Source organism: Buttiauxella sp. (assembly GCF_049686335.1).
Taxonomy (GTDB): Bacteria; Pseudomonadota; Gammaproteobacteria; order Enterobacterales; family Enterobacteriaceae; genus Buttiauxella.
Genome location: NZ_JBAVHX010000008.1, coordinates 1 through 115,343, shown reverse-complemented (window position 1 = coordinate 115,343; position 115,343 = coordinate 1). Strand labels below are relative to the sequence as shown.

At 50.0% G+C, this 115,343-nt stretch carries 103 protein-coding genes, 1 tRNA gene, 1 other RNA gene and 1 riboswitch (1 of these 106 running past the window's edge); of the genes, 50 read left to right on the top strand and 55 right to left on the bottom strand.

The genetic code is table 11. The annotated features are described in order from the left end of the window. Both WBL83_RS05930 and WBL83_RS05925 read left to right on the top strand, forming a co-directional pair. Positions 1–907 carry the 3' portion of an HlyD family type I secretion periplasmic adaptor subunit gene (locus tag WBL83_RS05930; RefSeq protein WP_424588276.1) on the top strand. 467 nt of this gene lie to the left of the window's left edge, so the window shows 907 of its 1,374 coding nt (coding positions 468–1,374); its start codon lies off the left edge, out of view; it ends in the stop codon at positions 905–907. A gap of 38 nt (positions 908–945) precedes the next feature. Next, positions 946–1,218: a hypothetical protein gene (locus WBL83_RS05925; RefSeq protein ID WP_424588275.1), complete on the top strand. Its 273-nt coding sequence runs from the start codon at positions 946–948 to the stop codon at positions 1,216–1,218. A 52-nt stretch (positions 1,219–1,270) separates the two neighbouring features. Here WBL83_RS05925 and WBL83_RS05920 read toward each other — a convergent pair whose 3' ends face one another. After that, positions 1,271–1,876: a helix-turn-helix domain-containing protein gene (locus tag WBL83_RS05920; protein WP_424588274.1), complete on the bottom strand. Its 606-nt coding sequence runs from the start codon at positions 1,874–1,876 to the stop codon at positions 1,271–1,273. A 603-nt stretch (positions 1,877–2,479) separates the two neighbouring features. On the opposite strand from WBL83_RS05920, the gene WBL83_RS05915 reads away from it, so the two are divergent. The 4 genes from WBL83_RS05915 to WBL83_RS05900 all read left to right on the top strand — a co-directional run bounded on the left by WBL83_RS05915 (position 2,480) and on the right by WBL83_RS05900 (position 7,747). Beyond that, on the top strand, positions 2,480–3,265 hold the full coding sequence (locus WBL83_RS05915; RefSeq protein ID WP_424588273.1) for a winged helix-turn-helix domain-containing protein: 786 nt from the start codon (positions 2,480–2,482) through the stop codon (positions 3,263–3,265). Continuing rightward, positions 3,262–3,780 (top strand): hypothetical protein, encoded by a 519-nt coding sequence (locus WBL83_RS05910; protein ID WP_424588272.1) that lies wholly within the window; start codon positions 3,262–3,264, stop codon positions 3,778–3,780. The genes WBL83_RS05915 and WBL83_RS05910 overlap by 4 nt, the downstream gene beginning before the upstream one ends. Positions 3,781–4,094: 314 nt before the next feature. After that, positions 4,095–5,393, top strand: coding sequence for a diguanylate cyclase domain-containing protein (locus tag WBL83_RS05905; protein WP_424588271.1), 1,299 nt, complete (start codon positions 4,095–4,097; stop codon positions 5,391–5,393). Positions 5,394–5,491: 98 nt separating this feature from the next. Beyond that, complete coding sequence (locus WBL83_RS05900) at positions 5,492–7,747, top strand: EAL domain-containing protein (protein ID WP_424588270.1); 2,256 nt, start codon at positions 5,492–5,494, stop codon at positions 7,745–7,747. Between the two features lie 4 nt (positions 7,748–7,751). On the opposite strand, the gene WBL83_RS05895 is transcribed toward WBL83_RS05900, so the two are convergent. Further along, complete coding sequence (locus WBL83_RS05895) at positions 7,752–8,648, bottom strand: LysR family transcriptional regulator (RefSeq protein WP_424588269.1); 897 nt, start codon at positions 8,646–8,648, stop codon at positions 7,752–7,754. Between the two features lie 106 nt (positions 8,649–8,754). Here WBL83_RS05895 and WBL83_RS05890 point away from each other — a divergent pair, with 106 nt between their 5' ends. Both WBL83_RS05890 and WBL83_RS05885 read left to right on the top strand, forming a co-directional pair. Next, positions 8,755–10,131, top strand: coding sequence for an MFS transporter (locus WBL83_RS05890; RefSeq protein WP_424588268.1), 1,377 nt, complete (start codon positions 8,755–8,757; stop codon positions 10,129–10,131). A gap of 2 nt (positions 10,132–10,133) precedes the next feature. After that, the gene (locus WBL83_RS05885) at positions 10,134–10,499 is read left to right on the top strand and encodes a DUF4440 domain-containing protein (RefSeq protein WP_424588267.1); all 366 of its coding nucleotides are present in this window, start codon (positions 10,134–10,136) and stop codon (positions 10,497–10,499) included. 89 nt (positions 10,500–10,588) lie between these two features. Here the strand turns inward: WBL83_RS05885 and WBL83_RS05880 are convergent. From WBL83_RS05880 to xerD, 7 genes are all read right to left on the bottom strand, one after another. After that, positions 10,589–10,662: transfer RNA gene (locus WBL83_RS05880), tRNA-Gly, on the bottom strand. 472 nt (positions 10,663–11,134) lie between these two features. Continuing rightward, positions 11,135–11,887 (bottom strand): amidase activator ActS, encoded by a 753-nt coding sequence (gene actS / locus WBL83_RS05875; RefSeq protein WP_424588266.1) that lies wholly within the window; start codon positions 11,885–11,887, stop codon positions 11,135–11,137. A 66-nt stretch (positions 11,888–11,953) separates the two neighbouring features. Beyond that, positions 11,954–13,468 carry a lysine--tRNA ligase gene (lysS, locus tag WBL83_RS05870; protein ID WP_424588265.1) on the bottom strand — a complete coding sequence of 505 codons (1,515 nt, stop codon included), beginning with the start codon at positions 13,466–13,468 and terminating at the stop codon, positions 11,954–11,956. Positions 13,469–13,477: 9 nt separating this feature from the next. Further along, a protein-coding gene (gene prfB, locus WBL83_RS05865) for a peptide chain release factor 2 (protein WP_424588264.1) occupies positions 13,478–14,576 on the bottom strand; the annotation gives its coding sequence in 2 pieces (ribosomal slippage) (positions 13,478–14,500 and positions 14,502–14,576; 1,098 coding nt in all). Between the two features lie 218 nt (positions 14,577–14,794). Further along, positions 14,795–16,528 (bottom strand): single-stranded-DNA-specific exonuclease RecJ, encoded by a 1,734-nt coding sequence (gene recJ, locus WBL83_RS05860; protein ID WP_424588263.1) that lies wholly within the window; start codon positions 16,526–16,528, stop codon positions 14,795–14,797. Positions 16,529–16,535: 7 nt separating this feature from the next. Continuing rightward, entirely contained in the window at positions 16,536–17,252 is a 717-nt protein-coding gene (dsbC, locus tag WBL83_RS05855; protein WP_424588262.1) for a bifunctional protein-disulfide isomerase/oxidoreductase DsbC, read from the bottom strand. 24 nt (positions 17,253–17,276) lie between these two features. Continuing rightward, positions 17,277–18,173 carry a site-specific tyrosine recombinase XerD gene (gene xerD / locus WBL83_RS05850; protein ID WP_424588261.1) on the bottom strand — a complete coding sequence of 299 codons (897 nt, stop codon included), beginning with the start codon at positions 18,171–18,173 and terminating at the stop codon, positions 17,277–17,279. Positions 18,174–18,285: 112 nt separating this feature from the next. Between xerD and fldB the strand changes: the two genes are divergently transcribed. Continuing rightward, on the top strand, positions 18,286–18,807 hold the full coding sequence (fldB, locus tag WBL83_RS05845; protein WP_424588260.1) for a flavodoxin FldB: 522 nt from the start codon (positions 18,286–18,288) through the stop codon (positions 18,805–18,807). 7 nt (positions 18,808–18,814) lie between these two features. Here fldB and WBL83_RS05840 read toward each other — a convergent pair whose 3' ends face one another. Both WBL83_RS05840 and sdhE read right to left on the bottom strand, forming a co-directional pair. After that, positions 18,815–19,237 carry a protein YgfX gene (locus WBL83_RS05840; RefSeq protein ID WP_424588259.1) on the bottom strand — a complete coding sequence of 141 codons (423 nt, stop codon included), beginning with the start codon at positions 19,235–19,237 and terminating at the stop codon, positions 18,815–18,817. Then, positions 19,218–19,484 (bottom strand): FAD assembly factor SdhE, encoded by a 267-nt coding sequence (sdhE, locus tag WBL83_RS05835; RefSeq protein ID WP_064513590.1) that lies wholly within the window; start codon positions 19,482–19,484, stop codon positions 19,218–19,220. The genes WBL83_RS05840 and sdhE overlap by 20 nt, the downstream gene beginning before the upstream one ends. A 247-nt stretch (positions 19,485–19,731) precedes the next feature. Between sdhE and ygfZ the strand changes: the two genes are divergently transcribed. Further along, positions 19,732–20,718: a tRNA-modifying protein YgfZ gene (gene ygfZ / locus WBL83_RS05830; RefSeq protein ID WP_424588258.1), complete on the top strand. Its 987-nt coding sequence runs from the start codon at positions 19,732–19,734 to the stop codon at positions 20,716–20,718. A gap of 79 nt (positions 20,719–20,797) precedes the next feature. Here ygfZ and trhA read toward each other — a convergent pair whose 3' ends face one another. After that, complete coding sequence (gene trhA / locus WBL83_RS05825; protein WP_424588257.1) at positions 20,798–21,451, bottom strand: PAQR family membrane homeostasis protein TrhA; 654 nt, start codon at positions 21,449–21,451, stop codon at positions 20,798–20,800. A 158-nt stretch (positions 21,452–21,609) separates the two neighbouring features. Here trhA and WBL83_RS05820 point away from each other — a divergent pair, with 158 nt between their 5' ends. The 3 genes from WBL83_RS05820 to WBL83_RS05810 all read left to right on the top strand — a co-directional run bounded on the left by WBL83_RS05820 (position 21,610) and on the right by WBL83_RS05810 (position 24,569). Next, positions 21,610–22,206, top strand: coding sequence for an HD domain-containing protein (locus WBL83_RS05820; RefSeq protein WP_424588256.1), 597 nt, complete (start codon positions 21,610–21,612; stop codon positions 22,204–22,206). Positions 22,207–22,241: 35 nt separating this feature from the next. Beyond that, a complete protein-coding gene (locus WBL83_RS05815; RefSeq protein WP_424588255.1) occupies positions 22,242–22,970 on the top strand; it encodes a MurR/RpiR family transcriptional regulator in 729 nt (242 codons plus the stop codon). Between the two features lie 165 nt (positions 22,971–23,135). Then, positions 23,136–24,569, top strand: a complete 1,434-nt coding sequence (locus WBL83_RS05810; protein WP_424588254.1) for a 6-phospho-beta-glucosidase — start codon at positions 23,136–23,138, stop codon at positions 24,567–24,569. A gap of 45 nt (positions 24,570–24,614) precedes the next feature. Here WBL83_RS05810 and WBL83_RS05805 read toward each other — a convergent pair whose 3' ends face one another. From WBL83_RS05805 to WBL83_RS05760, 10 genes are all read right to left on the bottom strand, one after another. After that, positions 24,615–26,081: an ATP-binding protein gene (locus WBL83_RS05805; RefSeq protein ID WP_424588253.1), complete on the bottom strand. Its 1,467-nt coding sequence runs from the start codon at positions 26,079–26,081 to the stop codon at positions 24,615–24,617. Between the two features lie 3 nt (positions 26,082–26,084). Then, positions 26,085–26,792 (bottom strand): response regulator transcription factor, encoded by a 708-nt coding sequence (locus tag WBL83_RS05800; RefSeq protein WP_424588252.1) that lies wholly within the window; start codon positions 26,790–26,792, stop codon positions 26,085–26,087. 192 nt (positions 26,793–26,984) lie between these two features. Then, positions 26,985–27,728: an SDR family oxidoreductase gene (locus WBL83_RS05795; RefSeq protein WP_424588251.1), complete on the bottom strand. Its 744-nt coding sequence runs from the start codon at positions 27,726–27,728 to the stop codon at positions 26,985–26,987. An 89-nt stretch (positions 27,729–27,817) separates the two neighbouring features. Continuing rightward, positions 27,818–30,691 (bottom strand): aminomethyl-transferring glycine dehydrogenase, encoded by a 2,874-nt coding sequence (gcvP, locus tag WBL83_RS05790; RefSeq protein WP_424588250.1) that lies wholly within the window; start codon positions 30,689–30,691, stop codon positions 27,818–27,820. Positions 30,692–30,829: 138 nt separating this feature from the next. Beyond that, the gene (gene gcvH, locus WBL83_RS05785) at positions 30,830–31,219 is read right to left on the bottom strand and encodes a glycine cleavage system protein GcvH (RefSeq protein WP_424588249.1); all 390 of its coding nucleotides are present in this window, start codon (positions 31,217–31,219) and stop codon (positions 30,830–30,832) included. Between the two features lie 23 nt (positions 31,220–31,242). After that, on the bottom strand, positions 31,243–32,340 hold the full coding sequence (gene gcvT / locus WBL83_RS05780; RefSeq protein WP_424588248.1) for a glycine cleavage system aminomethyltransferase GcvT: 1,098 nt from the start codon (positions 32,338–32,340) through the stop codon (positions 31,243–31,245). Positions 32,341–32,864: 524 nt separating this feature from the next. After that, positions 32,865–34,067: an FAD-dependent 2-octaprenylphenol hydroxylase gene (ubiI, locus tag WBL83_RS05775; protein WP_424588247.1), complete on the bottom strand. Its 1,203-nt coding sequence runs from the start codon at positions 34,065–34,067 to the stop codon at positions 32,865–32,867. 162 nt (positions 34,068–34,229) lie between these two features. Continuing rightward, positions 34,230–35,408: a 2-octaprenyl-6-methoxyphenyl hydroxylase gene (gene ubiH, locus WBL83_RS05770; RefSeq protein WP_424588246.1), complete on the bottom strand. Its 1,179-nt coding sequence runs from the start codon at positions 35,406–35,408 to the stop codon at positions 34,230–34,232. After that, the gene (gene pepP / locus WBL83_RS05765; RefSeq protein WP_424588245.1) at positions 35,405–36,721 is read right to left on the bottom strand and encodes a Xaa-Pro aminopeptidase; all 1,317 of its coding nucleotides are present in this window, start codon (positions 36,719–36,721) and stop codon (positions 35,405–35,407) included. The genes ubiH and pepP overlap by 4 nt, the downstream gene beginning before the upstream one ends. Positions 36,722–36,745: 24 nt before the next feature. Continuing rightward, positions 36,746–37,324 carry a YecA family protein gene (locus WBL83_RS05760; protein ID WP_424588244.1) on the bottom strand — a complete coding sequence of 193 codons (579 nt, stop codon included), beginning with the start codon at positions 37,322–37,324 and terminating at the stop codon, positions 36,746–36,748. Positions 37,325–37,490: 166 nt separating this feature from the next. Between WBL83_RS05760 and zapA the strand changes: the two genes are divergently transcribed. The 3 genes from zapA (at position 37,491) to WBL83_RS05745 (ending at position 38,667) form a co-directional block, all read left to right on the top strand. Beyond that, positions 37,491–37,820: a cell division protein ZapA gene (gene zapA / locus WBL83_RS05755; RefSeq protein ID WP_139878673.1), complete on the top strand. Its 330-nt coding sequence runs from the start codon at positions 37,491–37,493 to the stop codon at positions 37,818–37,820. A 41-nt stretch (positions 37,821–37,861) separates the two neighbouring features. Beyond that, positions 37,862–38,045, top strand: a non-coding RNA gene (ssrS, locus tag WBL83_RS05750) — 6S RNA. Positions 38,046–38,070: 25 nt separating this feature from the next. Beyond that, entirely contained in the window at positions 38,071–38,667 is a 597-nt protein-coding gene (locus WBL83_RS05745; RefSeq protein ID WP_424588243.1) for a 5-formyltetrahydrofolate cyclo-ligase, read from the top strand. Between the two features lie 2 nt (positions 38,668–38,669). Here WBL83_RS05745 and WBL83_RS05740 read toward each other — a convergent pair whose 3' ends face one another. From WBL83_RS05740 to rpiA, 3 genes are all read right to left on the bottom strand, one after another. Next, a complete protein-coding gene (locus tag WBL83_RS05740) occupies positions 38,670–39,281 on the bottom strand; it encodes a DUF2238 domain-containing protein (protein WP_424588242.1) in 612 nt (203 codons plus the stop codon). A 145-nt stretch (positions 39,282–39,426) separates the two neighbouring features. Then, positions 39,427–40,665 (bottom strand): phosphoglycerate dehydrogenase, encoded by a 1,239-nt coding sequence (serA, locus tag WBL83_RS05735; RefSeq protein ID WP_424588241.1) that lies wholly within the window; start codon positions 40,663–40,665, stop codon positions 39,427–39,429. 280 nt (positions 40,666–40,945) lie between these two features. After that, positions 40,946–41,605, bottom strand: coding sequence for a ribose-5-phosphate isomerase RpiA (gene rpiA, locus WBL83_RS05730; protein ID WP_424588240.1), 660 nt, complete (start codon positions 41,603–41,605; stop codon positions 40,946–40,948). A 167-nt stretch (positions 41,606–41,772) separates the two neighbouring features. Here rpiA and argP point away from each other — a divergent pair, with 167 nt between their 5' ends. After that, the gene (argP, locus tag WBL83_RS05725) at positions 41,773–42,672 is read left to right on the top strand and encodes a DNA-binding transcriptional regulator ArgP (RefSeq protein WP_064543613.1); all 900 of its coding nucleotides are present in this window, start codon (positions 41,773–41,775) and stop codon (positions 42,670–42,672) included. 174 nt (positions 42,673–42,846) lie between these two features. Here the strand turns inward: argP and WBL83_RS05720 are convergent, their stop codons facing one another. The 20 genes from WBL83_RS05720 to tkt form a co-directional block, all read right to left on the bottom strand. Then, on the bottom strand, positions 42,847–43,590 hold the full coding sequence (locus WBL83_RS05720) for an oxidative stress defense protein (protein WP_424588239.1): 744 nt from the start codon (positions 43,588–43,590) through the stop codon (positions 42,847–42,849). 108 nt (positions 43,591–43,698) lie between these two features. Beyond that, positions 43,699–44,334: an arginine exporter ArgO gene (gene argO / locus WBL83_RS05715; protein ID WP_424588238.1), complete on the bottom strand. Its 636-nt coding sequence runs from the start codon at positions 44,332–44,334 to the stop codon at positions 43,699–43,701. Positions 44,335–44,473: 139 nt separating this feature from the next. Further along, positions 44,474–45,328, bottom strand: a complete 855-nt coding sequence (locus tag WBL83_RS05710; RefSeq protein ID WP_424588237.1) for a small-conductance mechanosensitive channel MscS — start codon at positions 45,326–45,328, stop codon at positions 44,474–44,476. A 180-nt stretch (positions 45,329–45,508) separates the two neighbouring features. Continuing rightward, complete coding sequence (gene pflB, locus WBL83_RS05705) at positions 45,509–47,803, bottom strand: formate C-acetyltransferase (protein WP_424588236.1); 2,295 nt, start codon at positions 47,801–47,803, stop codon at positions 45,509–45,511. A gap of 154 nt (positions 47,804–47,957) precedes the next feature. Then, a complete protein-coding gene (tdcD, locus tag WBL83_RS05700; RefSeq protein WP_424588235.1) occupies positions 47,958–49,166 on the bottom strand; it encodes a propionate kinase in 1,209 nt (402 codons plus the stop codon). Positions 49,167–49,203: 37 nt separating this feature from the next. Beyond that, the gene (tdcC, locus tag WBL83_RS05695; RefSeq protein WP_424588234.1) at positions 49,204–50,535 is read right to left on the bottom strand and encodes a threonine/serine transporter TdcC; all 1,332 of its coding nucleotides are present in this window, start codon (positions 50,533–50,535) and stop codon (positions 49,204–49,206) included. Positions 50,536–50,625: 90 nt separating this feature from the next. Beyond that, on the bottom strand, positions 50,626–51,615 hold the full coding sequence (tdcB, locus tag WBL83_RS05690; protein WP_424588233.1) for a bifunctional threonine ammonia-lyase/L-serine ammonia-lyase TdcB: 990 nt from the start codon (positions 51,613–51,615) through the stop codon (positions 50,626–50,628). 102 nt (positions 51,616–51,717) lie between these two features. Continuing rightward, positions 51,718–52,656 (bottom strand): transcriptional regulator TdcA, encoded by a 939-nt coding sequence (tdcA, locus tag WBL83_RS05685; protein WP_424588232.1) that lies wholly within the window; start codon positions 52,654–52,656, stop codon positions 51,718–51,720. 523 nt (positions 52,657–53,179) lie between these two features. After that, positions 53,180–54,259 carry a class II fructose-bisphosphate aldolase gene (gene fbaA / locus WBL83_RS05680; protein ID WP_034498356.1) on the bottom strand — a complete coding sequence of 360 codons (1,080 nt, stop codon included), beginning with the start codon at positions 54,257–54,259 and terminating at the stop codon, positions 53,180–53,182. Positions 54,260–54,379: 120 nt separating this feature from the next. Next, positions 54,380–55,543: a phosphoglycerate kinase gene (gene pgk / locus WBL83_RS05675; RefSeq protein WP_120064879.1), complete on the bottom strand. Its 1,164-nt coding sequence runs from the start codon at positions 55,541–55,543 to the stop codon at positions 54,380–54,382. A 49-nt stretch (positions 55,544–55,592) separates the two neighbouring features. Continuing rightward, positions 55,593–56,612, bottom strand: coding sequence for an erythrose-4-phosphate dehydrogenase (gene epd, locus WBL83_RS05670; RefSeq protein WP_424588231.1), 1,020 nt, complete (start codon positions 56,610–56,612; stop codon positions 55,593–55,595). A 314-nt stretch (positions 56,613–56,926) separates the two neighbouring features. Then, positions 56,927–57,637 (bottom strand): nucleoside/nucleotide kinase family protein, encoded by a 711-nt coding sequence (locus WBL83_RS05665; protein ID WP_424588230.1) that lies wholly within the window; start codon positions 57,635–57,637, stop codon positions 56,927–56,929. After that, complete coding sequence (locus WBL83_RS05660) at positions 57,634–58,143, bottom strand: MltR family transcriptional regulator (protein WP_424588229.1); 510 nt, start codon at positions 58,141–58,143, stop codon at positions 57,634–57,636. Before WBL83_RS05660 ends, WBL83_RS05665 begins: the two co-directional genes overlap by 4 nt. Before the next feature lie 15 nt (positions 58,144–58,158). Then, positions 58,159–59,130, bottom strand: a complete 972-nt coding sequence (glpX, locus tag WBL83_RS05655) for a class II fructose-bisphosphatase (protein WP_424588228.1) — start codon at positions 59,128–59,130, stop codon at positions 58,159–58,161. Between the two features lie 2 nt (positions 59,131–59,132). Continuing rightward, complete coding sequence (locus tag WBL83_RS05650; RefSeq protein ID WP_424588227.1) at positions 59,133–60,407, bottom strand: zinc-binding dehydrogenase; 1,275 nt, start codon at positions 60,405–60,407, stop codon at positions 59,133–59,135. Positions 60,408–60,418: 11 nt separating this feature from the next. Continuing rightward, on the bottom strand, positions 60,419–61,804 hold the full coding sequence (locus WBL83_RS05645; RefSeq protein WP_424588226.1) for a PTS mannitol transporter subunit IICB: 1,386 nt from the start codon (positions 61,802–61,804) through the stop codon (positions 60,419–60,421). A gap of 137 nt (positions 61,805–61,941) precedes the next feature. Beyond that, entirely contained in the window at positions 61,942–62,385 is a 444-nt protein-coding gene (gene cmtB, locus WBL83_RS05640) for a PTS mannitol transporter subunit IIA (RefSeq protein WP_424588225.1), read from the bottom strand. 480 nt (positions 62,386–62,865) lie between these two features. Next, positions 62,866–64,869: a TonB-dependent receptor domain-containing protein gene (locus WBL83_RS05635; RefSeq protein WP_424588224.1), complete on the bottom strand. Its 2,004-nt coding sequence runs from the start codon at positions 64,867–64,869 to the stop codon at positions 62,866–62,868. Positions 64,870–64,958: 89 nt separating this feature from the next. Next, positions 64,959–66,029: a YncE family protein gene (locus WBL83_RS05630; protein ID WP_424588223.1), complete on the bottom strand. Its 1,071-nt coding sequence runs from the start codon at positions 66,027–66,029 to the stop codon at positions 64,959–64,961. A gap of 117 nt (positions 66,030–66,146) precedes the next feature. Then, positions 66,147–68,138: a transketolase gene (gene tkt / locus WBL83_RS05625; protein ID WP_424588222.1), complete on the bottom strand. Its 1,992-nt coding sequence runs from the start codon at positions 68,136–68,138 to the stop codon at positions 66,147–66,149. 265 nt (positions 68,139–68,403) lie between these two features. On the opposite strand from tkt, the gene WBL83_RS05620 reads away from it, so the two are divergent. Continuing rightward, positions 68,404–69,162 carry a M48 family metallopeptidase gene (locus WBL83_RS05620; protein WP_424588221.1) on the top strand — a complete coding sequence of 253 codons (759 nt, stop codon included), beginning with the start codon at positions 68,404–68,406 and terminating at the stop codon, positions 69,160–69,162. A gap of 107 nt (positions 69,163–69,269) precedes the next feature. Here WBL83_RS05620 and speB read toward each other — a convergent pair whose 3' ends face one another. The 4 genes from speB to WBL83_RS05600 form a co-directional block, all read right to left on the bottom strand. Further along, on the bottom strand, positions 69,270–70,190 hold the full coding sequence (gene speB, locus WBL83_RS05615) for an agmatinase (protein WP_424588220.1): 921 nt from the start codon (positions 70,188–70,190) through the stop codon (positions 69,270–69,272). Positions 70,191–70,442: 252 nt separating this feature from the next. Next, on the bottom strand, positions 70,443–72,419 hold the full coding sequence (speA, locus tag WBL83_RS05610; protein ID WP_424588219.1) for a biosynthetic arginine decarboxylase: 1,977 nt from the start codon (positions 72,417–72,419) through the stop codon (positions 70,443–70,445). Then, entirely contained in the window at positions 72,412–72,516 is a 105-nt protein-coding gene (locus WBL83_RS05605; protein WP_424588451.1) for a hypothetical protein, read from the bottom strand. The genes speA and WBL83_RS05605 overlap by 8 nt, the downstream gene beginning before the upstream one ends. 144 nt (positions 72,517–72,660) lie before the next feature. Continuing rightward, on the bottom strand, positions 72,661–72,840 hold the full coding sequence (locus WBL83_RS05600) for a hypothetical protein (protein WP_424588450.1): 180 nt from the start codon (positions 72,838–72,840) through the stop codon (positions 72,661–72,663). Between the two features lie 397 nt (positions 72,841–73,237). On the opposite strand from WBL83_RS05600, the gene metK reads away from it, so the two are divergent. The 8 genes from metK (at position 73,238) to ruvX (ending at position 80,602) form a co-directional block, all read left to right on the top strand. After that, positions 73,238–74,389 (top strand): methionine adenosyltransferase, encoded by a 1,152-nt coding sequence (gene metK / locus WBL83_RS05595; protein WP_424588218.1) that lies wholly within the window; start codon positions 73,238–73,240, stop codon positions 74,387–74,389. A gap of 408 nt (positions 74,390–74,797) precedes the next feature. Further along, positions 74,798–76,192, top strand: a complete 1,395-nt coding sequence (locus WBL83_RS05590; protein WP_424588217.1) for a sugar porter family MFS transporter — start codon at positions 74,798–74,800, stop codon at positions 76,190–76,192. Between the two features lie 71 nt (positions 76,193–76,263). After that, complete coding sequence (locus WBL83_RS05585) at positions 76,264–76,779, top strand: SprT family zinc-dependent metalloprotease (protein WP_424588216.1); 516 nt, start codon at positions 76,264–76,266, stop codon at positions 76,777–76,779. Between the two features lie 92 nt (positions 76,780–76,871). Further along, a complete protein-coding gene (endA, locus tag WBL83_RS05580; protein ID WP_424588215.1) occupies positions 76,872–77,579 on the top strand; it encodes a deoxyribonuclease I in 708 nt (235 codons plus the stop codon). A 73-nt stretch (positions 77,580–77,652) separates the two neighbouring features. Further along, a complete protein-coding gene (gene rsmE / locus WBL83_RS05575; protein WP_424588214.1) occupies positions 77,653–78,384 on the top strand; it encodes a 16S rRNA (uracil(1498)-N(3))-methyltransferase in 732 nt (243 codons plus the stop codon). Between the two features lie 151 nt (positions 78,385–78,535). Beyond that, positions 78,536–79,483: a glutathione synthase gene (gshB, locus tag WBL83_RS05570; RefSeq protein ID WP_424588213.1), complete on the top strand. Its 948-nt coding sequence runs from the start codon at positions 78,536–78,538 to the stop codon at positions 79,481–79,483. A 136-nt stretch (positions 79,484–79,619) separates the two neighbouring features. Further along, a complete protein-coding gene (locus WBL83_RS05565; protein ID WP_424588212.1) occupies positions 79,620–80,183 on the top strand; it encodes a YqgE/AlgH family protein in 564 nt (187 codons plus the stop codon). Continuing rightward, on the top strand, positions 80,183–80,602 hold the full coding sequence (gene ruvX, locus WBL83_RS05560) for a Holliday junction resolvase RuvX (RefSeq protein WP_424588211.1): 420 nt from the start codon (positions 80,183–80,185) through the stop codon (positions 80,600–80,602). The genes WBL83_RS05565 and ruvX overlap by 1 nt, the downstream gene beginning before the upstream one ends. On the opposite strand, the gene WBL83_RS05555 is transcribed toward ruvX, so the two are convergent. Then, entirely contained in the window at positions 80,568–81,632 is a 1,065-nt protein-coding gene (locus tag WBL83_RS05555) for a type IV pilus twitching motility protein PilT (protein ID WP_424588210.1), read from the bottom strand. The genes ruvX and WBL83_RS05555 overlap by 35 nt on opposite strands. A 15-nt stretch (positions 81,633–81,647) precedes the next feature. Here WBL83_RS05555 and WBL83_RS05550 point away from each other — a divergent pair, with 15 nt between their 5' ends. From WBL83_RS05550 to hemW, 5 genes are read left to right on the top strand one after another with little or no spacing between them, the layout of a single operon-like run. Then, entirely contained in the window at positions 81,648–82,352 is a 705-nt protein-coding gene (locus WBL83_RS05550; RefSeq protein WP_424588449.1) for a YggS family pyridoxal phosphate-dependent enzyme, read from the top strand. A gap of 26 nt (positions 82,353–82,378) precedes the next feature. Then, on the top strand, positions 82,379–82,933 hold the full coding sequence (locus WBL83_RS05545; RefSeq protein ID WP_424588209.1) for a YggT family protein: 555 nt from the start codon (positions 82,379–82,381) through the stop codon (positions 82,931–82,933). Further along, on the top strand, positions 82,930–83,220 hold the full coding sequence (yggU, locus tag WBL83_RS05540; RefSeq protein WP_424588208.1) for a DUF167 family protein YggU: 291 nt from the start codon (positions 82,930–82,932) through the stop codon (positions 83,218–83,220). Before WBL83_RS05545 ends, yggU begins: the two co-directional genes overlap by 4 nt. 28 nt (positions 83,221–83,248) lie before the next feature. Beyond that, positions 83,249–83,842, top strand: a complete 594-nt coding sequence (locus tag WBL83_RS05535; RefSeq protein WP_424588207.1) for an XTP/dITP diphosphatase — start codon at positions 83,249–83,251, stop codon at positions 83,840–83,842. Then, positions 83,835–84,971, top strand: a complete 1,137-nt coding sequence (gene hemW, locus WBL83_RS05530; RefSeq protein ID WP_424588206.1) for a radical SAM family heme chaperone HemW — start codon at positions 83,835–83,837, stop codon at positions 84,969–84,971. Before WBL83_RS05535 ends, hemW begins: the two co-directional genes overlap by 8 nt. Positions 84,972–85,323: 352 nt before the next feature. Here hemW and WBL83_RS05525 read toward each other — a convergent pair whose 3' ends face one another. Both WBL83_RS05525 and sgrT read right to left on the bottom strand, forming a co-directional pair. Continuing rightward, positions 85,324–86,502, bottom strand: coding sequence for a sugar efflux transporter (locus WBL83_RS05525; protein WP_424588205.1), 1,179 nt, complete (start codon positions 86,500–86,502; stop codon positions 85,324–85,326). A 247-nt stretch (positions 86,503–86,749) separates the two neighbouring features. After that, positions 86,750–86,911: a glucose uptake inhibitor SgrT gene (gene sgrT, locus WBL83_RS05520; protein WP_424588204.1), complete on the bottom strand. Its 162-nt coding sequence runs from the start codon at positions 86,909–86,911 to the stop codon at positions 86,750–86,752. A 93-nt stretch (positions 86,912–87,004) separates the two neighbouring features. Between sgrT and sgrR the strand changes: the two genes are divergently transcribed. The 4 genes from sgrR (at position 87,005) to thiQ (ending at position 92,215) form a co-directional block, all read left to right on the top strand. Further along, a complete protein-coding gene (gene sgrR, locus WBL83_RS05515) occupies positions 87,005–88,663 on the top strand; it encodes an HTH-type transcriptional regulator SgrR (protein ID WP_424588203.1) in 1,659 nt (552 codons plus the stop codon). 36 nt (positions 88,664–88,699) lie between these two features. Beyond that, positions 88,700–88,799: riboswitch (TPP riboswitch) on the top strand. A gap of 36 nt (positions 88,800–88,835) precedes the next feature. Next, complete coding sequence (gene thiB / locus WBL83_RS05510; RefSeq protein WP_424588202.1) at positions 88,836–89,819, top strand: thiamine ABC transporter substrate binding subunit; 984 nt, start codon at positions 88,836–88,838, stop codon at positions 89,817–89,819. After that, entirely contained in the window at positions 89,795–91,432 is a 1,638-nt protein-coding gene (thiP, locus tag WBL83_RS05505; RefSeq protein WP_424588201.1) for a thiamine/thiamine pyrophosphate ABC transporter permease ThiP, read from the top strand. Before thiB ends, thiP begins: the two co-directional genes overlap by 25 nt. A gap of 78 nt (positions 91,433–91,510) precedes the next feature. Beyond that, positions 91,511–92,215: a thiamine ABC transporter ATP-binding protein ThiQ gene (gene thiQ, locus WBL83_RS05500; protein WP_424588200.1), complete on the top strand. Its 705-nt coding sequence runs from the start codon at positions 91,511–91,513 to the stop codon at positions 92,213–92,215. On the opposite strand, the gene WBL83_RS05495 is transcribed toward thiQ, so the two are convergent. Then, positions 92,212–92,985, bottom strand: a complete 774-nt coding sequence (locus tag WBL83_RS05495; RefSeq protein WP_424588199.1) for a DedA family protein — start codon at positions 92,983–92,985, stop codon at positions 92,212–92,214. The two genes, thiQ and WBL83_RS05495, sit on opposite strands and share 4 nt — an antisense overlap. Before the next feature lie 178 nt (positions 92,986–93,163). After that, a complete protein-coding gene (gene araC, locus WBL83_RS05490; RefSeq protein WP_424588448.1) occupies positions 93,164–94,009 on the bottom strand; it encodes an arabinose operon transcriptional regulator AraC in 846 nt (281 codons plus the stop codon). 341 nt (positions 94,010–94,350) lie between these two features. On the opposite strand from araC, the gene araB reads away from it, so the two are divergent. From araB to rluA, 8 genes are all read left to right on the top strand, one after another. Next, positions 94,351–96,057 carry a ribulokinase gene (gene araB / locus WBL83_RS05485; RefSeq protein WP_424588198.1) on the top strand — a complete coding sequence of 569 codons (1,707 nt, stop codon included), beginning with the start codon at positions 94,351–94,353 and terminating at the stop codon, positions 96,055–96,057. 10 nt (positions 96,058–96,067) lie between these two features. Further along, on the top strand, positions 96,068–97,570 hold the full coding sequence (araA, locus tag WBL83_RS05480) for an L-arabinose isomerase (RefSeq protein ID WP_424588197.1): 1,503 nt from the start codon (positions 96,068–96,070) through the stop codon (positions 97,568–97,570). A gap of 104 nt (positions 97,571–97,674) precedes the next feature. Next, positions 97,675–98,370, top strand: a complete 696-nt coding sequence (araD, locus tag WBL83_RS05475; protein ID WP_424588196.1) for an L-ribulose-5-phosphate 4-epimerase — start codon at positions 97,675–97,677, stop codon at positions 98,368–98,370. Positions 98,371–98,527: 157 nt separating this feature from the next. After that, positions 98,528–99,007: an Hcp family type VI secretion system effector gene (locus WBL83_RS05470; protein ID WP_424588195.1), complete on the top strand. Its 480-nt coding sequence runs from the start codon at positions 98,528–98,530 to the stop codon at positions 99,005–99,007. A gap of 8 nt (positions 99,008–99,015) precedes the next feature. Next, on the top strand, positions 99,016–99,891 hold the full coding sequence (locus WBL83_RS05465; RefSeq protein ID WP_424588194.1) for a hypothetical protein: 876 nt from the start codon (positions 99,016–99,018) through the stop codon (positions 99,889–99,891). 435 nt (positions 99,892–100,326) lie between these two features. Continuing rightward, positions 100,327–102,687: a DNA polymerase II gene (gene polB / locus WBL83_RS05460; protein WP_424588193.1), complete on the top strand. Its 2,361-nt coding sequence runs from the start codon at positions 100,327–100,329 to the stop codon at positions 102,685–102,687. A 271-nt stretch (positions 102,688–102,958) separates the two neighbouring features. After that, entirely contained in the window at positions 102,959–105,865 is a 2,907-nt protein-coding gene (rapA, locus tag WBL83_RS05455; RefSeq protein WP_424588192.1) for an RNA polymerase-associated protein RapA, read from the top strand. Positions 105,866–106,002: 137 nt separating this feature from the next. Next, positions 106,003–106,662 (top strand): bifunctional tRNA pseudouridine(32) synthase/23S rRNA pseudouridine(746) synthase RluA, encoded by a 660-nt coding sequence (gene rluA / locus WBL83_RS05450; protein WP_424588191.1) that lies wholly within the window; start codon positions 106,003–106,005, stop codon positions 106,660–106,662. A gap of 129 nt (positions 106,663–106,791) precedes the next feature. On the opposite strand, the gene djlA is transcribed toward rluA, so the two are convergent. After that, positions 106,792–107,598, bottom strand: coding sequence for a co-chaperone DjlA (gene djlA, locus WBL83_RS05445; RefSeq protein ID WP_424588190.1), 807 nt, complete (start codon positions 107,596–107,598; stop codon positions 106,792–106,794). A 383-nt stretch (positions 107,599–107,981) separates the two neighbouring features. Between djlA and lptD the strand changes: the two genes are divergently transcribed. The 7 genes from lptD to WBL83_RS05410 all read left to right on the top strand — a co-directional run. Continuing rightward, a complete protein-coding gene (lptD, locus tag WBL83_RS05440) occupies positions 107,982–110,390 on the top strand; it encodes an LPS assembly protein LptD (RefSeq protein WP_424588189.1) in 2,409 nt (802 codons plus the stop codon). A gap of 56 nt (positions 110,391–110,446) precedes the next feature. Continuing rightward, positions 110,447–111,739, top strand: coding sequence for a peptidylprolyl isomerase SurA (gene surA, locus WBL83_RS05435; RefSeq protein ID WP_424588188.1), 1,293 nt, complete (start codon positions 110,447–110,449; stop codon positions 111,737–111,739). Further along, positions 111,732–112,721 (top strand): 4-hydroxythreonine-4-phosphate dehydrogenase PdxA, encoded by a 990-nt coding sequence (gene pdxA / locus WBL83_RS05430; RefSeq protein ID WP_424588187.1) that lies wholly within the window; start codon positions 111,732–111,734, stop codon positions 112,719–112,721. The genes surA and pdxA overlap by 8 nt, the downstream gene beginning before the upstream one ends. After that, positions 112,718–113,542, top strand: coding sequence for a 16S rRNA (adenine(1518)-N(6)/adenine(1519)-N(6))-dimethyltransferase RsmA (gene rsmA, locus WBL83_RS05425; protein ID WP_424588186.1), 825 nt, complete (start codon positions 112,718–112,720; stop codon positions 113,540–113,542). The genes pdxA and rsmA overlap by 4 nt, the downstream gene beginning before the upstream one ends. 2 nt (positions 113,543–113,544) lie before the next feature. Beyond that, entirely contained in the window at positions 113,545–113,922 is a 378-nt protein-coding gene (gene apaG / locus WBL83_RS05420; RefSeq protein WP_183270629.1) for a Co2+/Mg2+ efflux protein ApaG, read from the top strand. 4 nt (positions 113,923–113,926) lie between these two features. Then, entirely contained in the window at positions 113,927–114,778 is an 852-nt protein-coding gene (gene apaH / locus WBL83_RS05415) for a bis(5'-nucleosyl)-tetraphosphatase (symmetrical) ApaH (RefSeq protein WP_424588185.1), read from the top strand. Positions 114,779–115,029: 251 nt separating this feature from the next. Beyond that, positions 115,030–115,343: contractile injection system protein, VgrG/Pvc8 family (locus WBL83_RS05410; RefSeq protein ID WP_424588184.1), on the top strand; the 314-nt coding region annotated here is incomplete at its 3' end.

Here is a 115,343-nt window from a genome sequence, read left to right as displayed (position 1 = left end):
GAAGCGGGCACCGGAAGTGGCGCGTGGTGAAGTGGATTTGTATAACAGCCGCCGCAGTCAGTTGCAGAATGAAATCTCGGGCCTGCAAGAGCAGTTAGTGCAGAAGAAGCAGGAACTGCGCGATTTCCAGTCGAAACAATCTCAGTACAAACACAGCCTCAGCTTGCTGCAACAAGAGATCAAAATGTCTGAACCGCTGCTGGCCTCGGGCGCGATTTCTAAAGTGGAGATCCTGCGTTTGCGTCGTACCGAAGTGGAAACTAAAGGGCTGCTGGACTCCATCACCCTGTCGATTCCGAAATCTGATTCCGAAGCTAAAGAGATCGATAACAAAATTGCTGAAAGCCGCAGCCGCTTCCAGAGCGATGCGTTGTCGCAACTCAATGAAGCGCGCACCAATCTGAGTAAAGCCGAAGCCACGGGCAAAGCGCTGGAAGACCGGGTTAACCGCACCATGGTAGTTTCACCGGTTCGTGGCATCGTCCAACAAGTGATGGTGAATACCATTGGCGGCGTTATCCAGCCAGGCAGCGATCTGGTTGAGATTGTGCCGCTCGACGACAAACTGCTGATAGAAGTAAAAATTCAGCCACGTGACATCGCGTTCCTGCATCCGGGGCAACATGCAGTGGTTAAATTTACCGCTTACGATTACACCACCTACGGCGGCTTGAATGGCGAATTGGTGCAGATTAGCCCTGATACCGTGACCGATAAAGAAGGCCACAGTTATTACATCGCACGACTGAGAACCGATAAAAACTATTTGGGTACCAAAGAGCACCCAATGTTGATTATTCCGGGAATGGTCGCATCGGTGGATATTCTGACGGGCAAGAAATCGATTCTGAGTTATTTGCTTAAGCCGATTATTCGGGCCAAAGCTGAAGCACTGCGCGAGAGATAAATAAAAAGCCGCAACGGATAACGTTGCGGCTTAATTTTTTGTCTGTCTGGATAACGGTAACGGCGGATGACGCTGCGCTTATCCCCCCTACATCTACTGTCTGGATAACGGCAACGGTGGATGACGCTGCGCTTATCCACCCTACAACTACAGCCTGGATAACGGTAACGGTGGATGACGCTGCGCTTATCCACCCTACATTTACTGTCTGGATAACGGTAACGGCGGATGACGCTGCGCTTATTCACCCTACAACTACAGCCTGGATGACGCGACGCTTATTCACCCTGCACTGCTATCGGTTATTGTAGGTCGGATAAGCGAAGCGTCATCCGACAACGGCCAAATAATCTTAGCGAAATATTACTGACAACTAAAAGAAGCTAACTTCCCACGTTTAAGCGTCAACTTACCTTCGTTCACTAATTCTTGTAATACCTTATGGATAGCACTGCGCGAAATATGGTTACGGCTCAGAATAAAAGTATACACCGAGGTTTTATCGCGAATGTCAGGATCCAGCGACCAGATATGCTTCACATGCTCCGTCACGATTTCACGTATAGTTTTATGAGAGCGCATATTTTCACGCTGGAAATAACGCTGAAGATGGCTGGTTAAAATATCAAATGCATGCATCCATAAGTTTTTCTTGGTCAGCAACTCATTGGCATTGGCGGTGCTCATCACCCACATTTCACAATCTGAATCACAGCGTAAGTAATGCGATGTGAATTCACTGCGCATTTGTGCCAGCCCCAATATTGCGGGCGCGGTGAGGCTTATTGTGACAAGGTCATTTTCGACGCGGTAGACGGAGACGGTTCCTTTCTCCAGGAAAAATAAATTGCCATCCTTTCTCAGCTCAATGCGCTGACGTTTTTTTCGCAACGAAAAATACGCATTCTCTGACCTTTTTATTTCTTCGCCAATGAGCATTACAGATTCATCTACGTTAAGACTGGACATCAATTTTTCTTACCTGGATTGTGGATATAGATTATCTCCTTTCACTTTGTGAGGGAGACAGCCCTTAAGCAATTTGATAACGCATTCTCAACGTTGATATCAAAGACCGGATATCAAGACAAGTGTGTTCTTAATTAGCCAATATGCACTAAAAGCTGTGCTTACATGGTTTTCTCACGGGAGAACACCCATTGCTAAGTTGAGACATCATCAATGATGATTAAAGGCGACCAAATAGCTCAAAGATTAAATTTCACTTATAGCATCGCGTTTTGGCGGTAAAGAACATCACCATGGCATCAACTCGCTCAGCGCTGTGTCACTGAGTATATTTATCTCCAGGGCTAAGGTAATGTTTTTTATCTTTGCAGCGGGATCTTTCTCTTTGCAATTAAAAAAGAAATGCTGAAAACATTTAAACAATTGATTTAAATTAACTTTAATTGTTTTTAATGTGTTTATCTTTTGTTAGTAGTATTGTGAATAGCTGAAATAAAGTACAACCCGGGACGGCCCAGGTAAAACATCAGGTTATTCCCTGCCCCAATATGCTTATAATGGTACGTGTGAAATCCTGCCTGAGCTAACGAGAGTACTGGCAACATGCCCGAAGCAGAAAACCTGTCATATCTCATTGAAAGTAAAATATTATTTATCCCTGCAAAGCAGTGTCTGGTGCATGCGGACAGCCATGAACAGATAAAACTCAAGCCAACCGCCTCTTTATGCCTTTTGTTACTGCTCAGAAATCATGGTGCCATTGTCACACAAAATGAATTGCTGGCTTTTGCATGGGGGGATAGCCACAGGCAGGTAAGTTTTAACGCGTTTTATCAAAGCATTCTTTCTTTGCGTAAGTCCTTTATGCAAATGAATATTGAAAAGCAAATAATCACGACTGTTCCACGCAAAGGACTTATCATCCAGCAAGAAATAAGCGTCGAGGAACAGCGCGAATCTGTAGCAGAGATTCAGCCCGAACCATTACCCTTAGAAACAACAAGGGATTCGACAACTCATATCGCGGCCAAAGAAAAGCGAACTTTTTTAAACCTGACAGAAGGGTTGATGATTATCGCCACCGTGATAATCATCGCTGTCATTATCTATCCACGCCTATTTAACGAAGATTATTTTTCAGGTTATGTTTCCCCGAAAAAATATGATGGCCAGTGCCACTATTTCTTCAATGGCGATGCCAGCAATCATATCCGCCATGAGGCGTTCATCAAGGAACATCCTGAATTGTGCAAGGACGATAATTACCTCTATATAACGGCGTATACAGAAACCAAAAATGTTTCTGTCATTCAATGCACCACCAGTATGGAGTTATCAAAAGGTAACTCTTGCCAATCCGTCTTTTATCCACGGTACGATAGTCAATGAAGATATTCTCAGCGATTGCCGCAATAAGAATCCAGACACGCATCATTTTTTTAGTCTGCGTGGCTATTCTTGCCAGCCTGGCGCTATATCTTCATCAGCCTGCTCATGACGCGCGGCATAATCTTGCCTGCCGGGCGACGATACAGATAGAAAGAGACAAGGCTGCGTTTCGTGGGATCATTGATTTTAAATCGGGCGACGGGAAAGGTATTGCTCACATTAATGGCATCATTAATGTCAGTGCGCAGGAAGAATATACCGTTCAGCGTACCGTGCTGTTTACCCATACGGATTACGGGCTCAGCCCAGTCTGGGTTTCTCGCCAAATTATCATATCGAATCGCGAAACCGCGCCATCAGCGATCCTTCAGCAGTTCCTGCCAGACTTTTATCTCAAAAGTGCCGGCGTGACCGACATTGATATTTTTGCGCTGAACAAAGATGCGGATCTCATTACCCGCGAAGGTATCCCGTACTTGTACTGCCAGAAGTTCATGCTGCCAGATGACGAGTAAAATCTCTAACTAAAGCCCACTAAGATAGGGACTGAACTGGCGCAGGGATTTTTATTCTGGCGCCCCTTGCCGATAGATGAATTATGCCGGATGCTGGAAAATAACAATCTTCCTAAGAATGAATATCAACCGTAACAAACAGAAGTATTACGCCAGATATTGTCCATTAAAAGACAACTGCAGGGTGGGTTGTCTTTTATTTTTCTAATTGCATAAAATTACCTTGAAGATAATAAACACATCGCTATTATTCACTCGGCTATTTCCCATTAAAAAAACAAGCACGCCCTTCAAGAGTAAATTTTAAGTTAAATATGTTATTTAATTATGATGTTTCATTAGTCTTACTTGCCGTAATAAGTGCGTGCGTCGCTTTTTATGTCTCTTTTTGGCTATGTAAGGCTGGTGCGCGCAGAAATCATTATTGCTGGCCTTTATTTAGCGGCCCAACGATGGGCTGTGGGATATGGGTTTTGCACTATATGGTTATCCAGGCCCATCACCATAGCCATGTTATTAATTATAACATTCATAAAACGCTGGCATCATTGCTGATAGCGATGGTCGGTTGCACCCTGGGTTTTGCCTGTTTTTTATTCAAAAAACTGCGCGGCCAACACTACCTTTTTCCTGCTTTTATATTTTCGCTGTCCGCAGCATCCATGCATTATTTGGGGATGGCAGCCATCGTTAATGCAGGCGATGCGTACGTCAGCAGAAATCACATCATCCTCTCCCTGGTGGTTATTTTTATCGCATCGTTGATTATGTTGCGTTTAATGCACCTGATGTTGGTGATGAAGGGCAGGAATGATATTTATGCCAACTTTTACCGACTGGGTGCCACCCTTACGCTGTGTACGGGTGTGGCGATGATGCACTTTGTCGGATCATGCGAAATGAACATGGACACGCATCCCATGTCATCAATGCCTTTAGTTCAGGATGACTATATCGAAAACACCATCGCCATGACATTAAGCGTACTTGTCGCAATGGTATTTCTGCTGGCAATCGTTATCTGGTTTGTTAATTTCAAAAAGCATTTAAGTAATGAGTTGCTCAAGCGTGAGTTAATTAAAAAGAATTTACTGCTTAAGCAAATGACACAGCATGATTCATTAACGAAATTACCTAATCGTCTGTATCTGCAAACACATCTGAATACCCTTTTCGCAAGCCACGCTGTACCGTTATTTATCATGTTTATCGACCTGGATGGTTTTAAACGGGTTAATGACGTCTGGGGGCATGCAGTCGGGGATGAACTGCTGGTGAAGATTTCACAGACGCTCAAAGAAAACGTCTGCCACGAAGGTTTTGTCGCCAGAATTGGCGGTGACGAATTTATCATCGCAATTTGTCAAAAAGATAAAGAGAGGGTTATTCAACTCGCACAAAAACTGCTCTCTAAAATTGCGGGTACCTATGAACTCTCAGCAACGACAGTCGATTTTATCTCGGCCAGCATCGGGGTGTCCATTTACCCGGAGCATGGCACTGATGTCGCGACTTTACTTAAAAAAGCGGATGTAGCCATGTACTACATTAAAAACCAGGGAAAAAATAACATCACATTTTACAATGAAATAGAGATGACATTACCGAGCTAATCGTTAATTGAAACCATCGAGTCGTAAGAGACTCATTCCTAAGCAATGGATGCTTGTGAATCACTCCAAACCTGGAATTAGTGAATAAGCTAACATTGATGATGCAACTATCTAAAACATATAACCGATATAAAGATAAGTGGTGGGCACTGCCACTGGTTCTGCCTTTCATACTCTACCCGATAACTGAATATTTGAGTGCTTACGGCGTGGTAGATGGCTTTGAAAGCACTTTCTTCTACCTGAACATGGCCCTGACCACCATCCTGACCATGATTTATGGGTTTAAAGCCCTCCCTGGGATCCTGCTGTGCCTGTTTTATCGCGTATACCCGGACCGCGGTTTAGAACCTGCATTGATGTCGATGCTGCACTATTTTACGTCAGTCGCCATTAGCTGTGCAGGGTATTACTGCTTCACGGGTAAGAGAGGACGCGCAAGTTTTGGACGATACGATCTCACGTGGCAACGCATTTTTTGGCTGATATTTATCAATGCCACGCTATTCCTTAATTACTACCATGCAGAGCTCTATTTGGGCCTGTTTGGTATCCATCATTCCTTGATGTATATCAGCCCGTTTACCACCCGCACATTAATCAATTATCAGGGAATGATCGTTGGGAATATGATGGGGTTGCCGATGATGTATCTGGTGATTCGTTCGATTAGAACGCCTGCTTACCTGGTCAAATATCTTAAGAAGATTCGTCTTCAGGCAGCACGTGAAATGCGTTTACCCGAACTCGTCTGCTTGTTCGGCTCCCTCGGCTTACTCACGATAATGATGATTTCCCCATTAAATCATGCGCTGCCGCTAATGAACTCGATTTACACCCTGACGTTATTACTGCCAGTGATGATTTGGGGGACATTGCGTCTTGGTCATGCCGCAATTTCAGTAGTCTGGTGGGTCGTGCTGATTGTGTTATGCCACAACATTCAGAGTTTCATCCCACATGATGCTTATTATAAATTGCATCTGGCGGTTGCCACTTCCTGTTTCTCGGCGTTTTCGATAACCATCACCCTGATGGCAATCAATATTTCCCGTAAACGTGCCCTCAATTTAAAAACGCAGCGTTTGATGCACATTGACCCGGTGGTGCATTTACCCAACTTGCTGGCGCTTGAAACAGACTTAAAGCAAAACACGGTCTCCGTCTTATGCCAGCTGTATATGCCTGATCTTGAGTTGTTAGGACGCAATTATGGCTTGCTGATGCAAGTGCAATATAAACAACAGTTAGCACTCTATTTAGAACCGGTACTGGATAAAGACGAGCTGATTTATATGAGTTCAGGGCACGATCTTATCGTACGCATTTCTCCTTTACATGCGGAAAGACGCATCGCGGAGATCTATAGCAAAGCCAAAGATTTTCGGTTTATCCGCGACGGCGTAAAACTGTACCCGCAAATTGGTTGCAGTTATTGCATCATTAATTACCCCGTTGGCCACCTGTATTTATTAATTGGCGAGTTGCGGACACTTGCAGAGATTTCACTCACCACTAACCTGCCGGTCGACCTGAGAAAACAGAGTAGCCGACAGGTGCAGAACCAGGTGAAAATCAAAGTCGAGATGATGAACCAACTGCAGCGCGCGCTGGAGTTGGACCGTTTTGTGTTAATGGTGCAGCCGATCGAAAGCAAGGACGGAGATTGCTATCACGAAGTCCTGTTAAGGATGCGCGGAAATAACGATGAGATTATTTTCCCCAATACCTTCCTGCCACTGGCAAATGAGTTTGGCATGTCCTCAAGCATTGATTTGTGGGTGTTACATAACACCATGAAATATATGGATGAGACCCGACATTCACGGCCAAACCAGCGTTACGCCATTAACCTGACACCGGCATCAATTTGCCGTACGGATATGGCAAAACACATTGAGAAATTGATGATTATGCACGGCATCTCGCCTGCACAACTGGTGCTGGAAGTCACCGAGGCCGAAGAATTAACCAATAATATGCAGGCAGAAAAAACCCTCGATGCCTTACAACGCCTGGGTTGTAAGATTGCCATTGACGATTTTGGGACCGGATATGCCAGCTACGCCCGAATAAAAACCATGCGCGCGGATATTCTCAAAATCGATGGGAGTTTTATTCATAATATTAATTCCAGTGAAATGGACTACAAAATTGTTGAGTCAATTTGCGAGCTTGCTCGTATGAAGAACATGTCACTGGTGGCTGAGTTTGTCGAAACCGAAGAGATTCGCCGTACGCTTTATCATATGGGAATTGATTATGTGCAGGGCTACTTAATCGGCAAACCTACGCCAATAGCAGGCTTGCCCGCAACACTGACGCCCCCCTTAGCCGTTGCGGTTGTGGGATGATGAGCTATTTCCCCGCGTCGACCCATTCACGTAAAAAATCAATAAACACACGAACCTTTTCGGGAACGTGGCGGGTATTGGGGTAAAGCGCATAGATGCTCTGACGCGGGAACTGATGGTCCATTAGCAGGGCATGAAGTTCACCGCGTTGAAGCGCCGGGCGCACCAGCCATTCTGGTAACAGCGCAACGCCCGAGCCTTGCATGGCGAAGGCAAGTAATGCAGAAGCACTGTCTGCGACAATCGCGGGAGGGCGTTCGACCTTAAATAAAACCGCCTGCTGGTCGGGGGTCATCACTTGCCAGGTGAGCGGCGAGGCAAGCCTGCTGTGGGCAAGCCAACAAGCCTGGGCTAATTGAGCCAGACTGGCTATCGGGCGCTCGCCAAGATAAGCAGGCGAGGCAACGGGTAAAATAGCAAAACTGTCGATGGGCGCGGCTCTAAGGCTCGAGTCCGCAAGCTGGCCCAGACGAATGGCGACATCGAAACGTTCGGCAATTAAATCAGCGTGATAAGAAGAGGATACGTGTTGAACGCGTAACTGGGGATGCAGCCGAGAGAAAGCCGCCAGCGCCGGAACCACCACCTGAGTACCGTATTCCGGTGTGCTGGTGATTCGCAACACGCCGCTTAACCCGCCATGATCCTGCTGGACATCATCAAGCAGGTTTTCCGCCTCCTCCAACAGTCGCTGGCAACGCAGCAAAAAGCGCTCTCCGACGTCGGTCAGCGACAATCGACGGGTGCTGCGCACCAGCAATGAGACACCGAGCTCAGCTTCTAACTGTTTGATATTAAAGCTTACCACCGCCTTGGTTTGCCCAAGCGCGGTCGCCGCAGCGGTAAAACTCCCCGCCTCTACCACCGCCACAAATATCGTCAGCCTTTGCAGGTTGAGCATCACGCACTCCGTTACTGTCAAAATAATTTTGACAGTGTAAACCTGTGGCGGTGATTTATCCTCCCTTTATGCGCCGCTACACTCCTCGCCTGTTATCGGAGGTGGTATGCCCTATCGCACTAAAGTTGCCGTTGTCTATCTGCTGGGTTTTTTCGTCGATTTAATCAATATGTTTATCGCTAACGTCGCCTATCCCGCGATCAGTCATGGTTTGGGGGCAACGGTCAGCGAACTGGCGTGGGTGAGCAATGCCTATATTCTTGGGCTGACGATAGTTATCCCTCTCAGTGCATGGCTGGCACAAAGAGTGGGCGGGCATCGGGTGTTTGGGCTTTCGCTTGTGATATTTCTGCTGGCGACGCTGGGGGCGGGCTTCTCGCAGAGTATTGGGCAACTTATCGCATGGCGACTGCTACAGGGCATGGGCGGCGGGCTGCTCATTCCCGTGGGCCAGACGCTCGCCTATCAACTTTACCGCAGCCACGAAAGAGCGGGTCTGTCGGCGGCGATTATGCTAGTCGGCCTGCTGGCTCCGGCACTCTCCCCGGCGCTCGGCGGGCTGATTGTCGACACGCTCACGTGGCGCTGGGTCTTTTTTGCCAACCTGCCGCTGGCGGCACTGGCACTGCTACTCGCCGCCATCTGGCTGAAAAAACAACCCGATACGCAACCACGTACCCGGCTTGATGTCATCGGCCTGCTCAGTAGTTGTAGCGCCCTGCTGCTGATCCTGCTTGGGTTAACCAGCCTTGCGAGGAATGATGGAACTGCCACCGGATTAGTTATGCTTGCCTGTGGTCTGCTGGTATTAGCGGGTTACGTGCGCCACAGCTTGCGACATTCCCATCCGCTGCTGGATCTGCGACTGATGCAAGACCCACTTTTGCGTAACGCCATGATGATTTACCAGGCGATTCCGGGCGTGTTTATCGGCGTAAGTCTGGTGGCGATGCTGTATCTGCAAAATCAGCTTGGTATGGGAGCCGCGCAAGTGGGCAGCCTGATGATCCCCTGGTCGCTGGCGTCGTTTATGGCGATAACGTTGACCGGAAAGCAGTTCAACCGCTTAGGCCCGCGCCCTTTGCTGATTGCCGGCTGCATCATGCAGGGTTTAGGGATTCTGGCTCTCGCACAGGTGGGTAGCGCGCAACAGTATCCGTTACTGCTGGCGGCATTCGCGATGATGGGATTTGGCGGGAGCTTGTGTAGCAGCACCGCGCAAAGCTGCGCCTTTTTGCAGGTGAATGATGCGCAACTTGCTCAAGCCAGCGCATTGTGGAATATCAATCGCCAGCTCAGCTTCTGCCTGGGGGTCGCGCTACTCAGTTTGCTGCTTAACAAGTTGCAGGAAAATATGCCCGCAACGCTCGCCTTTCACTGGTGTTTTTATCTGGCAGCCGCCAGTGCGCTCATTCCTGTATTGCTCTGCCTGCGCATAACCAACCGCGCCATCGTGCGCCAACTTAACGCTCAAAAGGAATAAAGATGAATCCGTATATCAGAGAAGTAATTGATGTCCACGTGGCAATTGAAAACTGGCTTGGCAAAGGTGAAGGCGACGTCGAAGCGCTGCTGGCACGCTTTGCCCCATCGTTTTCCATGGTCACCACCGGTGGTGCAAAGCTGGATTTTGCCATGCTGAGTGCCTTTTTCCGCGGGCAAGGAGCGGCAAAGCCTGGGCTTAAAATTGTCGTCGAAGAGATTACGATCGTGGAAGACTGGCTGACCGGTGCGGTCGTCAGTTACAGCGAAAGGCAAAGTCTGCCGGGGCAAGAGGCCACATTGCGCTACTCAACCGTCGTCTTTGCTGACGGAAAGTGGAAACTGTTGCATGAGACCATGGCTGTTTAAGTGCATATCGCATACGGTCAGATTTTGTTCTGCGACCTGGCTAAGAATAATGTCGCTGACTGGGGATTTTGATTTATATATCAGTAGACTGGAGCGGGTGAAGGGAATCGAACCCTCGTATGCAGCTTGGGAAGCTGCCGTTCTACCATTGAACTACACCCGCTTTGAAGTGCGTAGGCATTATAGACGTTCAGCTTATACTGGCAAGCGCATTTTGATTTATGTGATGGATTATTAAGCAGTTGTTTCGTTTGATACGAGGGTAACCGTCGCTTTTAGCACTCGCTTCGCATACGTGACTATATGCTCTTTACTGAGTCATATGGGAACGGCAGAAATCCTGAGTAGAAGGAACGCCACGACTATGATGAAAAATAAGCAAGAACTCACACCAAGAATTAAAGAGTAGTTTTTCATATAAATCAGTCCTATAAAGGCGGGAGGTAACAAAATCCACCTCTCAATCTTTAATTGATTTGAATATGATTAATAGCTCTAATTCGTTTAATTTTGACAAAAGAAGCAAGCCGTTATTAATACATATGAAAAATATCGTATTAATTCTTCTCTAATAGATTATTTGTCATTATTGAATTGTATTGAATAAAAGCCAGACACAATCTGGCTTTTATTCATTAACAGGATGGTGGGAGATAACGCTGTGGATCAATTGCGGTCGCACGATAACGAATCTGGAAGTGCAGATTCACCGAGTCGGAACCACTGCTGCCCATGGTGGCAATTTTCTGCCCGGCGGTGACTTTTTGGCTGGTGTTGACCAGCGTGGTTTCATTGTGAGCGTAGGCCGTGATGTAGTCTTCGCTATGTTTGATCATCACTAAATTGCCGTAACCACGAAGCTGGTTGCCAACGTAAACCACGGTTCCGGCGCCTGATGCGTAAATCGGTTGCCCACGTTTACCGGCAATATCGATGCCTTTGTTGCCACCATCGCTATTAGAGAACGGCACAATGACTTTGCCTGTAGTAGGCCAACGCCAGCATTTTGAGCCGACTGGAGGTGCAGCCGCTTTTGCAACACTGCTGGTTGAAGTGGAGCGCGGCTTAGAGGTTTTCGCAACGGCGGTTTTTTTCGAAGAGTTTGATGAGCCGGAGCGACTTTTAACCCGAAGTTTTTGCCCAACTTCCAGTGTATAAGGGGATGAAATACCGTTGAGGCGCGCCAGTTCGCCGACACTTGAGCCGGTCATACGCGAGATTCGGTAAAGGGTGTCACCACGTTTAACGGTGTAAACAGAACCGCCGTAGCTTCCTGCGGATGCTTGAGTGGTGCTCGCTTTATTTGATGAGCAAGCGACGAGAAACAGGCTGATTAGCAGGACGATGGCATTCGGTGCCCACTTTCTGACTGTGCTTTCCTTGCGCAAACTATTCCTCTGAAGTCATTAACTGAATAAATAATGTTCCTCCCCGCAGGGAGGAACAATGACGTCTTACTTAACCGGGCGCAATGCTGGGAACAGGATAACGTCGCGGATGGTGTGGCTGTTGGTGAACAGCATAACCATACGGTCGATACCAATGCCCAGACCTGCTGTTGGCGGCAAGCCGTGCTCCAGCGCAGTCACGTAGTCTTCATCGAAGAACATCGCTTCGTCGTCGCCCGCATCTTTCGCAGAAACCTGATCAGCAAAGCGCTGAGCCTGGTCTTCTGCATCATTCAGCTCAGAGAAGCCGTTACCGATTTCACGGCCACCGATGAAGAACTCGAAGCGGTCAGTGATTTCTGGGTTCTCGTCGTTACGACGCGCCAGTGGAGAAACTTCTGCCGGGTATTCAGTGATGAAGGTCGGCTGAATCAGATGGCTTTCTGCCACTTCTTCGAAGATCTCAGTGACTACGCGGCCCAGACCCCAGCTCTTCTCAACTTTGATGCCGATAGACGCTGCGATTTCCAGTGCTTTAGCCATATCGTCCAGATCCGCAATATCGGTTTCCGGACGGTATTTTTTGATGGCTTCGCGCATAGTCAGTTTTGCGAACGGCTGGTCGAAGTCAAAGATCTCTTCGCCATACTGAACCTGCGCAGTACCCAGCACGTCATGCGCCAGAGTACGGAACAGCGATTCGGTCAGCTCGATCAGATCTTTGTAATCCGCATACGCCATATAGAGTTCCATCATGGTGAACTCTGGGTTATGACGCGGGGAAATGCCTTCGTTACGGAAGTTACGGTTGATTTCGAAGACGCGATCGAAGCCACCCACAACCAGACGTTTCAGATACAGTTCCGGCGCAATACGCAGGTACATATCGATGTCCAGCGCGTTGTGGTGAGTGATGAACGGACGAGCCGATGCACCGCCAGGGATAACCTGCATCATTGGCGTTTCAACTTCCATAAATCCACGGTTAACCATGAAGTTACGTACGCCAGCCATGATCTGCGAACGAATTTTAAAGGTGTTACGAGATTCGTCGTTGGAGATCAGATCCAGATAACGTTGACGGTAGCGCGCTTCCTGATCCTGCAGACCGTGGAATTTGTCCGGCAGTGGGCGCAGAGCTTTAGTCAGCAGACGCAGTTCAGTACAGTGAATCGAAAGCTCACCGGTTTTAGTTTTGAACAGCTTGCCACGTGCACCGAGGATGTCACCGAGGTCCCATTTTTTGAATTGCTCGTTGTAGACGCCTTCTGGCAGATCATCACGCGCAACGTAAAGCTGGATACGGCCACCCACGTCTTGCAAGGTCACGAAAGACGCTTTACCCATGATACGGCGAGTCATCATACGGCCAGCTACGGCAACTTCGATGCCCAACTCTTCCAGCTCTTCGTTCTCTTTAGCGTCGAAGTCTGCATGTAATTGGTCAGAGGTATGATCGCGACGGAAATCATTTGGGAAAGCAATACCCTGCTCACGCAGGCCAGCCAGCTTCTCGCGACGGGCTTTCAGTTCATTATTAAGATCGACCGCTTCGGTACCCTGTACTTGTTCTTCAGACATGTTGGTTCCTCATAACCCTGCTTTCAAACTTGCTTCGATAAATTTGTCCAGATCGCCATCCAGTACCGCTTGCGTGTTACGGGTTTCTACACCAGTACGCAAGTCTTTGATACGGGAGTCGTCCAGTACGTAAGAACGAATCTGGCTGCCCCAGCCGATATCCGATTTGTTGTCTTCCAGCGACTGCTTCTCAGCATTCTTTTTCTGCATTTCCAGCTCGTATAACTTCGCCTTCATCTGCTTCATCGCCTGATCTTTGTTCTTGTGCTGCGAACGGTCGTTCTGGCACTGGGTCACGGTGTTGGTTGGAAGGTGGGTAATACGTACCGCAGATTCTGTACGGTTAACGTGCTGACCACCGGCACCGGATGCGCGGTAAACGTCGATACGCAGATCGGCCGGGTTGATTTCGATATCAATATCGTCATCCACTTCTGGGTAGACAAAGGCCGAACTAAAGGAGGTGTGGCGACGGCCACCGGAATCGAACGGGCTCTTACGTACCAGGCGATGCACGCCAGTTTCGGTACGCAACCAGCCAAAGGCATATTCACCTTGAATACGAATAGTCACGGATTTAATACCCGCAACTTCACCTTCGGACTCTTCAATGATTTCAGTTTTGAAGCCACGCGCTTCAGCCCAACGCAGATACATACGCATCAGCATGCTGGCCCAGTCCTGCGCTTCGGTGCCGCCAGAACCTGCCTGAATGTCGATGTAGCAATCCGCGCTATCGTACTCGCCGGAGAACATACGACGGAATTCGAGCTGCGCCAGTTTGGCTTCCAGCTGATCTAACTCAACAACGGCTTCGTTGAAGGTTTCTTCGTCGTCGGCTTCGATAGCTAATTCCAGCAGACCGGAAACATCTTCCAGGCCCTGGGTCATTTGATCGAGGGTTTCGACAATGGCTTCCAGTGCAGAACGCTCTTTACCCAACGCTTGCGCGCGTTCAGGTTCGTTCCACACATCAGGCTGTTCCAGCTCTGCGTTTACTTCTTCCAGGCGCTCTTTCTTGGCATCGTAGTCAAAGATACCCCCTAAGAACGTCGCTGCGCTCTGTGAGGTCCTGGATGCGGTTTTTTACCGGATTAATTTCAAACATGGTCTGTATTATCTTATGTTGATGACAGAAGACGAAATGCGGTCGTAGACCGGAAAGTTTACCGGAATTACGCCTCTTTTTATAGTTTTGATCCACTTATAGCCAAGTAATTGAAGCTGTAACAAGGCGACAAGAGAGCCCATCCCGATGAGCTTACATAAGTAAGTGATTCGGGTGGGCGAGCGCAGTTAACGCAGTTGCGGCTTTAAGTACGCAGGCTATATCGGCCAGATATGGTCGATTAAAAGCTGCACCGTTCGATTACCACGGAACTCGTTCACATCGAGCTTAAAGGCCAGTTCAACCTCGCGTACGCCATTGTCCGGCCAGCAAGCGGTATCAACATTAAATGCGATGCCGTCAATCAATGGCCCACCGCCGACAGGTTCAACCATCACTTTTAGATGACGCTCGCCCACCAACCGTTGCTGCAATAATCGGAATTTACCGTCGAACAGCGGTTCCGGGAACATCTGGCCCCACGGCCCGGCATCACGCAAAATCTCAGCGGTTTCCAGCGTCATTTCTTGCGCGCTAATAGGCCCGTCCGACCAAATCACGCCTTGTAGCAGCGCCGGATCAAGCCATTCGCCGACCAGATCGCCAAAGCGCTGACGGAACTCTTCGAACTTCGCTTCTTCCAGCGACAACCCTGCGGCCATCGCATGGCCACCAAACTTCAGCATCAAGCCAGGATATAACGTATCAAGCCGCTCGAGGGCATCACGCATATGCAAGCCTTGCACCGAACGACCCGAGCCTTTCAGGGTACCGTCGCCTGCGGGTGCAAAGGCAATAACCGGGCGGTTAAAGCGTTCTTTAATACGCGATGCGAGAATTCCGACCACGCCCTGATGCCATTCTGGATGGTACATCGCCAGGCCATACGGCAGCTCATCATGGCTATGCTCAAGCTTCTGGCACAGCGCCAGAGCTTCAACCTGCATGCCCTGCTCAATCTCTTTACGCGTCTGGTTTAGTGCATCCAGTTCGTTGGCCAGCATGCGAGCTTCGCCAATGTTCTCGCTGAGCAATAACGCCACCCCTACGGACATATCGTCCAGGCGGCCAGCGGCATTCAGACGGGGACCCAGCGCAAAGCCCAGATCGCTTGCCGCCAGTTTTTGTGGCTCGCGGTTGGCGACTTCCAGTAAGGCTTTAATCCCAGGACGGCATTTTCCTGCACGGATACGACTCAAACCCTGCCAGGTCAGAATACGGTTATTGGTGTCGAGGGGAACAACATCCGCCACGGTGCCCAACGCAACCAGATCCAGCAGTTCTGCAAGATTTGGGATCGCCAGCCCTTGTTGTTCGAACCAGCCGCAATCGCGTAAATGCGTGCGCATCGCCAGCATCAGATAAAAAGCCACCCCAACACCCGCGAGGGATTTAGACGGAAACTCACAATCGACCAGATTCGGGTTGATGATGGCTTCTGCCGCAGGCAGTTCCGGCCCAGGTAAGTGGTGGTCAGTCACCACCACTGGAATGCCCAGCGCATGAGCGCGCTCGACACCACTATGAGAAGAGATGCCATTATCGACGGTCAGAATCAATTGCGCGCCGCGCGCATGAGCCTGATCCACGACTTCCGGACTCAAACCGTAACCATCTTCAAAACGGTTGGGAACGAGATAACTGATGTTTTGACAGCCCAGGCTGCGCAGCCCCAGCACGCTTAAAGCGGTACTGGTTGCGCCGTCGGCATCAAAATCACCCACCACAATAATGCGCAAACCTTCCCGGAAAGCGTTGTGCAGTATCTCGACCGCTTTATCCATGCCATTGAGTTGCTGCCACGGCAGCATCCCTTTTACGCCACGTTCAATGTCTTGTTCGCCACGCACGCCTCTACTGGCATAAAGGCGCTTTATAAGTGGATGCAGTTGCTGGGGTAACACCACGGATTCATCGACCGTACGACGGCGAAGTTGTGTTTGCTGTTTCACCCGTTAACTACCCGCCAACGTTGGTGAGTTGTTGATGCGCATCCAACATTTGTTTCATCTCTTTCGGCCCCTGATAACCAGGAATCACCGTGCCGTTGCTCAGGACGATCGCAGGAGTTCCCTGGATGCCGAACTGCACGCCGAGATTGTAATGGTTAGCGATATTGGTATCGCACGTTGCAGCCGCGACGGCCTCGCCTTTCATGGCGGTATCGAAGGCTTTGTTGCGGTCTTTCGCACACCAGATGGCTTTCATATCGTTTTCAGTCTGGCTTTTCAGACCCTGGCGTGGGAAGGCCAGGTAACGCACGGTGATCCCCAGTGCGTTGTAGTCTTTCATCTCTTCATGCAGCTTGTGGCAATAACCGCAGGTGATGTCGGTAAACACCGTGATCACATGTTTCTCTTGCGGAGCTTTATAGACAATCATCTCTTTTTCGAGCGCATTCAGTTTACCCACCAGCAATTTGTTGGTGACGTTAACCGGTTGCGCACCACTGACATCGTACAGTGGCCCCTGAATGACGTGTTTCCCATCTTCAGTGACGTACAAAACACCACTATCAGTTAATACCGTTTTCATGCCCGCCACAGGTGCAGACTGAATATCAGCATTTTGCACCCCTAACTTAGTCAGAGACTGCTTGATTGCTGCGTCATCTGCATGAACAAAACCGGACAAAGAGGCCGCTAATAATGGGAGCAGCCAGAAACGCTTTTTCATGATGATTCCTTTATCTTTTACCACTCACGCCCGCGGGTGGTGTTGTTGATGCAGCTGACGTAAACGTTCGGTCGCTACATGCGTATAAATTTGGGTTGTGGACAAATCACTGTGTCCAAGCAACATTTGTACGACTCGCAAATCCGCGCCATGGTTCAGTAAATGCGTGGCAAAAGCGTGCCTAAGAACGTGCGGCGACAGCTTTTCGCTGTCGATACCTGCCTGCACGGCGTAATGCTTGATGCGGTGCCAGAATGTCTGACGCGTCATCTGTTGGGCGCGATTGCTGGGGAAGACCACATCAATCGACACGCCATTAAGTAACCAGGGCCGCCCATGTTCGAGATAGTTTTCCACCCAATAAACGGCTTCTTCACCCATCGGCACCAGGCGTTCTTTATTGCCTTTACCGATGACGCGCACCACCCCCTGACGCAAACTGACATCACTCATGGTCAGCCCTACTAACTCCGATACGCGCAGACCAGTAGCATACAATAATTCGAGCATCGCTTTGTCACGCAACTCGATGGGTTGGTCGATACAAGGCGCTTTTAACAAACGATCGACCTGCGCTTCACTGAGATCTTTTGGCAAACGTTGCGGCAATTTTGGCGATGAAAGCATCACGCTTGGATCGTCATCACGCAGTTTTTCGCGGTAGAGATACTGAAATAATCGACGGATCGCGCTCAGCATACGTGCCGAACTTGTTGCTTTATAGCCGCCTTCAAGACGTTCAGCAAACAGCGACTGCAAATCGCTGGTTTGCACATTCAGCAAGTTCAGGTCATGGCGTTCCAGCCACTCCGCGACCATTTTAAGGTCCCGGCGATAGGAGTCTAACGTGTTCTGTGCCAGATTCCGCTCAAGCCACAGCGCATCAAGAAATTGTTCGATTCGGGCCTGATCTTGTTCCATACAGCCTCACTTACCAGCCTCACCTTTGGCGAATTGTGTCCATTATGCATGATGCACAATCGGATCTGGTACACTTGCAGTCCTGCACGTTTTTAAAAGAGTTGTTAACACGATGAACATTGGCCTTTTTTATGGCTCCAGCACTTGTTACACCGAAATGGCTGCCGAAAAAATTCGTGACATCATTGGCCCCGAACTGGTGACACTGCACAATCTGAAAGATGACGCACCTGCCATGATGGAACAGTACGATGTGTTGATTCTCGGCATCCCGACCTGGGATTTCGGTGAATTACAGGAAGACTGGGAAGCCATTTGGGATCAACTGGATAGTCTGAATCTTGAGGGCAAACCGGTAGCGCTTTATGGCATGGGCGACCAGCTCGGCTATGGCGAATGGTTCCTTGATGCGCTCGGTATGCTCCACGATAAACTCGCCCCACGAGGCGCTCAGTTTATCGGTTACTGGCCAACAGAAGGCTATGAATTTACCAGCCCGAAACCTGTCATTGCTGATGGACAGCTGTTCGTTGGCCTGGCGCTTGATGAAACTAATCAGTACGACTTAAGCGAAGAGCGGATCCAAAACTGGTGTGAGCAAATTCTCGTGGAAATGGCCGAGAAGTTTGCCTGAGAGCGACTTAAGCTTCCCCACTCCCGCTTGCCTGTTGTTGCTGCATCAGGCGGCGTAAATCACGCCATTCGCCAACATCCATGCTGTCAGCTGACAGCCATAGATGTTGACAGCGTTTACGTCCCACGCGGCGTAAACGCAGCATCATCCCACTGCGTAACACCCAGGGCGCACCGACAATCTCCCACTCCTGGTTTTGCCACCGCAGGTGGTAATCGGTCAGGAGTTTCATTTCGCCCTGGCAAGCATGAATACGGCGCTGGCTACGTACGCTGTCAAAAACCACCAGCGAAAGAAGCAGCATCCAAATTAGCGTGTAGCTCATCGGCCACGGCATCAAAAGCACAAATAGTGCAATCATTCCGTGTACCAATAGAGAAAGCCATTGTGCACGCCAGGAGACGCGAAGATCAGATTGCCACAGGACCACGTTCTTTATTCCGTGTCTGAATCAGTGTCACCATCCGTTGCAGCTCTGTATCTGCTGGTTTGCCATGATTCATCAACCAGTTAAACAGGTCTGGATCATCGCTTTCCAGCAAACGGACAAATAACTGCTTATCCTCAGTGCTTAACGAGTCATATTCATATTCGAAGAATGGCATAATCGAAATATCAAGCTCACGCATTCCCCGGCGGCACGCCCAATGAATTCGGGCTTTGTTATTGATATCCATGTGCTCTTTCCTGGTTCTCTGACAAAGAAGGTACAAATCTTAGTGTAACGTGTTTTCTTTGCACGTATTAAATGAATGTTACCGTTTGCGCGCTTTATCGTGAGAAATATTTAATGTGCGTTGCAGTTGCAATAAGCTTGCGAGAAATCCCGTAAGTGCACAATCCACCTAATCAAACTGCTTGCATTGGCAACTGGCTCTTTTACCATTGAGCCAATTCATATGCTCAAAACCCAGGGACATCACTATGGCTTTTACTCCATTTCCTCCTCGTCAGCCAACGGCTGCAGCCCGCCTGCCGCTTACCCTCATGACGCTTGATGATTGGGCACTGGCAAGCGTGACGGGCAAAGACGCAGAATCTTATCTGCAAGGCCAGGTCACGGCTGATGTTGCACAACTGGCGGCAAACCAGCACACGCTTTGCGCACATTGTGACGCGAAAGGGAAAATGTGGAGCAACCTGCGCCTGTTCCATCGCGGTGAAGGTTACGCGCTGATTGAACGCCGTAATCTGCGTGACGCGCAGCTGGTCGAACTTAAAAAGTATGCCGTGTTTTCCAAAGTGACTATCACACCTGATGATGAAAGTGTGCTTCTGGGTGTGGCTGGTTTCCAGGCGCGTGCGGCACTCGCCAATGTTTTCGCCTCATTACCGGATGCAGAAAACCCAGTGGTTCAGGAAGGCGCGACCACACTGCTGTGGTTTAACCTGCCTGCCGAGCGCTTCATGCTGGTGACCGACGAAGCCACTGCGCAGGCACTGGCAGACAAATTACAGGGCGAAGCTCAACGTAATGACAGCCAACAATGGCTGGCCTTAGAGATTGAAGCGGGAATTCCCGTCATTGAACCGGTTAACAGTGCGCAGTTTATTCCGCAGGCGACCAACCTTCAGGCTCTCGGTGGCATCAGCTTCAAAAAAGGCTGCTATACCGGTCAGGAAATGGTGGCACGTGCGAAGTTTCGTGGCGCTAACAAGCGTGCTCTGTGGTTCCTTGCAGGGAAAGCCAGTCGCTTACCGGAAGCCGGCGAAGATCTGGAACTGAAGATGGGTGACAACTGGCGTCGTACCGGCACCGTTCTCGCCGCCAGCCAGTTAGATGATGGTCGCGTGTTAGTACAAGTCGTGATGAACAACGATTTGGAAGCCGACAGCGTGTTACGCGTGCGCGATGATATCGGCAGCCAGCTTGTTATCGAGCGTTTGCCTTATTCGTTAGAAGACGAATAAATACCCTTCATACTTCAAGATGCAGGTGCGTTGACTGCATCTTGAAATATTTAAGGTATGGCTTGATGAATATCGACTATTAACGGATATACAAATAGATTGCGAGGAAGTGGCAAACACTGCCGCCCAGCACAAAGCCATGCCAGATAGCGTGGTTGTAGGGAATACGCTTACAGACGTAGAAGATAACGCCTAAAGAATAAATCACACCGCCTACCGCTAATAACGTCACGCTGCCTGGCGCGAGTTTAATCACCATCTGGTAAATAACGACCAGCGATAACCAGCCCATCAATAAATAAGTCACGAGCGATAAGACTTTAAAGCGATGCGCAATGGTCAGTTTGAAAAGGATGCCCGCGAGCGCCAGTCCCCAAATGACGACCATCAGCCCGCGTGCCAGAGGCGAATCCAGCCCAACCAGTAAAAATGGCGTGTACGTCCCGGCGATTAATAAATAAATGGCACAGTGGTCAAATTTTTTAAGCCAGCGCTTAGCCCGTTGATGGGGGATAGCGTGATACAGCGTTGATGCGAGGAACAGCAAAATCATGCTGCCGCCGTACAGGCTATAACTGGTTATGGCGGTGACACTCGCGTTGGACTCCACCGCTTGTACGAGTAACAAAATCAGCCCGACAATCCCAAAAACGAGTCCGATGCCGTGGCTAATACTGTTGGCGATTTCCTCCGCCAGTGAATATCCTTTATTGTTCAATGGTTTGTCAGCCATAGGGCTACTCCCGGTGAAACTGTAGGTAGAAAATTCATCGCATCCAGAATAGCTGAGAACGATTCCAGCTAACACCTGTACGCCAAAATAAATATGTCAGAGTTCATAACGTCAATTATACACTCTTGCCACTTACCCTTTACGAATGGAGCACAAGGATGACGCAGCCTGCCTTTGGCGCAATGAGCGAAGTGATTAACTTTCTAATGGAAATCGACAAGTTAAAACTGGTCGAACGCCGCACCAAAATTATCGGCCATGGTCGCCAGGAAAACTCCGCAGAACATAGCTGGCACTTTGCCGTTGCCGCGATGAGCCTTGCCCCCTTCGCCCCCCAAAATGTCGACATTTCTCGCGTGGTCCAGATGGCATTACTACATGATATTGTTGAGATAGATGTAGGTGACGTCCTGGTTTACGATCTCGCCGCACGCCTGGCGGTTGCCGGGAAAGAAGCCGCCGCAGCCGAACGGTTGTTTGGCCTGTTACCTGAACCTCAAAACTCACAGTTTTTGCAGCTCTGGCAAGAGTATGAAACGGGTGATAGCGTGGATGCCCGGTTTGCTGGCGCACTGGACAGGATCCTGCCGATTCTGCAAAACCTACATAACGAGGGGCAAAGCTGGCGCGAAAATGGGATTTCACTGGAACAAGTGTTGACGCGCAACGCACTGGTGGGCGAAAGCTGGCCGGAATTATGGCAACATGTCGTCAGTCATCTACATTCGGCACAAGAAAAGGGCTGGTTACGATAGCCTCTTTCCTATTGGAACATTCAGGAAGACGTACCATGTTTACTCATGCGGCAGTTGCTAATCTCAACGGACTAGAAATGATGGTCTACAACTTTGTCATTAAAAACCGTGACAAAGTGATGTACATGACTATCCGCGAGTTAGCCGATGCGGCGGGAGTGTCCACTACCACCGTGCTGCGTTTTTGCCGCAAGTTAAATTGCGAAGGTTATTCCGAGTTTCGTGTGCGCTTTAAATTATATCTTGAGCAAAATGATGAGCAGTTAGTTAATTTTGGTCCGAGTGAAATTATTAGCTTTTTTAAAAGCACTAACAATGAAGAGTTTGATAATTTAATTGACCAGGCCGTTGATATTATTTGTTCATCGGAACGCATTATATTTGTCGGTGCAGGAACATCTGGTGCGCTAGCCAAATATGGTGCACGTTTCTTTTCGAATGTCGGGAAATTTAGTAACCATATTGATGACCCTTATTTTCCGGTCACCAACGATATGGCTAAAAATGCCCTGGCGATTGTGCTTTCGGTGTCTGGTGAAACCGAAGAGATCTTGCGCTTCGCAAGCCAGTTCAGCCTGCATAACTGCAAGGTGTTCTCTATTACCAGTCACGAAAACTCTTCACTGGCTAAACTCGCTGACTTTAATATCTCCTGGCATATTCCCCTAACACGCGTCGGCGGTGTTTATGACATCACCACACAAATCCCTGTCATTTATATTTTAGAAACCATTGGCCGTAAATTGGCTAAGAAAATGGCATAAAAAAACAGCCTGTTTTTTCTATGTAACAAATCACATTAACCGTGATTTGTTATATCGTGACAATTAAATTTCATTTGTTAGACTCCAGAACAGAGATTATTAACTTAACGCTAAAGTGTGATGTATCCCACATTATATTCGGCGCTAACCGTGAGATTAACAAATATGAAGAAACTGACCTTACCAAAAGACTTTTTATGGGGCGGCGCTGTGGCTGCGCATCAGGTAGAAGGTGGCTGGAACAAAGAAGGTAAAGGCCCAAGTATTTGTGATGTACTGACCGGTGGCGCGCATGGCGTGCCGCGTGAAATCACTCAAGAAGTTGTCCCTGGCAAATATTATCCGAACCATGAAGCCATCGATTTCCATGGTCGCTATAAAGAAGACATCGCGCTGTTTGCCGAGATGGGCTTTAAATGTTTCCGCACCTCCATTGCCTGGACGCGTATTTTCCCGCAAGGCGATGAGCTGCAACCGAATGAAGAAGGTCTGAAGTTCTATGACGACATGTTCGATGAGCTGCTGAAATACAACATCGAGCCTGTCATCACCCTCTCCCACTTTGAAATGCCACATTATCTGGTAACTGAATACGGCGGCTGGACTAACCGTAAAGTGGTTGATTTCTTTGTACGTTTTGCCGAAGTGGTGTTTGAACGCTACAAAAGTAAAGTGAAGTACTGGATGACCTTTAACGAGATCAACAACCAGCGTAACTGGCGTGCACCATTGTTCGGTTACTGCTGCTCCGGCGTGGTTTACACCGAGCACGATAATCCAGAAGAAGTGATGTACCAGGTTCTGCACCATCAATTCGTGGCCAGCGCCATGGCGGTGAAGATTGGTCATCGCATCAATCCTGAAATGCAGATCGGCTGCATGCTGGCGATGGTGCCGTTGTATCCGTTCTCCTGCAAACCAGAAGACCAGATGTACGCGCAAGAATCTATGCGTGAGCGCTATGTGTTTACCGATGTGCAGTTGCGCGGATACTACCCATCTTATGTGTTGAACGAATGGGAACGCCGTGAGTTCAACATCAAAATGGAAGCCGGTGATGAGCAAATTCTGCGTGAAGGCGTGTGCGATTACCTCGGATTTAGCTATTACATGACGAACGCCGTAAAAGCGGATGGCGGCAGCGGCGATGCACTATCTGGCTTCCAGGGCAGTGTGCCAAACCCACATGTTAAAGCGTCTGACTGGGGCTGGCAGATTGATCCGGTTGGCTTGCGTTACGCACTTTGTGAGCTGTACGAACGCTACCAGAAACCACTGTTTATCGTTGAAAACGGCTTCGGCGCTTACGACAAAGTGGAAGAAGACGGTTCAATCAATGATGACTACCGTATTGATTACCTGAAAGCGCATGTTGCCGAGATGATGAAAGCGGTGACTTACGATGGCGTGGATCTGATGGGCTACACCCCATGGGGCTGTATCGACTGCGTGTCGTTCACCACCGGCCAGTACAGCAAACGCTACGGCTTCATCTATGTGAACAAGCATGACGATGGTACTGGCGATATGTCTCGCTCACGCAAGAAGAGCTTTAACTGGTACAAAGAAGTGATTGCCAGCAATGGCGAAACACTCTGATTGAATGAGTTGTCATCACGCCCCGTTTACGGGGCGTTTTTTATTTCAGGTCGGCAATGCAAAACGGAAGCAAGCTCCGGTTTCTTGTCTTTCCACCAGCGCAATGTCGCTGCCATGTAACTGCAACATCTGACGCACAATCATCAACCCTAAACCTCCGACTCTCACATGCGACTGGTTCACAATCGAAGGACGTACAAACAATCCCTCTTTCAGCTCTTGTGGGATGCCAGGCCCACTATCGCTTATCTGCACCATTACTTTATCGCCCTCTTTCCATAGCCGCACCGCAACGATACCTTGCTCTGGTGTATGACGAATGGCGTTATCCAGCAGGTTGGTCAACACCCGTTCGATCATCCCTAAATCCGCATCAATCAATGGCAGACCAGGCTGGATATCGGCCACTAACTGCAATTTGCGCGTTTGGGTCATCAGTTCGAATTTCTGGAAGACGTCCTGCAATAATTCGCCGAGGCTGAATTGTTCTTTTTGCGGCTTTACCACGCCATATTCAAGACGGGCTAATTCGAATAGCGACTGCGCAAGCGTGCGAACTTTCTGACTCTGGGCCAACGCGATGTCCAGATAGCGTTTTTTATCGTTATCCGAAAGCGTTGATGACATCACGGATAAGCTTTCAAGATAACCATGCAGCGAGGTTAATGGCGTGCGTAAATCATGGGAAATATTGGCAACAAACTCCCGGCGCAACTGGTCTTGTTGCGAAAGACGATGCCACTGTTCTGAAATACGCCGCGCCATCATTATCACGCCCTGGCGTAACTGGCTTATTTCATCGTGACTGTGCACTTTTTCCAGCGGCAGCTCGGCCAATGCTTTCATTTCTGTCATGCCGCCAGTTTCCAGCGCATTCACCTGATGCGAGAGCGCGCGCAACGGGCGGGTAATCCAGCGAAATGCCAGCGCACCGACAATCAGTCCGAGTAATGCGACCAGGCTAATCGAGAGCACAACCACTTTAAAGAGCGTGTTTGATTGTGCATCACTGGCGAGCGCGTTGTATTTTTCACCCAGCAGAATGACATACAAATAGCCTTTTACCTGGCCGTTTTGCAGCATCGGCGTGACGCTAAAGACTTTTTTGCCATCAATACTGCGCGGATCGTCACCGTAGATCGGATACTGGCGATCGTTTATCGCGGTTTGGATCGGATCCAAATCAATTCGATGACGTTTGATATGGTTGGGCGGCGCGGCATCACCAATGATATTGCCTTTATCATCAAGCAGATAAACTTCCACACTGGGATTTACCGTCATCAAATTTTCAAACAGGCTACGTACTGAATCTTTGTTCAGGCCGTCTTGCCCAAGCAAGGGATAGTTCTGGTTGATGTGCTCAGCCAGCGAGCCTGAAAGCTGTTGAATCACCGCCTGGCTGTACTGGGTACTGGTGCGAATTTGCAGCCATCCCAACAGCGAGCAGGAAGTAATGAGCAGCAACGCAAAAACCAGAGTCAGGCGCTGTGAAAGAGAGAGTTTTCGCATGGTTTACTCGTTTCGCGGTGCGATGAATTTATAGCCTTTTCCCCAGACCGTCAGAATGAATTCAGGCTCCGCGGGATTGTCTTCAATCTTGATGCGTAAGCGGTTGATATGGGTGTTGACCGTGTGTTCATAGCCTTCATGTTGATAACCCCAAACCTGGTTAAGCAAATTCAAGCGGGAGAAAACTTTGCCAGGATTTTTTGCAAAAAACCACAGCAGGTCGAACTCACGCGGTGTCAGCTCAACGGGCTGTAGTCTGAGGCGCACATCGCGGGCCAGAGGGTCGATAGTCAGTCTGTCAAACATCAGGGTTCCCGCATCCTGCATCAGGTTCTGGCTCATCGCTTCCTGACGGCGGAAAAGTGCTTTGACGCGTGCAACCAGTTCCAGCATTGAGAACGGTTTTGCCAGGTAGTCATCAGCTCCCAGTTCCAGCCCCAAAACGCGATGCGTTTCACTGGAACGCGCGCTGATCATGACAATCGGCGTGTAACGCGTCATAGTGCGGGCATGGCGGCAAATTTCCAGGCCATCGACGCCTGGCAGCATCAGATCGAGTATCAGCGCATCCCAACCGCCCTGTTTGAGCAGTTCCAGTCCCAAAGCGCCATCAGCCGCATGAACAATTTCATAGCCCTCTTTGCGCAAATGCAGCTGCAACAGCTCAGCAATATTTTCGTCATCCTCAACGATTAACAACTTTTTGGGCATTATCACTTCGCCTTATATCCGCCAGTTAGTGAAAGTCTATACAACATTCGCGCGTCGAGTTATCACATTTAATTTAACTATTCAGGAGATGCTGGCAGCCAAATACAGGCGGACGGGGATGTCTAAAGATGAGATGGGGAAAACAGTAAGCAGAATAATGACAGTGACCTTCACATTCAGGTCACTGTCTTTTTATCTTCCGCCTGCTAAATCGAGGAAACTGCCTGTCACATACGAAGCCTTCTCACTGAGAAGCCAGGCGATGGCCTGCGCAACTTCTTCTGGCTGCCCACCACGTTTCATCGGCAACAGATCTTTTACGCGATCTACTCTTCCGGGTTCACCGCCAGAGGCATGGATCTCGGTATAGATTAGGCCCGGGCGTACACAATTGACGCGAATACCTTGCGCCGCGACTTCCAAAGCAAGCCCGGTCGTCAGCGTATCTACCGCCCCTTTTGATGCCGCATAATCGACATATTCACCCGGTGCACCTAAACGTGACGCTGCCGAAGAAACATTCACAATCGCCCCGCCGTTACCCCCGTGGCGATGCGCCATACGTTTTACCGCTTCCCGGCAACAGAGAAAGTAACCTGTAACGTTAGTGGACATGACGTGATTAATACGGTCAGCCGTAAGTTCTTCGATAGTGGATTGTTGGAACAGGATCCCGGCGTTATTAACCAGAGCGGTTACCGGGCCGAAGGCGTTGTCGATTTCCACGAACATTGCCATCACTTGTAATTCGTCAGCAATATCGGCCTGGATGGCGATCGCTTCACCGCCGGCTCCACGAATGGTATTCACCACGTCGTCGGCTGCGGATTTATTACGTTGATAGTTTACGACGACTTTGTAACCCGACTGCGCAAGCAAGAGCGAGGTTGCTCTGCCAATTCCCCGGCTGCCGCCAGTGACTAATGCTACGGCCATTTTGCCTCCAGTAGAATATGGACGCCCTCACCCCGGCCCTCTCCCCCAGGAGAGGGAGAAAACCGTTAGGTTGAGGGTTGTTTTAAACCTTACTGGTATTCGCTCATCGGTACGCAAGAACAGAACAGATTACGGTCACCAAAAACATCGTCCAGGCGCTTCACGGTCGGCCAGTATTTATTGCCATGGCCTGCCGGGAATACCGCCAGTTCGCGGGTGTAAGGATGTGCCCAATCAGCCACGATTTCATCCTGGGTGTGCGGAGCGTTAACCAGCGGGTTATCTTCCAGCGGCCATTCACCCCGTGCAACACGGTCGATTTCAGTGCGGATAGTCAGCATCGCATCGATAAAGCGATCCAGTTCCAGTTTGCTTTCGGACTCGGTTGGTTCAACCATCAGCGTACCCGCAACCGGGAACGACATGGTTGGTGCGTGGAAACCGAAGTCAATCAGTCGCTTAGCAATATCCAGTTCGCTAATACCGGTTTCTTCTTTCAGTGGGCGAATGTCGAGAATACATTCGTGCGCTACATGCCCACTACGGCCGGTATAAAGAATTGGGAAAGCAGACTTCAGGCGAGTCGCAATATAGTTAGCATTCAGGATAGCTACCTGGCTTGCTTTCTTCAGACCCTGCGCACCCATCATGCGGATGTACATCCAGCTGATTGGCAGAATTGAAGCGCTACCAAATGGAGCTGCAGAAACGGCGCCCTGCTGAGTCAGCATCTCTTCAATCTGTACCACGCTGTGGCCCGGCACGAATGGCGCCAGGTGCGCTTTCACGCCGATAGGTCCCATACCTGGGCCGCCACCACCGTGTGGAATGCAGAAGGTTTTATGCAGGTTTAGGTGTGAAACATCCGCGCCGATGTAACCTGGAGAAGTGATCCCAACCTGCGCGTTCATGTTCGCGCCATCGAGGTAGACCTGGCCGCCGAACTGATGAACGATCTGGCAGACTTCGCGGATCGTTTCTTCATAAACACCGTGAGTCGACGGGTAGGTCACCATGATGCAGGAAAGCGCATCGCCCGCTTGTTCTGCTTTAGCGCGCAGATCGTGGAGATCGATGTTACCTTGTTTGTCACAAGCCACGACTACCACTTCCATGCCAGCCATTTGCGCAGATGCAGGGTTAGTCCCGTGTGCAGAGCTTGGGATCAGGCAAAGATTACGGCTGCCTTCGTTGCGGCTTTCGTGATAACGGCGAATCGCCAGCAGACCCGCATATTCACCTTGCGCGCCAGAGTTTGGCTGCATGCAAAGTGCATCATAACCGGTCAGTTTCACCAGCCAGTCAGAAAGCTGGGAGATCATCTGGTGATAACCTTCTGCCTGATTTGCCGGGCAGAATGGGTGCAGCTCAGCAAATTCCGGCCAGGTGATTGGGATCATTTCCGCCGCAGCATTCAGCTTCATGGTGCAAGAACCCAGCGGGATCATTGCCTGATTCAGCGCCAGATCTTTACGCTCAAGACTGTGCATGTAGCGCATCATTTCGGTTTCGCTGTGGTAGCGGTTAAACACCGGATGCGTCAGGATCGAGTCTTCACGCAACATGCCTTTCTGAATAGACAGGCTATCTCCCGCAACGTTTTGATCTAATTTGTCGATATCCAGACCATGGTTGTCACCCAGCAATACACTGAACAGTGCCTGTACATCTTCACGCGTAGTGGCTTCATCAAGAGTGATGCCAACTGCATTAAGAATGTCGCTGCGCAGGTTGATTTCACTCGCTTCAGCACGCGCCAAAACAGCGGCTTTATCGGTCACTTCCACACACAGTGTGTCGAACCAATGTTTGTGACGCAGCACCAGGCCTTTTTGTTGCAGGCCAGCGGCCAGAATATCGGTCAGGCGGTGGATGCGCCCTGCAATGCGTTTCAGGCCGGCCGGGCCGTGGAATACCGCATACAGGCTGGCAATGTTCGCCAGCAGAACCTGGGAAGTACAAATGTTGGAGTTCGCTTTCTCGCGGCGAATATGTTGCTCACGAGTTTGCATCGCCATGCGCAGTGCGGTGCGTCCCGCAGCATCGCGTGAAACACCGATAATACGACCTGGCATGGAACGTTTGAATTCGTCACGAGCAGCAAAGAATGCAGCATGTGGACCACCGTAACCCATTGGTACGCCGAAACGCTGTGCGGAACCGAATACGATGTCAGCGCTTTGTTTGCCAGGTGCGGTTAACAGAACCAGCGTCATAAAGTCAGCGGCAACACTCACGATGACTTTGCGTTGTTTCAGTTCGATAATCAGAGCGCTGTAGTCATGGACTTCGCCGGTGGTGCCAACTTGTTGCAGCAGCACACCAAATACATCCTGATGATCCAGCACTTTCGCGGCGTCATCGACTATCACATCAAAGCCGAAGGTTTCAGCACGTGTACGGACAACATCCAGCGTTTGCGGATGTACGTCGGCTGCCACAAAGAAACGGTTGGCGTTTTTCAGTTTGCTGACGCGCTTTGCCATCGCCATGGCTTCTGCCGCAGCGGTCGCTTCGTCCAGCAAAGATGCAGAGGCAATGTCCAGCCCCGTCAAATCCAGCGTCACTTGTTGGAAGTTGAGCAGCGCTTCGAGACGGCCTTGTGAGACTTCCGGCTGATACGGCGTGTATGCCGTGTACCAACCTGGATTTTCCAGCATGTTACGCAAGATAACCGGCGGAGTTTGTACCGCGGTATAACCCATGCCGATGTACGTTTTAAAACGTTTATTACGGCTGGCAATGGTCTTTAATTCAGCCAGGGCCGCGAATTCTGTAGCAGCCTCACCCACCTGTGGTGGTTCAGCAAGCTGGATATCAGCAGGAACGATAGAGGCTATCAATTCGTTCAACGAACGAGCGCCGACTGTTTCCAGCATTTCATGCTGTTGTTGTGCGTTCGGTCCAATGTGTCGGTCGATAAACGCTTCGTGATTTTCAAGCTGACGTAAAGACTGGGTCATGAGCGGTGATTCCTGAAACATGTGGGGCTTTAGCGGTGGATGACACTACGTTTATCCACCCTACAAATTCATTCCCCTGACTTTGCGGCGAGGGAGAAAGCCGTGCGATCCCCTCTCCCTCAGGGAGAGGGGGAAAGATTATTCGTCTTCTAGCAGAGCTTCGTACGCAGTTGCGTCCAGCAAACCGTCCAGTTCAGACTCGTCGCTTGCTTTGATTTTGAAGATCCAACCTGCGGTGTATGGCTCGCTGTTGATCAACTCTGGCGTGTCGCTCAGTTCATTGTTCACCGCAATGATTTCGCCGCTGATCGGTGCATAAATGTCAGAGGCAGCTTTAACAGATTCAGCCACAGCGCAATCATCACCAGTGCTGACGGTTGCGCCCACTTCTGGCAGGTCTACAAACACCATGTCGCCCAGCAGCTCTTGCGCGTGCTCGGTGATCCCTACGGTGTAGGTACCATCAGCTTCTTTACGCAGCCATTCATGCTCTTTGCTGTATTTCAATTCGTTCGGCACATTGCTCATTGTTGTTCTCCTGATTTCGAAATTCACTGCGCGACAGCTTTACCGCCGCGAACAAAAATTGGTTTAGTGACTTTTACCGGCATTTCTCGGTTACGGATTTGCACAATGGCCGTTTCGCCAATGCCCGCAGGCACGCGCGCCAAAGCAATGCTGTAACCCAGTGTCGGCGAGAAAGTCCCGCTGGTGATTACGCCTTCATGAAGGTTGCCGGATTCATCAGTAAAACGAACAGGCAACTCATTACGTAATACGCCTTTTTCCGTCATGATCAAACCAACCAGTTGCTCGGTTCCTTTCTCACGCTGGAGTTCCAGTGCTTCGCGACCAATGAAATCACGATCTTCAGGCTGCCAGGCGACGGTCCAGCCCATATTCGCTGCCAGAGGAGAAATGCTTTCATCCATTTCCTGGCTATACAGGTTCATGCCTGATTCCAGACGCAGCGTATCGCGCGCGCCAAGTCCGCAAGGCTTCACACCGATCTCGACCAGATGCGCCCAAAACTCGGCCGCTTTTTCATTCGGCATAGCAATTTCGTAACCGGCTTCACCGGTGTAGCCGGTGGTCGCAATAAACAGATCGCCCGCCTGATGCCCAAAGAATGGCTTCATCCCTTCTACGGTATGACGTTGTTCTTCGGTAAACAGCTCTGCAGCTTTTGCCTTAGCGTTTGGCCCCTGAACGGCAATCAGCGACAGGTCATCACGCACGGTGACGGAAACGGAGAAAGGTGCAGCGTGTTGATTAATCCAGGCTAAATCTTTCTCGCGAGTGGCAGAGTTCACCACCAGGCGGAAGTCGTCTTCAGTCTGGAAATAGATAATCAGGTCATCGATAACACCGCCGGAGGCGTTGAGCATGGCGGTGTAGAGGGCTTTACCCGGCTGGGTCAGTTTGGCAACGTCGTTTGCCACTAAGTAACGGAGGAATTCGCGGGTACGGCTGCCTTTAAGATCAACAATGGTCATGTGTGAAACATCAAACATACCGGCATCGTTGCGCACCGCATGGTGTTCGTCAATCTGCGACCCATAGTGCAATGGCATCATCCAGCCATGGAAATCTACCATTCGCGCACCGCAGAGATTGTGCTGTTCAAACAAAGGGGTCTTTTGAGTCATTTTTTCCTCTTTAACCATCTGGTTGAAAAGCGCTTTTCGCTTTTCCGTTCATCAGACGAAACCCAACATCGCCACCGATCCCGATAGCGACGCAAACGTTACCTTTCGTCTGAACTTACCACTGAATGGGGGAGTAAACCATAAGGTGAAAACGGTCATTGCATTAGCTTATGACCAAAATCAGGAGGGAATGATGCAGAGTATTCAACTACAAAAATGCGATTCACTACGCATAAACAAGAAGTGTTTAAGTCATAATTTAGCGTTAGCTAACATTTACGACCATTTCAGAAACAAATTCACTACATCGCTAAAAACGTGGGATGAGAAAAAGTAATCCGAGATAGAGGGTAAGATTAGAATTTTTCAAATGAGGGAAGGTGATCGTTGTCACACCGAATGCGCTTAATAATTCGAGTTGCAGCAAGGCGGCCAACCCGGTTATCCCCAGGAGCTGACTAAAGTCAGTGACTGGGGTAACTGAGTGCAGCCAAAACCGCTGCAACTTGAAGTATGACGAGCGTTTAACGGAGCCAGGTTGGGAGATCGTGTAACCCCATCGCCTGACGAACCAGTTGTGGTTTCACTCCAGGAAGGGTATCAGCCAGTTTCAGGCCAATATCACGCAGAAGCTTTTTCGCCGGGTTGTTTCCGGCAAACAGATCGCGGAAACCCTGCATACTGGCGAGCATCATGGCGGCACTGTGTTTACGGCTGCGCTCGTAGCGACGCAGGTACAAATGCTGCCCGATATCTTTACCCTGGCGATGCAAACGACGGACTTCATCAATCAGTTCTGCGGCGTCCATAAAGCCAAGATTCACGCCCTGCCCGGCCAACGGATGAATGGTATGGGCGGCATCGCCAACCAGTGCCAGTCGATGCGCAGCAAAACTACGCGCGTAGCGGCCTGTCAGCGGGAATGTCTGACGCTCGCTTTCAACACTGCACAAACCCAGGCGCATATCGAAAGCGACAGACAACGCCTGATTAAATTCTTCCGTACTCGCCTGTTGCATCCGTTCGGCTTCCAGCGGAGGAAGTGACCAGACAATCGAACATAAATGCGGGTCGCTTAACGGCAAGAAAGCCAGGATGCCGTCGCCATGGAAAACCTGACGGGCCACCGCCTGATGCGGTTCAGTGGTACGAATGGTGGCAACCAGCGCATGGTGGCGATAATCCCAAAAAGTCAGCGGGATATCGGCCTGATTGCGCAGCCATGAGTTCGCGCCATCAGCCCCGACCACTAAGCGCGCGGTCAGCATGGTGCCATCTTTGAGGGTAATAAAGGCTTCGTTTTCACCCCATGCCACTTGTTGCAGTTCGACGGGTGCCATCAACGTGACATCACTGCACTGCTCAGCACGCTGCCATAATGCATGATGAACCACTGCATTTTCGACAATATGACCTAGATGACTGAAACCATAGGATTTATCGTCAAATTCGATATGCCCGAAGCTATCTTTATCCCACACTTCCATGCCGTGATAGCAACTCGCGCGGCTGCCGATGATTTTTGGCCAGGCGCCAAGGTGAGTCAGCAACTTCTCGCTTGCGGCATTGATGGCCGAAACACGCAATGCTGGTGCAGATTCAGGAGCCAGCGGCTGTGGCAGATGGTTCTCCAGTACCGCAACACGCAAACCACTCCCTTGCAGGCCGCAGGCTACTGCCAGACCCACCATGCCACCACCAACAATCGCCACATCAACGCTTTGCAAATTGACTCTCCTTTTACATTTATAAACCTGCTCACCAGGCATATATGTTGCTGACAGTTTGTCTCGGGAATGCGCGGAGAAACCGGAGCGTACTCATGTACGTGAGGATTTCGAGCACATTTCTGGGGCAAAATGGCAAAAAAATAAGGCTGGTGACAGGTTTTAACGCGCAACCCAGCCAAGCGTACGCGAAGCCAGCACATCTCGCGCTGGAGTAAATTGTTCCATCGCCATCAGCCCAAGATTACGCCCTACCACCAGCGGAGCCCAGCGGTTAGCGAACAACTGAACTAAGCCATCCGTTACGCCGATAGTCGCCATTTTATCTTCACTGCGGCGCTGCTGATATTCTGCCAAAACAGCATAACTACCAATATCCTGAGATAACTTGTGCGCTGCCGCCAAATTCTCAGCCAGTGACATCACGTCGCGTAATCCGAGGTTAAAACCTTGCCCGGCAATCGGATGAAGGGTTTGCGCGGCATTGCCCACCAGCGCAACCCGGTGAGATACCGATTGCGAAGGTGTGGTCAGCGCTAATGGATAGTGCTTACGTGCACCGCCAAAGGTGATTCGTCCAAGCCGCCAGCCAAATGCCTGCTGCAACTCATTGCAGAACCGTTCATCATCCCACTGCGCTATTTCTGCCTGCGCTTCCTGCGGATGACACCACACCAACGAACAGCGTCCATCAGACATCGGCAACATCGCTAGTGGACCGTGTTCGGTGAAACGCTCAAACGCACGACCATTGTGAGGTTGCGATGTACTGACATTCGCGATAATCGCAATCTGTCCGTAATCCTGTTGCTGCCAGGTGATGCCACACTGCGTGGCCAGTGACGAACGGGAACCATCTGCCGCGACCAGCACTTTGCCTTCAAGCAGCGTGCCGTTATCAAGCAGCACGCTGACTTTATCGGTTTCACGGGTAAAAGAGGTGACGCGCTGCGGGCAATGCAATGTTACGCCGGGTGCTTTGCGCAGCAGAGCGAACAAACGCAAACCGACGTCATGCAATTCCACCACCTGCCCCAACGCCGGGATTTGGTAATCCCTGGCATCCAGCGTGACAAATCCTGCATGTCCGCGATCGCTGACATGAACAGAGGTAATCCCGGTCGCGCAATCCTGGATAGCTGGCCACACGCCAATCCGCGTCAACTGCTGGCAAGTCCCCTGGGCGATGGCAATGGCACGCGCATCAAAACCCGGATGTGCTGCCGATTCAGGCGCTGCCGCTTCAATTAAATGAACCGGCAACTTACCGTGGGTCAAATGGGAAATAGCCAGCGCGAGCGTTGCTCCAGCCATCCCTCCGCCGACAATAATTACGCTCATGACTGACGCGCCGCCGCCATTAACGCTTCGATGTCGTCAGCCGATTTCACGACGCTGGCGGTAAGATTTTCGTTACCCTCTGCGGTGATAAGAATATCGTCTTCGATACGAATCCCAATACCGCGGTACTCGGCGGGAACATCCGCATCGGGCGCGATATACAGACCCGGTTCAACCGTAATCACCATTCCTGGCTCAAGTACGCGCGAACGCTCTTGTCCATAGGCACCGACGTCGTGAACATCAAGTCCCAACCAGTGGCTCAGACCGTGCATAAAGAACGGACGGTGAGCGTTTTCGGCAATCAGCTTATCCACTTCGCCGTGGAGAATGCCGAGCTTCGCCAGGCCTGCAACCATAATGCGTACCACTTGCGCGGTGACTTCCTGCATTGATGTACCAGGGCGGTAAAGCTGCAACGCGGTTTCCAGCGATTCGAGCACGATGTCGTAAATCGCCCGCTGCGGTGCGGTAAATTTACCGTTAACCGGGAAGGTACGGGTGATGTCACCTGCGTAGCCCTGATATTCGCAACCGGCGTCAATCAACACCAAATCGCCGTCGCGCATTTGGCTCTCGTTTTCGGTGTAATGCAAAATACAGCCATTTTCGCCGCTACCAACAATCGTGTTGTAAGACGGGAATCGCGCACCGTGGCGGTTAAATTCGTGAAGGATTTCGCCTTCGAGCTGATATTCAAACATCCCGGGGCGGCATTTTTCCATCGCTCGGGTATGTGCCAGCGCGGTGATTTCACCTGCGCGACGCATCGCATTAATTTCTTCTTCTGATTTGAACAGGCGCTGTTCGTGAACCCACGGACGCCAGTCTGTCAGTGTGGCGGGAGCGGTGAGATTCTGGCGTGAACCCCGGCGTAATTTGTCGAGTGCGGCAAAAACAATGCTATCAGCGTAGGCGTATTCACCTTGCGCGTGATAGACAACATCAAGGCCATTGAGCAGCTGATGCAGTTGCTCACCGATTTCAGAAAACGCCAGTGCACGATCGACACCGAGTTTATCAGGTGCCGCTTCCTGACCAAGACGGCGACCAAACCAGATTTCAGCGGTTTTATCGCGCAGACGGTTGAACAAAACGCTGTGGTTGTGCGTTTCGTCGCTTTTAATCAACACCAGTACCGCTTCAGGTTCGTTGAAACCGGTGAAATACCAGAAATCGCTGTTCTGGCGATACGGGTATTCGCTGTCTGCACTGCGTGTTACCTCGGGAGCAGCAAAGATGAGCGCGGCGCTTGCCGGAGCCATTTTGGCTAACAACGCCTGACGGCGCCGGAGAAATTCGTGCTGATTCATCACACCTCCTGAAGTTTATTGTTGTTAGTGTAGAGTTGGTTTCTGGACTTCTGGCGCTGTGGGTACAGGGCGAGTAAATTTGTCATGGCACAGCAGCGCTGCAACACGCACGTACTCGACTATCTCTTCGAGCGACATTTCCAGCTCTTCTTGATCTTCGTCTTCGTCGTAGCCCAATTGCGCAATGTTACGCAAATCGTCGATAGCTTCGCCGGTTTCGCCAGTGACTTTATCGAGTTTCGGCTGAGTGACACCCAGGCCAAGCAGGAAATGATTGACCCAGCCCGCCAGTGCGTCGGCACGGTCAAACACCGAGACGTCGTCGCCATCCGGCAGATATAACTGGAACATAAAGCCGTCATCTTCGAGCGTATCACCGGTGGCACCGTGCATCTGGCGCAGGGTATCCGCAAGGTTTTGACCAAAGGCTAACCCTTCGTTTGTCAGGTCATGAAGCAGTGGTTGCCAACTGGTGTCTTTGTTGCCACCGCACAGCATGCCGCTGATGAGGCCATGCATTTCTGCGGGCGTCAGACCCACACCTTGTTGGTTCAATAATTGGCCGACTAAGTCATAGTCAGGCATAGTGTTCTGTATAGACATGCGCATTCGCCATCGTTGGCAGGGATAGTTCATGTTATGCTACCACCAGGGACCTCGAGGCACCAGAAAAGGGCTTGTATCTTCATTACGGGGTAGCTATAGTGACGCCCCTTTCGTTACCAGGCACGGTTAACGAAGGCAGGCGAGTTAACAGCAGGAAGGTGGCATGTCTGCACAACCAGTCGATATCCAAATTTTCGGTCGTTCATTGCGCGTGAATTGTCCGCCTGAACAACAGGATGCACTGAATCTTGCGGCGGAAGAGCTTAATCAGCGGTTGCAAGATTTAAAAGTTCGCACTAGAGTCACAAATACTGAGCAGCTAGTTTTCATCGCAGCACTAAACATTTGTTATGAGCTGGCTCAGGAAAAATCGAAAACCCGCGACTACGCAGCCAATATGGAAGAGCGTATTCGGATGTTACAGCAGACCATCGAACAAGCGTTGCTTGAGCAAGGTCGCATAACTGAACGACAGGGTCCAAATTTTGAATAACACTTCACAGTTACCTATGGTAGAGTGACTTTGAAGACCAAATTTCTCTGAGATGTTTGCAAGCGGGCCAGTCCCCTGAGCCGATATTTCATACCACAAGAATGTGGTGCTCCACCGTCTGTGAGCATGCTCGGTCCGTCCGAGAAGCCTGATGACAGTGACGCTGCATTCACCTTGAACCAAGGGTTCAAGGGTTACAGCCTGCGGCGGCATCTCGGAGATTCCCTCTTTCTACCAACCAGTCATCACCATGACGAAAATTCAGCTAATTCCATCGCTTCGACAAGAAATCCGACAACACATTCGGCAACGACGCCGGGCACTTACCCCATCTGAACAACAACACTTTGCTCATCTAGCAGCCGAACGAACGCTGGCCTATCAGCCCGTTACTGACGCAAGTACGGTCGCCCTGTTTTTGTCATTTGATGGCGAACTGGATACCACACCGCTGATTCGTGCGTTGTGGCGAGCCGGAAAAAGTGTGTATCTCCCGGTGCTTCATCCATTCAGTAAAGGTCATTTGTTATTTCTGCACTATGCGGAAAACAGCCATTTAGTGATGAATCGTCTGAAAATTCTTGAGCCGAAGCTGGATGTCCGTGACGTGTTGCCACTGGATAAACTGGATGTGCTGATCACGCCGTTAGTGGCGTTCGATGAGCAAGGACAAAGGTTAGGAATGGGTGGCGGTTTCTATGATCGCACGCTGCAGAACTGGCAGCAGCAGGGTGTCTGGCCGGTTGGGCTGGCACATGATTGCCAACTCGTTCCGTCATTACCCGCTGAAGAGTGGGATATTCCCTTACCAGCGGTCGTCACACCATCGCGGCTTTGGGAATGGTAGTGTCAGGTTACGCGCAGCTTTAACAGCTGTTTGGTGTGCCAGTATTGCAGTATCAAAACCGTGGTCAACGCACCAAGAAGTGCGCAGAACATATCGGATTGCGTGTCCCAAACATCGCCCTGCGTGCCTAAAAACTCATCAGCCCCTTGCCCCAATGCCAGCGCCGCCGCCCATTCAATCAGTTCATATACTGCACTGATGGCCAGCGCGACACAGCACACCAAAAACGCGACCATTTTGCGCCCGCGAACATATCCGCCACGCACCAGAATTTCTCGCGCAGCCAGAGCTGGAACCAGCCCCTGGAAAAAATGACCGAGCTTGTCATACGGATTGCGGCTTAAACCCAACAACTCCTGCACATCAAAACCAATCGGTACTTTTGCGTAGGTATACAGCCCCCCAACCATCAGGATAAGGGCGTGCAGGAAAATCAAAAAATAGAGCAATGGGGTCAGTGGGTAACGCGAGAAAGTCGTTAACAGCAATGGAACAATGATGATGACCGGAGTGACTTCCATAAGCCAGGTCAGCCGGTCTGCAGTGCTCACGCCGGTATAGATAAGAATCAACAGAAGTACAAAAGCGCCGGATTTTAATAACATACTTGTCATGGTGAATCGCTTCCTGGCTCATGAGGAGCCCTTTCAGGCTCCTCAAATTTGAATTAGTTTGTAGGGTGGATAAGCGCTAGCGTCATCCACCATTTTCGCCAGTTTTGTCGGATGACGCTGCCGCTTATCCGACCTACGATTAGAGTTAGTAAAGCAGACGAGCGCGAATAGTACCCGGAATCGCCTTCATTGATTTCAGCGCTGCTTCAGCTACGTCTTCTTCCGCATCGACATCAATAACGACATAACCCATTTGCGGAGTGGTTTGCAGATACTGTGCCGCGATGTTGATGCCCTGCTCGGCAAAAATCTGGTTCAGCGCGGTCAAAATACCCGGACGGTTTTCGTGAATGTGCAGCAAACGGCTGGTGCTTCCACCGTGCAACGGCAGAGAAACCTCAGGGAAGTTCACCGCAGACAAGGTAGAACCGTTATCAGAGTATTTCGCCAGCTTGCCAGCCACTTCCAGACCGATGTTTTCCTGCGCTTCCTGAGTTGAACCCCCAATGTGCGGTGTCAGGATAACGTTATCGAACTCGCACAGTGGCGAAGTGAATGGATCGCTGTTGGTCGCAGGCTCGGTTGGGAATACGTCGATAGCAGCCCCCGCCAGATGTTTACGCGCCAGCGCATCACACAGAGCAGGAATATCTACAACCGTACCGCGTGCGCAGTTGATCAGTAACGCGCCTGGTTTCATCAATGCCAGTTCATTGGCACCAATCATGTTCCTGGTGGAGGCGTTTTCTGGCACATGCAAACTCACCACATCACTCATGTTGAGCAAGTCAGAAAGGTGCTGAACCTGGGTTGCGTTACCCAGCGTCAGTTTGTTCTCAATATCGTAGAAATAGACGTGCATCCCAAGCGCTTCAGCCAGAATACCCAACTGAGTCCCGATGTGGCCGTAGCCAATGATGCCTAACTTTTTACCGCGCGCTTCGTAAGAGCCCACCGCCAGCTTATTCCACACACCACGGTGTGCTTTGGCGTTAGCTTCTGGCACGCCACGCAGCAGTAACAGCAACTGGCCGATAACCAGTTCTGCGACAGAGCGCGTGTTAGAGAACGGGGCATTAAACACTGGCACGCCACGTTTAGCGGCAGCATCCAGATCGACCTGGTTAGTACCAATACAGAAACAGCCCACAGCCACCAGCTTTTCAGCCGCTGCCAGAACATCTTCAGTTAAATTAGTACGGGAACGCAGACCGATGAAATGCGCATCACGGATCGACTCTTTCAGGGCATCGCTGTCCAGCGCGCCTTTATGGTATTCGATGTTGGTATAGCCTGCTGCGCGAAGGTTATCCACGGCTTTCTGGTGTACGCCTTCCACCAGCAGGAATTTAATCTTGTCTTTATCCAGTGATACTTTTGCCATTTCCCGACCCTATTTTTAGTACTGTTGTTGTGCTGTGTGATAAGACACCCTTCTGCCAAAATATCAAAATTTACGGGCGGGGCAATATAAACGATTGCGTGGTCGACTAAGCAAAAAAGGAATAAGCCGCCATGGGTAGCACAAAATTCTAAAGAGGAGAGAGAACCAGGAATGAATAGCAGGCAGTTGTCAGGAATGTGACATATGTCACCAAATTTGGCGTTAGATTATTTTGTCATTTTTTATGCGGGTATGGGGCGCTTGTCACGCCCCAACCAGATCATTTCACAATGGTTTTCACGCCATCGGCAGTACCAATCAACGCAACATCTGCACCACGGTTAGCAAACAGCCCCACGGTGACGACGCCCGGCAAGCCGTTAATCGCATTTTCCAGCGCGATAGGTTCAACAATGCTGAGGCCGTAAACATCAAGAATGATGTTGCCGTTATCGGTTACCACACCCTGACGGTATTCAGGACGACCGCCCAGTTTGACCAGTTCACGGGCCACGCAGCTACGCGCCATTGGGATCACTTCTACCGGCAATGGGAAGTTACCCAGGATACCCACCTGCTTGGACGCATCAGCGATACAAATAAACTTCTCTGCCACAGACGCGATGATCTTTTCGCGGGTGAGTGCTGCACCGCCGCCTTTGATCATTTGCATCTGGCCGTTGATCTCATCTGCACCATCTACATAGATCCCAAGCGTATCGACTTCGTTAAGATCGAAAACCGGGATACCCAGGCTTTTCAGTTTGGCGGTGGAAGCGTCGGAGCTAGAAACGGCACCATCAATCTGATGTTTGATAGTCCCCAGAGCATCAATAAAGTGCGCGGCGGTTGAGCCGGTACCTACACCAACGATACTGCCCGGTTGCACGTATTGTAATGCTGCCCAGCCGACTGCTTTTTTCAGTTCATCCTGCGTCATGGTTATTTGCCTGTGCTGTGAAAACTGACGCGCATTATAAAGCAAGCTGCCAAAAAATGTCCCGCGAATGGCGCAGAACTCAGACGAACTTTGTGGATTTGGTCTGGATCAGCGGCAAATTTATGTCATAGTGCAGCCATAACAAAAACAGGAGTTAGCAAACAACAATGAAACGCCCGGACTATAGAACGCTACAGGCGTTGGATGCAGTGATCCGTGAACGAGGATTTGAGCGCGCAGCGCAAAAACTCTGTATTACTCAATCCGCCGTCTCGCAACGTATCAAGCAACTGGAAAATATGTTCGGCCAGCCATTGTTAGTGCGCACGGTTCCCCCACGCCCTACCGAGCAAGGGCAAAAGTTGCTGGCATTATTACGTCAGGTCGAACTGCTTGAAGAAGAGTGGTTGGGCGACGAACAGACCGGTTCAACGCCGTTGCTGCTGTCGCTTGCCGTCAACGCCGACAGTCTGGCGACCTGGTTGCTGCCCGCTTTAGCGCCTGTTCTGGCTGACTCCCCTATTCGTCTTAACCTTCAGGTTGAAGATGAAACCCGTACACAAGAACGCCTGCGCCGGGGTGAAGTGGTTGGCGCGGTCTCCATTCAGCCGCAGCCGTTGCCGAGCTGCCTGGTTGATAGACTCGGTGCGCTGGATTATCTGTTTGTCGGTTCGAAAGACTTTGCGGCACGCTATTTCCCGAATGGCGTCACGCGTTCCGCATTGCTGAAAGCCCCTGCTGTTGCGTTCGACCATCTTGACGACATGCATCAGGCGTTCTTGCAGCAGAATTTCGATTTGTCGCCGGGCAGCGTTCCATGTCACATCGTTAACTCATCGGAAGCGTTCGTACAGTTGGCGCGTCAGGGCACAACCTGTTGCATGATCCCGCATCTGCAAATCGAAAGAGAGCTGAAAAACGGCGAGCTGATTGACCTGACGCCTGGCTTGATGCAACGCCGTATGCTCTATTGGCACCGCTTTGCGCCAGAAAGCCGGATGATGAGAAATGTCACCGACGCGCTGCTTGAGTATGGGCATAAAGTTCTACGACAGGACGCTGAATAGAAAAAGGCCGCTAATATTTAGCGGCCTTTTTGTTTTGTCGGATGGCGCTAACGCTTATCCGACCTACGATTTTACGATTTTGCAGGGTGGATAAGCGCAAGCGTCATCCGATCAACAATTTTACGATTTTGTAGGGTGGATAAGCGCAAGCGTCATCCACCACCTATCAATGTCTTACTGTGCTGCTGGGGCTGTAGCCGGAGCGGAAGCCGCTCCCAGTTCAAACACCACATCAACCTGATCATCAAACTGAATCGTCTGCTGATCGTAGGTATCCTGCGCTGAAACCGGCGCAGCTGCATCGGCTTTCATCATCCGCACCATCGGCGCTGGCTGATAGTTAGAAACGTGATAACGCACGCTATAAACCGGACCCAGCTTGCTGTTAAAGCCTTCGGCTAACAGTTTCGCCTGGCGACTCGCATCGTCGATAGCCGCTTTACGTGCTTTATCTTTGTATTGCTCCGGGTCAGCGACGCCAAGCGATACGGAACGAATTTCGTTCAGACCCGCTTTCAGCGCGCCATCAAGTAACTCGTTCATTTTGTCGAGTTTACGTAGCGTGACTTCTACCTGACGCACAGCACGATAGCCTTTCAACTGTGTTTTGCCGTCTTTCAGGTATTCATATTCTGGTTGAGTACGAAGGTTAGCGGCGTTGATGTCTTTCTTCTCGATACCACTTTGCTGCAAGAAGGTCAGATACTGTGCCACACGGTCGTCAGCCTGTTTTTTTGCCGATGCCGCATCTTTAGCAGATACATTAACTTCGATAGCCAGCGTTGCAATATCTGGAACGGCATCCACGCTTGCGGTGCCGGATGTCACGATATGCGGACCATTTGGCAGCTCATCGGCCAATGCCGGAACCGAACCTAATCCCACTAAAGCGGCTAATGCCAGGGTTTTCAACTTCACTGTATTTCCTCCATGCTACATTCCACTGTCATTACGCCCGAAAAGTACATGGGCGTCTGGCAGCAAGCTTAGCTTGTAATGGTAACTTGTCTATCGGATTAAGGCGAATTAACCCATTAAGGAGGAAATATGACGAACGCCGTCTGCCGCCAGCTGTAATGCGATAAACCACATCACCAACCCGACAACGCCATTAATAATGCGCTGCGCTTTAGCCGTACGCAGACGGGGCGCAAGCCAGGCGGCGAGGAGTGCCAGACCGTAGAACCAAAGAATTGACGCGCTCACGGTACCCAGCGCAAACCAGCGTTTAGGTTCATCCGCCAGTTGCCCACCCAGGCTGCCCAAAACCACAAAGGTATCCAGATAAACATGCGGATTGAGCCAGGTGACCGCCAGCACAGTGGCGACAATTTTCCAGCGCCCTTGTTTCAGAACTTCCGCTGAGGCCAGTTCGACGTTGCTGCTCATCGCGGTGCGCAGTGCACCCCAGCCGTACCAAATTAAGAAAGCCACCCCACCCCAGGTCACGATTGCCAGCAACCACGGCGATTGCATCAGCAGCGCACTGCCACCAAAGATCCCCGCGCAAATCAGCAGCAAATCGCTGATTGCACAAAGCGAGGCAATCATCAGATGGTACTGGCGACGGATCCCCTGGTTCATGACAAAAGCGTTTTGCGGCCCGAGTGGCAGGATTAACGCTGCACCCAAAGTAAGCCCTTGAAAAAAATAAGATAACACGATGTTTCACTCTTCAATGTTTAGCAATTAAGGAAGAGTGTAGTGGGGAAAAATTATTAGAGGAAATGGATAATTTTAATGGTTTATAAGCATTTCTAATATAACCAGGGCCAGACTAAACTGACCCTGAAAATTACTCTTACGCGGCTTCTTTCGTGCGCTTGAAATTCACATCCATTTGCGGGTAAGGGAAGCTGATGCCCTGAGCATCAAACTCTCTTTTAATGCGTTCCAGTACATCCCAGTAAACATTCTGCAGATCGCCACTGTTACTCCACGCACGCACCACAAAGTTAATCGTGGATGCGCCCAGTTCATTGAGGCGCACAGTGATTTCGCGGTCTTTCAGCACTCGCTCATCGCTGGTGATAATGTCGGTTAAAATTTGCTTAACCAGGTCGATATCCGAATCGTATGCGACGCCAATAATAAATTCGTTGCGGCGTACCGGTTCGCGGGAAAAGTTAATAATGTTTCCGGCGATAATTTTACCGTTTGGTACCACGACAATCTTGCCGTCTACCGTACGTAAGGTGGTGGAGAAAATCTGCACATTGAGCACCGTGCCAGCAATACCGCCGAGATCTACATATTCCCCTGCTCTGAATGGACGGAAAGTCACAAGCAGCACGCCTGCGGCCAGGTTAGAAAGCGAACCTTGCAGCGCCAGACCAATTGCCAGACCGGCAGCACCGAGCACCGCGATGACGGACGCAGTTTGTACGCCCACGCGCCCCAAAGCGGCAATTAAGGTGAAGGCGATGATGCCGTAACGCACCAGAGCGGAAAGGAAATCAGCCACAGTGGCATCAATATGACGCGACACCATTACGCGGTTGATGGTGTTGGACACCATACGAGCCACGATCATCCCGACGATAATAATCGCAATCGCCGCCACAATGTTGACCGCATAGCTCAGCAGTAACGCCTGGTTGCGGACCAACCAGCCTCCGGCATTATTAATACTGTCTACTACGTTGAGATCTTCCATTCACTGTTCCTTGTCATTACCAAAATTCTGCGCCGCAAAGGCACAACAGAGTCTTTAAAGAGTAAACAAAACAAAAGAATATGCCAACTTAGTCACAATAATGCTCAAAAAACGCAAAAAAACCCGCGCAACGCGGGCTTTAAAATGGCACTCAAAATTGGTTAATTTCAGGACAGGAAATTAAATCGAATGCGTGAAGGTACGCGAGATAACATCCTGCTGCTGCTCACGCGTCAGCGCGTTAAAGCGCACCGCATAACCAGAAACACGAATGGTGAGCGTTGGATAATTTTCCGGGTGCTCGACGGCATCCATCAGCATTTCGCGGTTCATTACGTTGACGTTTAAATGCTGCCCGCCCTCGGTTTTCACATCGTGATGGAAATAACCATCCAGCAGACCCACCAGGTTTAGCTGGCGCACCGCATCGTCTCGACCTAAAGCCGCAGGCACAATAGAGAAGGTGTAAGAGATGCCATCTTTCGCATAGCTAAACGGAAGTTTGGCGACCGAAGTTAATGACGCAACCGCACCTTTACGATCCCTGCCGTGCATTGGGTTTGCGCCTGGCGCAAAAGGCGTTCCGCCGCGACGTCCGTCTGGTGTGTTACCGGTTTTTTGTCCATACACGACGTTTGAGGTGATCGTGAGGATCGATTGTGTCGGTACCGCATTGCGATAAGTCGGCAGCGCCTGGATCTTCTTCATAAAGCGCTCGACCAGATCGCAGGCAATGGCATCGACTCGATCGTCATTATTACCGTATTGCGGATATTCACCTTCAATCACGAAATCAACCGCCAGCCCGTTGTGGTCACGCACCGGTTTCACCGTGGCGTGTTTAATCGCGGAAAGCGAATCCACCGCGACAGACAATCCCGCTATGCCACACGCCATGGTGCGATAAACGTCCCGGTCGTGCAGCGCCATCAACGACGCTTCGTAGCTATATTTGTCATGCATGTAGTGGATGAGATTCAGCGCAGTCACGTATTGCGTGGCCAGCCAGTCCATAAAGTGATCCAGGCTGCTCATCACCTTGTCATAGTTCAGCACGTCATCAAGCAGCATCGGCATTTCCGGCCCGACCTGGATTTTGAGCTTTTCGTCCATTCCACCGTTGATGCAATACAACAGCGTTTTTGCGAGGTTGGCTCGTGCGCCAAAGAACTGCATTTGCTTGCCGATGACCATCGGACTGACGCAGCAGGCAATGGCGTAGTCATCACTGTCAAAATCACAGCGCATCAGGTCGTCGTTTTCGTACTGTAATGACGAGGTTTCAATAGATACTTTTGCCGCATAAATTTTAAAAGGTTTCGGCAACGCTTCCGACCACAAGATAGTCAGATTCGGTTCCGGCGCCGGCCCCATGGTGTAAAGCGTGTTCAGGTAGCGATAGGCGTTTTTGGTGACCAGCGTGCGCCCATCAAGCCCCATTCCGCCGATAACCTCCGTCGCCCAAATGGGGTCACCTGAGAACAGCGAGTCAAATTCAGGTGTGCGCAGGAAACGAACCATACGGATCTTCATAATGAAGTGGTCGACTAACTCTTGCGCCTGAAGCTCCGTCAGCAAGCCGGCCTTGATATCGCGTTCGATATAAATATCGATAAAGGTGGTGGTGCGGCCCAGGGACATCGCCCCGCCATTTTGCGACTTCACTGCAGCCAGATAAGCAAAGTAGAGCCACTGCAACGCCTCTTGTGCATTGCGGGCAGGCCGTGAAATATCGAAGCCATAATTTGCCGCCATCTCCTGAATTTGCAGCAAGGCACGGCGATGCTCAGACAACTCTTCGCGCAGGCGGATGACATCCTCAAGCTTTTCACCACGCTCCAGTTGATTTTGCAGGTCAGCAAATTGCAATTCGCGCTCACGCACTAAATACGCGATGCCGTACAGCGCCACGCGGCGGTAGTCGCCAATAATACGACCGCGCCCATAACCATCAGGCAAGCCGGTTAATACGCCTGATTTACGGCAGCGCAAAATATCCGGCGAGTAAACATCAAACACACCCTGATTATGTGTTTTACGCAGCGAGGTAAACTGGTATTCGAAATCAGGATCCATTTCACGACCATAAGCTTCAAACGAGCTTTTGATCATGTTGATGCCGCCATAGGGATGCAAGGCGCGTTTCAGTGGTTTGTCGGTTTGCAAACCCACGATTTTTTCATGCTCTTTAACAATATAACCGGGGGCATGTGCAGTAATTGTGGTGGCAATATTGGTATCGAAATCAACGGGCGCATGGGTGGCATTTTCGATGCGAATGCCATCCATCACCTTTTCCCACAGTGCGGTAGTGGCAGGCGTTGCGCCCGCTAAGAATGATTCATCACCCTCATATGGCGTATAGTTTTGCTGAATAAAATCCCGAACATTAATATTGGTTTTCCATTCATCACCTGAGAATTGCTGCCAGGCATGGGAGTAATTTTCGTTGGTAATATCAACATCTACTTTCATGACATCATTCCTTTAAACCACATAATTAATTTATACCCTTTAGATTTCGAATTACAGGCAGGCGGCAAGGGAGTAAATCCTCATAAGCTTACTTAAGTAAGTGACGGGGGTTTATAAATGCAGCCCACCTGCAACTTGAAAGATGACGGATATATCAGGCGTATTCAGCAAACTGGCATTCTTTACCCAAATGCAGGGCATCAATTGCAATCATTTTCTCTTCGTTAGTCGGAATTACCGCACAGATGACAGATGAAAGATCACTGGAAATAATTCGCTGACCTATTCGGTTCGGTTGGTTATTTCTGTCAGTGTCCAGTTCAATACCAAAAACGCGTAAACGTTCTGCCACCAGGTGACGAATTAATATTGAATTCTCACCAATACCACCGGTAAAAATAACGCCATCAAAACGATTTAATGAAGCGGCATGTGCGCCTATGGTTCGGGCAATACGATGAACAAAAGTTCTGATGGCTAATTGCGCACGCACATCGCCATTATGCCAGGCTTTTTCAAGAGTACGTAAATCAGACGATATTCCTGAAAGCCCTAGCAGCCCCGACTCTTTATTGACGACCTGTTCCAGGTCATCCATTGATTGCTCAGTTTGACGGGCAAGCCAGGTCATTGCGCCAAAATCCACGTCACCGCAACGCGTCCCCATGATCAGCCCTTCGAGCGGCGTCATGCCCATGGAGGTATCAACGCTGACTCCATTTTGAACCGCGCAAACCGAAGCGCCATTTCCTAAGTGAGCAATCACCAACCCCGAGTTTGCTGGGTCCAGACCGGGTAACTCGCCCGCTTGCTGAGAAACATAACGATGTGATGTGCCATGGAACCCATAACGGCGTACACCGTACTCTTCAAAATAGCGATACGGTAAACCGTACAAATACGCTTCAGGTTTCAGGGTCTGATGGAAACTGGTATCAAATACTGCGACCTGTGGAACGCCAGGGAAGCGAAGCCGCGCAGATTCCACCCCGTGTAAATTGGCGTAATTATGCAACGGTGCCAAAGGTGAAACCTGGCGAATTTGTTCGATAACCTCATCGGTAATTAAGACTGACTCACTGAATAAAGATCCACCGTGAGCAATTCGGTGGCCGACAAAAGCGACGCTATCGATTAAATTTCTAATCTCCAGTTCAGCCGCTATTGCAGAAAGCGCTTCCTCATAATTCTGGTGAGCCAGAATAACTGGCTCTCCATCGTTGACGGTTAAAAATGCTTTCTCAGTATTAATACCTTCACAAATCCCAGATAAAAGTACATCGCAAGTTTCTGCATCTAACACTGAAAACTTAACCGAAGAAGAACCGCAGTTAATCGTCAACACTACAGGGTAATCATTCATCTTTAAATTCCACTCATCCTGAGTCAATCGAGAATAATTAAATTAGTTTGTAGACAATATTAAGAATGGTCAGCAAACCAATGACGGTGACAAAAATGTTTTCTGTTTTACCTTTATATTTCGCCAGTGCAGGTGTTTTGCGGATGGCATACATCGGCAGCAAGCAAAGCAGTGAGGCGATAATCGGTGCACCCATCGCTTCGATTAAATCGAGGATGTTCGGGTTCGCGTAAGCCACAACCCAGGTTGAGCCCATGATGAAAATCATGCTGATAAAGTTGAGGCGACCGCCGGAAACTTTAGTTTTATCACCTTTGTAACCGAACTTGAGGATCAGGCCGTTCAACCCTTCCAGCGTACCGAGGTAGTGGCCAAAGAAGGATTTGAAGATGGCGACCAGCGCAATAATCGACGCGCCATATTCAAGCGTTGTGGCGAAAGTCGATTTGGAGCCAGACATAGATGAGAAGTGGTTCGCCAGATAGGAAAGCACCGGTATGTTTTGCGCTTTCGCTTCAGCCATATTCTGTGGGGAGAGCGTGAACAGGCAGCTAAAGGCAAAGAACATGACCACGGCAACCATCAGCATACTGGCGCGGGAGATGATTTTGGAGCACTTTTCTTCGGTGTATTCACGGCCAAATTCACCCTCATACTCTTCACGTTTGGATACCACGAATGAGGAGACAATCGGAGAGAAGTTAAAGGAGAAGACCATAATGGAAATGCCCAGCCATACGGTGACCAGGATGCCATCGCTACCGGTAAACGAAATATCACTGAGACTGGCTTGATCGATAACCGCAGAGTTCCAGTAAGGGATCAGCGAAACAGAAATCAGAACCAGGCAGGCGATGAATGGGAACACCAGATAGCTCATCACTTTGACCATAAGATCTTTGCCAAAGTAGATAACAAAAGCCATCAACAGCAGCAGGAACAGCGCCACCACTCCACGGTTCAGCGGCATCAGCTGGAGCTGGTTTTCCCAGAACGTCATGAAGGTATTTGTGATGGTGACGCCATAAATCCATAACAACGGGCAAATAGCGAAAAAGTACAGGAAGGTAATCACCACACCGCCTGTTTTACCAAAATGCTCTTCTACCGTTTCAGTGATATTGCCTGAAGGGTTACTGCCAGAAAGGCACAGACGAGCGAGCGCGCGGTGGCAGTAGAAGGCTATTGGAAAGGCAAGAAACAACATAATGAGTATGGGAATTAAACCGCCATATCCTGCACGAATAGGGAAGAATAAAACCCCGGCGCCGATGGCCGTTCCAAATAAACCTAATGTCCATGTGGTGTCAGATTTGCGCCATTGCGATGTAACTTTTTGACCAATAATTGTTGCATCTGTATTACTCATAATAATGTTCCTTAAGTAATTCTATACGCGTGATATTTCCAACTGCACCGCTATTAATGGCGATGCAGCTTTATTAATTGGAGGAGTATGTCAAATATCGGCTGAACCTGTAATTTGTGAAACGCGAGAGAGATCAATATTTCCACCAGAGATAATACTAACTGTTTTACGCCCTTTAATATAGTGATCGAGTTTTCCGCTTAATAATGCAGCAGACGCCAGGGCACCTGCCCCTTCGGTGACCACTTTATTACGTTGGATCAAGGCAACCATACTATTTCGGATTTCATCTTCACTGACCAAAATAATATCGGTGACTAATTTTTTAACGATTTCAAAGGTAAGACGACCTGGCCGCGCAACATCACAGCCGTCAGCTAATGTCCCTGACGTACGATGTGACATTAACTCGCCCTTGTAGAATGATGCCGCCATGCCATGGACGTTCTCTGCCTGAACCCCAATGATATTGATTGTCGGGTTAATGGATTTAATCGCCAGGGCGATACCGGCTATTAAGCCACCGCCACCAATAGGCACAATCACGTTGTCGACGTCGTATAAATCTTCAAGGATTTCAAGGCCGATCGTCCCCTGGCCGGCAATCACTTTTTCATCGTCATAAGGTGGAATAAAGATACGTCCTTCCATTTCAACGATTTCACTCACTTTGGCGATGGTGTCGTTGAAGTTATCGCCGTGCATCACAACCTGTGCCGAGTAGTCAGACGTGGCGGCCACTTTGGATTTAGGTGCGCCATTTGGCATCACCACTTTGCCGTTAATGCCGAGGATGGCACAAGACAGTGAAACGCCCTGCGCGTGGTTACCCGCAGAACACGCCACAACTCCTTTGCGTTTTTCTTCTTCAGTTAAAGAACTGAGCTTATTAAACGCACCACGGATTTTAAATGAACCGGTACGCTGCATGTTTTCAAATTTTAAAAATATTTCGCCTTTGCAGCATTCGCTAAGATAATTAGAGCGTGGCATTCCTGTTTTGTAGATATAACCAGCAAGTCTTTTTTTTGCTTCGAGTACATCAATAATAGTGACAGGAAGTTCATAGTCGATATGCATGTTGACCTCAGCATTTAAAAACAAAAAATAGGCGTGGTGACAATGTAATTAAATCATCACCTGGAATTAGTTATAGAATTCGTTATCAACCACTAAAGTAAATTAAGCTACTTCAGTTAATTGATTGAATTGAAATCTGCTTCGTAATGAATGTTTTTTTGCCAGCTCAACTAATGTTGCTGCGGATTGGTGAATGCGATAATTCTTAGACCATACAGCAGCATAGCGAGCAATAGGTAATTTATCTGCAACGGGGATTTTAATAAATAAGTTAGACCCGAATGGAGAAATCATGTCCCGTGGAATAACTGTCAGGAAATCGGCATTCAACACGAGATTATAAATGGTGACGACTGAATCTGTTTTAACGATGTTTTCGCTTTTAATATTATTTTTTTGCAATGTGGTGAGAAGCTCACTGTAATATCCCATTTCGGTTTGTGGCAATACCCATTGTTCCTGAGTTAACTCACTGAGCGTTGTCATCCCTTGAGTCGCCCGGGTTCGGCTGGCCACCAAAATGAATTCCGACTCAAACAGCGGTTCAATATGCAAATCCTGTAGCAGCATTTCATCGCTCAATGTGCCAATGGCAAAATCCAGACGCCCATCGCGGATGGCAGGTAAGAAAGAGGATAACTGGGCTTCAAACATTGAAACCTGGGCCTGCGGGAACACTTCTTTAAACTCTTTCATCATCCCGGGCAAAAACGTAAAACCAATCAAAGAGGGGTAACCGAATGACACGTCGACTACGCTGTTACCAACCATTTGATTCATTTCGCTACACAAGTTTCTTAGTTCACGAGTAATGGATTCTGAATAAGTCAGTAGGACTTTTCCCGCCTCGGTTAATTTTACCCCGGTGTTTTTTCTGATGATAAGTTCTAAGCCAAAATAGGCTTCCATGTCGCTGATAATTTTGCTGACCGCAGGTTGAGTCAGACTAAGTTGTTTTGCAGCAGAACCAAATGAACCACTCCTCACCACTTCCTGAAAGACAAGCAACTGTTGTGTTTTAGGTAATGTATTATTGTCCATGAAGTTCTGCACCTGATTAATTATCCATGCAGCAGATCATAACGAATTGCGCTGTAGATGTTATGTGGCTTGACTCACAAATACTCGACCGATAATTGCATGAAATGCAACCATTCAAAAAATATCATTTAAAAACATATAGTTATGAAATAGCGATCTGCCTTTAATATGATGAATATCAACCTTATTCGCCCTGATAAAATTAAGTTATGGAGATAATTTAATCATATAAGATGAAATAAAACGCTGTTTATACTGTTTTTTATAATAGCAAGAGAAGATTTATCTTGGTTGAACATCAGTATATTAAACAAACTTTGCCATTTTTAAAAATTTATTAATAAATAAACTGGGCTTATTGATATAAATATTTAAGTATACGATTTGATCTATTAAATATTAAAAATTGAACCTGTAGCACTCTTTCAATAATAAATACTGAGATAAAAACGATTGCCCTCTCAACAATGCAAAAAAAAAGCCCGCACGAGGCGGGCTTGATTCAAGCATTTACTGCTTCAAATTACAGAACGTCTACTGCGTTCAGTTCTTTGAAAGCCTGCTCCAGACGGGTGATCATAGAAGTCTGTGCAGAACGCAGCCATACGCGTGGATCGTAGTATTTTTTGTTCGGCTGGTCTTCGCCTTTAGGGTTGCCCAACTGGCCCTGCAGGTAAGCTTCGTTAGCTTTGTAGTAGCTCAGGATACCTTCCCAAGTTGCCCACTGAGTATCGGTATCGATGTTCATTTTGATAACACCGTAGCTCACGGAATCTTTGATTTCTTGAGCTGTAGAACCGGAACCGCCGTGGAATACGAAGTTCAGAGAGTTGTGCGGCAGGTTGTGTTTCTTAGAAACATAATCCTGAGAATCACGCAGGATAGTCGGGGTCAGAACCACGTTACCTGGTTTGTAAACACCGTGCACGTTACCGAAAGAAGCCGCGATGGTGAAACGTGGGCTGATTTTGCTCAGTTCGGTGTAAGCGTAATCAACGTCTTCTGGCTGAGTGTACAGAGCAGAAGCATCCATATGGCTGTTGTCTACGCCATCTTCTTCGCCGCCGGTGCAACCCAGTTCGATTTCCAGAGTCATGCCCATTTTGGACATACGAGCCAGATACTTAGAGCTGATCTCGATGTTTTCTTCCAGAGACTCTTCAGACAGGTCGATCATGTGGGAAGAGAACAGTGGTTTACCAGTTGCTGCGAAGTGTTTTTCACCCGCGTCCAACAGGCCGTCGATCCACGGCAGCAGTTTCTTAGCGCAGTGGTCGGTGTGCAGGATTACTGGCACGCCGTAATGTTCAGCCATCTGGTGAACGTGGTGTGCGCCAGAGATAGCACCCAGGATTGCAGCACCCTGAGGAACGTCAGTTTTCACGCCTTTACCCGCGATGAACGCAGCGCCACCGTTAGAGAACTGAACGATTACTGGTGCTTTAACTTTCGCAGCAGTTTCCAGTACGGCGTTGATAGAGTCGGTGCCTACGCAGTTAACTGCTGGCAGAGCAAAGTTGTTTTCTTTTGCTACCTGGAAAACTTTCTGTACGTCATCACCAGTGATTACACCAGGTTTTACGAAATCAAAAATCTTAGACATGGTTGTTTGTCCTGTATCGTCGGCCAATTTGCCCGTTAGGGTAAATGAAGAAATATTAACCACCTACCATTCACTGTAAGCGGCAAAAATTGAACGGGCAGGATAACCTGCCCGTAATCATTACTTCTTAGCGCGCTCTTCGAGCATTGCTACTGCTGGCAGTACTTTGCCTTCCACGAACTCCAGGAATGCGCCGCCCCCAGTGGAGATGTAGGAAATTTTGTCAGCAATACCGAACAGGTCGATAGCTGCCAGAGTGTCGCCGCCGCCTGCGATAGAGAAAGCTTCGCTGTCTGCAATTGCATTAGCAACGATTTCAGTACCTTTGCGGAAGTTCGGGAATTCGAACACGCCAACCGGGCCATTCCACAGAATGGTTTTTGCATTCTTCAGGATTTCAGCCAGTTGAGCTGCAGATGCATCACCGATGTCCAGAATCTGCTCATCTGATTTCACGTCGTTTACAGATTTCAGAGTTGCGGTTGCAGACTCAGAGAACTCAGTCGCTACGCGAACATCAGCAGGAACCGGGATATCACAGATAGTCAGCAGGCGTTTAGCTTCGTCAACCAGGTCTGCTTCGTACAGGGATTTACCTACATTGTGGCCTTGAGCAGCAACGAAGGTGTTCGCGATGCCACCGCCAACAATCAGCTGGTCAGCGATTTTGGACAGGGAATCCAGAACGGTTAATTTGGTAGAAACTTTAGAACCGCCAACGATAGCAACCATTGGACGAGCAGGTTCTTTCAGTGCTTTACCCAGCGCGCTCAGCTCTTCAGCCAGCAGTGGGCCTGCACAAGCGATGTCTGCAAATTTGCCCACGCCGTGAGTAGAAGCTTGTGCACGGTGCGCAGTACCGAATGCATCCATTACAAATACGTCGCACAGTGCAGCGTATTTTTTAGACAGGGTTTCGTCGTCTTTCTTTTCGCCTTTGTTGAAGCGAACGTTTTCCAGAACAACCAGTTCACCCGCCGCAACTTCAACGCCATCCAGGTAATCTTTAGCCAGACGAACAGGAGCAGACAGCTTGTCTTTCAGGTAGTTAACTACCGGAAGCAGAGAGAATTCTTCGTTGTACTCGCCTTCAGTCGGACGACCCAGGTGAGAAGTTACCATCACTTTTGCGCCTTGCTTCAGGGCCAGTTCGATAGTTGGCAAAGATGCACGGATACGTGCGTCAGATGTCACTTTCCCTTCTTTAACTGGTACGTTCAAATCTGCACGGATCAGAACACGCTTTCCAGCCAGATCCAGATCGGTCATCTTAATTACAGACATGGTGAATCCTCTCGTTGATTCTTAAAGTTTTGCGGACGCTTTATGCGCCTTACCTGAAACCACTTGCGGCCATGACTAACGTCGTGTCGAGCATTCGGTTAGCAAAGCCCCATTCGTTATCACACCAGACTAAAGTTTTAATCAGATGTTGCCCACTGACCCGAGTTTGCGTGCCATCAACAATGGCACTATGCGGATCGTGGTTAAAATCAGTCGAGACCAACGGTAATTCCGTATAGTCAACTATACCATGAAATGAATCACGTGCTGCTTTTTGCAGCAACTTGTTGACTTCATTGGCATTAACTGCATTTTTCACTGTCACACTTAAATCGATTGCCGTGACGTTAATGGTCGGAACACGTACCGCAATCGCCTCAAATCGGTCGTTAAATTGCGGAAAAATACGTGTGATACCAGCAGCAAGACGCGTATCTACAGGGATAATAGACTGGCTGGCGGCACGCGTGCGGCGCAAGTCTGGATGATAGGCGTCGATAACCTGTTGATCATGCATAGCAGAATGGATGGTGGTTACCGTGCCCCACTCAATACCGTAAGCATCATCAAGCAATTTGATAATAGGAATAATGCAGTTTGTAGTGCAGGAGGCATTTGAAACGATGCAATGTTCAGCCACCACACTTTCATGATTCACACCGTAAACCACGGTGGCATCGAGGTCGTTACCGCCAGGATGGGAGAAGAGGACTTTTTTGGCACCGGCTGCAAGATGCGCTTCACCGTCTGCACGGGAACCAAACACACCGGTACAATCGAGCACCACATCCACGCCCAGTTCACGCCACGGTAAATTTTCAATTTCCGGTTCGTGCAAGATACGGATGGTGTCATCACCTACCCATAACTGACTGCGTTCCTGACGAACGTCCCAGGCGAAGCGGCCATGACTGGTGTCATACTTCAACAGATGCGCCATACCCGCAGCATCAGCCAGTTCATTGATTGCTACCACGGTAATTTCCGCACGGCGACCGGATTCGTACAAAGCACGTACCACGTTGCGCCCAATGCGACCGAAGCCATTAATTGCTATGCGTACGGTCATATCTCTCCTGCCAGAATCCCTGAGACTAAGTGGCTGACAGAGTAATCCAGCAATCGTCTGAGGGGAATCCTCGCACTATCGAAACTGCAATTGTTTGCTTAATTGTCGAACATTCATTCGACTGAAACGCTTCAGCCATGTTAAGCGATACGGGGAATAAATGGAACGTTACCCCATGACAGGCAACCGATCTTCTGACGTACGTCACAAATTTGATGGAATAAATGCAACGACAAAAGGTCGGAGGATGAATAATGACCAGTTAAAATCAAGAATAATGGAAAAACAGCGGGCCGCAGTAACGGCCCGTGTCGCTATAAAATTTGATGGTAACCGCCCTGCTCATCCATACATAACTGCATATTAGCGGGCTGACTGTTTTCAAGAACCCGCAGCACATTTAGCCCGTCGGTCATCTGGAAAAAATCTACCGCCTGTTGCCGGGTCAAACCACCGCGCATTTTCCTGCCAATCAAACGTTCTGAGAGCCGTTCAGGTTGGGCCGAAATAAATACTGAATAATCACATAACGCCCGCAATGATTGCCATTCAGGTTGATTGAGCAGCAACCAGTTCCCCTCAACCACAACAATCGGCGCCTTCACCGTGATCGCATTTTCTACCGGGTCGTGCAAATTACGATCGTACTGCGGCCATTCACTTTCGGGCTGATGCAAAGCACGCAGCGCATCAGTCAGCTTTGCAACATTAAAAGTCTGCGGTGCACCTTTATGCTGCTTGAGATTATTCGCCAGCAGATAGTCGTTGTAGTGATGGAAGCCATCCATCGGCAAAGCCTGGATCACCGGTAATTCTGTATCTTGCGTACTCAGATATTCCCAAAAAGCCGCCAGCGTCGACTTACCGGTGCCTGGCGGAGCCGCCAGAAACACCACCAGCCTACGCTGCAACTGCCTTTGCTTTTCTGCTAACTGCTTTAACAATGGCTTATGTAACGTCTCGACCTCTTGATCGTTAAAGCGGGCTTGCGTCTCTAATCCATTAATCTTTAATGTGACATTCACCAGACTAGCTCCTTCAATAATGAAGTCACCGCCAGAGATAACGCCGTTTTCACCAGATTGCCGTAACGCACTTCGGAATAAATAGAGAAGTCCGAATACTTCATGCTTTTAATTGCATTAAACAGCGTAGCGTTTTGGGTAATTGAATTCAGGTTCGCAATGAAATCGTAAGTGACATCATCATGAAACTGTATGGTCTCTTTGCTGTGTTGCACAAAATCGCAAAACTGGGCAAAACAGGTAATATCGGCATACAGCCATTTATCCATTTTCCCCAGCGCGTATATCAGGCGCAACGCAACGTCGATATCATCCAGCGGCCCACTTCGGGCAAGCAATGGCTTAACGGCGTACTCGACGATCTCTTCATCATTATCAACAAATAACGAAGGCAGAAATTGCCTGATACCGGATAACAAAATATCGTGAGCGACGCTCATAAATGAGGCCAGATCATTTTGCGCTTCCAGCCTTTCAAGCACATCATCTTCGTTCAACGTGGTCATCAATAGCTCAGGACATTAAAGGTGATGTAGAGAGTCTATAATATTACAGGTGCGCTCTATACCATTAATCAAAAGCGTTTGAGTGCGTACCACATCACCTTCCTCACGCACGCCTTGCAGAATATCCCCTCCCGTCACGCCAGTGGCGGAGAATAAAACCTCATCGCTTTTGACAATTTCATGCAGACTGTAAATGCGGTTAACCTCAACGCCCATTTCAGCACAGCGGCGATGTTCAGAATCCGCAATCAGGCGATTCTCCCGGGACTCCCCTTTTGCCTGGCAAAAATCTAAAAGCTCGATTTGCATTTCCCCATCCAGCGCTTTCACCGCACAGGCTGAAATCACGCCTTCTGGCGCACCGCCGATGCTGTACATCACGTCGTACTGGTTTTCCAGTAAGCACGTCATTACGCTTGCGGCGACGTCACCATCGGGTAAAGCAATCACTTTCACACCCAGACTTGTGGCGACTGCGATGGCATCCTGATGCCGCGGTTTATCCAGCGTGACCATTCGTAGCCGCTCGAGCGGTTTGCCCAATGCTTTGGCAATATTGCGCAGATTTTCTTCAAGCGTGACCGCCAGATTGATCACGCCTTTTGCCTTTTTGCCGACCACCAGCTTTTTCATATACATGTCGGGCGCATGAAGCAGTGAGCCTTGGGGCGCACAGGCCATGACCGCCAGGGCATTGTTTTGCCCCATCGCCACCATGCGCGTACCTTCTATGGGATCGACGGCGATATCAATTTTCGGAGTGGGTGCATTCCCTAACATCTCGCCGATATACAGCATCGGCGCGTGGTCGATTTCTCCTTCACCAATGACAATCTTCCCCTGCATTTCGATTTGATTAAGCGCATTGCGCATCGCCTGCACAGCCACACCATCAATACGATTCTTGTCACCGCAACCGATGAGTGGCCAGGCAGCCAACGCTGCCTGCTCCGTGGTGCGGAAAAAAGGATAAGCCAGCGTTTTCATGCTTAAGCCTCCACACCGATATCAACGCCAAAATGCGCTAACAAATATTTTTCTGCGGCTTCGTTCCACACGCCATGTGTCTGTGCAACCAGCTCTGCAAGGCGGCGGAATAACGGGTCTGTTTCCCCTAAGCGCGCAAAATCGGTAATCGCGGTCAGCGGCATCGTGACGCCGTTATAAATCAGCTTTTTGCCGCCAGGAATATCCGGCAGGTTAATCACGGTTTCAGGAACAGCATCCAGGCCCCCGACGTGGGTGACCATAAATGACGGTTGTAATCGCCCGCTGGCGGCAAGCTCAATAGCTTCAAGCATGTCGTCCGTGGAGCCTCCGGAAGTCCCGACGATATGCGTGCTGCCGTAATGCACGTTGTAGAAGTTAAACGGCACTTTAAAGTTTTTATCGGTTGGTCCGGCAAAGAAATTCAGGCAACCATCATCAGCCAGCAGATCGTCGCCAAGCTCGATGACCGCAGGCACGGCGGCATAAACAAATACATCGTCGAAACCTGCGCCTCCAGTCATGTCGCGCAACGCGGCGGCAGGGTCATCCAGATTTTTGCTGTTCACATAAACCAGTTCAATGCCATTTTTTGCCGCCAACTCTACTGGTAAGAGTGTTTGTGCTTGCGCCAGTCGGGTTTCATCAATATCTACCACCACAACTTTGCGCGGTTTAATATTTCCGTTAATCGCATAGTCAATTGCGCCGATACCCATCGGCCCGGCGCACGCTAATAAGGCAAGGTTACCGCCGGGTTTAATTCCCATGCGGTGTTCATAAACATATTGTGTGGTGTGATAGTTAGCTTTATAGGCACCAATAATGCAACACATCGGTTCTGCCAGAGAGGCTGCTGCAAAATAAGATCCGCGGTAAGGTAATACACATCCCATATCGATGGCCAGTTTAGGGATAATCATATATGTCGCGTTACCGCCGAAATATTCATAGCTGTAACCGGCTGAATATCCGCTTGGTAATCCCATTGCCGGTTGCAGAACGTAACGCTGACCTTTCTTATATTTATCCCGTAGATTACTTCCTACTTCCACAATCACGCCAGCACACTCATGGCCGGTAATAACCGGGTGATTAATTAAATCATCCGGCACACGTTTGTGATCGCTGGCCAGTAACGCCGCTTTCCAGGTTGATAAACAAACGCTATCGGAAATTACACTCACGAGTAATTCATCATCAGTGATTTCGGGTAATTCAAATTCGCGGATACGGACATCCCGCTTGCCATAAATGGCTGCAACTTTAGTTTTCATCGGAATCCTTATTATTTTGCCTGGGAAGTCAATTCATTAAATAAAACATCAAGCTTAGGGTCGCCAATATAGTTATTAATGAGTATTAGCGGTTTATCAGACACCCGTTTCACACGCCCTTCAAGGCTTGCATGAGTAACAATGATTTCTGCATTCTGCGGAACGTTTTCAATCGCATAATGTTTAACTTCCGTTTCCATGCCCTGCTTTTCCAGGCGTTTACGGAATGTTGTCGCTCCCATGGCACTTGAGCCCATTCCCGCGTCACAGACGAAAGCAATCAGTTTCACTGGCCCTGTATTCCACGCCCCCTCTTGTTTCATCACCTTCATGGCGCTTGCCGTTTCATCGAAGTTGTCATCCTTTTCGGCTTCTTTGCTACGGTCCATTTTGAGGATCAACGAGGTGATAACAAACGATACGACTGTTGCGACTGTTACCCCAGCGATGGTGGCAAAGAAGGCACCTCGTGGTGTCAATGCCAGATAGGCAAAGATAGAACCTGGGCTTGGCCCCGCAACAAGTCCACCGCCCAAAAGATTAAAGGTGTAGATCCCGGACATACCGCCTGCAATCATGGCAATCAGCGTCAGCGGCTTCATCAATACATACGGGAAATAGAGTTCGTGAATGCCGCCGAGGAAGTGAATGATCATCGCTCCAGGAGCGGATTTTTTTGCCATTCCTTTGCCAAATATCGTGAACCCAAGGAGCAGACCCAGCCCAGGACCTGGGTTTGATGCCACCATAAAGAAGATGGATTTACCCGTATCAGACGCTTGCTGCATTCCAAGTGGATAGTAAACCCCCTGGTCGATAGCATTGTTGAGGAACAGAATTTTTGCTGGTTCGTTAATCAGGGAAAGTAGCGGCAAATAACCGGTACTGACTAATGCTTCAATGCACTCTTTTACGAAGTTGTTCGCTACCAGTACCGCAGGGCCAATGACCTCGAAAGCCAACAGACAAAGCAGCATCCCCGCAATACCCAGTGAGAAGTTATTGATAACCATCTCAAAGCCCGGTGGAATATGTTTTTCCAGCGTTCTGTCGATAACTTTAATGGCCCAGCCGCCGAGCGGCCCCATGATCATCGCGCCAATAAACATAGGAATGTCAGCGCCAACAATCACGCCGATAGTGCCGATACCGCCCATCACCGCGCCACGCTTGCCACCCACTAAATGCCCGCCGGTCGAACCAATCATAACGGGCAGTAAATAAGTGATCATCGGGCCAACTATTTTCGCGAAATGCTCATTGGGCATCCAACCGGTTGGAATAAATAACGCGGTAATAAAACCCCACGCAATAAAAGCGCCAATATTGGGGATAACCATGGCGGTAAGAAATCCCCCGAACGCCTGGACTTTGGCACGAGCTGATTTATTTTTCATATTTATCCTTTTTATACCCTAAATAATTCAAGTTGCATTGAGGCAGCAAGAGAGCGAATCCCGATGAACTTACATAAGTAAGTGATTCGGGTGAGTGAATGTAGCCAACAAAGATGCAGCTTGAAGTATGACGGGTATTATCCCTGAGAGATAATATCCATTAATTGCTGTTCAGTATTTGCGTTCAGCAAGGCCTCAATTTGAGATTCTTCACAAAACAGTTCACTCAATGCCTGAATGGCACCAATATGCTCATCAGAATCAGCCGCAGACAATCCTATTAATAGCTTTACTGGTTCTTTACCCTCACCGAAAGCAACCGTGTTTTTTAATAGGGTAAGTGATAACCCGGTTTTTATTGCACCGCATTCTGGCCTGGCATGCGGCATTGCCACATAGGGTGCCAGAATATAATACGGCCCAGTTTCTTGCGTTGTAGATTTTATTGCATCGATGTAAGAAGAGGTGACATATCCTTTTTGCAACAGGACTTCCATTGAATAATCTATTGCCTGCTGCCAGTTCTCGGCAGAGGTTTTTATGGATATAGCAGCATCAGGGAAATAATCTATTAACCGCATACTGACTTCCTCGTTTGTAGGGTGTTTTTATTTTAAATAAAATATGACGGCGAGGAAAATAAATCAAATGGGTGATGGAAAGGCGAGGATTTTTAAGCGAAAATGATTTACTGAATTAATTCAAATGATTAGATTAAACATTTTTCATTAATGCATTTTGTCAATATCTATAATTTGACTTAATTCACAAATACACAACTCCAGTTAATGCAATAGTTGCAATTAAGATCACATTAATGGACTTGATTGAATTTGTTTTTGAGATATTACGCAATGGGTAAAATGTGACAACTTCAAAAGAAAACAGCCAATCGGCAGTACCGCCGGCTGGCTGTTTTTAGTTATCGGATTTATACCCAGGATACTTCATGACGCAGGTAGGCGGCAATCGAATGAATCCTGATGAGCTTACTCAAGTAAGTGATTCGGGTGAATGAGTGCAGCCAACAACCCAGCATCTTGAAGGGCGACGGGTTTAAATCAGAATTCGATGCGCGCGCCCAGGTTATAACGACGCCCTTCAACCAGCCCGTAATCACCCCATTGAGTGATACGTTGTGGATCGGCATCGAACAAGTTGTAGATCCCCGCCAGAAGTTGAGTGTGTTTGTTCACCTGATAACGCGCGCCAAGATCGATCATCGTCCAGGTGTCGTAATCAACATGATCGCCAGTGTCGCGGTTGCTGCCGCGGTAATTGGCTTTACTCCACAGATCCAGCGCTTCGGTCGCAGACCAGGTAAGCGACAGATTTGCCATATGGCGTGGGAAATCATTCAGCGCGTAACCTTTGTTAACACCCGTTTTCTGCTCGCTGTGGTTATAGGTGTAGTTTGCATTGGCTTTCACTGTTTCGGTGACCTGCCAGTCAGCATTCAGTTCCACACCGTAGACATCAGCTTTACCGACGTTGAAATATTTGCTGATGGAATCGGCTTTATAACCGTTCATCTGGCACTGATTGGTATCCGTCGTTTCGCAGATACTCTGTTCGGAAATTTTATCTTTGAACTGGGTATAGAAAATCGTGCCGTCTAATGCCAGCTTCTCACCAGCCCAGTAGAGGCCCAGTTCCGAGTTAACACTTTTCTCAGGCTTAAGCTCATCATTACCCACGGTCAAATACGGATACGGTGGCAACGAACCGCGCGGCGTGACAAAGTCCGCAGACGTCTCACGGAGTTCCGGTTTTTTATAACCTGCAGAGACCCCACCTTTCAGCGCCCATGCATCAGTGATCGACCAGTTACCGTAGAGTTTTGGCGTAACATGCGTGCCGAAATAGTTGTCACGATCCAAACGAGCGGAAGTAGTTAGCGTGAAGTCCCCCATTTGCCAGCCATCTTCAGCGAACAGCGCCCAACCGTCGCGGCTGATTTTCGTCACCGGATCAACCCCAGGCGCTTCTTTGCTTGATACAGCAAACTGATCGTTCAGCTCTTCACGGGTGAAGTTAGCCCCCACTGTGAGCTTGTGATTATCAAGCGTGAAGGTCGTCTGGCTGTTCGCGACATAGTTCTCGGTTTCGATGTACTGAGGTGAATCACCGTCCAGTTCGTATTTTGACCGACCTTTCTCGTAGTTGATGTAGTTGTTAGTCGTGATGGTATCTTCCGCGTACCAACCGGTGTGGCTCAGCGTCACTGCATCACGGTCAAACGTCCACATCCAGGGCGCTTCATCACGATTCTTCTTTTGTCTTCCCGTCACCACATTCAGGTCAAACAAGTTAGTTTCATTGGCCGCCAGACCCACAGTCATATCAATCGATTTACGATCGTTTTTGCTGAAGTATTTATCGCGTTCATCATCACGGCGGTTTAGCCAGTCAGCTGCAACACTGACACCTAATACGTCTGGCACAATTGGCCCCATGGCAAACAGATTCATCTGGTTGGTATTGCCGAATGTGCTGTCTTCTTGAATGAAAGTATTTGCCGCCAGCGCCCCAGTCCAGTCGTTTACGCCGTACGGTTTTTTGGTAATAACGTTAACCACCCCGCCAATCGCGTCAGAGCCATACAGTGAAGACATTGGCCCGCGAATCACTTCGATACGCTCAATGGCTTCCATTGGCGGTAAGAAGTTAACTTCCGCGCCAATATCCTGGCCGTACGGGCGCGACTCGCCGGTATTCTGTTTAACGCTGTTAACCATATAAGCGGTATAGCTTGAATCCATGCCGCGCATCATTATATCGCCAGACGACATATCGCTTGAACCAGTACCAACATTAACCCCAGGCAAATCCTGAATAGCCTCGGCAACATTACGGTTAGGTTTTTCATCGAGCTGTTTACGGTCAATAACAGAAATTGTGGCGGGCGCTTCTTTTTTCTGTTGAGAAAAACCCGATGCCGTCACGACCATTTGATCTTCAGACTCTTTGAGCGTTGCGTTATTTTCTTCTGCGTGTGCCGGAAGCATTGTGCCTCCAGCGAGAACGACTATTCCTGCTAATGCCAAACGTTTATTGTTTCCCATTTTTTAATTACCTGAGATATTGAAAAAAAGTATGCTTGCCCTGTGAATTTTCATCACAGGGTTTTATTTTTCTTTTAATTGAAATGTATTTAGATTTTGTCGAGTTCGACTTTAATTATGTAGTCCGGCTTTTTACCCATTTCTTTTTCACCCTGCTTCACACTGGCAAAAAGTGTGCGGCCATCCGATGAAAGCGCGAGACTATTCGGCAGCGCCTTAGTAGCGATACTGGCTTTCACTTTATAGGTTTTGCTATCAACAATGCTAATCAGTTGCGCATTACGATGAGTAATATAAATTTCATTACGCGCCGCGTTATACATCACAGCCAGGGAGTTGATGACGTCTATGTGATGAATGATTTTTCCATCTTTAAGCGAAACCACCAGTACATTCGGTAAATCCGGATCGGTAATAAATGCACGTTCTTTATTATCATCCAAAGCAATATTTAAGAAGAAATGTTTTTTCTGCGGTTCGACTTTATTACGGGAAAGTATTTTATTATCGCTGGCATCAAGTGTAATTAACTCGCCGCTGCCGTTAACGGCATAAACCCTTCCCTTTTCTTCATCGATTGCCAACCCGGTTGGATATTCCCCCATATTTTCAATGGTGGCAATATGCTGCTGTTTTTGTGTATCGATAACCCAAATAATTCCTTTCTGAGTCACACCCGATACATATAAACGCTGGCGTTTTTTATCAAGTACCATTTCACGAGTGTGAATAATCTCTTTGGGATGACTCAGGTCACTCAGTTGTACAGTCTTAATCTCTTTACCACTGTGTGTATCCATCAGCGTCACAGAGCCTTCGAGAGTGTTGCCGATATACAGAATGTGGTTTTCGTCATCCAGCACCGTGGCGAATGCACGTCGCTCAGTGGTCATTTTTCCGGTGGCCTTAAGCGTGTCCGGGTTTAGTTTGTAGACCAGACCATCAGTCTTATCTTTATCAAATGAAGGCGCTGAAGCGGCAAACAGAACGTTTTGAGAGGCGTCATATGCCAGCTCATACACCCCATTCCCCATAGGGACGGTAAGAAAGTCCTTTTCAGAGAGTGGTTTAGCACTCACGCTCAATGAGTTCATCAATAGTGCGATGGTTAAAGCAATGAAGCCCGATTTCTGGTATCCGTACAAAGTATGTCGATTCATTTACTTAGATTCACATTTATTTACGAATGTGAATGATAATGATTTTCAATTGCATTATCAACAATAGATAAAAAAAGGCCAGCAATGAATGTTTGCTGGCCTTAGAGGTATGACGTTTTACAGAACTGCTTTAGCCTGTTTCACCACGTTTTCTACAGTGAAGCCAAACTCTTCGAACAGTTGCTCAGCAGGTGCTGATTCACCGAAGGTGGTCATGCCAACAACAGCGCCGTTCAGGCCAACGTATTTGTACCAGTAGTCAGCGATGCTGGCTTCGATAGCAACACGTGCGCTAACCGCTTTCGGCAGCACGGCTTCACGGTAAGCTGGATCCTGCTTGTCGAATGCATCAGTAGACGGCATAGAAACGACGCGCGCTTTGATGCCTTCAGCAGTCAGTTGATCCCAGGCGGCAACCGCCAGTTCAACTTCAGAACCGGTTGCAATCAGAATCAGCTCAGGCTGGCCTGCACAATCTTTCAGAACGTATGCGCCACGGGCAACATCTGCCAGTTGCTGTTCAGTACGATCCTGCTGCGCCAGGTTCTGACGGGAGAAGATCAGAGCGGTCGGGCCGTCGTGACGTTCTACAGCGTATTTCCACGCCACCGCAGACTCAACCTGGTCACATGGACGCCATGTGCTCATGTTTGGCGTCACACGCAGGGCAGCAAGCTGCTCTACAGGCTGGTGAGTTGGGCCATCTTCGCCCAGACCGATAGAGTCGTGGGTGTAAACCATCACCTGACGTTGCTTCATCAGCGCAGCCATACGCACCGCGTTACGGGCATATTCAACAAACATCAGGAAGGTGGAGGTGTACGGCAGGAAACCACCGTGCAGCGCAATACCGTTGGCAATCGCGGTCATACCGAATTCACGTACACCGTAATGGATGTAGTTACCGGCCAGATCTTCGTTGATTGCTTTAGAACCAGACCAGATAGTCAGGTTAGACGGTGCCAGGTCAGCAGAGCCGCCGAGGAATTCAGGCAGCAAATGACCGAATGCTTCGATAGTGTTCTGGGATGCTTTACGGCTGGCGATTTTCGCCGGGTTAGCTTGCAGGTTCTTGATGAACTCTTGCGCTTTAGCAGCAAACTCAGCTGGCATGTCGCCTTTCATACGACGGGTGAATTCAGCAGCTTCCTGTGGGAAGGCTTTAGCGTATGCAGCGAACTTCTCATTCCATGCCGCTTCTTTCGCCTGGCCTGCTTCACGAGCGTCCCACTGAGCATAAATGTCAGACGGGATTTCGAATGGCGCGTGTTTCCAACCCAGAGCTTCACGGGTCAGTGCGATTTCTGCGTCACCCAGTGGTGCACCGTGGGAATCGTGCGTACCGGCTTTGTTCGGAGAACCGAAACCGATGATGGTTTTGCACATCAGCAGTGAAGGTTTGTCGATAACCGCTTTGGCTTCTTCAACAGCGCGTTTGATAGCGTCTGCATCGTGACCGTCCACGCCGCGCACTACGTGCCAGCCGTAGGCTTCAAAGCGTTTAGCCGTATCGTCTGTGAACCAGCCTTCAACGTGGCCATCGATGGAGATACCGTTGTCATCATAGAAGGCAACCAGTTTACCCAGACCCAGCGTACCCGCCAGCGAGCAAACTTCGTGGGAAATACCTTCCATCATGCAGCCATCACCCATAAAGGTGTAGGTGAAGTGGTCAACGATGTCGTGACCAGGACGGTTGAACTGTGCCGCCATGGTGCGTTCTGCGATTGCCATACCCACTGCGTTCGCAACACCCTGACCCAGCGGGCCAGTTGTGGTTTCAACACCAGCGGTGTAGCCCACTTCCGGGTGACCCGGAGTTTTGGAATGCAGCTGACGGAAGTTTTTCAGTTCTTCAATCGGCAGGTCATAACCTGTGAGGTGCAACAGGCTGTAAATCAGCATTGAACCGTGGCCGTTAGAAAGAACGAAACGGTCGCGGTCAGCCCAGGCTGGGTTCTGCGGGTTATGGTTCAGGAAATCGCGCCACAGGACTTCGGCAATGTCGGCCATACCCATAGGGGCGCCCGGGTGACCGGATTTGGCTTTTTGTACTGCGTCCATGCTGAGTGCACGAATAGCATTGGCAAGCTCTTTACGAGAGGACATTTTGACTCCAGATCGGATGGTTGAAGGTCAGGCCTTGACTACTATGCGTTATGGGCTACGCCCAAAAAATTGCCATCAATGTACCGCAAGCCGTCTGCCATGTACATGGAGCATCCTTTTGTCCGCTTAAGAAATCTCTGGAAGCTGCTCGCATGTTGCGCAAGTTGCTGCGCGAGTTTGGCTAACTTCTTTATACTGATGCAACTAGCCGACGATTTGTGGCTGAATCACCTCTGAGCAGTTATCACTAATTAAGGATATTGGCATGAAATTGCGCCCAATTTTATTAAGCCTGAGCGTTGCTGCCCTACTGAGCGGCTGCCAGAACATGGACTCTAACGGTCTGCTCACTTCCGGCGCGGAAGCTTTTCAGGCGTACACACTGAGTGATGCGCAAGTTAAAGAGTTAAGCGACAAATCCTGTGCTGAGCTCGACAGTAAAGCGAGCATTGCGCCAGCCAGCAGTGAATACGCGCAACGGCTGACAAAAATTTCCTCCGCACTGGGCGACAACATCAACGGCATGCCAGTGAACTACAAGGTTTACGTCACCAAAGACGTGAACGCCTTTGCGATGGCCAACGGCTGTATTCGCGTGTATAGCGGCCTGATGGACATGATGAACGATAATGAAGTCGAAGCGGTTATCGGCCACGAAATGGGCCACGTCGCACTGGGTCATGTGAAGAAAGGGATGCAAGTAGCGTTGGGGACTAACGCGGCGCGTGTTGCAGCAGCTTCTGCGGGCGGTGTAATTGGTAGCTTGTCACAGTCACAGCTTGGCGATTTGGGTGAAAAACTGGTGAATGCGCAGTTCTCCCAGCGCCAGGAATCTGAAGCCGATGATTATTCGTATGATTTGTTGAGAAAACGCGGGATTAACCCAATCGGCCTGGCGACCAGTTTTGAGAAACTGGCCAAGGAAGAAGAAGGCCGCCAAAGCTCAATGCTTGACGACCACCCAGCTTCAGCCGAACGAGCGCAGCATATTCGCGACCGTATGACAGCAGATGGGCTGAAGTAAAATTACCCCTCATCCCGACCTTCTCCCTCAGGAGAAGGAGAAAACCGTACAATCCCCTCTCCTTTGGGAGAGGGTTAGGGTGAGGGGGCAACACTTAATAAAGGCGATTACTCGCCCTTCTTAGCAGCCTGGATATACAACATTTCTAACGCCAACGTCGCACCCGCCAATGCCGTGATTTCAGACTGGTCGTAAGCTGGTGCAACTTCAACAACGTCCATACCGACGATGTTCAAGTCTTTCAAACCACGAACCAGTTTCAGCGCGCGGTCGGTCGTCAAACCGCCAATCACTGGCGTACCAGTGCCTGGCGCGAAAGCCGGATCGATACAGTCGATATCAAATGTCAGATATACCGGCATATCACCAACAATCTGCTTCACCTGCGCCAGCACGTCGTCAACGGTGCGGTCGTTAACCTGTCCCGCATCCAACACGGTGAAACCGTTGTCTTTGTCGAACTCGGTACGAATGCCAATCTGCACAGAATGGTTAGGGTCGATCAAACCTTCTTTTGGCGCGGTGTAGAACATGGTGCCGTGGTCAAACTCGCAGCCGTTCGCGTAGGTGTCAGTGTGTGCATCGAAATGCACCAGCGCCATCTTACCGAAGTGCTTCGCATGAGCACGCAGTAACGGCAGAGTCACAAAGTGGTCGCCACCGAAAGAAAGCATACGTTTACCCGCAGCCAGCAGTTTTTCTGCGTGGGCTTGCAGACGTTCGCTCATATCACGCGCGTCACCGAAGGCATATACCAGGTCGCCACAGTCAACAACGTTCAGACGCTCACGCATGTCGAAGTTCCACGGGAAGCGGTTGCCTTCCCATGCCAGATTGGTCGATACCTGACGAATAGCCGCAGGGCCATGACGTCCACCCGCACGGCCAGAAGTCGCCGCATCAAAAGGAACGCCAGTAATCACCCAATCAGCATCACTTTCATAGGGCATGAAGTTCAGCGGAAAACGTAAAAAACCGAAGGCGTTGGAAACCAGGGAGTTATCGTATTGATGGCCTAAGGTGCTCATTGTCTGACCTCGCGGTGAAAAGTTGAAAATATGTCAAAAAAAAGTCCCCGCCGCGTCGTTAAACCCGACGAGGAAGGGACTGGATTCATTCAGACTGCTTATTGGCGGGGATTATCGCCCAATACAGACTTATGTGTACACTAATTACTCTGAATAATGACAAACCGCACAGGTCGGATAAGCGCAGCGTCATCCGACACAACAGGCGTAAATGGTGGATGATGCTTTCGCTTGTCCACCCTACAAAACTCTTTACTCGTCTTCGAGATAAGTATAGCCGTACAAACCAGCCTCAAACTCTTCGAGGAACTGCTGCTGCAAAGCGGCATCCAGATCGGTCTGTTTCACTTGATCACGGAAGTGAGTCAACAGCGTGTTCGGATCAAGCTGAACGTATTCCAGCATATCCGCAACCGTATCACCTTCATCAGAAAGCTCAACTTCCACACTACCGTCAGGGAACACAAACACATCAACCGCTTCGGTATCGCCAAACAGGTTATGCATGTTACCCAGAATTTCCTGGTAAGCACCGACCATGAAGAAGCCCAGCAGAGGCGGGTTTTCCGCATCGTATTCTGGCATAGGCATGGTGGTCGCAATGCCGTCACCGTCAATGTAGTGATCGATAGCACCGTCGGAGTCACAAGTGATATCCAGCAGTACCGCACGACGCTCAGGGATCTGGTTCAGACCTTCGAGCGGCAGTACCGGGAACAGCTGATCGATACCCCACGCATCCGGCATTGACTGGAACAGTGAGAAGTTGACGTAAATCTTATCCGCCATACGTTCTTGCAGTTCGTCGATGATTGGACGGTGTGCACGGTTGCTTGGATCCAGCAGACGCTGAATTTCGTGGCACATGCTCAGGTAAAGCTGCTCCGCCCAGGCACGCTCTTGCAGGGAGAAACTCCCCGCCGAGTAACCGGTGTGGATATCATGCAGATCGTTCTGGCTATCGTGCAGCCATTCACGCAGCGAGCGACGGTTGTTCGGCTCATGCATTTCGCCCCAGGTTTCCCACATGCTTTGCAGTGCACGGGATGCGTCTGCAGCCGGAGCCGTTGGCGTAGTGTATTCGTTGCGTTCAACACCGATGATGTTAGACACCAGCACGGTGTGGTGCGCAGTGACCGCACGACCGGACTCGGTAATCACCGTCGGGTGCGGCAGACCGTTTTCTTCACATGCGTCGCCAATCGCCCAAATGATGTTGTTCGCATATTCGTTCAGGCCATAGTTGACCGAACAATCGGACTGAGAACGCGTTCCTTCGTAGTCCACACCCAGACCGCCGCCCACATCGAAGCATTCGATATTGACGCCCATCTTGTGCAGCTCAACGTAGAAGCGAGCCGATTCACGCACGCCAGTGGCGATATCGCGAATATTCGCCATTTGCGAACCGAGGTGGAAGTGCAGCAATTGCAGGCTGTCGATACGACCGGCTTCACGCAACATCTCAACCAGTTGCAGAACCTGCGTCGCCGCCAGACCAAATTTGGATTTTTCGCCGCCTGATGACTGCCATTTGCCGGAACCTTGTGACGCCAGACGGGCACGCACGCCAAGACGTGGCACGACATTCAGACGCTCGGCTTCTTCCAGCACAATGCGAATTTCAGACATCTTCTCGATGACCAGATAAACCTTGTGGCCCATCTTCTCACCGATCAACGCCAGGCGGATGTATTCACGGTCTTTATAACCGTTACATACGATAACTGAACGCGTCATCCCGGCATGTGCCAGCACGGCCATCAGTTCCGCTTTAGAACCCGCTTCCAGGCCCAGCGGTTCTCCGGAATGAATCAGCGATTCAATCACGCGACGATGCTGGTTTACCTTAATAGGATAAACGAGGAAGTAGTCGCCGTTATAGCCGTAGGATTCACGCGCACGTTTGAACGCTGCGTTAATCGAACGCAGGCGGTGCTGCAAAATCTGCGGGAAGCAAAACAGTGCAGGCAAACGCTGACCCTGTGCTTCACGGGCTTTTACGAGTTCAGCGAGATCAACACGCGCTTGCGGAACATCAGGATCCGGGCAAACGGTGATATGACCCAGTTCGTTGACGTCGTAATAGTTATTGCCCCACCAGGCAATATTGTAAGTACGCAGCATTTTGCTGGCTTCCTGGGAGCTCATGGCAACCTCCTGCATGGAGCGGTGTACATCCTGCTCGCCCACTGACGAACCCGAAACAGAAGAGATTTTGTCAGACATGGCGAACCTCAAATTTAAACGAATGTGCAAAACAGTTGACTACTATCGCAGGGGTATCCCGCAATAACAACCCATTAACAGCGCGTAGTAGCAGCATAAGACGCTGACAGATAATCTGTGCGACCGGTTTCTTTTTCATATCATTGTATAAACACGTAACCGAGTTCCGTAAACGGTTCGGCGAAACCACGAGAAAACCCTTATCGATGACAAGAGAGCCCAAGTTCTGAATTTCGCGGGATTAGTGACCGGCCCGAGAGTCCTGAGAAGCGCCGAGATGAGTCGTTACCCTATGAGTAAAACATCGGCAGGGATGCAGCAAAGAGATGCTTAATGAGAGAGGCAAATGCACACCAGACTGGTGAGCCAGATTCTGCGAATTACAGCGGTTTTTCAATCCTGACACCTCCACACATACCATTTGGGGCATGCGACAAGCCAAAGCTAAGAAATTTGCTCAACCCGGCTGGAAGTGGGCAACACGTAAAATGTGTGCTTGTTGAATGAGCCGCGCGCGCCGCTTTATACCGATAACGGCTAAAAATTGCAAAACAAAAATCCAGGCTTTGCGGCACTGTCAGTAAAAATTGCCACGCCCGAATATCGGCAGAAACTTGCGAGCACAAAAATCACTGGTAATCTGATTAAGGGATAACCTAGAATAGACGTCCAGATGTTAATCCATCTATACCGATTAACTGTTAGACTGCTTAAAATTTATCCTGTGGCTAAAACTCCCAATATCAGTACATCGCACTGATACGAGCGCCAATTAGCAGCAGTCTGCACTAACCTAATTCTCTTAGGGTGAATAAAACATGGCTAAACACCTCTTTACGTCCGAGTCTGTATCAGAAGGACATCCCGATAAAATCGCTGACCAAATTTCTGACGCGGTTCTTGATGCAATCCTCGAGCAGGATCCAAAAGCACGCGTAGCTTGTGAAACTTACGTCAAAACCGGGATGGTGATGGTTGGTGGCGAAATCACTACCAGCGCATGGGTTGATATCGAAGAGATCACCCGTAACACCGTCCGCGAAATCGGTTATGTTCATTCTGATATGGGCTTTGATGCCAACTCTTGTGCTGTGCTGAGTGCCATCGGTAAACAGTCACCGGACATCAACCAGGGCGTTGACCGTACCGATCCGCTGGAACAAGGCGCGGGCGACCAGGGCCTGATGTTTGGTTATGCAACCAACGAAACTGACGTGCTGATGCCAGCACCAATCACTTACGCACACCGTCTGGTTCAACGCCAGGCGGAAGTTCGTAAAAATGGCTCACTGCCGTGGTTGCGTCCGGATGCAAAAAGCCAGATCACTTTCCAGTACGACGACGGTAAAATCGTCGGTATTGACGCAGTGGTTCTGTCTACCCAGCACTCAGAAGACGTGCAGCTGAAAACGCTGCAAGAAGCTGTGATGGAAGAGATTATCAAACCTGTTCTGCCAGCAGAATGGCTGAATGCTTCTACCAAATACCACATCAACCCAACTGGCCGTTTCGTTATCGGTGGCCCAATGGGTGACTGCGGTCTGACGGGTCGTAAAATTATCGTTGATACCTACGGCGGTATGGCTCGTCACGGTGGCGGTGCATTCTCCGGTAAAGATCCTTCTAAAGTTGACCGTTCAGCTGCGTACGCGGCACGTTATGTAGCGAAAAACATCGTTGCTGCAGGTCTTGCAGACCGTTGTGAAATCCAGGTTTCCTACGCAATCGGCGTGGCAGAACCAACGTCCATCATGGTTGAAACCTTCGGTACTGAGAAAATCTCTACTGAACAACTGACCCTGCTGGTGCGCGAGTTCTTCGACCTGCGTCCATACGGCCTGATTCAGATGCTGGATCTGCTGCACCCAATCTATAAAGAAACCGCTGCATACGGTCACTTTGGTCGTGAACATTTCCCTTGGGAAAAAACCGACAAAGCAGCCTTGCTGCGTGAAGCTGCTGGTCTGTAATACACTAACAGTTCATCAAATCTCAAAAGGCCAGCGCTTCGCTGGCCTTTTTTATTTCGACTTCCCTTTCTATCGTCTCAATTCCTTCCTTAAGCAAAACCTTTCGATACAAAGAATACCAAGTGGTAGCGGTTACACTGACGTTAACAAGGCATTAATTAAGATTGTTCTGCATGACAACAGTTTGTTGCTGCGCTAGTTACAAAACATTTAAGATTAGTCCGCCATAGAAAATTTTGGTTTTATTTTCTACACTCAATTCACTGTTTTGATTACAAAAAACATACATACAATTCTTGACGTTAGTGTAACCGATTACACTAACGTGAGATGAATCACACAATTTCACGTGGCGTTAACCTACTCTTAATACAGAGATACCCCAAAATTATTCAACTGGAGAGCAATATGCCTGACATAAAAAAACAAGGGCGCTCAAATAAAAGCATGACCTTTTTCGTCTGTTTCCTTGCAGCCCTGGCCGGTTTGTTGTTTGGCCTTGATATCGGCGTTATTGCCGGTGCCCTGCCGTTTATCGCAAAAGATTTCCAGATAACCGCACATCAGCAAGAATGGGTCGTCAGCTCGATGATGTTTGGTGCTGCTGTAGGTGCCGTTGGCAGTGGCTGGCTCTCCTTCCGCATCGGGCGTAAATACAGCCTGATGATTGGTGCTGTGCTTTTCGTTGCCGGTTCGCTTTGCTCTGCATTTGCACCGAATACTGAAATCCTGATTATTTCCCGCGTACTGTTGGGCCTGGCAGTAGGTGTTGCGTCTTATACCGCACCGCTTTATCTGTCTGAAATTGCTCCGGAAAAAATTCGCGGCAGCATGATTTCCATGTACCAGTTGATGATTACCATTGGTATTCTCGGCGCTTACCTTTCCGATACCGCCTTCAGCTACAGCGGTTCATGGCGCTGGATGTTAGGGGTTATCACCATTCCTGCCCTGATTTTACTGATAGGCGTCTTCTTCCTGCCGGACAGCCCACGCTGGTTCGCTGCAAAACGCCGTTTCCACGATGCCGAACGCGTACTGTTGCGCCTGCGTGATACCAGTGCAGAAGCCAAACGCGAACTGGAAGAAATTCGTGAAAGCCTGAAAGTAAAACAAAGTGGCTGGTCACTATTTAAAGACAACAGCAACTTCCGTCGTGCGGTGTTCCTCGGCATCCTGCTTCAGGTTATGCAGCAGTTCACCGGTATGAACGTCATCATGTATTACGCACCGAAAATCTTCGAAATCGCCGGTTTCACTAACACCACTCAGCAAATGTGGGGCACCGTTATTGTTGGGCTTATCAACGTCCTGGCGACATTTATTGCTATCGGTCTGGTTGACCGTTGGGGCCGTAAACCGACGCTGGTTCTGGGCTTCATGGTGATGGCAGTTGGTATGGGTGTTCTGGGGACAATGCTGCACATCGGCATTCACTCTCAGGGTGCGCAATACTTTGCCATTGCGATGCTGTTGATGTTCATCGTTGGTTTTGCGATGAGTGCGGGTCCGCTGATTTGGGTACTATGTTCTGAAATTCAGCCGCTGAAAGGCCGCGATTTTGGTATCACTTGCTCTACCGCCACCAACTGGATTGCGAACATGATTGTCGGTGCAACATTCCTGACCATGCTTAACACTCTGGGTAACGCGAATACCTTCTGGGTTTACGCGGGCTTAAACCTGTTCTTTATTGTGCTGACTCTGTGGTTGATTCCAGAAACCAAACACGTTTCCCTGGAACACATTGAACGTAACTTGATGAAAGGCCGCCGCTTACGTGAGATTGGCGCTCAGAACTAGGTAATACTCGCCCCTATCCACTGTGGATAGGGGCTTGCACCCTGCTCCGCCTCGCACTATTCTTTGCCGCTATGAAATCCCCACGACTCCCCATCGCAATCCAACAGGCCGTTATGCGCTGCCTGCGGGAAAAACTCCAACAGGCTAATCAACACCTGGGACGAAACTACCCCGAACCCAAACTGGTCTATCAGCAGCGTGGCACCGCTGCGGGCACGGCGTGGATGGAAAGCTATGAAATTCGTCTCAACCCCGTGTTGCTGATGGAAAATCAGCAAACGTTCATCGATGAAGTGGTCCCGCACGAACTGGCGCATTTGTTGGTCTGGAAGCACTTTGGTCGCGTCGCCCCCCACGGCAAAGAGTGGAAATGGATGATGGAAAGCGTGCTTGGTGTTCCTGCGAGGCGTACGCATAAATTTGAAGTGCAATCCGTGCGTAAGAATACCTTCCCTTATCGCTGCCGCTGCCAGTTACACCAGTTGACGGTCAGACGCCATAACCGTGTCGTACGCGGCGAAGCGGAATACCGCTGTGTCCAATGTGGTGACCTGTTAAAGCCAGACGCTACAACTGCCTGTAATTAAAAATATTAATCTGAAAGTTTCCTGATTTAGCTGATTGAATCCCAATATTGCATCAGTTAGGGTTCGAACACGTTTTAGTAAGGATTCTGGAAATGTCTCGCAAATATTCTTTGGCTGTTGCATTTGTTGCAGCCCTTTCGTCTTTCTCCGCACTCAGTGCCGGTATTAATAATTTCTCTCAAGCGAAAGCCGCTGGCGTTAAAGTGAATGCCGACGCACCGGGCGACTTTTATTGTGGGTGTAAGATCAGCTGGGAAGGCAAAAAAGGCATTCCCGATCTTGAGTCCTGCGGCTACAAAGTGCGGAAGAATGAAAACCGCGCGACGCGCATCGAGTGGGAACACGTGGTTCCGGCCTGGCAGTTCGGTCATCAGCGCCAGTGCTGGCAAGACGGTGGGCGTAAAAACTGCGCCAAAGATCCGGAATATCGCAAGATGGAAAGCGATATGCACAACCTGCAACCTGCTGTAGGCGAAGTGAACGCTGACCGTAATAACTTCATGTATAGCCAGTGGAATGGCGGTGAAGGGCAGTACGGGCAGTGTGAAATGAAAGTCGACTTCAAAGATAAAATTGCCGAGCCCCCTGCGCGTGCGCGTGGTGCTATCGCACGTACCTATTTCTATATGCGTGATCAGTATCAACTCAGTCTGTCACGCCAACAGACCCAGCTATTTGAGGCATGGAATAAGCAATTTCCGGTTACGGCCTGGGAGTGCGAGCGCGATGAACGCATCGCTAAACTTCAGGGCAATCATAACCCTTATGTGCTGCGGGCTTGCCAGGCACAAAACAGCTAACCTACACTAGCGGTTTAGTCCCCTCTCCTGGGGGAGAGGGTGAAAAACAAGACCTCTTTTGGATATTAAAACCATGCGTATACCCCGCATTCATCACCCTGAATTACTGACCGTCGGCCAGGACGTGGCTCTTTGCGAAGATGCTGCGAATCACGTCGGCCGCGTATTGCGCATGAGCGCAGGCCACGCACTGCAACTGTTCGATGGAAGCAATCAGGTTTTTGATGCTGAAATCGTGCAGGCAGATAAGAAAAGTGTGCGGGTGAAAGTGATGAGCGCAATTATTGATAACCGCGAATCCCCTCTACACCTGCATCTTGGTCAGGTTATGTCACGCGGCGAGAAGATGGAATTCACCATTCAGAAAGCGGTGGAACTTGGCGTGAATGTGATCACCCCTTTGTTTTCTGAACGCTGTGGCGTAAAACTGGATGCCGAACGCCTGAATAAGAAACTGGGACAGTGGCAGAAAATCGCCATTGCCGCCTGTGAACAATGCGGCCGTAATACCGTGCCAGAAGTGCGCCCGGCAATGGATCTCGAAAAGTGGTGTACAGAAGAAGATGACAGTCTGAAGCTGAATCTGCATCCTCGCGCCAGCGCCAGTATCAATACGTTGCCGCAACCTGTTGAACGGGTGCGTCTGTTGATTGGCCCGGAAGGGGGTTTAACGGCTGATGAAATTGCGATGACCGCACGCCATCAGTTTACTGATATTCTGTTGGGACCTCGCGTTCTGCGTACTGAGACTACCGCGCTCACCGCGATTACTGCACTGCAAGTGCGTTTTGGCGACCTGGGCTAAAAACGGGTACAAGGCTATCTTTTTTGCCATTCTGGCCTTGGGCAGTGCTCACATTCTCACTTACTAATGTACGCTGCGAATGTTGTGCGCTGTCCGCCCCCAGACTGTCTGCAACGATAACGCCTTGTAGCCAGCTTTAACGGAGAAAAAAATGATCAAGCTCGGCATCGTGATGGACCCCATCGCAAACATTAACATCAAGAAAGACTCTAGTTTTGCCATGTTGCTGGAAGCCCAGCGCCGTGGTTATGAGCTCCACTACATGGAAATGGCAGATCTGTATTTGATCAACGGTGAAGCGCATGCGCGCACCCGCCTTCTCTCAGTCGAGCAGAATTACGATAAATGGTACGAATTTAGCAGCGAGCAAGATATTCAGCTTGCCGATCTCGACGTGGTATTGATGCGTAAAGATCCGCCATTTGATACCGAGTTTATCTACGCGACCTATATTCTTGAGCGCGCTGAAGAACAAGGCACGCTGATCGTCAACAAACCGCAGAGCCTGCGCGACTGTAACGAAAAGCTGTTCACCGCCTGGTTTGCTGATTTGACTCCGGAAACACTTGTCACGCGCAACAAAGCGCAGCTGAAAGCGTTCTGGCAAAAGCATGGCGACATTATTCTTAAACCGCTGGACGGCATGGGCGGCGCTTCGATTTTCCGCGTCAAAGAGGGTGACCCTAACATCGGTGTTATCGCTGAAACCCTGACTGAGCTGGGCAACCGTTATTGCATGGCACAAAACTACCTGCCCGCGATTGTCGATGGCGACAAACGTGTTTTAGTCGTTGATGGCGAACCTGTTCCCTACTGCCTGGCGCGTATTCCGCAAGGTGGCGAGACTCGTGGTAACCTGGCAGCAGGTGGCCGTGGCGAACCGCGTCCATTGACCGACAGCGACTGGGAAATTGCCCGCCGCGTCGGCCCAACATTGAAAGCCAAGGGGCTTATCTTTGTTGGCCTGGATATCATCGGCGATCGTCTGACCGAGATTAACGTGACCAGCCCAACCTGTATTCGCGAAATCGAAGCCGAATTCCCGGTTTCAATCACCGGTATGTTATTCGACGCAATCGAAAAACGTCTGGCGAAGTAATCCCGCACGGTCCCTTTAGGGAAAAGACCCATACCTTTGGTATGGGTCAAGTGTCCAGAGCAGTTCAATAGTGATAAACTGACTATTCCTCGCGCGTTTAATGCCGCTTTTTCAACCGGAACCAGAACCTCTGACAATGAATTTACAGCATCACTTTCTAATTGCCATGCCGTCGCTCCAGGATCCTCTGTTTAAGCGTGCAGTCGTTTATATCTGTGAATACAACGACGAAGGCGCTATGGGGATAATTATTAATAAACCCCTCGAAAACCTCCAGGTTGACGGTGTTCTCGAAAAATTAAAAATCGAACCAGAACCCCGTGACCCAGCCATTCGCCTGGATAAACCTGTTTTTATCGGTGGCCCATTGGCAGAAGACCGCGGCTTTATTTTGCACTCGCCACCGGATTGTTTCGCCTCAAGCATCCGTATTTCAGATGACACCGTGATCACGACTTCCCGCGATGTGCTCGAAACTATCGGTACAGCCAACCAACCCACGGATGTGATTGTCGCTCTCGGCTACTCTTCCTGGGAAAAAGGGCAACTCGAACAAGAGATTCTGGACAACGCCTGGTTAACGGCACCAGCCGACGCTTCAATTCTTTTCCGCACCCCAATTTCCGAACGCTGGCGTGAAGCCGCGAAATTAATCGGCATTGATATTCATAATATGCCAAGTGAAGCGGGGCACGCTTAATGAGCAGTGGAACATTGTTAGCCTTTGATTTCGGCACCAAAAGTATTGGTGTCGCCATCGGGCAACGTATTACCGGAACCGCGCGTCCTTTAACTGCGATCAAAGCACAAGACGGTACACCGGACTGGAATGTGATCGAAAAAATCCTTAAAGAGTGGCAGCCCGATGAAGTCATCGTTGGCTTACCGCTGAATATGGATGGTACCGAACAACCCCTTACCGTACGTGCTCGTAAGTTTGCCAACCGCCTGCACGGGCGATTTGGCGTAAAAGTTTCGCTGCAAGATGAGCGCCTGAGCACCGTTGAAGCACGTGCCGGGTTGTTTGAGCACGGCGGTTTCCGTGCATTAAACAAAGGCAGTATTGACTCAGCCTCTGCTGTCATCATTCTTGAAAGCTGGTTTGACTATAACCCTTGATAGTTGCCGCTACGGCGGATGGCGCGCTCGCTAATCCGCACTCCGCCGTTGCTTGCTCCCCCTTCCCAATAAATATCGCCTCGCTCTGGGCAAAACTCTGCATCCCATATTGTTGGCCGGTCTGAATCTGACCGGGTAATTGATGCGTTTTCCCCTCGCGAATAAGACTCGCCACTGCAGGCGTATTCACCAGTAATTCAAACAGCGCTACCCTTTTCCCATGGCTAACAGGCTGTAATTTCTGCGCCAGCACGGCTTTTAAGCTGCCTGCCAGTTGGCTGCGTACCATGCTTTTTTCCTCGGCAGGAAAGACATCCACCAGCCGTTCCACCGCTTGTGCGGCACCACGAGTATGCAACGTCGCCAATACCAGATGGCCGGTTTCCGCAGCGGTGAGCGCCAGACGAATCGTTTCGCTATCACGCAATTCACCAAGCAATATCACATCCGGATCTTCACGGAGTGCCGCGCGTAACGCTGCGGCAAAAGAGCGACAATGCGTGCCAGGTTCTCGTTGTTGAATCAGGCAGCGCTTTGAATGATGCACAAACTCAATCGGGTCTTCGAGCGTCAGGATATGCCCATCAAGCTGATGGTTGAGATGATCAACCATTGCCGCAAGGGTGGTGGATTTACCGCTACCCGTCGCACCGGTCACCAGAATCAGACCGTCTGGCGAGGTCAGCAATTCGGGGAGTAGCGGCGGAACGTTTAATGCCTCAAGTTGAGGGCAATTTGAAGCCAGCATCCGCAAGGCAAGAGAGTACCCCTGCAAATGATGAAATGCGTTAGCCCGCAATCGCGTCCCTGATTGCAGAGTCACGGCAAAATCCACCTGCCCGCTTTCTTGCAGTTGCGCCTTTTGGCTTTGGGACATCCATTGTTCCATTAATGCATCTGGCTCAGGGGCACCACCCGGCAGCAGTTCCAACCGCCCTTGCCTGCGCCAGCGAGCAGGAAGCTGCGCGCACAGGTGTAGATCAGAGACATTATGCTTTACACTAAGGGCCACAATTTCTTCGATATCCATATCACTTTCCAACCTATGAATGAGATAACGCACAATCTGGCACAGGTTCAGCACAAAATCTTAGCGGCAACTGAACGCTGCGGCCGTGCTCCAGAAGAAGTGACTTTGCTTGCAGTCAGTAAAACAAAGCCTGCGAGCGCTCTCGCAGAAGCCATTGCTGCCGGGCAACGGGCGTTTGGTGAAAACTACGTGCAGGAAGGCGTGGATAAAATTCGCTACTTTGCCGAGAACAGTGAAGCGTCACTGGAATGGCACTTTATCGGACCTTTGCAGTCGAACAAAAGCCGTCTGGTGGCAGAACATTTTGACTGGTGCCATACCGTCGACAGGCTGCGAATTGCCACCCGTTTAAGCGAACAGCGTCCGGCAGAGCTTCCGCCGCTTAACGTGCTGATCCAAATAAATATTAGTGATGAACAAAGCAAATCGGGTATTGCGCTCAGTGAACTGGATGCGCTGGCGGCCGACGTCGCATTACTACCGGGTTTGGTGTTACGAGGTTTAATGGCGATCCCTGCCCCTGAACCTGATTACGAGCATCAGTTAGCGGTTTGCCAGAAAATGGCTGACGCTTTCACATCGCTCAAAAGCCGTTATGCAACGGTTGATACGTTGTCCCTGGGCATGACCGATGACATGGACGCCGCGATTGCCGCAGGCAGCACCATGGTGCGCATTGGAACCGCTATTTTCGGCGCACGGGATTACTCCGCGCGTTAATCACAAAATCTTAATTGAGGAACGCCATGCTGACGTTGACTTTCCTGGTCAAAACACTGATTGAACTGTATGTGATGGTGCTATTAATTCGCATCTGGATGCAGTGGTCACGTTGTGATTTTTATAATCCGTTTGCCCAATTTATCGTCAAAATTACCCAACCAATTGTCGGGCCGTTGCGCCGGATAATCCCTTCGATTGGGCCGATTGATACCTCTTCGCTGCTGGTGGCGTTTATTCTCACCACGCTGAAGTACCCTATTCTGCTGTTGATTCAGGTGGGCGCGCTGTCGCTTGACCCGATGAACCTGCTGGTTGGCCTGTTATCGTTGCTTAAGTCCGCCGGTACGCTGGTGTTCTGGGTCATTATTATTCGTTCGTTGATGAGCTGGATTAGCCAGGGTCGCAGCCCAATCGAATATGTGCTGATGCAGTTGACTGAACCGATGATGGCTCCGATTCGTCGAGTGATTCCGGCAATGGGCGGCATTGATTTCTCCGCGATGGTGGTGATTTTGATTCTGTACGCACTGAATTACCTTGGCATGGATCTGTTCCCGGGGCTGTGGTATTTGCTGTGAGTGCAGTGAGTCAAGCCGCAGACGGGCTGGTTTTACGGTTGTATATTCAGCCTAAAGCCAGCCGGGATAGCATCATTGGTTTGCATGGCGACGAGTTAAAAGTCGCCATCACCGCACCACCGATTGACGGTAAAGCCAACGCCCATCTGGTAAAATATCTGGCCAAACAGTTCCGCGTCGCCAAAAGCCAGGTGGTAGTTGAGAAAGGCGAGTTGGGCCGTCATAAGCAAGTTAAGGTTATCGACCCGCAACAAATCCCGACGGAAGTCGCGGCATTGCTCGAATAATTACCGAATTTCACAGGATTATCTCACTATGCAAAAAGTTGTCCTCGCGACCGGTAACGCCGGTAAAGTGCGCGAACTTGCCGATTTACTGGGCGATTTTGGTCTGGATGTGGTGGCGCAAACTGAATTAGGCGTCGAGTCAGCCGAAGAAACTGGCCTGACGTTTATCGAGAACGCCATTCTGAAAGCTCGTCATGCGGCTCAGATTACGGGCCTGCCCGCGATTGCTGATGATTCCGGCCTGGCTGTAGATGTGTTGGGCGGCGCGCCAGGAATTTACTCCGCACGCTACGCAGGCCTTGAAGCGTCCGATCAGCAAAACCTGGAAAAGTTACTGGCTACAATGAAAGATGTGCCAGACGAGCAACGTAAAGCGCGTTTCCACTGTGTGCTGGTTTATATGCGCCATGCCGAAGACCCCACGCCATTAGTCTGTCACGGTAGTTGGGAAGGCCAGATTACCCGAGAAGCCGCAGGTGCAGGTGGCTTTGGCTACGACCCAATTTTCTTTGTCCCGAGTGAAGGCAAGACCGCAGCAGAACTTACTCGTGATGAAAAACGCGCGATTTCCCACCGTGGGCAAGCGTTAAAACTGTTACTGGAAGCAATGAAAAATGGCTAATTTGCCACCACTGAGTCTCTATATTCACATCCCGTGGTGCGTGCAGAAGTGCCCCTACTGTGACTTCAATTCTCATGCACTGAAAGGCGACGTGCCGCACGACGAGTATGTCGCCCACCTGTTGCGCGATCTGGATATCGACGCGCCAATGGCACAAGGACGTGAAATAAAGACCATCTTTATTGGTGGCGGTACGCCAAGCTTGCTTTCAAGCGAGGCGATGCAAACTCTGCTCGATGGTGTGCGGGCTCGCCTGCCGCTGGCGAGGGATGCAGAAATCACTATGGAAGCGAACCCCGGCACCGTTGAGGCCGACCGTTTTGTCGGTTATCAGCGTGCGGGTGTGAACCGTATTTCTATCGGCGTGCAGAGTTTCAGTGAAGAGAAGCTCAAACGTCTGGGGCGGATTCATGATGCAGGCGAAGCCAAAAGAGCGGCCAATCTGGCAAGCGGTTTAGGCTTGCGCAGTTTCAACCTGGATTTGATGCACGGTTTGCCGGACCAGTCGCTGGAAGAAGCTCTGGACGATTTACGCCAGGCCATTGAACTGAACCCACCGCATCTTTCCTGGTATCAGCTGACGATTGAGCCGAATACGCTGTTTAGCTCCCGTCCGCCAAAACTGCCAGATGACGATGCACTGTGGGATATTTTCGAGCAAGGCGACAAACTGCTGACGGCGGCGGGTTATCAGCAATACGAAACCTCAGCCTATGCGAAACCCGGTTACCAGTGTCAGCACAATCTGAATTACTGGCGCTTTGGCGATTATCTGGGGATTGGTTGCGGTGCGCACGGCAAAGTGACTTTCGAGGACGGGCGTATTCTGCGTACCGCGAAAACCCGCCATCCACGCGGGTATATGGAAGGCAAGTATCTTGATCGCCAGCATGACGTGGAACAGGCCGACAAACCGTTTGAGTTCTTTATGAACCGCTTCCGCCTGCTGGAAGCTGCACCACGTAAAGAGTTTAACCAGTATACCGGGTTGGATGAGTCGGTAATTCGCGCGCAGCTGGATGAAGCGATTGCGAAGGATTACCTGGTTGAGACAGAGGATTATTGGCAGATTACCGAGCACGGGAAGCTGTTTTTGAATTCGCTGTTGGAGCTGTTTTTGGCGGAGTAGTTTAGGTACTGGCGGATGACGCTTACGCTTATCCGCCCTACGAAATCTGATTTGACTACTGGCGGATGACGCTGCGCTTATCCGCTCTACGAAATCTGATGGCTTGTGTCGGATGACGCTGCGCTTATCCGACCTACGTAATCCGATGGCTTGTGTCGGATGACGCTGCGCTTATCCGCCCTACGAAATCTGATGGCTTGTGTCGGATGACGCTACGCTTATCCGCCCTACGAAACCCGATGGCTTGTGTCGGATGACGCTACGCTTATCCGCTATACGAAATCTGATTTGACACTGTGCTTCTGAAACCGGTAGGTCGGATAAGCGCAAGCGCCATCCGACGTTAAGCAGCTTAAATATTCTTCACCCTGCAGGTCAAAATCAGCGCAAATACCGAAAGCCCGGCAATCAGCCAGTAAACTGAATAGTGCCCAAAACTCTCTGCAAGCGCACCCTGCAACACCCCCGCCAGAATCACACCGGTAGAAATGCTGTTGGTGAATAATGTGGTCGCCGACCCCGGCCTGCCCGGCATCAAATCCTGGAACCACAGCATACCGATCCCGGCGACAATGCCAATAAACACCGCGTTAAATAGCTGGAGTAACAGCAGCGCCGTACGGCTGTGGAACATAATCAGCCCGACGTAGAACAACACGCCAGCGGCTACTGCGATCACCATCATGCGCCGCTTACCAAAACGCTTCACATAATAGCCCGCAAGGATCATGGCTGGGATCTCAAGCCCCGCAGCCGTCCCCATCAGCAACCCCGCCAGGGATTCCGGCAGCCCTAAATCACTGCTGACCCAAAGCGGCATGTCAATAATATACATGGTGTTGCATGTCCACATCAGCATCGAGGCGATGAAGAGCATGCGCACGTTGCTATCTTTCCAACCGCTGACCTGTGTCAGCGCCACATCTGCGGGCTGCTCAATCCTGGCGACCGAGGGCAGTGCGAAGAAAATTAGCGCCAGCGAGATAATAAAAATCCCCGCCGCGATAAGAAACATAGTGGTAAAGCCGTAGTTTAACGCCAGCATAAAAGACAAAGGCGGGCCAATCACCCAGGCCAGCGACAGCTGCGCACGCATGATTGAGCTGAACATCACCACTTCACGCGCGGAGCTATCGGCATACTCGCGGGCAAGAGCGAAGATTTGCGGCATGGCGGTGTTGGCAATTGACGCGAACATGACGCCAACAGTAATTAACGTCAGATAGTGACGGTTAAAAGCAAATAAAACGCAGTTTGCCACTGCCATCACGCAGCAAACCATAATCAGTTTTCGCCGGTCGCCGCGGCTATCGGAACGCTTCGCCAACAGCAGGCTAACTAAAATGCCGGCTATCGCATTGACGGTATAAAACAGCCCGACCCAGAATGGGCGCACCTCTACTTCTCGACTTAAAAACAGGCTAAGCGTGGGCGCCTGGAGTGCCCCCGCAATCCCCATCATAAAAGCCACAATCATAAATGCAGCGTACACCGGGTTGAGGCGTCGTCCCCGAGTCAAAAACCACAACATGCAGAAATTCCTTTTGTTCGAGCGCTCACTGGGTGTGCAAAACGTAAACTATACCCTAAATAATTCGAGTTGCGGGAAGGCGGCAAGAGAGCGAGTCCCGATGAGCCGACTGTGGTAAGTGATTCGGGCGAGCAAACGCTGCCAATGCACCAGCAGCTCGAAGAATGACGGGTATAAAAAAGCCAGCAGTAAAATTCTGCTGGCCTGGTGAATCACACCAATTCTCAGTCACACATGGATCAACGAGTCAGTACTTCACGGTTGCGGAAGTGGTGACTTCCCACTGCATTAAGTCTTCGAGCATCTTCAGACGTTGCTCAGCTTTCAGGCGAGCCAGCCATCCAGTAGAAACACTATGTGTTGCGGCAAAATACTGTTGATAAAACTTAACTATCGGCGACCGTTTCATATAAACCTCTACCTCCTCGTTTCAACGTTGATAATTATTGGCGTAATATGAGGAAAGTTAAATTGATGAGTTTCTGTGGGGAGTTCCTCTTTTATGAGTTCGAGTCGTCTGCAACAACAGTTCATTCGTCTGTGGCAATACTTCGATGGCAAACCACAGGAAACGACGTTAAATGATTTGGCTGATTTGTTGAATTGCTCACGTCGCCATATGCGGACGCTACTGAGTTCGATGCAGGAAAAGGGCTGGTTGTGCTGGAAAGCGGAGGTCGGGCGTGGCAAGCGTTCGCAGCTAGAATTCTTATATACCGGCCTGGCACTCCAGCAGCAGCGTGCAGAAGATCTGCTCGAACAGGACAGAATTGATCAACTGGTGCAGATCGTTGGCGATAAAGCGGCCGTACGGCAAATGCTGATTTCTCACCTGGGTCGTAGCTTCCGCCAGGGACGACATATTCTGCGGGTTCTCTACTATCGCCCGCTGCTAAACCTGTTACCAGGCTCAGCTTTACGTCGTTCTGAAACCCATATTGCCCGGCAAATCTTCAGCGGACTTATCCGGATAAATGAGGAAAATGGGGAACTGGAAGCGGATATCGCCCACCACTGGCAACAAATATCCCCATTACACTGGCGCTTTTATCTTCGTCCCGGCATTCATTTTCACCATGGCCGTGAATTAGATATGTTGGATGTGACGACTTCCCTGCAACGTATCAGCACCTTGCCGCTGTATTCGCATATCACGGAGATCACTTCGCCTACGGCCTGGACACTGGATATCACGCTCTCACAACCCGACAACTGGCTACCGTGGTTGTTGGGCAGCGTCAACGCAATGATCCTGCCGCGCGAATGGCAAACCTTAACCCATTTTGCTCGCCAGCCTGTCGGCACCGGCCCGTATTCGGTAGTACGCAATAATAACAATCAGCTAAAAATTCAGGCCTACGATGATTACTTTGGTTATCGGGCATTGATTGACGAGGTGAATTTCTGGGTGCTGCCTGAAATTGGCGAAGAGGTCAGTTGTGCGGTGCAATTATCAGGAATGCCTGACAGCGAGAAAGCCGTTGAAAGCCGTCTGGAAGAGGGCTGCTACTATATTTTGTTTGATAGCCGCTCAAAGCTTGGCAGCAACACAGAAGTGCGCCGCTGGCTAAGCCATATCCTGGCACCGATCCATCTGCTTTACAGCGCTGGGGCGCAAAATCAGCAATACTGGTTCCCGGCTTACGGACTGCTACCACGCTGGCACCACGCGCGCCCACAGCCCGTGCTTGAAAAACCTGCCGGGCTTGAGTCCGTGACGCTGACATTTTATCGCGATCACGTTGAGCATCGGGTTATCAGTAAAGTCATGGAAGAACTGCTGGCACGCGTGGATGTTGAACTGGTGGTGCAAGAAGTCAGTTATGAGGAGTGGCATCAGGGTGAAGCTGAAAGTGACATCTGGCTTAACAGCGCAAACTTCACTTTGCCGTTAGAGTTTTCACTCTATTCACATCTTTATGAAGTGCCTTTGATTCAAAAATGCATCGCCATTGACTGGGAAACCGATACCAGTCAATGGCATAAGGGCGAGCTTTCTCTGCCTGAATGGTGCCAGAGTCGTGTCGAAAATAATGATATTTTGCCATTAATTCACCATTGGTTACGCATTGAAGGGCAACGCAGTATGCGCGGCGTGAGGATGAACACGTTGGGCTGGTTCGACTTTAAATCGGCATGGTTTGCACCGCCGGAACCTTAATACTTTCGATTCATTCACAGAATCACTACAATGCTCGCGTTCTCAACGGGGTGCTAAGACGAAAGTCTGGCTGAGATAATACCCGTCGAACCTGATCCGGATAACGCCGGCGAAGGGATTTGAGGCTCCATTCTCAAAATCCTTTGCCACCCCTAATTCCAAGAGGTGCAAAGTGTTCAAAAAATTATTGCCGTTACTGGCCCTTATCGCCGCCCCTGTTTTTGCCAAACCCCTGCTGACTGTTTATACCTACGACTCTTTTGCTGCCGACTGGGGCCCGGGTCCTGCGGTGAAAAAAGCCTTTGAAGCTGACTGTAACTGCGAGCTGAAATTTGTCGCACTCGAAGACGGCGTTTCGCTGCTCAACCGCCTGCGTATGGAAGGTAAAAACAGCAAAGCCGACGTGGTTCTGGGACTGGATAACAACCTGCTGGCTGCCGCTGAGCAGACCAAATTATTTGCCCCGAGCAAGACAGACACCACTGCTTTGAAGATCCCTGGCGGCTGGAGTAACGATACGTTTGTCCCGTTCGATTATGGTTACTTCGCTTTCGTCTACGATAAAAACAAGCTGAAAAACCCGCCGAAAAGCCTGAAAGAACTGGTGGAAAGTGACCAAAAATGGAAAGTGATTTATCAGGATCCGCGCACCAGCACACCAGGGCTAGGTTTATTGCTGTGGATGCAGAAGGTGTATGGCGACAAAGCACCTGACGCGTGGCAAAAGCTGGCGAAGAAAACGGTCACCGTGACCAAGGGCTGGAGCGAAGCCTATGGTCTGTTCCTGAAAGGTGAAGGCGATTTGGTGATGAGCTACACCACCTCTCCGGCTTATCACATCATCGAAGAGAAAAAAGATAACTACGCGGCGGCTAATTTTAGCGAAGGCCATTATTTGCAGGTGGAAGTTGCCGGGCGTTTGGCGTCGAGCAAACAGCCAGAACTGGCTGAAAAATTCATGACATTCATCACCTCGCCAGGCTTCCAGAATACCGTTGCGACAGGAAACTGGATGTATCCGGTGACGGATGTGAAATTGCCTGAGGGCTTTAACGGCCTGGTAAAACCGCAGAACACGCTGGAGTACAGCGCGCAAGAAGTGGCTAAACAACGCGCCAACTGGATTAGTGAATGGCAACGCGCCGTCAGCCGCTAATTCCCGGCTGGCTGATTCCAGGGTTATGTGCCGCCACACTGGTGGTGGCAGTAGCCCTGGCGGCTTTTATAGCGCTGTGGTTTAACGCGCCGCAAACGGATATCCGCGCTCTGGTGCAGGATAGCTATTTGTGGCATGTGCTGCGTTTCTCATTCTGGCAGGCGTTTCTCTCCGCAGCGCTTTCCGTGTTCCCGGCCATTTTTCTGGCACGCGCGCTTTATCGACGCCGCTTCCCCGGACGCCTTGCGCTGTTACGCCTGTGCGCGATGACCCTGGTTTTGCCCGTTCTGGTGGCAGTATTCGGGATTCTGACGGTTTATGGTCGGGAAGGCTGGCTTGCCAACCTGAGCGCATGGCTTGGCGTTGAATGGGCATTTTCGCCATACGGATTAAAAGGCATCCTGTTAGCCCATGTTTTTTTCAACATGCCGATGGCGACACGCCTGCTGCTTCAGGCACTGGAAAATATCCCCAGCGAACAACGCCAGGTTGCCGCACAACTGGGAATGCAGGGCTGGAATTTCTTCCGCTTTGTGGAATGGCCCTGGCTTCGCCGCCAGATTCTCCCAGCCGCCGCGCTGATATTTATGCTCTGTTTCGCAAGCTTTGCCACTGTGCTTTCGCTGGGCGGCGGGCCACAAGCGACCACTATCGAACTGGCTATCTTCCAGGCGCTGAGCTACGACTACGATCCCGCTCGTGCTGCCCTGCTTGCCATGGTGCAGATGGTCTGTTGTTTGGGACTGGTGCTGTTAAGTCAACGGCTTAGCAAAGCGATTCCGGTAGGCATCAGCCAGATGCAAGGCTGGCGCGATCCGCAAGATAACCTGCGCCGAAAGCTGTGCGACGGGGGGCTAATCACCCTCGCTCTGTTGCTGTTATTGCCACCGTTGTTGGCCGTCATTATTGATGGCATCAACAGTGGCTTTAGCACTGTGTTGTCACAACCAATACTGTGGCAGGCGTTATTCACCTCGCTAAGGATCGCCGTGGGTGCCGGACTTATCTGCGTGGTCATCACAGTAATGTTGCTGTGGAGTTCGCGGGAATTGCGCCTGCGTAACCGTGCCTTTGCAGGCCAGGCGCTGGAACTCAGCGGTATGTTGATTCTGGCGATGCCGGGCATCGTGCTGGCGACCGGCTTTTTCCTGCTACTCAACAACACCGTGGGCTTACCGCAAACAGCCGATGGCATAGTGATATTCACCAATGCGTTAATGGCCATTCCTTACGCGCTAAAAGTGCTGGAAAACCCGATGCTGGATGTTGCTGAACGCTATACCCGGCTGTGCCAGTCATTGAATATCAGTGGCATAAATCGCCTGCGATATATCGAGTTGCGTGCGCTCAAGCGCCCACTGGCTCAGGCGCTGGCGTTTGCTTGTGTATTATCGATTGGCGATTTCGGCGTCGTGGCCTTGTTTGGCAATGAAGATTTCCGCACGCTGCCGTTTTATCTCTATCAACAAATTGGTTCTTACCGCAGCCAGGATGGAGCCGTCACGGCGCTTATCCTGCTGATACTGTGCTTTGCTTTATTCACATTGATTGAAAAACTTCCGGGACGCTATTCCCAAAATGATTCGGGTTGCAGGAAGGCGGCAAGTGAATGAAGACTGGGAACTTAGAAAGCTATGTGACCTGGATGAATGAAAGCAGCAAACACACCTGCAACTTGAAGGATGAAGGGAATGCTAACGCTAACTGATGTCACCTGGCTCTATCACCATTTACCGATGCGTTTTTCGCTGCAGTTGAACGCCGGAGAACGTGTTGCTGTGCTGGGGCCTAGCGGGGCGGGGAAAAGTACGCTGCTCAGTTTGATTGCGGGTTTTCTGACGCCCGCCAGTGGGCAGATTCTGCTGCATGGCGAGGAGCATACCCGAACCGCTCCGGCGCAACGCCCGGTTTCGATGCTCTTCCAGGAAAACAATCTTTTCACGCATCTGACGGTGCGCCAGAACATTGGCCTCGGGTTAAATCCCGGGCTGAAACTCACTGCCGCGCAACAAGCACGCCTGGGCACCATCGCCAGCCAAATGGCAATTAGCGATTTGCTCGACCGACTCCCGTCACAGCTCTCCGGCGGCCAGCGTCAGCGCGTCGCCCTCGCCCGTTGTCTGGTGCGTGAACAGCCTATTTTGCTGCTTGATGAACCGTTCTCCGCACTCGACCCGGCACTGCGCCAGGAAATGCTGCAACTGCTTGATACGCTATGCGGCCAGCAGCAACTGACGCTGCTGATGGTGTCACATAGCATTGAAGATGCGGCTCGAATTGCACCGCGAAGCCTTGTGGTGGTCGATGGCCGTATCGCCTGGGATGGCGACACGGCTATCTTATTAAGCGGAGAAGCCAGTGCATCAGCACTGTTGGGGATTGGCGTCAGGAATTAGTGGTGGGCGTTGAGGACTTTCCACAAAATATCGCGGTAAATCGGCATTAACGGGTGCATCTGAATCGCTACAAAGCATCCCACTGCCAGTACCGCCATGCCAGGCGCTAACCAGTGCAAGCGAGCGCGAGGCAAATACTGGGTTAAACGGTCGTGGCCTGATTTGCCACTACGCCACCAGCGCCAGCACAACCATGCCGCCAGCCAGATAATCAGCGCCACCAGCAGTAAGAGCCACTTAAAGCTGCTGCTCTGCATATCCGCAGGAATGTCTATCGCTGCACCAGCCAAAATCCCCGGTAAAAAATAGACCGGTGGCCAGAAAATGCAGCCAATAATGTTAGGAATGATAAATTTCGACACGGGCAGGTCTAACATGCCCGCGACCATCGGCACCAGCGGGCGCGTCGGGCCAACAAAGCGGCCAACCAGGATAGTAAACATGCTGTGCTGATGCAGTGCATGTTCGGTTTTATCCAGCAACGCTTTGTTCTTTTTCATAAACGACCAGCGATGCAGAGGCCCTTTGAAACGCCCCCCCAGCCAGAACGAAATCCAGTCGCCCAGCAAGCAACCGACAATCCCCGCCGCCCAGGCGTGATAAAAATCGACCTGACCACCACCAATCAGCGCGCCAAGCCCTGCCATCATGACGGTGCCAGGAAGGATAAGCCCGACCAACGCCAGTGATTCGAGGAACGCCACCAGCATCACCGCAAAAAGCGAATACACTACTGACTGAGTTATAAAGTGTTCCAGCAAAGCTTCCATAAAGCATCCGTCGAGAAACGAGTGGGCGATTCTCCTGAGTGTGGAATGAAGCGTCAAGCCATGATTTGTATGAATATGTAGGGCCACGGCATCATGGGCGCAAATGGTGGATGACGCTTACGCTTATCCACCCTACAAAACCCGTTTAACACCGTAAGCCATTCAGTAAGGATAGCGGTTATTCGCAGCCTGCACGAAACTCACTCGGACTGGCACCGGTACATTTCTTAAATACACGCGAGAAATAGAGCTGATCTTCAAAACCGACATTGCGCCCAACACTGGCAATCGGCATGCGGGTGGTGCTCAACAATAGTTTGGCCTGAAGGATGCGCTGGTCCTCACGCCAGCTCAATACGCTGACCCCCAGCTGCTGGCGGAACAGATGCGACAAGCGTGACGGTGACAGACAGACGTGCTGCGCGACGCTGGCAATATCAAAATGATGGTCGGCCAGATGGTCGCTGATGTACTGACAGGCATCACGTACACGGTTATCGAGCGGGGGATTAAGCGAAGCACTCAAGACCTCCATGCGCCGCAACAAAAGCTGCTCTAACAGATTGATCGCCAGAAGTTCGGCATAGCGCCCTTCCGCCTGCCCGGCCTCAATAATCTGACCAAATAGTTGAGAAAAACTTTGCTGGTGCGCGTCATCCGGGCGGAAAAACCCGGTGTGCGCAAAGATAGGATCCCAGTTTAACCACTCCTGCCAGTAAGCCCGAGGGCGAAAGTAGACCCACTGGTGATACCACTCATTGCTTTCCGGCGAACGACCGTAATGATGCACTTCACCGGGTGGAAACAGCAGAATGTCACCTGGACGGCAGATGTAATTTTTCCCCTGGTTATTGATAACGCCTTCACCACGCACCGTTAAATTCAGGATGTAACCTTTCATGCCCAATGGCCTGTCGATGAAAAAATCCAACGGGCCTTCGGCTTCAATCGGCGTTAATCCTGCGACTAAATGCGCGTTAAAAGAGTACCCCGGCAACAAGGGGTCATTTTGCATTTCAGGCATCATCAAGCTCGCTTTTTAAATGGGAGAACAGGAACAATTTGTCCATATCCCTGTAGTTTCACACCAGCACTCTGCTGCCTGAACAATAAACAGCCCGATTTATATCATAAAGCCGCAATTTATCTGGCCGTATGCTTTTCATTCGTCGTCGACAGGGTTTTATGACGATAACCAAAGTGTTTATAAAAGTAGCAGATATGTCCACATCGATTATTTGCGGGGCGTCACACTTCTCAACGTCACAGCACATTTCTCCATAACTACAGCGAATACGACCTGACGGTTTTTCTGCATAAAAACTAATGTCATTTTCATAGATAACCAGGTCAGGGAGTATAAAAATGTCGATCGCGCTGGGCCTCGATTTTGGTAGTGATTCTGTTCGTGCGCTGGCAGTAGATTGCGAAAATGGAGCAGAACTTGCGACTAGCGTGGAGTGGTATCCCCGCTGGCAGGATAATCGCTACTGCGACGCCGCTAACAATCAGTTTCGCCACCATCCTCGTGACTACATTGAGTCCATGGAACGGGCAGTAAAAACCGTTCTCGCCGAACTGACTGCTGAGCAACGCGCCCGAGTGTGTGGCATTGGCGTTGACAGCACCGGCTCCACTCCCGCTCCTATTGATGCTGAAGGCAACGTGTTGGCTCTGAAGCCAGAGTTTGCCGACAACCCCAACGCCATGTTTGTGCTGTGGAAAGATCATACTGCGGTTGAAGAAGCCGAGGCGATTACCCGCTTGTGCCATCAGCCCGGCAATAATGATTACTCACGTTTCATTGGCGGTATTTATTCCAGCGAATGGTTCTGGGCGAAAATTCTGCACGTGACTCGCGCTGACCATAAAGTGGCTGAGGCTGCGGTGTCATGGATTGAATTGTGCGACTGGGTTCCCGCGCTGCTTTCAGGCACCACTCGTCCGCAAGATATTCGCCGTGGCCGCTGTAGCGCCGGGCATAAATCTTTGTGGCACGAAAGCTGGGGTGGCCTGCCTCCTGCCAGTTTCTTCGACGAATTAGATCCGGTTATCAACCAGAGCCTGGATTACCCGATGTTCACCGAAACCTGGACTGCGGATATTCCGGTGGGAAATCTTTCCGCCGAATGGTCTGAGCGTCTGGGCCTGCCTCAAAGTGTGGTGATTTCCGGTGGTGCGTTTGACTGCCACATGGGTGCAGTTGGGGCTGGCGCACAACCCAACACGTTAGTGAAAGTCATCGGCACCTCCACCTGCGACATCTTAATCGCTGATAAACCCACCGTTGGCGACCGTGCCGTGAAAGGGATTTGTGGGCAAGTCGATGGCAGCGTCGTACCTGATTTTATCGGCCTCGAAGCTGGGCAGTCTGCGTTTGGCGATATCTATGCCTGGTTTGGACGCGTACTGGGATGGCCGCTGGAACAACTGGCGCAGCAACATCCTGAATTACGCGAACAAATTAATACCAGTAAAAAACAACTGCTCCCGGCACTCACTGAAGCGTGGGCGAAAAACCCAACGCTTGAACATCTTCCGGTGGTGCTCGACTGGTTTAATGGACGTCGTACGCCGAATGCCAATCAGCGTCTGAAAGGCGTGATTACGGATTTGAACCTGGCAACCGATGCACCTGCGCTATTCGGAGGATTGATTGCCGCCACAGCCTTTGGTGCCCGCGCGATTATGGAGTGCTTTACCGAACAAGGGATCCCCGTCATCAACGTGATGGCGCTGGGTGGGATCGCCCGTAAATCGCCGGTGATCATGCAGGTGTGCTGTGACGTGCTCAATCGCCCGTTACAAATCGTGGCCTCTGATCAGTGTTGCGCATTAGGTGCCGCCATTTTTGCCGCCGTTGCCGCAGGCGTTTACCCGGATATTTCCCGAGCGCAACTGGCGATGGCCAGCCAAATCGAAAACACGCTGCAACCTGATCCTCAACGCGCCGAACGTTTTGAACAACTTTACCGCCGTTATCAGCAGTGGGCTGTTAGCGCAGAAAAACATTATCTCCCTTCGGCCCCCGCTGCGGTGACTTCTGCAGCCCAGGTCACTGTGACCCATTAAGGACATAACGATGAACATTTTTGAACAATATGAAGTGTGGTTTGTAATTGGCAGCCAGCATCTCTACGGTGCGGAAACGTTGCGTCAGGTGAATCAGCATGCCGAACAAGTGGTCAATGCACTGAATAAAGAAGCCAAACTGCCCTGCAAACTGGTGCTGAAACCTTTGGGTACAACACCTGACGAAATCACCGCTATCTGCCGTGATGCCAGTTACAACGATAAATGCGCCGGTCTGGTGGTGTGGCTTCATACCTTCTCGCCAGCAAAAATGTGGATCAACGGCCTGAGTATTCTGACCAAGCCACTGCTGCAATTCCACACTCAGTTCAATGCGCAAATCCCATGGGGCAGCATTGATATGGACTTTATGAACCTGAACCAGACCGCTCACGGCGGCCGTGAGTTCGGTTTCATCGGCGCGCGTATGCGTCAGCAACACACCGTCGTCACGGGTCACTGGCAAGATCCGCAAGCGCACCAACGCATTGGTTCCTGGATGCGCCAGGCGGTCTCTAAACAAGATACCCGTCAACTCAAAGTGGTTCGTTTCGGCGACAATATGCGTGAAGTTGCGGTGACTGACGGCGATAAAGTCGCAGCGCAGATGAAGTTTGGTTTTGCTGTAAATACCTACGCGGTGGGCGACCTGGTTCAAGTGGTGAATGCGGTCAGCGACGGCGACGTGAATGCACTGATCGACGAGTATGAAAGCAGCTACCGTCTGACAGCTGCCGCACAAATTAACGGTGATAAACGCCAGAATGTGATTGATGCCGCCCGCATCGAACTGGGTATGAAACAGTTCCTCGAACAAGGCGGATTTAGCGCCTTTACCACCACATTTGAGGATCTGCATGGCCTGAAACAACTTCCAGGGCTTGCCGTGCAACGTCTGATGCAGCAAGGCTACGGCTTTGCGGGTGAAGGCGACTGGAAAACCGCCGCGCTGCTTCGCATCATGAAAGTGATGTCAACGGGCCTTGAGGGCGGCACCTCCTTTATGGAGGACTACACCTATCACTTCGAAAACGGCAACGATATGGTGCTTGGTTCCCATATGCTCGAAGTTTGCCCGTCGATCGCAATCGCAGAAAAACCGATTCTCGATGTGCAGCATTTGGGGATCGGCGGCAAAGACGATCCTGCCCGCTTGATCTTCTCCACCCAAACCGGCCCTGCACTGAACGCCAGCCTTATCGATCTGGGCGATCGTTTCCGCTTACTGGTGAACTGTGTCGATACCGTCGAAGCCCCACATCAGTTGCCAAAACTGCCGGTCGCCAATGCGCTGTGGAAAGCCCAACCTGATCTTCCAACCGCATCTGAAGCATGGATCCTGGCCGGTGGTGCACACCACACCGTGTTTAGCCAGTCTCTGACACTGGACGATATGCGCCTGTTCAGTGAGTTGCACGGCGTTGAGTTGACCGTCATTGATAACGACACTCGCTTGCCTGCGTTTAAAGATTCACTGCGCTGGAATGAGGTTTATTACAGCTTCAAACGCTAGTTCGGAGAAAGGGGTGGATGACGCTTGCGCTTATCCACCCTACAACTTCGAGTAGGTCGGATAAGCGCAAGCGCCATCCGACATTAACTTGACCGGGACTTCATATGTTAGAACAACTCAAACGCCAGGTACTCGAAGCTAATCTCGCGCTACCTAAACATAATCTGGTGACCCTGACCTGGGGCAATGTCAGCGCGGTGGATCGTGAGCATGGCGTGCTGATCATCAAACCATCCGGTGTCGATTACAGCATCATGACGGCCGAAGATATGGTGGTAGTGAGTCTGGAAACAGGCGAAGTGGTGGAAGGCAACAAGAAACCGTCATCCGATACTCCCACTCACCGCTTGCTGTATCTGCAATTTCCGCACATTGGCGGCATTGTGCACACCCATTCCCGTCATGCGACTATCTGGGCGCAGGCAGGGAAATCCATCCCGGCCACCGGAACCACTCACGCGGATTACTTCTACGGCACCATTCCCTGCACCCGCAAAATGACCGATGAAGAGATCAATGGCGATTACGAATGGCAAACCGGCGAAGTGATTGTGAAAACCCTTGCTGAACGGGGAATCGACGCCGCACAAATGCCTGGCGTGCTGGTGCATTCACACGGCCCGTTTGCGTGGGGTAAAGATCCCGTCGATGCGGTTCATAACGCTATCGTGCTGGAAGAAGTGGCGTATATGGGCATATTCTGCCAACAACTTTCCCCTGAATTACCGGATATGCAACAAACCCTGCTGGATAAACATTATTTGCGCAAACATGGTGCGAAGGCTTATTACGGGCAGTAGTTAAAAGTGGCGCTAATAAGCGCCACATCTTTCTTAATAAATTTAAAATCACTCAACTACTATTAACCTCATAAATTAATCACTCCAATACAATACATTTTTAGCATTTGTATTTATTTAAGCATAGACATATAACTCATTTAAAAGGAGAGTTTATATGGCTAACTTAGTTTACATGACCATTACCGGTGAAAAGCAAGGTTCTATTTCTCAAGGATGTGGTACCTACGACTCTATAGGTAACAAATTCCAAATCAATCACCTGGATCAAATATTTGTTCTGGCACTCACTCACAGCACCCATCGACAACAGCACATCAATCATCAACCCATTAGCATAACTAAATTAATAGATAAGTCATCTCCATTATTTGGAGTGGCCATCGCTAATAATGAAAAACTACAATGTGTTATCGATGTCTACAGCACCGATAAAACGGGTTTAAACAGGAAATTCTATTCCATTGAACTCAGGGATGCGTTCCTGGTTGACGTTTCTCTAAATATTCCTCATTCGATAGATCATAACGATGCCCAACCAGAAGAAACTCTACTCCTCAGTTTTAAAAGTATTACGTGGAGTCATCACGTAGCGGGGACTTCTGGATACAGTTTTTGGGAAGATAATGTTTTTTAGGAGGGAGAATGAGTAAGAGGGAACATATTAAGGATGGCTTGTCATCCTCAAACAGAAAGTCGGGTTTAGTTTATACCAAGATCCTTGGATGGATAGATCTCGGGCATGCATGCGGGGATGATGCCAAAAGGCTTAAGGCAATTTTATTTGAAGAAAAAGGCAGAAAGTATTTTCCTGAGTTCAATGATTGGTATTTCCCTGTCGACTATTATCAAGAAATGGTCAAACATTTGAGATTCGGATTAGATCTTTGGGCAGGAGTACATGCTCCATTGATGGTACGGTCCTGTCTAAGCAATGAAATGAAAAAACGTATTGCTCTGACAATAATGAAACAAACTGCATGGCGTTTTGAAGCACTCCAGGCAACGAAGATGATCGATAGATTTATAGATAGTGGCTTCAGTGGGGAAGATCTAGTTTCAGATTTACTAGGTTTTTATCGTGTTTTTGGTACTGGTATTGATCCCTTGATTCTAGCAATGCCAGCAACTAAAGCTTACGCTTTATCAATCTGGGATCATTATGGTCCAATAGGAAAATTTAAAAATAAAGAATTTCGACCATTATTATTTCCTCAACCAGTTCCACCGAAGATACAGACACCGAGAAAAGGATACTTGCCATCATGGCTAAATTACATCCAACCATTAAATGATTTAACTGAAAATAATTTGTTAAATCGCTATTATGACGAACCTGAAAATAACTTCTTTTCTGACAACAATAGATTAAATGAAGAATTATATGTTTCACTTCGCAGAAAACCGAGTAAAGAAGATAATTTATTACGGCAAACAAGCCTTGAAATGCCTTCTCATTTTTATATTAACAATCATAAGCCTTCTTCTCCTGATTATTTTCATTCAACTATCAACTTTTGACGGTGCAACATATACCAAAAAGAATTTCATGTATTACATTGTAATAACTCCATCATTTTTCCATACATTGCCTCATCTCTCAGATGAAATTAGTTACAGCACTGCCGGGGATGATAATTATGGCTACTGTTTTGACAGTATAACCTGGAATAATATTGACAATGTCACTAAAGCATCAAAAACATTAGAGCAATTCTTTGTTAAAAATAATTACCATCTATACAGCGGTGGGAGAGTCTGGAATGCCTACTGGGCAAAGAGCCGTACAGATTCTGAACAATACAGCATCGTTTGGGGAGAGCACTCAATCAGTATTGAGCTTATCAGTGTGAGCAGTTATTAGGTTTTCAAATGCATTTCCACTGTACATAAAATCAGTAATTCTCCATAAAGTGGTCTATAATCAGACCACTTTTTCTTTTATGAGAATGCAGCGTGTCACAAGCTCGTCAGGGTTTCTTGCTTACGCGTCACTGGCGAGATACCCCGCTCGGTACTGAAGTTGAATTTTGGCTGGCAACGGACGATGGACCGGTGAAGGTGCGTCTGGCGCGCCAGGAGTCGGTCGCATTTATTCCCCAGTCGCAACAGTCCGAAGCGGTACGTCTACTCGCGAACGAAAGCCATTACCGGCTGACTCCGCTGCCTCTCAAAGATTTCCATCGCCAACCGGTTTGCGGGCTTTATTGCCGCAAGCATCGCCAACTCATGCGTATCGAAAAACTGCTGCGCGATGGCGGGGTCAAAGTTTACGAAGCCGATATTCGCCCACCTGAACGCTTTCTTATGGAGCGCTTTATCACGGCTCCCGTCTGGTTTAGCGGTGAGACTCAAAACAATATTGTCGTTGAAACGAAGCTCAAACCTGCACCAGATTACCGCCCACCGTTAAAGTGGGTGTCACTGGATATCGAAACCAATCGTCATGGTGAACTGTATTGCATCGGCCTTGAAGGCTGCGGACAGCGTGTCGTCTACATGCTTGGGCCAGAAAATGGTGACGCCAGCGGGCTGGATTTTACGCTGGAATATGTTTCCAGCCGCCCACTGCTTCTCGAAAAACTCAACGAGTGGTTTTCCCGACACGATCCTGATGTGTTAATCGGCTGGAACGTGGTGCAGTTCGACCTGAGGGTGCTGCAAAAAATGGCCGATCGTTATCAAGTTCCACTACGTCTGGGGCGCGAGAATATGCCGCTGGAGTGGCGCGAACACGGCTTTAAGCAAGGGGTATTTTTCGCGCAAGCTGCGGGCCGCGTCATTATCGATGGCATCGAAGCGCTACGATCTGCTTTCTGGAATTTTTCGTCTTTTTCTCTGGAAGCCGTTTCGCGGGAACTGCTCGGCGAAGGCAAAGCCATTGATAACCCGTGGCAACGGATGGACGAAATTGACCGTCGTTTTGCCGAAGATAAACCCGCCCTCGCAAAATACAATTTAAAAGACTGCGAACTGGTGACGCGGATTTTCCATAAAACCGAACTCATGCCATTCCTGCTTGAGCGGGCAACGGTAAATGGTTTACCGCTCGACAGGCACGGTGGATCTGTTGCGGCGTTTGGTCATCTTTATATTCCGCGCATGCACCGTGCCGGTTACGTTGCGCCGAACCTTGGCGAAGTTCCGCCACAAGCAAGCCCCGGCGGATACGTGATGGATTCGCGCCCGGGGTTGTACGATTCAGTATTGGTCCTGGACTACAAAAGCCTTTACCCGTCGATTATCCGCACTTTTCTTATCGACCCGGTCGGCCTTGTAGAAGGTATGGCAAATCCGGAACCGAAGCATTCTGTTGAAGGTTTTCTTGGCGCGCATTTCTCCAGAACTACCCATTGCATGCCGGACATTGTCGGGCAAATCTGGTCAGGCCGTGACGAGGCAAAACGTCATGGCAATAAGCCGTTATCGCAAGCGCTAAAAATCATCATGAATGCCTTTTATGGTGTGCTAGGCACCAGTGCCTGCCGTTTCTTTGATCCTCGCCTGGCCTCTTCGATAACCATGCGCGGGCATCAAATCATGCTGCAAACCAAAGCGCTAATTGAAGCACAGGGTTATGACGTGATTTACGGCGATACGGATTCCACCTTCGTATGGCTTAAAAAGGCGCATTCCGAAGACGATGCTGCGCGTATCGGTAAACAGTTAGTCGAGCACGTGAACGCGTGGTGGAAAGCACATCTGCATGAGACTCAACAGCTGGAAAGCAAGCTTGAACTCGAGTATGAATCCCATTTTTGCCGCTTCCTGATGCCGACAATTCGCGGCACCGTTGAAGGTTCCAAAAAACGCTATGCCGGAATGATTCAGGAAAACGATAAGCAACGGATGGTGTTTAAAGGCCTGGAAACGGTGCGTACGGACTGGACCCCGCTGGCGCAAACCTTCCAGCAAACACTCTATTTACGGGTGTTTCGCAACGAGCCCTATCAGGATTATATCCGCGAAACCATCGCCAGTTTGATGGCCGGTGAACTGGATGAGCAGCTGATTTATCGGAAACGTCTGCGTCGCCCGTTAAGCGAGTATCAAAAAAATGTCCCACCGCATGTGCGGGCGGCTCGTCTCGCAGATGAACATAATCAACGACTTGGACGACCAGCTCAGTACCAGAACCGGGGCACCATCAAGTATGTTATTACCACGAATGGCCCTGAGCCCGTGGATTATCAGGAGTCTGCGCTGGATTATGACCATTACCTGACACGCCAGCTACAACCCGTGGCGGAAGGAATTTTACCTTTCCTTGAGGATGACTTTGCTACACTGATGACAGGGCAATTAGGACTGTTTTGATTATCTGGGAGTCGGGCAAAAGCAAAAGAACGGGTCTTGTAGGGTGGATAAGCGACCGCGTCATCCACCATTTTTGCCTGTTCTGGCGGATGACACTGTGTTTATCCGCCCTACGGTTCGTGCGCTTGAATAGACGAATGCGTTCCCTTCCAGTACCATAGCGCCCTCCTGAATCATCCTTAAATCTACTTTTGAACTACCGCCCCCTTTGCGTGCGGTCGTTATGCTATTGCCTGCAAATCTTAGTAACTGATAATAGAGCCGAAATCTTATGCCTTTTACACTTGGTCAACGTTGGATCAGCGACACCGAAAGCGAACTGGGACTGGGAACTGTGGTCGCTTTAGACCCACGGATGGTTACCCTGCTCTACCCTGCCACCGGTGAAAATCGCCTGTATGCCAGAAATGATTCGCCTATCACCCGCGTGATGTTCAACCCAGGCGACACCATTACCAGCCATGAAGGCTGGCAGCTAAAAGTTGATGAAGTTAAAGAAGAAAACGGCTTACTTGCCTATACGGGAACGCGTCTGGATACAGAAGAAGCGGGTACGGTGCTGCGCGAAGTTTTCCTCGACAGCAAGCTGGTGTTCAGTAAGCCACAAGATCGTCTTTTTGCCGGACAAATTGACAGGATGGACCGTTTCGCCCTGCGTTATCGTTCCCGCGTTTACCAAAGCGAACAGTATCGCCAACCGTGGAGTGGCCTGCGCGGCATGCGCACCAGCCTGATCCCGCACCAGCTGAACATTGCCCACGATGTTGGCCGTCGCCATGCACCGCGCGTATTGCTGGCGGACGAAGTCGGTTTAGGTAAAACCATCGAAGCCGGGATGATCCTGCACCAGCAACTGCTGGCTGGCAGCGCTGAACGCGTGCTCATCGTGGTGCCGGAAACCCTGCAACACCAGTGGCTGGTTGAGATGCTTCGCCGCTTCAATCTGCGTTTCTCTCTGTTTGATGATGAACGCTACGCCGAAGCCCAGCACGACAGTGATAACCCATTCGAAACAGAACAACTGGTTATCTGTTCGCTGGATTTTGTGCGCCGCAGCAAGCAACGTCTTGAGCACCTGTGTGAAGCCGAATGGGATTTGATGGTTGTCGATGAAGCCCACCATTTAGTGTGGAGCGAAAAGGCCCCAAGCCGCGAATACCAGGCCATCGAGCAGCTCGCTGAGCATATTCCAGGTATTTTGCTGTTAACCGCAACGCCGGAACAGCTGGGTATGGAAAGCCACTTTGCGCGTCTGCGTTTGCTGGATCCAAGCCGCTTCCACGATTTTGAGCAATTTGTTGAAGAGCAGCAGCACTATCGCCCGGTGGCTGATGCCGTTGCATTACTGCTGGCAGGCAACCATCTGACTAATGATCAGCTCAATATGTTGAGTGAGCTGATTGGCGAGCAGGATATCGAACCGTTGCTGCAAACCGCTAACAGCAACCGCGAAGGCAGCGATGCGGCGCGTCAGGAGCTGATTTCCATGCTGATGGACCGCCACGGTACCAGCCGTGTGTTGTTCCGTAATACGCGTAATGGCGTCAAAGGTTTCCCTAAACGCGAGCTACATACCATTCGTTTGCCGCTGCCGATGCAGTATCAAACCGCGATTAAAGTGTCAGGCATTATGGCGGCACGTAAATCGGTGGAAGAACGCGCACGCGATATGCTCTATCCGGAGCAGATTTATCAGGAATTTGAAGGCGACAGCGGCACGTGGTGGAACTTCGATCCACGCGTGGAATGGCTGATGGGCTATCTGACCAGCCACCGCTCTCAGAAAGTGCTGGTGATTTGTGCCAAAGCCACCACGGCTCTGCAACTTGAGCAAGTGTTGCGCGAGCGCGAAGGTATTCGTGCGGCAGTGTTTCATGAAGGCATGTCCATTCTTGAACGTGACCGCGCAGCAGCCTGGTTTGGCGAAGAAGACACTGGCGCACAAGTGTTGCTGTGTTCCGAAATTGGTTCAGAAGGCCGCAACTTCCAGTTTGCCAGCAATTTGGTGATGTTCGATCTGCCATTCAACCCTGACTTACTGGAACAACGTATTGGTCGTCTGGACCGTATCGGCCAGGCGCACGACATTCAGATTCATGTGCCTTTCCTTGAGAAAACAGCCCAATCCGTACTGGTGAAGTGGTTCCATGAAGGGCTGGATGCATTTGAGCACACTTGCCCAACGGGTCGTGCAATTTACGATAACGTTTATCCGCAACTGATTGAATATCTTGCCGCACCTGAAAATACTGACGGTTTCGATACGCTGATCAAACAGTGCCGCGAACAGCACGATGCGCTGAAGTTGCAACTGGAACAGGGCCGTGACCGTCTGCTGGAAATCCACTCCAATGGCGGCGAGAAATCACAAGCGCTGGCTCAGGCTATTTCTGAGCAGGATAACGACACCAACCTGGTGAGCTTTGCGCTGAACCTGTTTGATATCGTCGGCATTAATCAGGACGATCGCGGCGACAATATGGTGGTGCTGACACCAGGCGATCATATGCTGGTACCGGATTTCCCTGGCCTGCCAGAAGACGGTTGCACCATTACGTTTGAACGTGATGTGGCGTTGTCTCGCGAAGATGCACAGTTTGTGACATGGGAACATCCCATCATCCGCAATGGTCTGGATCTGATTCTGTCTGGCGATACCGGTAGCTGTGCATTGTCTTTGTTGAAAAACAAAGCTCTGCCAGTGGGCACGTTACTGTTGGAACTGGTGTATGTCGTTGAGGCGAAAGCGCCGAAGCAATTGCAACTCAACCGATTCCTGCCGCCAACGCCGGTTCGTATGTTGGTGGACAAAAACGGAACCAACCTTGCCGCTCAGGTCGAGTTTGAAAGTTTCAACCGTCAGCTCAGCACAGTGAATCGTCATACCGGCAGCAAGCTGGTGAATGCGGTGCAACAAGATGTCCACGCCATTTTGCAATTGGCAGAAGAGAAAGTGGAAGCGGCTGCGCAAGTCTTGATTAAAGCGGCTCGCGAAGAAGCAGATGAGAAGCTGAGTTCTGAGCTTTCCCGCCTGGAAGCGCTGAAAGCGGTTAATCCAAACATTCGTGATGATGAACTCGAAGCCATCGAGAGCAACCGTCTACAAGTGCTGGAAAGCCTCTCGCAAGCGAACTGGCGACTGGATGCTTTGCGTTTGATCGTGGTGACACACCAATAGTTTTTGCACCGCTTTACTCAAATCATTCGAGTTGCAGCAAGGCGGCATGAGAGAGAATCCCCAGGAGCTTACTAAATTAAGTGACTGGGGTGTACGAAAGCAGCCAACGCCGCTGCAGCTTGAAGGATGCAGAGTAAATGTTAATGGAACCCTACAATCCGCCAATGGATCCGTGGTTGGTTATCCTGTATCAGGATGACCACATTATGGTCGTTAACAAACCTTCGGGTTTGTTATCGGTTCCCGGGCGGCTGGATGAGCACAAAGACAGCGTGATGACGCGCATTCAGCGTGATTTTCCACAGGCTGAATCCGTGCATCGTCTGGATATGGCGACCAGTGGCGTGATTGCCGTTGCGCTGACCAAAGCAGCCGAGCGCGAACTGAAACGCCAGTTCCGTGAACGTGAGCCGAAGAAGCAGTATGTGGCGCGGGTTTGGGGTCATCCTCAGCCGGAAGAGGGGTTGGTAGATTTACCGCTGATTTGCGACTGGCCAAACCGGCCAAAGCAGATGGTTTGTCATGAAACCGGTAAATCGGCACAGACGGAGTATGAAGTGCTGGAGTATGCGGCGGATAACACCGCGCGCGTGCTGCTAAAACCTATTACCGGACGCTCGCATCAACTGCGTGTGCATATGCTGGCGTTGGGCCACCCGATTCTTGGCGACCGTTTCTATGCGACTCCCGAAGCGTTGGCAATGGCTCCGCGTTTGCAGCTTCACGCTGAAATGCTGACCATTACCCATCCCGAATACGGCACGCCCATGACGTTTCGCGCTCCGGCTGACTTCTAAATCCCCTCACCCTAACCCTCTCCCCCAGGAGAGGGAATTGTCCGGTTTTCTCCCTCCCCTCAGGGAGAGGGAATTATCCGGTTTTCTCCCTCTCCCTGAGGGAGAGGGCCGGGGTGAGGGTCTCTTTTCTTATTTAAATCCTTTGGCCGTCTTAATCAGATCGTACGCTTTCTGAATCTCCTGCGCCTTCTGTTTGGCCATTTCCATCATTTCTGGTGGTAAACCTTTGGCGACCAGTTTGTCCGGATGGTGCTCACTCATTAGCTTGCGGTACGCGCGCTTAATGATGGTGGCATCGTCACTGCTCTTCACGCCCAGGACATTGCATGCATCTTCAAGCGTTGGCCCACGTTGCTGCTGGAAACCACCTTGCGACTGGTTATAGCCACCGCCAAATTGCTGCCCGCCTTCCATCATGCGTAAGAACTGATCGAACTGCATACGCGAAATACCGAGCTCTTCGGCAATCACATACAGCACTTCGCGTTCGTTAGGATGCAGAGAACCGTCAGCAAATGCCGCCTGAATTTGAATTTCAAGAAACATCCGAATTAAGTCAAAACGCCCGAAACATACGCTGCGTAACAGACGCATTTTCTCACGTAACGGGTAACCATTTTCTTTACCCACCCGGAACGCATGCTGCGCGGCACTGCGCGCATCACCATGTAATTGCATACGATCCATCAGGAGTGATGCAATTTGGATATCCGCTTCCGTGACGCGCCCTTTTGACTTTGTCAGGTGGCCCATCACTTCAAATGTGGTGCTAAAGAACAGTGACTGACGCTGTTGTTGGTTAGAAAACCAGGACTGACGGCGGCTGCGCACCTTATCGATGGCATGGCCAATCAGCAATCCTATCACTACACCCCAGAAGCCACCGCCCATCATAAGTGCTATTGCGACACCGAGTACTTTTCCCCAATACTGCATATACTCCCCAAATCGTCATGTCGTCGGCTAGAATTTGCTTTATCATACCCGTCATTGATAGCAGTGCCTAACGGCAGACAGCTGAACGGGCAGGATTAACACTAGCGCTGTAGTGATGAGTAAGTTAGTCTCTGACCGTTTGCCGACGCTATACCCTATAGCATTCAATATGAAGCAAAGCGGCAAGTGACAAAATATCCCGTCATTAAGTTAACCCAGTGACGGGAACTACAAATCTGTTCGAAACAGATTTGAACGCTGCTTAGAGCGGCCCCGCAAGGGTGAGGCTCATGATGAGTCGAATAACTAAGTGCCGCCAACGCCTCTGCATCTTGAATGATGATGGGTATAAGCCATTGATGACGGAACAACGAATAACACGTATGAAAAAACGTATTCCCACCTTGCTGGCCACTTTGATTGGCGCAGCGCTGTATAGTCAACAAGGCATGGCGGCCGATCTCGCGTCGCAATGTATGCTTGGCGTCCCAAGTTACAACCGTCCGTTGGTTGAAGGGGATACCAACAACCTGCCTGTCACTATAAATGCCGATCACGCAAAAGGAAATTATCCTGACGATGCGGCGTTTAGTGGCAATGTAGACATTCAGCAAGGCAATAGCCGCCTGCAATCTGACGAAGTTCTGCTACACCAGAAACAAGTTGAAGGTCAACCTGATCCCATTCGCACCGTCGATGCTGTTGGCAACGTCCACTACGACGATAATCAGGTCATTCTTAAAGGGCCAAAAGCCTGGTCAAACCTGAACACCAAAGATACCAACGTCTGGCAAGGCGACTACCAGATGGTGGATCGTCAGGGACGCGGCACTGCCGACCTGATGAAACAGCGTGGCAATAACCGCTACACCATTCTGGAAAATGGCACCTTTACATCCTGCCTGCCGGGTTCTAACACCTGGAGCGTAGTCGGTAGTGAAGTGATTCAGGACCGCGAAGAAGAAGTCGCGGAAATCTGGAACGCCCGCTTTAAAGTGGGTCCGGTTCCGGTGTTTTACAGCCCATATTTACAGTTGCCGATCGGTGATAAACGCCGTTCCGGTTTCTTGATCCCAAATGCGAAATACAGCAGCAATAGCGGTCTTGAGTTCACTCTGCCGTATTACTGGAACATCGCACCAAACTTTGATGCCACGATCACTCCGCATTACATGGAAGAGCGTGGCATGCAGTGGCAAAACGAATTCCGTTATTTGACCCAGGCCGGTGCGGGTATCATGGAATTCGATTACCTGCTTTCAGATAAAGAATATAAAGACGATCTGGCCAAAAACCCTGAAGGGGATGAGCGCCGCTGGTTATTCTACTGGAATCACAGTGGGGTGATGGATCAGGTGTGGCGTTTCAACATTGACTACACCAAAGTCAGCGATCCTAACTACTTTAACGATTTTAGTTCGCAATACGGTTCCAGTACCGACGGTTATGCGACGCAGAAATTTAGTGTCGGTTATTCTGACAAAAATTTCGACGCCACGCTTTCGACCAAACAGTTCCAGGTGTTTGATTCGCAAAGAGGTAATAATTCCTACAGCGCCCAACCGCAGCTGGATATGAATTACTACCAAAATGACATTGGTCCATTTGATACGCGTATTTATGGCCAAGCCGTTCATTTCACTAACGTGAATGATAACCAGCCTGAAGCGACCCGTCTTCATATTGAACCGGTCATTAGCCTGCCATTATCAAACGGTTGGGCAAGTCTGAATACTGAAGCCAAACTGATGGCGACGCATTATCAGCAAAGTAATGTAGAAGCATACCAAGCTTACGCATTGAACCAATTCAAGAGCAATCCAAACAATAAGAACTATCAAAAAACACTCGCTAGTGCGAACAGTTTAGAAGAATCGGTTAACCGTGTTCTGCCGCAGTTCAAAATGGACGGTAAGTTGATTTTCGACCGCCCTATGGACTCAGCTTTAGGTTGGGAACAGACGCTTGAGCCGCGCGTACAGTATCTGTATGTGCCGTATCGCGATCAGAGCAATATCAATAACTACGACTCTTCACTGCTGCAATCAGACTACAGCGGTTTATTCCGTGACCGTTCTTACGGTGGTCTTGACCGTATCGCATCAGCCAATCAGGTAACGACTGGCGTGACAACCCGCATTTATGACGATGCGGCCGTTGAACGTTTTAACGTTTCTGTGGGTCAAATCTACTACTTCACTCAATCTCAGACTGGCGATGACAATATTGAGTGGGAAAAAGATAAGAAAACCGGGTCAATGGTCTGGGCTGGTGACACTTATTGGCGTATGACTGACCGTTGGGGTTTACGTGGCGGAGTCCAGTACGATGCGCGTCTGAACAACGTTGCAACGGGCAGCGGCGCTGTCGAATATCGTCGTGACATCGACCGTTTGATGCAATTCAACTACCGTTACGCAAGCCCTGAGTACATCCGTGCAACGGTGCCTGGGATTGATACCAATGCTTCACAGTATAAAGACGGCATCTCACAAGTTGGGATGACGGCAAGTTGGCCGATCGTTGAACGTTGGTCTGTCGTTGGGGCTTATTACTACGACACTAATGCGCAACAAACCGCTGACTCTATGTTGGCAGTGCAGTACAACTCTTGCTGTTATGCGATTCGTTTAGGCTACGAGCGTAAAATTAATGGCTGGGAAAACAATGAAAGCAAATACGACAACGTAATTGGCTTTAACATCGAGTTACGTGGCCTGAGTTCCAACTATGGCCTGGGCACACAGCAGATGTTGCGTTCGAACATTCTGCCGTATCAAAGCTCGATGTAATTCACTTTGACTAGAAAACGTAATCCGCTTCGCGGCCAAGTAAAAATGGAAAAAGTATGAAGAATTGGAGAACGCTGCTTCTCGGTATCGTCCTGGTGGCGAATACCTCTTTCGCGGCCCCACAAGTGGTCGACAAAGTTGCAGCCGTAGTGAATAACGGTGTAGTACTGGAAAGTGACGTTGATGGCATGATGCAATCAGTGAAGACAGGTGCCCAACAAGCCGGGCAGCAACTTCCTGACGACAACACGCTGCGTCATCAAATTATTGAACGTCTGATCATGGATCAAATTATCCTGCAGATGGGTCAGAAGATGGGCGTCAAAGTGACCGATGAGCAGGTTGATAAAGCCATTGCTGATATCGCGGCACAAAACAAAATGAGCATGGATCAGATGCGTAGCCGTCTGGCCTATGATGGCGTCAATTACAATACTTACCGTGCTCAGATTCGCAAAGAGATGACGATTTCGGAAGTGCGTAATAACGAAGTCCGTCGTCGTGTGACTATCCTGCCGCAAGAAGTCGATGCTCTCGCGCAGCAAGTCGGCAGCCAAAACGACAGCAGCACCGAGCTCAACTTGAGCCACATCCTGATTCCACTGCCGGAAAACCCAACCTCTACTCAGGTAGATGATGCGGAAAAGCAAGCGCGCGATATTGCTTCGCAAGCACAAAGCGGCGCGGATTTCGGCAAACTGGCAATCACCTACTCTGCTGACCAACAAGCCCTGAAAGGCGGTCAAATGGGTTGGGGACGCATCCAGGAGCTGCCATCTATTTTCGCTCAGGCATTAAGCACGGCGAAAAAAGGTGATGTTATCGGCCCGATTCGTTCAGGTGTGGGTTTCCACATTCTGAAAGTGAACGATCTGCGTGGTCAAAGCCAGAGCATTTCTGTGACCGAAGTTCACGCTCGCCATATTTTGCTGAAATCCTCACCGATTATGAGTGACGATCAGGCACGAGCTAAGCTGAACGCCATTGCGGCGGATATTAAGAGCGGCAAAACAACCTTCGCAGAAGCGGCAAAATCGTTCTCTGAAGATCCTGGTTCTGCTAACCAGGGCGGTGATTTAGGTTGGGCGTCTACTGAGATTTATGATCCCGCGTTCCGTGATGCGCTGTCAAAAATGCAGAAAGGTCAGATGAGTGCGCCTGTTCACTCTTCATTTGGCTGGCACTTGATTGAACTGATGGATACTCGCAACGTTGATAAGACCGATGTCGCGCAGAAAGATCGTGCCTATCGTATGCTGTTCAACCGTAAGTTCTCTGAAGAAGCACAAACCTGGATGCAGGAACAACGTGCCTCTGCTTACGTGAAAATTTTAGGCAGCAATGGTTAATTTCCATCGTGTGGTCATCACTCCCGGCGAACCCGCCGGGATTGGCCCCGACCTGGTCATCGCACTGGCAAGCCGCGAATGGCCTGTTGAACTGGTCGTCGTGGCTTCCCCTGAACTCCTTATGGAACGTGCTGCCCTCCTCGGCCTTCCTCTCAAGCTTCGAACCTATCAGCCTGATACCCCTGCAAGCCCGCAACCTGCTGGCACACTTACCGTTGTACCCATCGAATTACGCGCGCCAGTGGTCCCTGGGCAGTTAGATGTGCGAAACGGTGAGTATGTGGTGGAAACGCTGGCTCGAGCGTGTGACGGCTGCATGAGCCGCGAATTTGCCGCACTGATTACCGGGCCGGTACACAAGGGCATCATCAACGATGCCGGTATCCCGTTCATCGGCCATACCGAGTTTTTTGAAGAGCGATCGCACAGCGAAAAAGTTGTGATGATGCTGGCAACCGAAGAGTTACGCGTTGCCCTGGCCACCACGCATCTGCCGCTAAAAGCCATTTCTGATGCGATAACGCCAGATTTATTACGCCAGATAATCACCATCCTGTATCATGACCTGCAAACCAAGTTTGGTATTGCACAGCCGCACGTACTGGTTTGTGGCCTCAACCCCCATGCCGGGGAAGGTGGTCACATGGGTACTGAAGAAATTGATACCATCATTCCAGTACTGAATGAAATGCGTGGTCTGGGAATGAATCTTTCTGGCCCGCTACCGGCAGATACGCTGTTTCAACCAAAGTATCTTGATAACGCCGATGCAGTGCTGGCGATGTATCACGATCAAGGCTTACCGGTGCTCAAATACCAGGGCTTTGGCCGGGCGGTAAATATCACGCTAGGCTTACCTTTTATCCGCACTTCAGTTGACCATGGAACCGCGCTAGAACTAGCCGGTCAGGGGAAAGCTGAGGTCGGCAGTTTTATTACGGCGCTTAATCTCGCCATCAAAATGATTACTAATACTCAATGAATACTCGTGTCCACCAGGGCCATTTAGCCCGTAAACGTTTTGGACAAAACTTCCTTAATGACCAGTTCGTTATCGACAGTATTGTCTCTGCAATTAATCCACAAAAAGGCCAGGCAATGGTTGAAATCGGCCCCGGCCTCGGCGCATTAACCGAGCCTGTGGGTGAACGCCTGGATGAGATGACCGTTATCGAGCTGGACCGTGATCTTGCGGCGCGCCTGCAAACTCATCCTTTCCTGGCACCTAAGCTGACGATTTATCAGCAAGATGCCATGACCATGGATTTTGGAGAGCTGTCGCAAAAAATTGGTCAGCCGTTGCGCGTTTTTGGCAATCTGCCGTATAACATCTCCACGCCATTGATGTTCCATCTCTTTAGCTATACTGATGCCATTGCTGACATGCACTTTATGCTGCAAAAAGAGGTGGTAAACCGTTTAGTTGCTGGCCCAAACAGTAAAGCGTATGGCCGTTTATCTGTAATGGCGCAGTATTATTGCAATGTCATCCCAGTGCTTGAAGTGCCACCCACGGCCTTCACACCGGCTCCGAAAGTGGATTCTGCCGTTGTCCGCCTGGTACCACATGCAACAATACCGCACCCAGTAAAAGAACTGCGTGTATTAAGCCGCATCACCACTGAAGCCTTTAATAAACGTCGCAAAACGATTCGTAATAGCCTTGGCCATATCTTTAGCGTTGAAGTGATGGCGGAGCTGGGAATCGACCCAACCCTGCGTGCTGAGAACATCTCAGTCGCACAGTATTGCCAACTGGCAAACTATTTGGCTGAGCATCCGCAGCAGCCGAAGGAGAGTTAACGATGTTAAATTCGCCCCGCGTATGCATTCAGGTACAAAGCGTCTATATCGAATCCCAGTCCTCTCCGGAGCACGAACGTTTCGTCTTTGCTTATACCGTCACCATCCGTAACCTGGGGCGAACGCCGGTGCAATTGCTTGGCCGTTATTGGCTTATCACGAATGGTAACGGCCATGAAACTGAAGTTCAGGGCGAGGGCGTGATTGGCGTCCAGCCGCATATTGAGCCGGGCAACGAATACAGCTATACAAGCGGTGCGGTACTTGAAACACCGCTTGGCACCATGCAAGGCCATTACGAAATGGTCGACTCTCAGGGCGACGCTTTCCGCGTGGCTATTCCCGTGTTCCGTCTGGCTATTCCAGCCTTCATTCACTAATACAATGTCTACATACCTGATTGGCGATGTTCACGGCTGTTACGATGAACTGGTCGCCCTACTACAGCAGGTTGATTTTAAGCCTGGCGAAGATATTTTATGGCTTACGGGCGATCTCGTCGCGCGTGGGCCTGGTTCACTTGAGGTCCTGCGTTTTGTGCGCGGGCTTGGCGATAGCGTGCGTCTGGTGCTCGGTAACCACGACCTGCATCTGCTTGCAGTTTATGCCGGCATCAGCCGCAATAAACCCAAAGATCGCGTCTCCCAATTGCTGGAAGCGCCCGATGCTGACGAACTGCTTAACTGGTTACGTCGCCAGCCTCTGCTTCAGGTTGATGAAGAGAAAAAGCTGGTGATGGCTCACGCAGGGGTTACACCACAGTGGGATTTACCTACAGCGATGGCCTGTGCGCGTGATGTCGAAGCGGTGTTATCCAGCGACAGCTACCCGCTGTTCCTCGACGCGATGTATGGCGATATGCCGAATAACTGGTCGCCGGAACTCTCAGGGTTAGCGCGTCTGCGGTTTATTACCAATTCATTGACTCGTATGCGTTATTGCTTCCCGAACGGGCAACTGGATATGTACTGTAAAGACACGCCAGAAAGCGCGCCAGCACCACTTAAACCGTGGTTTGCAATCCCTGGTCCTGTGACTGCTGAATATTCCGTTATCTTTGGGCACTGGGCATCACTGGAAGGTAAAGGCACACCGGAAGGGATTTACGGATTAGATACCGGCTGCTGCTGGGGTGGCGAGTTAACTTGCTTACGCTGGGAAGACAAAACCTATTTCGTTCAGCCATCCAATCGCCAGAAAGATGTGGGCGATGGTGAAACGGCTATCGCTTCATAAAACTCACTTCATTTCATATCTAAAAAAACTGGTATTTATTCACCCTTAAACTGAATAAATACCAATACTATTCCGCACAAAATCTGTCTGTTTCGCTACTTCCTCTATGTGATGTTGATCACAGTTACTTCCCTTCATTCGGTTTATTTTTCTCAACTTATCTTATTGATTTTATTGTATTTACTTGATTTATGAATCGAAGGGATTTATCGATTCAGGTCAATGATTCATCAATTTGTTGAAGGAATAACATGATGGCTTCAGACGGCACCCGCTTTACCTTCACCGCCGGGCATACTCCGGCGGACACCTTTGCGGTGGTGGGTTTTAAACTCAAGCAGTCGCTATCTTCCCTGTTCAGCCTGGATATCACCGTCGCCTGCAAGGATCCGGCAATTGACTTCAAAAATATCCTTGATGAAACAGCCACGCTGGTTATCTGGCAGGGCGAAGAAATTAAACGCCGGGTGCGCGGTATCGTCACCTTCTGCGAGCAGGGCGACAGCGGTAAACATCAGACCTTGTACACCATGTCAGTCCGCCCCGAGTTCTGGCGCAGCTCACA

Coding starts and splice junctions, on each gene's coding strand:
- WBL83_RS05800 (WP_424588252.1), bottom strand. CDS start 26,792: ATGCCCAAAAAGTTGTTAATCGTTGAGGATGACGAAAATATTGCTGAG.
- WBL83_RS05590 (WP_424588217.1), top strand. CDS start 74,798: ATGCCTGACATAAAAAAACAAGGGCGCTCAAATAAAAGCATGACCTTT.
- zapA (WP_139878673.1), top strand. CDS start 37,491: ATGTCTGCACAACCAGTCGATATCCAAATTTTCGGTCGTTCATTGCGC.
- WBL83_RS05545 (WP_424588209.1), top strand. CDS start 82,379: ATGCTGACGTTGACTTTCCTGGTCAAAACACTGATTGAACTGTATGTG.
- WBL83_RS05710 (WP_424588237.1), bottom strand. CDS start 45,328: ATGGAAGATCTCAACGTAGTAGACAGTATTAATAATGCCGGAGGCTGG.
- djlA (WP_424588190.1), bottom strand. CDS start 107,598: ATGCAGTATTGGGGAAAAGTACTCGGTGTCGCAATAGCACTTATGATG.
- WBL83_RS05805 (WP_424588253.1), bottom strand. CDS start 26,081: ATGCGAAAACTCTCTCTTTCACAGCGCCTGACTCTGGTTTTTGCGTTG.
- WBL83_RS05465 (WP_424588194.1), top strand. CDS start 99,016: ATGAGTAAGAGGGAACATATTAAGGATGGCTTGTCATCCTCAAACAGA.
- WBL83_RS05810 (WP_424588254.1), top strand. CDS start 23,136: ATGAAGAAACTGACCTTACCAAAAGACTTTTTATGGGGCGGCGCTGTG.
- tdcA (WP_424588232.1), bottom strand. CDS start 52,656: ATGGACAATAATACATTACCTAAAACACAACAGTTGCTTGTCTTTCAG.
- lysS (WP_424588265.1), bottom strand. CDS start 13,468: ATGTCTGAAGAACAAGTACAGGGTACCGAAGCGGTCGATCTTAATAAT.
- speA (WP_424588219.1), bottom strand. CDS start 72,419: ATGTCTGACAAAATCTCTTCTGTTTCGGGTTCGTCAGTGGGCGAGCAG.
- fldB (WP_424588260.1), top strand. CDS start 18,286: ATGAACATTGGCCTTTTTTATGGCTCCAGCACTTGTTACACCGAAATG.
- WBL83_RS05895 (WP_424588269.1), bottom strand. CDS start 8,648: ATGCTCAACCTGCAAAGGCTGACGATATTTGTGGCGGTGGTAGAGGCG.
- WBL83_RS05915 (WP_424588273.1), top strand. CDS start 2,480: ATGCCCGAAGCAGAAAACCTGTCATATCTCATTGAAAGTAAAATATTA.
- trhA (WP_424588257.1), bottom strand. CDS start 21,451: ATGGCTGACAAACCATTGAACAATAAAGGATATTCACTGGCGGAGGAA.
- pepP (WP_424588245.1), bottom strand. CDS start 36,721: ATGAATCAGCACGAATTTCTCCGGCGCCGTCAGGCGTTGTTAGCCAAA.
- dsbC (WP_424588262.1), bottom strand. CDS start 17,252: ATGAAAAAGCGTTTCTGGCTGCTCCCATTATTAGCGGCCTCTTTGTCC.
- WBL83_RS05900 (WP_424588270.1), top strand. CDS start 5,492: ATGATGCAACTATCTAAAACATATAACCGATATAAAGATAAGTGGTGG.
- tdcB (WP_424588233.1), bottom strand. CDS start 51,615: ATGCATATCGACTATGAACTTCCTGTCACTATTATTGATGTACTCGAA.
- WBL83_RS05585 (WP_424588216.1), top strand. CDS start 76,264: ATGAAATCCCCACGACTCCCCATCGCAATCCAACAGGCCGTTATGCGC.
- xerD (WP_424588261.1), bottom strand. CDS start 18,173: ATGGAACAAGATCAGGCCCGAATCGAACAATTTCTTGATGCGCTGTGG.
- hemW (WP_424588206.1), top strand. CDS start 83,835: ATGGCTAATTTGCCACCACTGAGTCTCTATATTCACATCCCGTGGTGC.
- gshB (WP_424588213.1), top strand. CDS start 78,536: ATGATCAAGCTCGGCATCGTGATGGACCCCATCGCAAACATTAACATC.
- WBL83_RS05550 (WP_424588449.1), top strand. CDS start 81,648: ATGAATGAGATAACGCACAATCTGGCACAGGTTCAGCACAAAATCTTA.
- sgrR (WP_424588203.1), top strand. CDS start 87,005: ATGAGTTCGAGTCGTCTGCAACAACAGTTCATTCGTCTGTGGCAATAC.
- WBL83_RS05645 (WP_424588226.1), bottom strand. CDS start 61,804: ATGAAAAATAAATCAGCTCGTGCCAAAGTCCAGGCGTTCGGGGGATTT.
- WBL83_RS05815 (WP_424588255.1), top strand. CDS start 22,242: ATGTTTACTCATGCGGCAGTTGCTAATCTCAACGGACTAGAAATGATG.
- WBL83_RS05885 (WP_424588267.1), top strand. CDS start 10,134: ATGAATCCGTATATCAGAGAAGTAATTGATGTCCACGTGGCAATTGAA.
- tdcC (WP_424588234.1), bottom strand. CDS start 50,535: ATGAGTAATACAGATGCAACAATTATTGGTCAAAAAGTTACATCGCAA.
- WBL83_RS05740 (WP_424588242.1), bottom strand. CDS start 39,281: ATGACAAGTATGTTATTAAAATCCGGCGCTTTTGTACTTCTGTTGATT.
- WBL83_RS05525 (WP_424588205.1), bottom strand. CDS start 86,502: ATGTTGTGGTTTTTGACTCGGGGACGACGCCTCAACCCGGTGTACGCT.
- WBL83_RS05795 (WP_424588251.1), bottom strand. CDS start 27,728: ATGGCCGTAGCATTAGTCACTGGCGGCAGCCGGGGAATTGGCAGAGCA.
- lptD (WP_424588189.1), top strand. CDS start 107,982: ATGAAAAAACGTATTCCCACCTTGCTGGCCACTTTGATTGGCGCAGCG.
- WBL83_RS05495 (WP_424588199.1), bottom strand. CDS start 92,985: ATGGAAGCTTTGCTGGAACACTTTATAACTCAGTCAGTAGTGTATTCG.
- gcvP (WP_424588250.1), bottom strand. CDS start 30,691: ATGACCCAGTCTTTACGTCAGCTTGAAAATCACGAAGCGTTTATCGAC.
- WBL83_RS05910 (WP_424588272.1), top strand. CDS start 3,262: ATGAAGATATTCTCAGCGATTGCCGCAATAAGAATCCAGACACGCATC.
- tdcD (WP_424588235.1), bottom strand. CDS start 49,166: ATGAATGATTACCCTGTAGTGTTGACGATTAACTGCGGTTCTTCTTCG.
- araC (WP_424588448.1), bottom strand. CDS start 94,009: ATGCCTGAAATGCAAAATGACCCCTTGTTGCCGGGGTACTCTTTTAAC.
- WBL83_RS05635 (WP_424588224.1), bottom strand. CDS start 64,869: ATGGGAAACAATAAACGTTTGGCATTAGCAGGAATAGTCGTTCTCGCT.
- WBL83_RS05630 (WP_424588223.1), bottom strand. CDS start 66,029: ATGAATCGACATACTTTGTACGGATACCAGAAATCGGGCTTCATTGCT.
- WBL83_RS05890 (WP_424588268.1), top strand. CDS start 8,755: ATGCCCTATCGCACTAAAGTTGCCGTTGTCTATCTGCTGGGTTTTTTC.
- speB (WP_424588220.1), bottom strand. CDS start 70,190: ATGAGCACCTTAGGCCATCAATACGATAACTCCCTGGTTTCCAACGCC.
- pdxA (WP_424588187.1), top strand. CDS start 111,732: ATGGTTAATTTCCATCGTGTGGTCATCACTCCCGGCGAACCCGCCGGG.
- WBL83_RS05920 (WP_424588274.1), bottom strand. CDS start 1,876: ATGTCCAGTCTTAACGTAGATGAATCTGTAATGCTCATTGGCGAAGAA.
- fbaA (WP_034498356.1), bottom strand. CDS start 54,259: ATGTCTAAGATTTTTGATTTCGTAAAACCTGGTGTAATCACTGGTGAT.
- WBL83_RS05620 (WP_424588221.1), top strand. CDS start 68,404: ATGAAATTGCGCCCAATTTTATTAAGCCTGAGCGTTGCTGCCCTACTG.
- WBL83_RS05565 (WP_424588212.1), top strand. CDS start 79,620: ATGAATTTACAGCATCACTTTCTAATTGCCATGCCGTCGCTCCAGGAT.
- araB (WP_424588198.1), top strand. CDS start 94,351: ATGTCGATCGCGCTGGGCCTCGATTTTGGTAGTGATTCTGTTCGTGCG.
- endA (WP_424588215.1), top strand. CDS start 76,872: ATGTCTCGCAAATATTCTTTGGCTGTTGCATTTGTTGCAGCCCTTTCG.
- WBL83_RS05605 (WP_424588451.1), bottom strand. CDS start 72,516: ATGCTGCTACTACGCGCTGTTAATGGGTTGTTATTGCGGGATACCCCT.
- metK (WP_424588218.1), top strand. CDS start 73,238: ATGGCTAAACACCTCTTTACGTCCGAGTCTGTATCAGAAGGACATCCC.
- WBL83_RS05905 (WP_424588271.1), top strand. CDS start 4,095: ATGTTATTTAATTATGATGTTTCATTAGTCTTACTTGCCGTAATAAGT.
- rapA (WP_424588192.1), top strand. CDS start 102,959: ATGCCTTTTACACTTGGTCAACGTTGGATCAGCGACACCGAAAGCGAA.
- WBL83_RS05820 (WP_424588256.1), top strand. CDS start 21,610: ATGACGCAGCCTGCCTTTGGCGCAATGAGCGAAGTGATTAACTTTCTA.
- rsmA (WP_424588186.1), top strand. CDS start 112,718: ATGAATACTCGTGTCCACCAGGGCCATTTAGCCCGTAAACGTTTTGGA.
- apaG (WP_183270629.1), top strand. CDS start 113,545: ATGTTAAATTCGCCCCGCGTATGCATTCAGGTACAAAGCGTCTATATC.
- WBL83_RS05555 (WP_424588210.1), bottom strand. CDS start 81,632: ATGGATATCGAAGAAATTGTGGCCCTTAGTGTAAAGCATAATGTCTCT.
- pgk (WP_120064879.1), bottom strand. CDS start 55,543: ATGTCTGTAATTAAGATGACCGATCTGGATCTGGCTGGAAAGCGTGTT.
- argP (WP_064543613.1), top strand. CDS start 41,773: ATGAAACGCCCGGACTATAGAACGCTACAGGCGTTGGATGCAGTGATC.
- rluA (WP_424588191.1), top strand. CDS start 106,003: ATGTTAATGGAACCCTACAATCCGCCAATGGATCCGTGGTTGGTTATC.
- rsmE (WP_424588214.1), top strand. CDS start 77,653: ATGCGTATACCCCGCATTCATCACCCTGAATTACTGACCGTCGGCCAG.
- sgrT (WP_424588204.1), bottom strand. CDS start 86,911: ATGAAACGGTCGCCGATAGTTAAGTTTTATCAACAGTATTTTGCCGCA.
- WBL83_RS05470 (WP_424588195.1), top strand. CDS start 98,528: ATGGCTAACTTAGTTTACATGACCATTACCGGTGAAAAGCAAGGTTCT.
- WBL83_RS05535 (WP_424588207.1), top strand. CDS start 83,249: ATGCAAAAAGTTGTCCTCGCGACCGGTAACGCCGGTAAAGTGCGCGAA.
- glpX (WP_424588228.1), bottom strand. CDS start 59,130: ATGAAAACGCTGGCTTATCCTTTTTTCCGCACCACGGAGCAGGCAGCG.
- pflB (WP_424588236.1), bottom strand. CDS start 47,803: ATGAAAGTAGATGTTGATATTACCAACGAAAATTACTCCCATGCCTGG.
- epd (WP_424588231.1), bottom strand. CDS start 56,612: ATGACCGTACGCATAGCAATTAATGGCTTCGGTCGCATTGGGCGCAAC.
- serA (WP_424588241.1), bottom strand. CDS start 40,665: ATGGCAAAAGTATCACTGGATAAAGACAAGATTAAATTCCTGCTGGTG.
- WBL83_RS05760 (WP_424588244.1), bottom strand. CDS start 37,324: ATGTCTATACAGAACACTATGCCTGACTATGACTTAGTCGGCCAATTA.
- ubiH (WP_424588246.1), bottom strand. CDS start 35,408: ATGAGCGTAATTATTGTCGGCGGAGGGATGGCTGGAGCAACGCTCGCG.
- thiQ (WP_424588200.1), top strand. CDS start 91,511: ATGCTAACGCTAACTGATGTCACCTGGCTCTATCACCATTTACCGATG.
- rpiA (WP_424588240.1), bottom strand. CDS start 41,605: ATGACGCAGGATGAACTGAAAAAAGCAGTCGGCTGGGCAGCATTACAA.
- sdhE (WP_064513590.1), bottom strand. CDS start 19,484: ATGGATATCAATAACAAAGCCCGAATTCATTGGGCGTGCCGCCGGGGA.
- tkt (WP_424588222.1), bottom strand. CDS start 68,138: ATGTCCTCTCGTAAAGAGCTTGCCAATGCTATTCGTGCACTCAGCATG.
- gcvH (WP_424588249.1), bottom strand. CDS start 31,219: ATGAGCAATGTGCCGAACGAATTGAAATACAGCAAAGAGCATGAATGG.
- thiP (WP_424588201.1), top strand. CDS start 89,795: ATGGCAACGCGCCGTCAGCCGCTAATTCCCGGCTGGCTGATTCCAGGG.
- araD (WP_424588196.1), top strand. CDS start 97,675: ATGTTAGAACAACTCAAACGCCAGGTACTCGAAGCTAATCTCGCGCTA.
- cmtB (WP_424588225.1), bottom strand. CDS start 62,385: ATGCGGTTAATAGATTATTTCCCTGATGCTGCTATATCCATAAAAACC.
- araA (WP_424588197.1), top strand. CDS start 96,068: ATGAACATTTTTGAACAATATGAAGTGTGGTTTGTAATTGGCAGCCAG.
- ygfZ (WP_424588258.1), top strand. CDS start 19,732: ATGGCTTTTACTCCATTTCCTCCTCGTCAGCCAACGGCTGCAGCCCGC.
- WBL83_RS05745 (WP_424588243.1), top strand. CDS start 38,071: ATGACGAAAATTCAGCTAATTCCATCGCTTCGACAAGAAATCCGACAA.
- ruvX (WP_424588211.1), top strand. CDS start 80,183: ATGAGCAGTGGAACATTGTTAGCCTTTGATTTCGGCACCAAAAGTATT.
- apaH (WP_424588185.1), top strand. CDS start 113,927: ATGTCTACATACCTGATTGGCGATGTTCACGGCTGTTACGATGAACTG.
- surA (WP_424588188.1), top strand. CDS start 110,447: ATGAAGAATTGGAGAACGCTGCTTCTCGGTATCGTCCTGGTGGCGAAT.
- WBL83_RS05650 (WP_424588227.1), bottom strand. CDS start 60,407: ATGAAAACTAAAGTTGCAGCCATTTATGGCAAGCGGGATGTCCGTATC.
- WBL83_RS05660 (WP_424588229.1), bottom strand. CDS start 58,143: ATGACCACGTTGAACGAAGATGATGTGCTTGAAAGGCTGGAAGCGCAA.
- WBL83_RS05600 (WP_424588450.1), bottom strand. CDS start 72,840: ATGGTATGTGTGGAGGTGTCAGGATTGAAAAACCGCTGTAATTCGCAG.
- gcvT (WP_424588248.1), bottom strand. CDS start 32,340: ATGACTCAAAAGACCCCTTTGTTTGAACAGCACAATCTCTGCGGTGCG.